This is a genomic window from Enterobacter cloacae complex sp. P43RS, from assembly GCF_014930585.1.
GTDB lineage: Bacteria > Pseudomonadota > Gammaproteobacteria > Enterobacterales > Enterobacteriaceae > Enterobacter > Enterobacter bugandensis.
On the sequence record NZ_JADBRJ010000001.1, the window covers coordinates 340,554 to 455,896 of the forward strand.

Here is a 115,343-nt window from a genome sequence, read left to right on the forward strand (position 1 = left end):
CTACTTCTCCCCCTAACGGCCCCAGCAAACCCGCCTCGACGGAGAGGCCCATCCCGCCGGCAATCACCAGTAAAATCAATACAAACTGCATTATGCTTCCTCCGTTTTCAGGCGAAGAAGATTACGTCGGTAGACATGTGAGAAAAATGCCATAATGCAGGAAACACCTTTGCAGGAAATGCATTAATGTCAGATGCCGGAAGCATGAACCTTCGCTCACTGCTGCTGTTTATTGCCGTCTATGAAACGCAGAACTTTTCCGTCGTTGCGCGACGGGAGGGAATTTCTGCCTCGCAGGTGTCGCGGATTATTCATCAGCTTGAGGACGCGCTCGGCCAGCAGCTGTTCTATCGCAATACCCGGGCGGTGATCCCCACGGAAAACGGGCATCTTTTTATCCGCTATGCCCGGGCGATGGTCGATAACTTCGAAGAGGCGCGTCGGGAGCTGGATGAACGTTCGACCGAACCCTCCGGCACGGTACGCATTAATGGGCCGGTATTTTTTGGACAGAGGCACGTTGCACCCGGCCTGGCAGGCCTGGCCGAGCGTTATCCACGGTTAACCATAGAGCTGACGCTGACCGATGACTTTATCGACCCGCACCGGGATGCCGCCGACCTCATTTTTCGCATCGGCACGCTGACGGACTCGACGTTCCACGCCCGCATCTTCGGGCAGCAGCGCTACCATCTTGCCGCGTCGCCCGCGTATCTGCGTCAACACGGCGTACCGGCCGACCCGGCCGAGCTGAGCCAGCATAAATGCCTGGTGTATCGCGGTTCGTCTGGCCCTAATCGCTGGCTTGTGCGACGCAAGGGGGAGAATTGGGTGCACTATCCCGTCGCGCCGCTGATGACGTCCAATAATGCGGAGTCGCTGCTCATTGCCGCGCTGGGTGGAATGGGGATCGTCCTGTTTCCGGACTGGCTGATTGGCGACAGGCTGCAGCGGGGGGAGCTGGTCGCACTTATGCCGGAAATGGCGTGCGCTATCAATACGGAGCCGCTGAATATTGCGGCGATCTATCCTCACGCACGTCATCCGCCCCTGAACGTCAGGGCGGTGATTGATTATTACGTGGCGTTTTTCGGCTCGCCGCCGTACTGGCAAACGTAAGGCAATTACGCGCCGAGCTCCTTGCGGATAATTTCTGCGCCGGCGCTGAGCGCTTTCAGCTTACCGTTAGCCACCTGACGGGAGAGGGGAGCCATGCCGCAGTTGGTTGAGGGGTAAAGCTTGTCGGCGTCGACGAACTGCAGCGCTTTACGCAGGGTGTCGGCGACCTCTTCTGGCGCTTCGACGGTGTTGGTTGCCACGTCAATCGCCCCAACCATCACCTTTTTACCGCGAATCAGCTCCAGCAGATCCATCGGTACGCGGGAGTTGTGGCACTCCAGGGAGATGATGTCGATGTTAGAGGTTTGCAGCTTAGGGAAGGCCTCTTCATACTGGCGCCATTCTGAGCCGAGCGTCTTTTTCCAGTCAGTATTGGCCTTGATGCCGTAGCCGTAGCAGATGTGTACCGCGGTTTCGCATTTCAGACCCTCAATGGCGCGCTCGAGCGCGGCGATACCCCAGTCGTTGACCTCATCAAAAAAGACGTTAAACGCCGGCTCGTCGAACTGGATAATATCCACGCCCGCGGCTTCTAATTCGCGCGCTTCCTGGTTGAGGATTTTGGCGAATTCCCAGGCCAGCTTTTCGCGGCTTTTATAATGCGCGTCGTAAAGGGTGTCGATCATGGTCATTGGCCCAGGCAGGGCCCATTTGATCGGCTTGTCCGTGAGCTGGCGCAGGTACTTTGCATCGTCCACGAATACCGGCTTCTGACGCGCAACGGCAGAAACCACGGTCGGCACGCTGGCGTCGTAGCGGTTACGAATGCGCACCGTCTGGCGATTTTCAAAATCGACGCCGCTCAGATGTTCAATAAAGGTGGTGACGAAGTGCTGACGGGTCTGTTCCCCGTCGCTGACAATATCGATTCCCGCACGGATCTGCTCGTCAAGGGACAGGCGCAGTGCATCCTGTTTACCTGCCAGTAATTCCTGATCCTGCAATTTCCACGGAGACCAGAGCGTTTCAGGTTGCGCAAGCCAGGTCGGCTTAGGCAGGCTGCCAGCCGTAGACGTCGGGAGCAATGTTTTCATAATAAAAGACCTTTTTTGATGAATTAAAGCGTGTAGTTATCAGACCACTGCTCGAGAATGTGTTTATAAGGCTTAATGAAATATTCTTCGGTAAATCGACCCTGTTCAATCGCCAACCGGCTTCGCTCTTCGCGGTCATAAACAATTTTGGTTAATGAATGATCCTGCTGGTTCAGGTCCGGGCGATAAAACAGTCCCGCCGCCGAGTTCGCGTTATAAATTTCCGGGCGATAGATTTTCTGGAACGTCTCCATCGTGCTGATGGTGCCGATCAGTTCCAGATCGGTGTAATCGCTCAGCAAGTCTCCGGTAAAGAAGAACGCGAAAGGCGCCACGCTGTTCTCAGGCATGAAGTAGCGGACCTTCAGGCCCATTTTGGCGAAGTACAGTTCCGTTAACGACTCGCCATCCGGCGCGTACTCAATACCCAGAACAGGGTGCTGGTTACCGGTGCGGCGATAGGTGTCTTTGCTCGAGACGCTCAGGCAGATCACCGGGCCCTTTCTGAAGTTCTCTTTGTATTCCGGCGAGTTCACAAAATGGCGGAAAATATTGCCGTGCAGTTCGCCAAACCTTTCCGGAATACTGAAGTGCTGCTGGTTCTTGTTGTGCTCCAGCAGCAGGACGCTGAAATCATAATCCCGCACGTAAGAGGAGAAGTTATTCCCGACAATGCCTGCGATACGCTGGTTATTTTTTTTGTCGACAATATACGTCTGCAAAATCTCAATGGCCGGGAACGGCTTTTCCGCGCCAATGTTCAAATCGACAGAGATGATTTCAAGCTCAACCGCGTAGCGATCGGCGGTCGGGTTATCCCAGCGCGCCAGGGCGTTAAAGCGGTTGTTGATCATCACCAGCGTATTGCGCAGGTTTTCCTGACGTTTTTCCCCACGCGCCAGGTTGGCAAAGTTGGTGGTCGTACGCGTATTTTCTGACGGGTTGTAATTCTCATCGAAGCAACTGCGCTTAAGGGTATATGTGAAAGCTTTGCTCATTGTGGTTATGCATCCTAAGTTCATGTTGCTAAGAAGTTACCAATGCATAATTTATGCCTGAGCCCGCAGCGCAGGGGAAGTGACTTAATTTCAATGCAACATGAGGGAAGTTCATGAACAGGGAGACGTTGAGTGGAAACTTCAGATTGCTTCAGGCAGGGAAGTGAAAGAGTAAGGGGCATCGGGCCCCTTTGGGCTATGCTGTAGGACGTTCGTCCCAGGCGTCGCTGTGCATGATGTTCCCATCGACGATGCGCCAGGTAATTTTTTCATACTGCAGGCTTACGCTTTCAACCACACTTTATTCGGGGCGAACCAACCGCGTTTTGAGGGTGCCAGGAATGAAATAACTCTTTAGCTGAGCGGGTAGCAAAGCAGGCATTGCTATTGTTCTTCCTTCCTCGTCGCAAAATTCGACAAGATAGCCCAGTGTCGGGGTATCGAAAACCATAACAATCGTACCAACAGCCCCTTTTACCAGTCCTTCATCCGGTAAATCCTCGTCTAAAACCACAACGTCTAATTCGGCTCTTTTCATTTTTGTTTTCTCATTTAACGAATAGGGTTGTCAGGCGAGGAACTAGCGCGTCAGTTTCATACATCCAGCCTGTACGCACGAGCGCTGTTTCACCGTTGACGCCTAAAATGGGCATATCGACAGCCATTGTTTGACCGTAATTGTTGGCCTGCAACACTTTTGCTGGGACCGATAATACGCCTTCCTTAATTCTTGCTGCTAAAACATCTGCATTAGTTGGGTTGTATCCCAGCGCTGACTCAAACACCCTGGCTTTGTGCCCACCTGCAGGATGTGTTGAATCTAAAGCATAGGTTGCGAGCTTTTTCGGATCGATTATGGCGTGTTCAGCGTTCACTAACGTACCGCTTTCAGATATGAAACCTTTTACATATGGACTTTCAAACGTTGGTATTTTACTGAGACCCGATATTTCATCTATCTCGCTTAGAGGATTCAACCTGCCCATTGTTAATCCTGCTGCAACAGAGGCACCCGTAATAATTAACCCTTTGTTATTCATGACTTGATCGTAACCCGCTGGAGCATCCCCGCCAAGCTGCTGCGCGGTTTCATGAAACCCTTCAATGTTGCCGTTATATACACCGCCAGCGGCCAGCAGGCGGCCAACGGTTTTACTGTTCAGCGTTTTCCCCGATCGTGCAGTTGTTGGTCCGTAATAATCATAATGTATCCGTTGAGTGGGGGCAGGCTTCCTGCCTTGCCGATCGGCAATAACGTGCCGGTAGGCACTCATGATTTCGTCCTTATACCATGCATGCCAGGATGAGGCTGTAGAAGTAAACATCAGATCGCCGTTGCCGTCGATGTAAAATGGATTCCGGTCGCTGCTCCAGCGCCTGGAGGTATCTACACCAACAAGCCAGCCAATTTGCAGCTCGTGCTCAACCTCATCATAAATCGGATCTGCGTAGCCGCGACCTTTTCGCTCATACGGCCTTTTATATGGGAACACGCTGTATATTTTTTTGGGAAGACCAAAAGAGAGGCTTTGACCGTTCGCTTCATAAGACAGATCATAATGTATACATGCCTCTTTCAGCGAACCTGCTGGCGTGAGAATGTATTGAAAATCTCCAGGGCTTAATTGCCGTGTTAAATCATGTGACCGGTAGAGTCGGAACATGCCGAATCCTTATCGTTAAGCAACATTGTTTCTTTCAAGGGCATATTTTTTCATTCTTTAATAAGAAAAAGCAGCCTACGCCTGAAGCGAACACAGATATTCAACCCACATCATATTTATGAACTGCTCATTTTTTTTAAGAAAATAACCTGGCAATTTTTAACCATTTTTTTAGGCGTTAGCGTGAGTATATGTTGAATCAATAATGAACCAGATTCAGGCAGCTAAACGCCATATCTGCTTCTCTGGTACACCATCCCCAATTCCCGCTATAATCCCCAAAATTTCCAACCGGTTTAGAAACGATCATGACAAAACTCACCTTACAAGAGCAGATGCTGAAAGCAGGCCTGGTCAGCAGCAAGAAAGCGGCGAAAGTGCAGCGCACGGCAAAGAAATCACGCGTTCAGGCACGTGAGGCTCGGGAAGCGGTAGAAGAGAACAAGAAGGCGCAGATCGAGCGTGACAAGCTGCTGAGCGAGCAGCAGAAGCAGGCCGTACTCGCTAAAGAGTTTAAAGCGCAGGTGAAGCAGCTGATCGAGATGAACCGCATCACCGTGGCGAAGGGCAACATCACCTTTAACTTCACCGACGGTAATCTGATCAAAAAAATTGAGGTCGACAAGCAGACGCAAACCCAGCTGATCAACGGCCGTCTGGCCATTGCGCGCCTGGTGCTCAATGCAAACGGCGATTGTGAATACGCGATCATTCCGGCGGTGGTGGCTGATAAAATTGCCCAGCGCGATGCCGACAGCATCGTGTTAAACAGCGCGCTCAGTCAGGAAGAGCAGGACGAAGACGATCCGTACGCGGACTTCAAAATTCCTGACGATTTGATGTGGTAAACCGCGTTCAAAACGGGGCGGCGTGGCGGGCGTTAACCGTCTCTCCGCTCACGGGATGAATAAAATTCAGCTCGCTGGCATGCAGCATCAGCCGGGGCGTTTCCTCAGCCCCCGGCGCGTCAAGACCGCCATACAGATCGCAGCCCAGAATAGGGTGCCCCAGCTGTTGGCAGTGGATGCGCAGCTGGTGGGTTCGCCCGGTTTCCGGCGTCAGTTCCACCCGCGTTAACGGCACTCCTGTCCCCCGAAAAAAACGTTCCACCACCCGATAGCGGGAACGGGCGGGTTTACCGTTGATGGCGCAGATCGACATCAGAGGGAACAGCGCCGGGTCTTTGGCAATGGGCGCATCTATTATTCCCTCGTCGTTTTCCAGATGCCCATAAAGCAGGGCGCTGTAGACTTTCTCCACGCTGCGCTGGATGAACTGCTGGCAAAGCGCCGCGTTGATGGCCTTATTGCGCGCAACCACCATCAGCCCGGACGTGCCGAAATCCAGACGGTGTACCAGCGTGCAGCCGGGGAACGTCTGCACCAGACGATAATGGACAGAATCGAGGTTTTGCGGGTTTTTGCCCGAGAGGCTGAGCAGGCCAGAAGGCTTATTAATCAGCAGCAGATGTTCATCCTGCCAGAGGATCTCAATGTCGTCGTGACACGGTGGGGCAATAAAAGAATCGATAATCGCAGACATCAGGCCGCCCGGCTGGAGAGTGGATGCGGATGATAGCGAAATGCGGGGAAAAGAAAAACCCTCCCACCGGGCGGTGAGAGGGAGAAATCTTACGCGGCTACCAGGCTGTCGATGGCGGCTTTCGCGTCGGACTGTGCTTTGGTCGCCACTTCCGGACCGTAAGCGATACCTTCCGCGAACACGAAGTTCACGTCGGTAATGCCGATGAAGCCCAGGAACAGGCTCAGGTACGGCGCAACCAGGTCAGTTGGGGTATCTTTATGGATACCGCCACGGCTGGTCAGGACGATCGCACGCTTGCCTTTTACCAGACCTTCCGGGCCGTTCTCGGTGTAGCGGAAGGTTACGCCAGCGCGCGCCACCAGGTCGAAGTAGTTCTTCAGCTGGGTAGGAATGTTGAAGTTGTACATTGGGGCGTTGATGACGATAACGTCGTGCGCCTGCAGCTCAGCAATCAGCTCGTCGGACAGGGCCAGGGCTTCCTGCTGACGCGGGGACAGTGGCGCATCGCTTGGGCGCAGCGCGCCAACCAGCTCGCCGTCCAGCACAGGAATGGGGTTTGCTGCCAGGTCACGCACGGTGATTTCGTCTGCAGAATGCTGTTCACGCCACTGTTCAACGAAGTAATCAGACAGCTGACCAGACTGAGAGTACCCTGCCAGAATACTGGATTTCAAAACTAATACTTTGCTCATGGGTGATTCCTGTTGTTGCATTTGATTGAAGGGGGGGTGCCCCGTTGCTTGTTGACACTTTATTCACAATCCTGCCACAGAGATAGCGCAATATATCGAAGCCTATGTTCGAATTTTTTGAATAAGGCGCTAAAAGCGTCAATGTGGTACTCTATAGCAATCATTAAAAAGAGATTTTATCCGGCAGAGCACTGCCCGTTAACGCTATGACAGAACAACAAAAATTCGCCTTCCCGATGCTCCTGCAACAGCTCGATTCTCTGATGCTGCGCGATAAACAGCGCTTCGCCCGCCGTCTGCACGGCGTGAAGAAGGTTAAAAATCCTGATGCACAACAGGCCATTTACCAGGAGATGGCCAAAGAGATTGAACAGGCGGCAGGGAAGGTTGTGCTGCGCGAAGCCGCGCGTCCTGCGATCACCTACCCGGAAAACCTGCCCGTCAGTCAGAAGAAACAGGATATCCTTGAGGCCGTCCGCGATCACCAGGTGGTGATTGTCGCGGGGGAAACCGGTTCAGGTAAAACCACCCAGCTGCCGAAAATCTGTATGGAGCTGGGCCGCGGGGTGAAGGGGCTGATTGGCCACACCCAGCCGCGTCGTCTGGCGGCGCGCACCGTGGCGAACCGTATTGCCGAAGAGCTGCAGACGGAGCCGGGCGGCTGCATCGGCTACAAGGTGCGATTCAGCGACCACGTCAGCGACAACACCATGGTCAAGCTGATGACGGACGGTATCCTGCTGGCGGAAATACAGCAGGACCGCCTGCTGATGCAGTACGACACCATCATCATCGATGAAGCGCACGAGCGCAGCCTGAACATCGACTTCCTGCTTGGCTATCTTAAAGAACTGCTGCCGCGTCGCCCTGATCTGAAAATCATCATTACCTCCGCGACCATCGACCCGGAGCGCTTCTCAAAACACTTCAATAATGCGCCGATTATTGAAGTGTCGGGCCGCACCTATCCGGTGGAAGTGCGCTATCGCCCGATTGTGGAAGAGGCGGATGATACCGAGCGCGATCAGCTGCAGGCCATCTTCGACGCCGTTGACGAACTGGGCAACGAGAGCGCGGGCGACATCCTGATCTTCATGAGCGGCGAGCGCGAAATTCGCGATACTGCCGATGCGCTCAGCAAGCGCGACCTGCGCCACACCGAGATCCTGCCGCTGTACGCGCGCCTGTCGAACAGCGAGCAAAACCGCGTCTTCCAGCCACACAGCGGACGCCGCATCGTGCTGGCGACCAACGTGGCGGAGACCTCACTGACCGTACCGGGGATTAAATACGTTATCGACCCGGGCACGGCGCGCATCAGCCGCTACAGCTACCGCACCAAGGTTCAGCGCCTGCCGATTGAGCCGGTCTCCCAGGCGTCTGCTAACCAGCGTAAGGGCCGCTGCGGCCGCGTGTCGGAAGGGATCTGTATTCGTCTTTATTCCGAAGACGATTTCCTGTCGCGCCCGGAGTTTACCGACCCGGAAATTCTGCGCACCAACCTGGCGTCCGTTATCCTGCAGATGACAGCGCTGGGGCTGGGCGACATCGCGGCGTTCCCGTTCGTGGAAGCGCCGGACAAGCGCAACATTCAGGACGGCGTGCGTCTGCTGGAAGAGCTCGGGGCGATTACCACCGACGAGCAGGCGAGCATCTATAAGCTGACACCGCTGGGCCGCCAGCTCAGCCAGCTGCCGGTCGACCCGCGCCTGGCGCGCATGGTGTTGGAAGCGCAAAAGCACGGTTGCGTGCGCGAGGCGATGATCATCACCTCGGCGCTCTCCATTCAGGACCCGCGCGAGCGTCCGATGGACAAACAGCAGGCGTCGGACGAAAAGCACCGTCGCTTCCACGACAAAGAGTCCGATTTCCTCGCCTTTGTGAACCTGTGGAACTACCTCGGCGAGCAGCAGAAAGCACTCTCCTCGAACCAGTTCCGCCGCCAGTGCCGCGTGGATTTCCTTAACTACCTGCGCGTGCGTGAATGGCAGGATATCTACACCCAGCTGCGCCAGGTGGTGAAAGAGCTGGGCATTCCGGTGAACAGTGAACCGGCGGAGTACCGCGAAATTCACATCGCGCTGCTGACCGGCCTGCTGTCCCATATCGGGATGAAGGATGCGGATAAGCAGGAATATACCGGCGCGCGTAACGCGCGTTTCTCCATCTTCCCGGGTTCCGGCTTGTTCAAGAAACCGCCGAAGTGGACCATGGTCGCGGAGCTTGTGGAAACCAGCCGCCTGTGGGGACGCATTGCCGCGCGAATCGACCCGGAATGGGTTGAGCCGGTGGCTCAGCACCTGCTGAAACGCTCGTACAGCGAGCCGCACTGGGAGCGCGCGCAGGGCGCGGTGATGGCGACCGAAAAAGTGACCGTTTACGGCCTGCCGGTGGTCGCCGCGCGTAAGGTCAACTACAGCCAGATCGATCCGGCGCTCAGCCGCGAGCTGTTTATCCGTCACGCGCTGGTGGAGGGGGACTGGCAGACGCGCCACGCGTTCTTCCGTGAAAACCTGAAGCTGCGCGCCGAGGTGGAAGAGCTTGAGCACAAGTCCCGACGCCGCGACATTCTGGTGGACGATGAGGCGCTGTTTGAGTTTTACGACCAGCGCATCAGCCATGATGTTATCTCCGCCCGCCACTTTGACAGCTGGTGGAAGAAGGCCAGCAAAGCGACGCCGGACCTGCTCAACTTCGAAAAGAGCATGCTGATTAAAGAGGGGGCGGAGTCGGTCAGCAAGCTCGACTACCCGAACTTCTGGCATCAGGGCAACCTCAAGCTGCGTCTGACCTATCAGTTTGAACCGGGCACCGACGCGGACGGCGTAACCGTCCACATTCCGCTGCCGCTGTTAAACCAGGTCGACGAGAGCGGGTTTGAGTGGCAAATTCCCGGCCTGCGCCGCGAGCTGGTGATTGCGCTGATCAAATCCCTGCCGAAACCGGTGCGGCGCAATTTTGTGCCAGCGCCAAACTATGCGGAAGCGTTTCTGGGCCGCGTCACGCCGCTGGAACTGCCGCTGCTGGACGCGCTGGAGCGTGAGTTCCGCCGCATGACCGGCACCACCATCGACCGCGAAGACTGGAACTGGGATCAGGTGCCCGATCACCTGAAAATCAGCTTCCGCGTGGTGGATGATAAAAACAAAAAGCTGCTGGAAGGGCGTTCCCTCAGCGAGCTGAAAGAGGCGCTGAAAGGCAAAGTTCAGGAGACGCTTTCTGCGGTGGCGGACGACGGCATCGAGCAGAGCGGGCTGCATATCTGGAGCTTTGGCCAGCTTCCGGAAAGCTACGAGCAGAAGCGCGGCAACTATAAGGTCAAAGCCTGGCCGGCGCTGGTGGACGAACGTGACAGCGTGGCGATCAAACTGTTTGATAACCCGCAGGAACAGCAGCAGATGATGTGGCGCGGGCTGCGCCGCCTTCTGCTGCTCAACATCCCGTCGCCGATCAAGTATCTGCACGAGAAGCTGCCGAACAAAGCCAAGCTGGGGCTCTACTTTAACCCGTACGGCAAAGTGCTGGATCTGATTGACGACTGCATCTCCTGCGGCGTGGACAAGCTGATCCACGAGGCGGGCGGCCCGGTCTGGACGGAAGAAGGTTTTGCGAAGCTGCATGACAAGGTTCGCGCCGAGCTGAACGACACCGTGGTGGAGATTGCCAAACAGGTCGAGCAGATCCTCACTGCCGTGTTCAACATCAACAAGCGCCTGAAGGGGCGCGTGGATATGACCATGGCGCTGGGGCTGTCGGACGTGAAGGCGCAGATGGCGGGACTGGTGTACCGCGGCTTTGTCACCGGCAACGGCTTTAAGCGTCTGGGCGATACGCTGCGCTATCTGCAGGCGATTGAAAAACGTCTGGAGAAAATGGCGATCGATCCGCACCGCGATCGCGCGCAGATGCTGAAGGTCGAAAGCGTGCTGCAGGCGTGGCAGCAGTGGTTAAACAAGCTGCCGCCGGCGCGCCGCGACGATGAAGATGTGCAGGAGATCCGCTGGATGATCGAGGAGCTGCGCGTCAGCTTCTTTGCTCAACAGCTCGGTACGCCGTATCCGATTTCGGATAAACGTATATTGCAGGCGATGGAGCAGATTTCCGCTTAACGTCCTTGCCCGGTTTTCTCCCTCTCCCTGTGGGGATGTTCTGAAATCAGCAAGTGTATTGATAATAAAAGATATTATTTTTTCTTCTGATTTTTTAGCCCCCAAATTGGCCCCCGGAAGGCGAAAATGAGGCTGTTACAGATGCTTACATTTCGGAGAGGGAGACGCAGTATACCACGATACGGGAAGCACGGGCCGGGAGAATATCCCGCCCGTAGCAAGGGCGATAAAAACGAAACTCAGACCCGCTTCTTTTTCGGTCCCATTTCTGGAAGACCACGAAACAGAGCGCCCATCATCTGGCGGATGGAATAAAGCGCCTCCCACGCGTCATTCGTTCCCAGCGGCTCATACGCTGACAGCATCGCTTTCACGTCATCCGGTTTAAGCCCTGCATCGCGGGCAATCTCTTTGTAAGAGATTTAATGTGATAAGGCTTGCGAATGTCATTATAACAGCTTATAGGGCACTGAAGTTTCAGCGCCCTTTGTTTGATTAAAAACTAGTTATTGACAAAGTGTAGGTAAAAAGTTTCGCCATTTGTGGTGTCCTTGATATCATGATTAGAAAGCGGTTTGTCTCTCACGATATAGAACAGCCTTTCATTTCTAGATATGCATTTCCCTGCACCCAATTTACCTTCTAAACATATTTGTTCTTCTCCCATCCATTCTTTCATCCCCATGCTATCAATTACTGGTTCTACATTGTTGTTCACAAATAAAATGTCATCGCATTTATTATTGTTTAGTGGGGTCCATTTTTTTAAAATGTCATGTTTGCTTGAGTTCCATAATCCAATTTTTTGTTGTTGGGTTATAGGGGCATGTTCAACCAGAACAACAGTTGATTTACATTCGCCACGCCCCCATTGAGGATCGTAATAGCTCTTTTGATATATAGCAGAAATAGCCGGACTTAATGTTAAGTACCTGACAACAATCACCAGTAAGCCAAAAAGAATAATTAATAATTTATAGTTTTTCATATTTCACCCATTTATATGAATGATGAAGCTTGCTTCATTAATAAATGGTTTAAAATCATAATGTTTATAGCGTTGCAAAATGAACCATGAGCAAAACCAGGGAATATTCTCAAATCCTTTGCCGTTAAGGTCTGGAACATCCAGCCCAAAATGATCCTGTATCTGAAAACGCAGGCCTGCACGGTATCGGCGCGGGCCGTAGGTATCCGACGGCACATCTATATCCAGATAATCAAGATAAATCTTCGTTGAATAGGTATCGTGAATGGTGATCCCCAAACCGTTAAACCAGTCCCAATCATTGAACTTAGGCAATGTGATTCTAGCAGTGATTTTATTGTTAATGTCATTAAGGTTATCTATTGATAATCTAGAAAAGTCATTATCATCGAGCGTTTCTGATATGATTTTATTTATTTCAATAACACACTCTTTTGTCGTCTTGTGATCCAGAAATGCTTTATTCAACAACTCGTGTCGAAAAATGCCACCTTCATTTTTGCCGAATTTCTTAATCATAATCTGAATGAGCGGGGCATACTCTCCCCATGCAGTCCAGAAGGCCATTTGTTCCATGCTGGCAAAATGTTCATCAACGGATTTATTAAAATCGAAGAGATTGGTTCTTAACTCATGTCCGAACAGATTGATTTTATTTAGCTGACCCTGAGCCAGTATCTGCTCCTGCGTCAGGTCACCGTGCCGCATATCATCGGTAATAAAATCGTTAAGCTGTCGTTTTGAACGTCCGTTCGCGCTGTAATATATCAGGCGCGGCTCTGCTTTTTGCAATAACGTAATAAACGTACGTGGCTCAAAATGCCAGATTTCACCGCTCAGTTCTGCCTGAACCTCCGGGGAAAGTTTATCAAAAAAGCACAGTGCTTTTGCGTGGGCTTTCAATTCACTGTAATCCGTTCCGCTGAGTTCACGCGGGGAACCGGGGGCGGTCACCCACGCAAAACGGGTGTCAAAGGTCGAAAAATCCCATTCAAACGGAAATTTACAGATGAAATGTGTAAGCAGGTCCTGCGGGCTGTTCAGATGCTTTTTGACCATTTCAGAATTGCACTGGCTGTCTTTTGTCGGATCATCATCAGCTATACGCCAGCCAGCCCAGTCGGGCATATCTGCATCGCTGTAGGATTTTACATTAATATCGGATACATCCACCCAGAAGGGACCCGTTGCCGTTTCGATGTTTACCCATTCGCTGTATTTTTTAGTCAATACTCCCGCAGAGGCGGGTTCGCTGACAAAATTCACCGTCACGGCAATGTCACCCACACTCTCGTATCCGTCCTGGATTTTACGCAGAGTCCGGGTCTTTGTCCCTTCATGGATGACGAACAGGGCTTCAGTGGTAGTCAGCGCGGAAATATTTATCTTGTGAACGTTATCAAATACGGGCAGCCCTGCCGGGAGATAGTAATAGCGATTTCCGTATACAGGTAATTCCCGCCCGTTGCTCAGCAGATCAAGAACACCGTTTGCACGCCCGCTGAGCGCTTCAAGCGCTGAAGGGGCGCAACAAATCTGGAAGTGATAACCGTTTCTTCCGCTAACCATTCCTGATGTACCGATCACCTGTCCACGGCGAACAGACACGCCGTTCTTTACCCGGAGTTCAGACCTTACCTGCTTCATGTGCATGGTCAGCGAGTAAAAAGTGAATGCTTCGGGTTCTTCACCAATCAGCATTTCATGACGGATCAGTACGCAGCCGTTATCCGTCGCGCCGCCATAGTTTAACGGCTTCTGGTCGCGTTTATCCGATGATGCCGGGTAATTGGCATAGACAACAACCCCATCTGCAATGGCCCTCAACGGATTTGCCTGCTCCCCGGTATCGGTATGGGGAATATGGATCCCCCCATGCCATGATCCTTCACGGTTTACCGGATAGCTCCGCTGTGTATCAACGGGCATACAACGGGTAACCCACTCACCAAACGTTTCGTTATCAGCATGCGGGAAATGGATCGGAGGTGAAATTTGCATGAATACGTTCCTTGTTTATGAAAATAAAAGATTATCCGTATGGGGAGCGGGGTCACCTGCTTCAGGGTGTGAAGGGAAACTAATTTCTGTTGCAGCGGGGCCGGACGTAGCAGTCCGTTTGGCATAGCGGGTATATATCTCCATTGTGCCGTACTCAATCCCCGCTGCATCGATCCGCACGTAGCTGCCGCCGCCAATCAGCGTTACCTGTTTTTTTCCCGCAAACAGTATTTCGCTCAGGCTGGTGATACTGACTTTCTGCTCTGCACTCAGGTGCATCGCACCATTTTGTGCCTGAACCTGTACCGGACCTTCAGCCGAAACCACACTGAGTTTTCCGGTATGTGAAAACATGCCAATAGACTCTCCGGCGAGCAGAGTGGTATTGCCCATTGACCCGGTGCAGATATCACCTCCCGCATTGACGGCAATATTGTCCGTCGCCGCCAGCTGCATGTGTTCACCGCTGGTGAATGCCACTCCTTCAGGGCCGTGAAAATGAATCATCTCGTTCAGCTCGCGGAATCGTTCCGCAAACATCGCCTGCTGGCTGGCAATATCCGCTTCCATTGCCCGCGCCTGCACAGCGGCAGAGTGCAGTGCTTTGAGTTGCTGCTGGCAGAGTTCAATCTCGTGCAGGGCGGTGTCCATATCCAGTATGTCACCCACGGCTTTCTGCTGCCCGTCAGCGGTGACAAACAGGCCCTTTGCCACACTTATCACGCCGTGCTCGTCGGTGCGCAGTTCAAAGCCGCTGCCGCGCTGTTCTCCCTGCGTGTTGGTGATATACCCCTGATTAAGCTGCGTTGCGCCAGACGGGGTGGACAGGGCAATGTGTTCTTCCTGCCGCTTATCCTCCATCCGGAGTTCATTCGCGCCCGCCGTGCGCAGAATGTTCTGACTGCGGTTGTTGCGGTTCACCACGTCAGCATGTTCTGAGTCGTGGAAGACATGGGCGATATACGGTTTATCCGGGTCACTATGATGGAAGGCAATCCCGACCTCCGTACCGTCCACCAGCGGCATATGCCACCCGTAAGTATCCCCGGCATACGGTTTTGCCTGACGTACCCACAGGTAGTTAAAACCGGGCTCTGCATCTTCGCGGCTGAAATCCAGTTTTACGCGATAGCATCCCGTATCATCGAGGTACGAATACGGGTCATGAGCATCACGGCTTTCCACCCGCGCAGGCAGCGTGCCGGAAATTTCCGGGCGCGGGATGGCGGGCGGGCGATAGCAGTAGCGCTCGGTGTAAGGAATGCCCCATACGGACGTATGCAGACGCGAATCACGTGAGGCGATAAAGGTCGTGAGCGTGATAACCATCCCTTCCCGCAAATCCTTAAGCCCGCAGCCTGGCGTTTCCAGCACCTGTCCGGGCATCAGATGTGAGGCGTTACTGAAGACGTGAAGCCGGGTGGATTTATTGAGTTCGCGCTCATGATGAAGCCGGGCATAAAACGCGCCGCTTTCGGTTTCCGGTATGGCGGCAGGGTGGTTGTCTCCGGGGTTCAGAAAATTATCACCGTAGCGGTAATCCTCCCCGGTGGTTGTAGCCTCGTTGCGCACGGCAACGACGGAATCCATCGGCATGGCAGCATCCCGGTAATTGTGGCTGCGGGTGTGCACCTGCCCGGTGACGACCTTATGCCACGTTCGCAGCCCCCAGACGGACTCCTCTGCGCCGTCATACAGTCCGGAGGGCTCGTTAAATGGCAGGGGGACGTTAAAGGTGTAATAAAGCTGACTGTCGGCAAAAATGACCGTATCCAGCCCGGTGGAGCCATTGAGGCCGCAACGGAACCATATGCTCACTTCAGACAGCAGACGCTGGATAAACTGAAGGTCAGTTTCACGCCACTGGGTAATCAGCTCGCGGGCCGGATAAGTATGTTCAAGACGAAACTCAAAATCGCTGCCTTCAAGCCCGTGCGCCAGTAACAGCGTTTCCACAAGCTCAGGTACGGAAACATTCTGGTAAACGGCGCAGCGGCGGGTGTGAGACAGCAGGGCAAGGCGGGAACTGAGGGTAACGCTGTAATGAGACTGGTCTGCCGTTGTCCCCAGCACTTCAAAGTCGGTAATCACGCCCTCCACCGTTTTACCGCTGCGCATACGAAAGGTGGCGTATTTTTTCAGTACATCCGTTCCGTCAATATCGTCCTGTGATGTGGTGAACTCAATACGCCAGCTAAAGGGGGCACTGAGCGCCTCACGTCCTCGAAAACGCAGCACATCAGACTCTGCGCGGCTGTCGTTTATGTGCAGGCTGTAGCGGGATTGCCCCGTGTCGGTAATGGCCTCTGCGAAATCCATATCAGTATTCCTTTTAAAGACTTTCAGGGCATCACTTTGCCCCTGCTGAAGGAATATACAATATTGAATATGTAATGCAAATTAGCCCTGATAGCGATATGGATATTGTTTTTGAGCGGGGACTTTTTTTGATTTTGCTCGGACCGGACTGATTTTTTAATTTCGCGGGTACAAAAATTTGAAATACGTCGGGAGACACAGGGAGAAAACGGAATACTTTATCAGATCCTCCCTGTGGGAGAGGGTCGGGGTGAGGGCATCGGCCCGCACATTTTTTCACCCATTCACAATCGCCAGCGTAAACCCATCCCATCCCTTAACCCCCACCGTTTGCAGCGCGGTGGCGGTTAAGCGCGGGTTATCCCCCGTCATCTCGATAAAACGCCGCACGCCCAGCACGCGCGCGTCGTCGCTTTGCCCGTTAATGACCTCGCCGTCGCGGACCACGTTATCCCCGATGATCACCGTGCCGGGACGGGAATAGTGCAGCGCCCACTCCAGATAGCCGGGATTGTTTGGCTTATCGGCATCAATAAAGATCAGGTCGAACGGTGGAACGTCACCGAAATTCTCCAGCGAGTTCAGTGCTGGGCCTTCAATTAATTCAATACGATCGTTCAGCCCCGCGAGGCGAATATTCTGGCGGGCAACATCGGCATGCGTTGGGTCCGCCTCGAGCGTAATCAGCTTTCCGTCCGGCGGCAGGGCGCGCGCCATCCAGATAGAGCTATAGGCACCCAGCGTACCGATCTCAAGAATGCGTCTTGCCTGCGTCATGCGCACGAACAGCGCCAGCAGCTGTCCCTGATTGGCCGCAACATCGTGTTCGGGTAGCCCGGCGCGTTTATTGTTCTCAAGAACCTTCTGTAGAACCTCATCCTCAGGGATAAGCGAAGAAATCATGTAATTATCTACTGCAGACCATTGTTGTTGCATAGATTGACTCCTTAAGAGGGATTGCCGGGTGGCGGCTACGCCTTACCCGGCCTACGGGTGCGAAATGCAGGTCCGGTAAGCAAAGCGCCACCGGGCAGGTTTTCAGGCACTGACCCATCCTCCGCCCAGTGCTTTATACAAATCAATCTGCGCCAGCAGCAGGTTATTTTTGACCTGCACCACGCTGGTCTGGACCGAGTACAGCGTGCGCTGCGCGTCCAGCACGTCAAGATAGGATGAATAACCGTTGCGATAGCGGTTCTGCGCAATGCGCAGCGTCTCCCGGGCCACATCCTGCTGGGCAAGCAGCTCCGTCAGCTGTTCCTGATAGCGCGTAATGGCATCAAGGCTGTTGTTCACTTCGGCAAACGCGTTACGCACGGTTTTTTCATACGCATACAGCGCCTGGTTACGCTGGGACTGGGAAATATCCACCTGCGCGTTCAGCGCCTGGCGGTTCAGCAGCGGGGCGAGAATGCTGCCGCCTGCGCTCCATAGCTGGAGCGGGTTATCCAGCAGGCCGGAAAGGGTGCGATCCTGGATCGATCCGGTTGCGGTCAGATTGATCGACGGCAGCAGGCTGGCGCGTGACGCGGCAAGCGAGGCATCAGCCGCGACCAGCTGTCGCTCGGCCTGCACGATATCCGGCCGACGATTCAGGAGCGTGGAGGGCAGCTGTGACGGCAGCGTGAGCGGCGTTAGCGCCGCAAAGCTTTCGCTACGCGCTACCGCACCGGGATTGCTTCCCAGCAGCAGGCTCAGGGCATTCTCCTGCTGCGCAATCTGATGCCGCAGCACGGGCACCTGCGCTCGCGTTGAGCGAAGCTCGGAATCCGACTGCATCAGCTCCAGGCGCGAACTGTAGCCCGTCTCAAGCTGGCGTTTGGCAAGATTAAACGCCTCTTCGCGCGATTTCAGCGTGGATTCGGTCACGCGCAGCTGTTCATCAAGCGAGAGCAGGGTGACGTACCCGGAGGCAACGGACGAGGCGACAGTGAGATCCGCAGCCGCGGCGGCGGCTTTTTGCGCCTCCAGCGAGGCTTCGGCGGCATTGGACGTGCTGCGGTTGACGCCCCAGATATCAACGTCATAGCTCGCCGTCAGGCTGCCTCTGTACAGCGTGCTGTAAACCGGAAGCCCAGTGGCGGCGGATTGAGAACGGGCGCGCGTCCCGGTTACGCCCGCGTCGAGCGAAGGAAACAGGCTGCCGTCGGCGGCAAAGACCCGCGCCTGATATTCGTTTATCCGCTCGCGGGCAATCAGCACATCGCTGTTATTTTTAAGCGCCCGATCCACGTAGCGGTTCAGGTCGTTGTCATGGAAGTTGCGCCACCAGAGTTGCTCCGCCGGGCTGGTTGGCCCTGAGACGGTGCGCCATTGAGCCGGAATTTGCAGGGTCGGCTGCGCCGGCTTGACGTCAACGGACTGGCATCCGGCCAGCATGAGCGCCCCCACCAGCGCGGCTATCGGGCGAAGGATCATCACTTCGCCTCCCGCGTATCAATCGTCACCTGTACCGACATACCCGGACGCAGCAGCGCAGACTCTTCAGGCTTACCGAGCACCTCAATGCGCACCGGAATACGCTGGGCGATTTTGACAAAGTTGCCGGTGGCGTTGTCCGGCGTGATAGCGCTGAATTCAACCCCGGTCGCCGGCGAGATGCTCTCTACGCGGCCCTGATACGCTTTGTTGTTTAAGGCATCGACGGTAAACTTCACCGGCTGACCGACGCGCAGCTCCGCCAGCTGGGTCTCTTTGATGTTGGCAATCACCCAGTGCTGCGGCGGTACCAGCGTAGTGAGGTGCGTTCCGGCGGTCACGTACGCGCCGAGACGCACGGCAATCTGGCCGAGCTGGCCGTCGCGCGGGGCGATAATGCGGGTGTTTTGCAGGTCAATCTGCGCCAGCTCCAGCGCCGCTTTGGCGTTTTCAACATCTGCCTCCAGCGCGCCGCGGTTCACAATCACCGTCTGCAGATCCTGACGCGACATCTCAAGCGTGGCTTTCGCCTGGTCGATATCTGCGCTGCCCTGAGCCGCACTGGCCAGCGCGGCATCGCGCTCGCGTATGGAAAGCGACCCATCCGCCGTCAGATCCTTCACGCGCTTTAAATCCGCCTGGGTTTTCAGGCTCTGGGCGCGGGCATTTTTCAGCGCGGCTTCATTTTTGGCAATGGTCGCTTCGGCGCTTTTCCGCTGCTGCAGGTTGTTATTCAGCGCGGCAATTTTCATCGCCAGCTGCGCCTCGGCCTGATGGACGCGCTGGCGATAGATGCGGTCATCGATCTGCAACAGCAGATCGCCTTTTTTGACCTGCACAAAGTCCTGCACCTTCACCTCGGTGATATAGCCATTAACCTGGGGGCTAATGAACGTCGTCTGGCCGCGCACGTAGGCGTTGTCGGTAAACTGCGCGTGGCGGGTAAACGGCGGCAGCTGCCAGGCGTAAAGAATGACCAGCACGCCAACAATACCGATGGCAGCGGCGGTGAAAACGGAAACAATGCGCACATTTTTGCGGGTGTTGGCCTGCTCTTTGGCGGCATCCTGCTGACTCATAAACTCTCCAGAAATATTACAATTATTTGTTGCCGGTGGCGTTCTTCAGCGCCATACGGGCAGTAATGCGCAGGCGCAGCAAGCGCCATAAAATCCAGACCAGCGTGGCGGCAGCGATGCTTGCCGTCAGCAGATAAGTATCGTTGTAGGCCAGAATATTTGCCTCAAGGGTGGTCACCGTCTGTAGCTGGGTAATGGCCTGCGTTCCCAGCAGCGTACTGTCGCCAATCAGGCTTTTATACATCTGGGTATAAAGCTGAATCCGCTCGTTGACCAGCGGGTTAAGCGTGGTGAGCTGATCCGCCAGCAGGCTGGAGTGGTATTTCTCGCGCCAGGTCTGGAAGGTGCCGAGAATCGCCGATCCCAGCAGGCCGCCGAGGTTCTGGCTCATGCCAAACATGACCGAAAAGCTGACCAGGTTACGCGGGTCGGCAATTACCCCGCCAATGGCGGCCAGCATGGCGGGCGCCAGGAAGAAGGCGCTGCCGAAGCCCAGCAGAAACTGGCTGACCATCAGCTGATCCGGGCGGGTCAGGTTATTGGACTGGCTGTCCAGCAGCGAGGCAACAATCATCAGCGCCAGAGAGGTGATAATCGGCCACGCCAGCTTTGTGGGCTTGATGGTGAGGCAACTGGTGACGATCCCGCAGACGATCCCGGCGAAAATGGACCACGCCAGATGGGTCATCTGCTCATTCTGTAACCCCACGTACTGCAGCCAGCCGATGACGCCGGTATTTTGCTCCGCCAGCACGATGCGGATCAGCAGCATGATCAGCCCCAGGCGAACGATGCTGCCGCTCGACAGCCAGCGGGTGTTCAGCAGCGGGTTGGCGCGGTTATGTTCAAACACGATGGCGGAAACAATCAGCACCAGCGATAGCGCCAGCGACCAGCCGATCCACGGCGCCTCGAACCACCAGTCAAGACGGCCTAAAGAGAGCACGGCGCAGAGCAGGGCCATTCCGGGAGCCAGTAAAAAGAAGGTGACAAAGTCTTTCTTCTCGAAGACCTTGCGTCGGTCACCCGGCGGCAGTTTTAAGGCGATTACGCAGGCCAGGGAGATCAGCGCCAGCCCCAGCTCAAAGAAATAGAGCCCGCGCCACTCGTCCAGCTGGAGAAGCTCAGTGGAAAACAGACGCGCCAGCGGAATAGCGAGCGACGATCCGGTGATCCCGATGGTAAGCGCCTTCAGGCGATGCTTCGCAGGCCAGGCCTGGATTTGGTAGTAAATCCCCAGCGAGCTGAGCGCGGCGGCCACCATCCCGTGCGCGGCGCGTACCATCAGCGCGGAGCTGAGGTCGTTAACGAACAGGTGGAAAAAGGTGACCAGCACGTACAGCACCAGAAAACCTTCCGTAAAGGCGCGCAGGCCGTACTGTTGACGAAATTTGACCAGCAGCAGGTTAATGGAGATGTTGGTCATCACATAGACTGCGGGCAGCCAGGCGATTTCGGTCGACCAGGCCCCGAAGGTCCCCTGCAGGTTTTGCAGGTTGGCGGTGACCACCGCATTGCCCAGCGCCCCCGTCAGGCAAACCAGCAGCCCAACGACGCCATAGGCGACGCGTTTTGGCGTACTGTGCTCGGGGGTGGAAGGCGAACCCAGCAGGGCGGGTTTCTCATGGGGCTGCCACTCGCGAGGAGCATAAGGGTCGCGTTCGGGCAGGCGCATAACGTCATTACCTTAGAAATGATTGAATAATTAGCGGGCTAGCGATTCTACGTCTGCCGCAAATGATAATTCAAGTGAATATGATTTGCGCATGTTAATCAAATGTACGAGAGAAATTTAAGGAAAAAGAGCGGCCCGATGTCGCCGTTGTGTTGAGAACCTGAAGTCGCTACCCTGCAGGGATAGCGAGAAGGAGTTCATCATGGAACAGACCCATTTTCCCATCCTGCCGGATGCCACTCTGGCGGCTATCAATACTGTCGGTGAATGGCTGGCGCAGGACGACCTGAGCGGCAGCCGCCAGCCCCCGGACGTCGATGCGGTAATTCTGGCAGGGAACGCGGTGATCCCGACCATTGAGGCAGCCTGCCGTATTGCCGCGCAGCGAGAAATCCCGCTCCTGATTAGCGGCGGTATTGGTCATTCAACCGCGTTTTTATATTCAGCTATCGGCAATCATCCGCGTTATCACACCTTACAAGTCGAAGGGCGGGCCGAAGCGAGCATTCTTGCCGACATTGCGCGGGCGTTCTGGCAGATCCCCGAGGCGCGCCTGTGGGTTGAAGATCGCTCCACCAACTGCGGTGAAAACGCGCGCTTTAGCTGGAACATGCTGAAAGAGCGTCAGCGGACAAGCGGGCGCATGCTGGTGGTACAGGACCCAACGATGCAGCGCCGCACGATGGCGACGTTTGCCCGCGTGTGCCGCGATGAACCCGCATCACCGCAGTGGATCAGCCATCCCGGGTTTACGCCAGCGCTGCAAAACGGCACAGAGGGCGTGGAGTTTAGTGGGGTCAACGCCGGGCTGTGGCCCGTTGACCGGTATCTGTCGCTGGTTATGGGGGAACTGCCGCGCCTGTATGATGACGTTAACGGCTATGGCCCGGCCGGGCGGGATTTTATCGCCCACGTTGCCTTTCCGGAGGCGGTGACTGTCGCGTGGGAACAACTACAGCAGGATCCTGTCCTGAAGGGCGCACGTAAAATAATTTAGGCACGGAACAATCCCCTCGCCCCATTGGGGAGAGGGTTAGAGTGCGGGGAAAATCACAGCGCCGCAAACTTATCCAGCGTTCGCACCAGTTGCGTCACAAATCCATACTCGTTGTCATACCAGGCAACGGCTTTCACCAGTTGCAGGTCTCCCGCTTCTGACACCTCCGTCTGCGTGGCGTCAAACACCGAACCATAGTGCGAGCCAATCACATCTGAAGAAACAATCTCGTCATCGGTATACCCGAACGATTTATTCCCCTGGGTCGCCTTTTTCAACGCGGCGTTGATCTCCTCGACCGTCACCTTTTTACCCAGAATCGCTACCAGCTCGGTTACCGATCCGGTTTTCACCGGCACGCGCTGGGCATGACCCTTTAGTTTGCCGCTGAGCGCGGGGATCACAAGGCCGATGGCTTTCGCCGCGCCGGTGGTATGCGGAATAATATTTTCTGCCGCCGCCCGCGAGGCGCGCAGATCTTTCCCGCGCGGGCCATCCACCAGCGCCTGGGTGCCGGTATAGGCATGAATGGTGGTCATGGTGCCCACTTTAATTTCAAACGCGTCGTTCAGGGCTTTTGCCAGCGGGGCGAGGCAGTTGGTGGTGCAGGACGCGACGGAAATAATGGTATCACTGGCGTCAATGGTATCGTCATTCACGCTATAGACGATGGTCTTCATCTCACCCGCGGGCGCCGAAATCAGCACTTTCTTCGCACCGGCGTCCAGGTGCGCCCGCGATTTTTCTTCTGAGGTATAAAAGCCGGTGCACTCCACGACGATATCCACGCCCGCGGCTTTCCACGGAATGTGCTTTGCCTCTTTTTCGGCGTACACCGCGATGGTTTTACCGTCGACAATCAGCGCATCCTCGGTGAAGTCCACGCTCCAGGGGAAGCCACCGTAGTTGGAATCATGCCTGAGCAGGTAGGCCAGGACTTTCGGGGAGGTGAGGTCGTTGATGGCGACGACGGTATTACTGTCCTGGGTTTCAAGAAGGCGGCGCAGCACAAGGCGTCCAATGCGTCCAAATCCGTTAATGCCAATTTTACTCATGGTGTTCTCCTGTGAACGTGTCGATACGACAGTTTGAACTCATCCAGGCTTAGACCATCACGGGCAGGGCAGCAATTGAAGATGCTTCATGCGAGGGGAAGTATTTGAAAAACCATACAGAAAAGTTAATGAATTTTTAAGGAAAGGAGATTATGTTGGCGCGGTGACTGTTTTTTTTCAGGAAATCCCATGCGCACTAAATATACAAGCCTGCAAATCACGATTCACTGGCTGGTGTTTTTGTTAATCGTCGTCGCCTACTGCGCGATGGAATTCAGGGGCTTTTTCCCGCGTTCCGACCGACCGCTTATTAACATGATCCACGTCTCCTGCGGCATATCGGTTCTGGTGCTGATGGTGGCGAGATTGCTGATCCGCCTGAAGTTTCCCGCACCGCCCATTCAACCTAAACCTAAAGCGATGATTACCGGTATGTCCCACCTTGGGCATCTGATCGTCTATCTGCTGTTTATTGCGCTGCCGCTGATTGGCATTGTAATGATGTATAACCGTGGAAACGACTGGTTCGCCTTTGGTCTGGCGATGCCTCACGCGGCGGAGGGGAATTTTGACCTGGTGGATGTGCTGAAGGAGTGGCACGTTACGCTGGCAAACCTGGGCTATTTTGTGATTGGTCTGCACGCCTTTGCGGCGCTGATGCACCACTATTTCTGGAAAGATAATACTCTTTTGCGCATGATGCCGAATAAGCGTCAGTAGTCTTTAACTCGTGCCGGGCGGCGCAGCGCCACCCGGCTTGTTTTTTAACCCAGAAGAACACGCTCTTCATCAGTTAACGCCAGCGTCTGCGTTGACCCCGTCTCTGACGATTTCACCGCCGCTTCCAGAACAGCCATGACCGCTAACGCCTCGACAGGATGAACGGGATTGGCGATCTTCCCGAGCATCGCATCCCGCACGTTGATGTAGTACTGCCGCTGATCGCCCTTTGGGGTGGCAATCGTTTGGGGTTCACCATCAGCTCCGAAGAACACCATGCTGTCGTCGTCTTCGCCCCAGGCGTCGCTGCCGGGGATTACGCCAGCCAGCAGCTGCGCTTCCTGCTGATCGATTCTGGCTTTCACCACGCTGCCTTTGTCCCCGTGAACGGTAAAGCGCGCCGTACCGCCAGCCACCAGCATGCTGGCGTGCAGAACCACCTTATGATCCGGGTAATTGAGGACCACGTGCGCCCAGTCGTTAACCTCTGCGCCGTCGCGCAGCGTGGCGATATTTCCCTGAACAGACTCTGGCAGGCCAAACAGCTGAAGCGTCTGGTCGATCAGGTGAGGGCCCAGGTCAAACCACAGACCGCTGCCGGGGACGTTCTGCTCGCGCCAGCGCACGCGCACTTCCGGGCGGAAGCGGTCAATATGCGACTCCAGATGTTTAACCTTGCCAACCGTGCCTTGCTCAATAATCTGCTTAATGCCGAGGAAATCGCTGTCCCAGCGGCGGTTATGGAAAACGGAGAGCAGAAGCTGCTTTTCATCCGCCAGGGCAATCAGGTCCCGGGCTTCCTGCATATCCAGGGTGAAAGGCTTATCCACGACCACGTGTTTTCCCGAGTTCAGGGCCAGCGTCGCCAGCGGCGCGTGGGTGGCGTTAGGGGAGGCTATGACCACCAGGTCGACATCAGGATGTTGAATGGCTTCTTCGGGCGTGGCTACCACCAGCACATCCGGAAGATCGCGCTTCACTTTCTCTTCATCACGGGAAGAGACCACCGCCAGCTTGAGCCCGTCCACGGACTGGATCAGCGGGGCATGGAAGGTTTTACCGACAAAACCATACCCGATCAGCGCAATGTTGATTGTTTGAACTTTATTCATGACCTTCTCCACGTTATTGCGCGCACACCGTGACCCGTAATGCGCCAGGGTCCCCAAGCTCAGGCCAGGGACGATCTAAAAAGAGTTGATGAATATCTGTTAGCCCGGAGACCAGATACGGCTCGCAGCGGTTAACTTTCAGGTGATCGGCAACAATCCAGTGCGCATGGCTTGCGGCGAGCATCGCGCGTTTCACCTCGGCATCCGCTTCTTTACCGGCACTCAAACCGAGTTCGGCATGAAGGGCGCACGCACCGAGAATGGCGATATCGGCCCGATAGCGTGACAGCAGGGACAACGTGGCGCTGCCAGCAAACAGGCGCTGCTTCGGGTCCCATTTTCCACCGAGCAGAATAAGCTCAATGTCTTCCCGGTCGCTAAAATGCTGGGCGATATCCAGCGAGGTAGTGATCACGGTGTGAGGTCCCTGCAGAAAAGTAGCGACGGCCATCACCGTACTGCCGGCATCCAGAAACAGGGTGGAACCCGGCGGAACCGCCTGCGCAACCTGTTTCCCCAGGCGCTGCTTGGTTTCCGGCAGCAGGGTATTGCGGCCCTGACGATTCATGGCCGAAAGATTCAGAGCAATAGCCCCGCCGTGATTCTTCTGGGCAAGCCCCTGATTTTCCAGATCGGTCAGATCCCGACGAACGGTATCCGCTGAAACCTGCAGCTTTTCTGCCAGCTCGGTGATGCTGGCCTGACCTTGTTCACTGAGAATATCAAGGACATAGCGTTGACGTGCGGTTTTGTGCATGGGCAGCAATCCTGCAAAATGTCGCAATAAATCGCATAATACAGCATTTTGACGCAGAAGGAAGGAGTATCGTAAACCAGGTTGATGTTTAATTATTGGAATTATATTAAGCGGATATCATTAAGCCGTTCTGAATGTTAACCACAGTGTTAATGTTATGTTTTAATCAACGATTTGGGTTATGTAACCAACGCATTGTCATTAACTGGTGTAATATGCTGATATGTAATTAAAATAAAGCATTTAATGTCTTATTTATGTTTTTTATTAGAATTATTTTTCAACAAATCGATGGCTCTTACTTAAGTTGACACTTCTTTGAAAATCTTTGTGTCTGACCCGCTCAGAAATTAACGCAAAAATGTGCGCAGAGGAGATTAAGAATTTTCCTTAAATTACAGTGTGTTTTGATGTTTCATCTGAAAGGCTATTTTCGGAGTTTTGTCCAGAAACCCCATGTTTTTTCTTATATGTAACACTGCATTAACATTGTGGGTGTAGTGGCCTATACCACATTTTGTTATGCTGCAAATCAACTTATGAAATAAGTAATTTCTTAAATTTAATAAGACAAAGGCGGATCTCATCTCCATCGGAAATGGGTATGGGGAGCTTTACCTGAAATTTAGCGAGGAAGTTAAATACGATATTTGTCTAATTATCTGTACCTCTTTTTGGGTAATTGCTTGAGTATCACTCAGAGTCAGGGAGATAAAATGACGATATTACGCAAGCCTGTTTCACGCCAATTTATAGCTACGCTGGCGTTAATTTCACTAGCACTAAATACGGCTTATGCCAATAGTGGCGCAGTGGGTATTGCCCCGATGGCAACGACGACCTTAAAGGAAAGTATTCTTTTCGCTATCGATCGCGATCCGTCAATTAGCCAGCAAGCCGCGCAGTTAGGTATTGGTCAGGCGCAAATAGACGAGGCGCGCAGCGGCTGGATGCCGCAAATAGCATTGAACGGAAGTACGGGGCATAGCCAGACCACCGATTCCAGCGGTTCGCTGAAGAATTCTGCGGCCTGGGGGGTGAGCCTGACCCAGCTGATATACGATTTTGGCAAGACCAACAACAGCATCAGCCAGTCTTCCGCCCAGCGCGATAGCTACCGCTACCAGCTGATGAGCACGCTTTCTGACGTGGCGGAAAAAACGGCGCTCGGCTACGTGGAGGTCAAACGTTATTCCGACCTGCTACAGGCGGCAAAAGAGAATGTTCAGGCACTGAAAAACGTGGAGCAGCTGGCAAAACTGCGCGCCGATGCGGGCGTGAGTTCCACCTCCGATGAACTCCAGACCCGCACGCGTATTGCCGGCATGCAGGCGACGGTGGCGCAGTATAACGCCGCATTGAACAGCGCCCGCGCAAGGCTCGCGGTATTAACCGGAATGCAGGCAGATCATTATTCGCCGGTACCCGCAAACCTCGCCGTTGAGCCGGATTCGCTCAACCGCATTGATTATTCGTTAATACCGGCGGTAATGGCCGCGCAGAATATGGAACGTTCGGCCCAGTATGGTGTTGAAACGGCGAAGTCCCAGCACTGGCCAACCCTGAGCCTGAAGGGGGGACGCACGCGTTACGAGTCGGACAACCGCTCATACTGGGACGACCAGATCCAGCTCAATATTGACGCACCGCTTTATCAGGGCGGCGCGGTATCCGCACGCGTGCGTCAGGCTGAGGGCGCCCGGGCGATGGCGTCCTCTCAGGTCGATCAGGCGCGTTTCGACGTGCTGCAAAAGGCCTCCGTCGCGCAAGCTGACTGGACCGGCGCACGGGGAAGAATGGAGGCCGGGAAGCGGCAGCTGGAAAATGCGCTGCGGGCCCGCGAGGTTTATAAAAATGAATACACCCTGAGCAAGCGGAGCATTAATGATTTGCTCAGCGTTGAGCAGGATGTCTGGCAGGCCACGTCGGCGAAAATAATCGCCGAGTATGATGGCTGGAGTTCGGCAATTAATTATGCTTCCGCGGTTGATAATTTAATGCCGCTTATTGGAATAGAGAAAAACGCTGCCGCAAAATTACCCGATTTGAGTTAACAAAAGCCACGCATAGCTGCACGAAATAAGTCTGAAAATAATGGGTGTTTTTTCCCAGGGATAGCTACATCCGTCTGGTGGATATATCCACAGGGATCCGTACACCTGCAAGGAGAGGAATATGAGTAACGTAAAGGTTGTTGATGTCATCATTCGCAAAACGGCGGAGAAAACGAAATTAACCGGCGAAGGAAATCTGTCGGTCTCTATTTCATCGCCGAGCGTGATTGAAATTCAGGGCTCTGCTCAGGACGTGGTGCGTTATGTCCGCCAGGGTAAAGACCTTCTCATTTATATGAAGGACGGCAGCGTTATTCGCTGCAATAACTATTTTGTTGAAGATCCTGAAACCCAACATCAGTCAGAGCTGGTGTTCAACGACGGGCAGGAACTGACTCATCTCTCTTTTGCCGATGCCGGGGAAGCATCAGGCGTTGCCGCTACTGAATTAACCGCGCAGGCCACACCCATTAGCAGCATTGAACCCTTCCTGGAGCAAGGAAGCGCCCTGAGCGATGCCCCGTGGGGCTGGATTGCAGGGGCGGCGTTAGGCGGCGGTGCTATCGGCGCACTGCTGGCCCACGGCGGTGACGGCGAAACCAAAACGAAAGTCATTGATAACACCAAAGAAGTGGAAAGCGCCACGCCGACCTTCCTGCTGTCGGACAAGGTGGGCGACAAGCAGGGAGTGCTGAGCGCAAACGCCCTCACGGACGATAACGCGCCGACCTTCAGCGGTACCGGTCAGCCGGGCGCGACCATCCAGATTAAAGACGGCAGCGGCAGCACCATCGCCAGCGCGATGGTCGGTAAAGACGGCACCTGGACGGTAAAACTCCCGACCCAGGCCGACGGAGAGCACACCTGGTCGGTGGTGCAGATCGACGGCAGTAAAACCACGTCAGCGGGCAACATCACCGTGACCGTCTCTACGTCCGAGGCCACGCTTACGCTGGCGACAACGGCGGGTGACAACGTGATTAACGCCAGCGAAAAGTCCGCAGGCTTTACGCTGTCCGGCAGCAGCCAGCATCTGGCGCAGGGAACCGACGTTTCCGTAACGCTGAACGGCAAAACCTACACCGCTCAGGTGGGAGCAGACGGCGCGTGGAGCGTTAACGTGCCTGCGGCAGACGCGCAGGCGCTCAGCGACGGTACCTGGACCGTCAGCGTCAGCGGCAAAGACGCGGCGGGTAACACCGTGAGCGGAAGCCAGACGATTGGCGTGGATACCGCTGCGCCAACGCTCTCCGTCGATACGCTCGCACAGGACAACATCATCAATGCCGCTGAGCACAACCAGCCGCTGACGCTGAGTGGTAAAACCAACGCGGAAGCCGGGCAGATTGTGACGGTGACGCTGAACGGCAAAAATTATAACGCCACGGTGGGCAGCGACGGCACCTGGTCCGTCACGCTGGCGGCCAGCGAGGTGCAGGCCCTTAATGAGGGTCACCACACCCTGACGGTGAACGTCAGCGACAAAGCGGGCAACGGCTCGTCCGTGACCGCGGATTTCACGGTAGATACCAACGCGCCGGTCGTCACCATCAACACCGTCGCGGGCGACGATATCCTCAACACCAGCGAGCAGGGCCAGGCGCAGATTATTTCCGGGCAGGTGAGCGGCGCGGCGGCAGGCGATGTCGTCACCGTGACCGTTGGTGGCCAGACCTTCACCGGCGTCGTACAGGCAGACGGCAGCTGGAGCGTGGGCGTTCCTGCCTCCGTCGTCGGCGCGCTGGGTGAGGGCAATCACACCATTGCCGTCTCCGTCACCGACGCAGCGGGGAACACCGGTAGCGCCACGCACGGCATTGCGCTGAGCGGCAACCCGCCGGAATTTACGATTGACGCCATCAGCCAGGACAACGTGCTGAATGCACGGGAGGCGATGCAGCCGCTGAGCCTGAGCGGCACCAGCAACCTGCCGGACGGCAGCGCCGTTACCGTGACGCTAAACAACGTCAGCTATCAGGCGACCGTCGAAAACGGTATCTGGGCGGTTCAGGTGCCGGTATCCGACGTCCTGAATCTGGCGAACACCCTTTATAGCGTCAGCGTCAGCGGCACCGACAGCGTGGGTAACAGCGGCTCCGCAGAGGCGAATCTGCTGGTCGATACCGTGCTGCCGAAGGTGATCATTAACACCTTTGCGGGGGATAACCTGGTTAATAGCGCCGAAGCGGGCGTGGACCAAACCCTCAGTGGCCGCGTTACCGGCGCGGCGGCGGGCGATACGGTGTCTGTTACCGTTGGCGGTAAGAGTTACAGCGCCACGGTGGGCAGCGATCTGACCTGGAACGTCACGATCCCTTCAGCGGATCTTCAGGCGTTCGGCGACGGGGATTTGACCTTTACCGCCTCCGTGACCAACGGGCACGGTAATACCGGCACCGGCGAGCGCGATATCAATATCAACGCGGAACTGCCGGGTCTGCGCGTAAACACCATTTCCGGCGATGACGTAATCAATGCCATCGAGCAACAGCAGGATCTGACCGTCACCGGCGCCAGCACCCATCTGGCCGCAGGTACGCCGATTGTCGTCACCATCAACAATGTCGAATATCAGGCAGTTGTGACCGCCAGCGGCGGCTGGAGCATTGGCGTTCCTGCTGCGGATCTGCAGGCCTGGACGGCCGGAGGTATGACGGTCAGCGTCAGCGCGGAAGATGCCTGGGGCAACACCGTTGCGGCTGAACACCCGATTGAACTCGATCTCAACGCCGTGGCGGTCACCATTGATACCGTCTCCGGCGATGACCTGCTGAACGCGGCAGAAAAAGGGAGCGATTTAACCCTTTCCGGCCAGACGCAGGGCGTGGAGGCGGGGCAAACCGTGGTGGTGAAATTTGCCGACCAGACTTTTACCGCGCAGGTGCAGCAGGATGGCTCCTGGAGCCTGACCGTCCCGGCGAACGCCATGGAAACGCTGATTGACGGGCGGGCGCAGGTAAGCGTCAGCGTGACCAACGTCAGCGGCAACAGCGCGGACGCCTCACGCGTGGTGACCGTCGATACGCAGCCGCCGACCATTACGCTCGATAATCTGACCGACGACAACATCATCAATGCGGCAGAAGCGCAGCAGGATCTGGTGCTCAGCGGCAGCACAACCGCTGAAGCGGGCCAGACGGTCACCGTGACGCTGAACGGCAAAAACTATCAAACTACCGTACAAGCTGACGGCACCTGGACGCTGAACGTGCCTGCCGCCGACGTTGGCGCGCTGGCAGACGGCACTGTCACCGTGACGGCCTCCGTCAGCGACGTGGCAGGTAACAGCAGCAGTGCGGACCGCGTTGGTCTGGTGGATGCCACCGTGCCGCAGGTGACCATTAATGACTTTGTCACCGACACAAACACCGTTAACCAGCTGGCCCATTCTCAGGCACAGATCCTGAGCGGCTCCGTCACCGGCGCGGCGGCGGGCGATTTGGTCACCATCACTATTAATAACGTGGACTACACCACCGCGGTGGACGCGGCGGGCAACTGGAGCCTCGGCCTGCCTGCATCCGTCGTTCAGGGGCTGACGGACGGCACCTGGACCATTAACGTCTCTGTGACCGATCGGTCCGGCAACACCGGCAGCAGTTCTCTGGATGTGGTGGTGAATACCGTGACGCCTGTTATCGGTATTAACACCCTGGCCGAAGATGACGTGATCAATGCGGCAGAGAAGGGTGAAGATCTGCTGCTTTCCGGTACCAGCAACCAGCCGGAAGGGACCACCATCACTGTAAACCTGAACGGTATCAACTACACCACCACCACTAACGCCAGCGGCAGCTGGAGCGTCACCGTGCCAGCCTCTGCGGTGAGCGCGCTGGGCGAAGCCAATTACACCGTGACGGCGAGCGTTACCGATAATGTGGGCAACAGCGCCTCAACCTCGCACGATGTGCTGGTGGACAGCGCGTTGCCGGTCGTCACTATCAACACTTTCGCGACCGACAATATCGTCAACGCGGCGGAAGTCACCGCAGGGCAAACCCTGACCGGGAAGGTCTCTAACGCGGCATCGAGCGATACCGTCACGATTATCCTCGGCGGTCAAACATACACCGCTACCGTGCAGGACGATCTCTCATGGAGCCTGCCGTTAACCGAGAGCCAGTTAACCGCGCTCGGCAACGGCGAACTGACCGTATCGGCCAGCGTCACCAACGCACACGGCAACACCGGTTCGTCTTCGCTGGACTTTACCATCGACGCCCAACTGCCGGGCCTGCGTATTGATACCGTGGCGGGTGATGACGTCATTAACGTCATTGAGCACGCTCAGAACCTGATTGTTTCCGGTTCAAGCACCGATCTGGCAGCGGGCAGCACCGTCACGGTGACCATTAACGGTAAGATCTATTCCGCAACCGTACTGGCGGACGGTACCTGGCAGGCGGCGGTTCCGGCAGCGGACGTGTCCCAGTGGGCGGACGGTTCGCTGGATATCAAGGCAAGCGCGCAGGATCCTTCCGGCAACCCGGTGACTATCGGCACCGTCGTGGACGTCGATCTCGCGCCGGTCGCCGTCAGCATCAACAGCGTGACCTCGGACAACGTGCTCAACGCGGCAGAAAAAGGTCAGGATCTTGTGCTTTCCGGCTCCTCCGCGAACGTAGAAGCAGGCCAGACCGTCACCATCACCTTTGCGGGTAAAACCTACACCACGACGGTGAACGCCAACGGCGACTGGACGTACACCGTACCGGCAGCCGATTTGAGCGGCCTGAAGGACGGCGAAGCCAGCGTGCAGGTCAGCGTGAGCAACGTGAACGGCAACGCGGCGTCGTCTGCGCAGGAGTTCAGCGTCGATACCGCCGCGCCAACGGTGACCATCAATACCATCAGCGGCGATAACATGCTGAACGCGGCTGAGGCAGCGCAGGATCTGACCCTGAGCGGGACGTCCACTGCCGAAGCAGGCCAGACGGTCACCGTAACCTTCAACGGCAAGCAGTACACCGCGCAGGTGCAGGCTGACGGTAGCTGGACGCTGGACGTGCCGGCAGCCGATCTGGCGGGCATCACAGACGGTAACGCCACGGTCACGGCTTCCGTATCCGACAAAGCGGGCAACCCGGCCAGCGCGGATGCCTCCGTGCTCGTGGATACCACCGTGCCGCAGATTAGTTTTAACATCGTTGCGGGCGACGACATCGTGAATATTGCCGAGCACGGCCAGGCGCTGATCGTCTCCGGCAAGGTCACGGGCGCGCAGGCGGGTGACGTCATTACCGTCACCCTGAACGGCAAAGACTACACCGCGATGCTGGACGGTGCCGGAAGCTGGAGCGTGGGCGTTCCGGCGGCAGACGTGGGCGCGCTGGCTAACGGCGAGCAGACGATCTCCGCGACCCTCACCGACAAAGCGGGTAACAGCACCACCGCCACGCATGAATTTGACGTCTCCCTGGCCGCGCCGGAGATTGCCATCAATACCCTGGCGCTTGACGACGTGATTAACGCGGTCGAGAAAGGCCAGGATCTGCTGATTTCGGGCACCAGCAACCAGCCGGAAGGTACAGCCATTACGGTGACCCTGAACGGCATCAGCTACGCCGCGACCACCAACGCCAGCGGCGGCTGGAGCGTGACCGTTCCGGCGGCGAACGTCTCTGCGCTGGGCGAAGCGAGCTATACCGTCACGGCAAGCGTGACCGATAGCGCAGGCAACGGTGCGAACGCCAGCCATAGCGTGCTGGTCGACAGCGCGCTGCCGCAGGTCACCATTAACGCAATCGCCATCGATGACGTGATTAACGCGGCGGAAGTCGCTTCCGGACAAACCCTGAGCGGGAAGGTGAGCGGCGCGGCGAGCGGTGACACTGTCACCCTTTCAATCGGCGGCAATACGTATACCGCGACGGTTCAGGACGATCTGAGCTGGTCGGTCAACGTGCCTTCCGCGGTCTTAACCGCTATCGGTAACGGCGATCTGACGGTGTCAGCCAGCGTCACTAACGGCCACGGCAACACCGGCTTCGGCGAGCGCGAAATCGTTATAGACGCCAATCTGCCGGGCCTGCGCGTCGATACCGTGGCGGGCGACGACGTGATTAACAGCATTGAGCATGCGCAAAACCTGATTATTACCGGCTCCAGCGACGGCCTGGCAGCGGGCGCGGCGCTGAGCGTGATCGTCAACGGCAAAACCTACGCGGCCACGGTGCTGGCAGACGGTACCTGGACGGCGGCCATTCCGGCGGCAGACGTCAGCGCGCTCGGCGCAGGCACGGTCACCGTGAAGGTCGAGGGAAATAGCGCAGCAGGCAACCCGGTCTCCATCAGCCACGACGTGAAGGTCGATCTGGCGACGGTTGCTATCAGCATTGACGCGATTGCCACCGACGACGTGATTAATGCGGCAGAAAAAGGCGCAGATTTGGTGCTTTCAGGTACCACCAGCAACGTGGAAGAGAACCAGACGGTTTACATCACGTTCGGCGGCAAGTCCTACACGGCGAAAGTGGATGCCAGCGGCAACTGGACGGCGACCGTGCCGTCGGCAGATCTGGCTGGCCTGAAGGATGGCGACGCCAGCGTGCAGGTGAGCGTCACCAACGTGAACGGCAACAGCGCCTCGGCGGGACGCGAGTACGGCGTGGACGCCACCGCGCCGACGGTCTCCATCGAAATCGTCAGCGACAACAACATCATCAATGCCGCCGAAGCGCAGCAGGATCTGGTCATCAACGGCGTCTCTAACGCCGAAGCGGGCCAGACCGTGACCGTCACGCTGAACGGCGTGGATTACACCACCACCGTGCAGGCAAACGGCAGCTGGAGCGTGACCGTGCCTTCTGCGGATGTGGGCGCGATTACCGACGGGAACTATACCGTCAGCGCCGCCGTGTCGGACAAAGCGGGCAACCCGGCCTCCGCGGCTCGCGATGTGCTGGTCGATACCACCGTGCCACAGCTGACCATCAACACCGTTTCCGATGACGACGTGATCAACAGCGCCGAGCACGGGCAGGCTCTGATCGTTACCGGCTCAGTGACCGGCGCGGCGGCGGGCGACGTGGTGACCGTCACCATCAATAACAAAGATTACACGGCGACGCTGGATGCGTCCGGCAACTGGAGCGTGGGCGTGCCTGCGGCGGACGTCGGTGCCCTGACCGCCGGGGATTACACCATCACCGCGGCGCTGACCGACAAAGCCGGAAACAGCAACAGCGCGACGCGCGAGGTGGAAGTCAACCTGAGCGCGCCGGTGCTGACCATTGACACCGTCTCCGGTGACGATGTGATCAACAGCAGCGAGAAAATGCAGGATCTGACCATCAACGGTACGGCTTCCGGACTGGCGGCGGGCGCGGTGGTGACCGTGATGCTCAACGGCAAAGCCTACAGCGCCACGGTTGAGGCCAACGGCCAATGGTCCACGACGGTTCCGGCGAGCGAGGTGGGGCAGCTGGGTGAAGCGCTTTACACCATCACTGCCTCGGCAACGGACAGCGTCGGCAACGGCACCAGCACCTCGCACACCGTCAACGTGGAGTCCGTTCTGCCGGGGGTGATTATCAACACCGTCGCCGGTGACGACGTGATTAACGCGGCGGAGCTGGCTGCCGGCCAGACCATTAGCGGTAAGGTGGTGAATGCCGAGGCGGGCAACACCGTAACCGTAACGATTGGCGGCAACAGCTACACCGCAACGGTGCAGAGCGATCTGACCTGGTCCGTCGATGTACCGCAATCGGTCCTGACGGCGCTGGGCAACGGCGATCTGACTGTAACCGCCAGCGTGACGAACGGCGTGGGCAACAGCGGCAGCGGCGAGCGTGAGATCGCGATAGACGCCAGCCTGCCGGGCCTGCGTGTGGACACCGTGGCGGGCGACGACGTGATCAACAGCATCGAACACGGACAGAACCTGATTATTACCGGTTCCAGCAATGGTCTGAGCGCAGGCACGGCGCTGACCGTTACCGTCAACGGCAAAACCTATCCCGCGACGGTACTGGCGGATGGTACATGGAGCGCGGCTCTCCCTTCTGCGGACGTAAGTGCCCTGGCAGCGGGCACGGTCACCGTGACCGTTGAGGGCCAGAGCAGCGCGGGCAATCCGGTTTCCATCAGCCACGATGTGACGGTGGATCTGGCGAACGTCGCTATCAGCATCGACGCCATTGCCACCGACGACGTGATTAACGCGGCGGAGAAAGGGGCGGATCTGGAGCTCTCCGGCACCACCTCAAACGTGGAGGAAAATCAAACCGTCACCATCACCTTCGGCGGCAAGAACTACACCGCCACGGTGGACGCTGAGGGTAAATGGACCGCCACGGTGCCGGCTGCGGATCTGGCGGGCCTGAAGGACGGTGACGCCAGCGTGCAGGTAAGCGTCACCAACGTCAACGGCAACAGCGCCTCTGCGGGCCGCGAGTACAGCGTGGATGCCACCGCGCCATCCGTCACCATTAATACGATGGCGACTGACGACATCCTGAACGCGACGGAAGCGCAGTCTGACCTGGCGATTTCCGGCAGCAGCACCGCCGAAGCGGGTCAGACCGTGACCGTGACGCTGAACGGCAAAGACTACACCACAACCGTCAGCGCGGACGGCAGCTGGACGCTGAACGTTCCGTCGGCGGATCTGGCCGCGCTTAATGACGGCAGCGTCACCGTTACCGCATCGGTCAGCGACAAGGCGGGCAACCCGGCATCCGTAAACCATAACCTGACGGTGGACGTGACCGTTCCTGCGGTCACCATCAACGCCGTGGCGGGCGACGACGTGATTAACGTCGCCGAACACGGTCAGGCGCAGATTATCAGCGGCACCGCCACCGGCGCGGCAGCGGGCGATAAGGTCACCGTTACCATCGGCGGCCAGACTTACACCACCGTACTGGACGCGGCAGGTAACTGGAGCGTGGGCGTCCCGGCGAGCGTGATTTCTGGCCTCAGCGACGGCACCGTGACCGTCACTGCGTCTGTTACCGACGCGGCGGGCAACACCGGCAGCGGCACCCATAACGTGACCGTCGATACCGGTCTGCCATCGGTCAACTTCAACGCCATCAGCGGCGATAACGTTCTGAATGCGGTGGAAAAAGGTCAGGATCTGAGCGTCAGCGGCACCAGCGCCAACCTGGCGGAAGGCACCGTGGTGACCGTGACCCTGAACGGTAAAAACTACACCGCAACGACCGCCGCGGACGGCACATGGAGCCTGACGGTTCCGGCTGCGGATCTGGCCGGTCTCGGTCAGGCCAGTTACACCCTCAATGCGACCGCCACCAACGGGGTGGGCAACAGCGTGAGCAGCGCTGCGAACCTGCTGGTCGACACCGCGCTGCCGACCGTCACGATCAACACCGTGGCGGGCGATAACGTTATCAACGCGGCGGAAGTGGCGGCAGGCCAGACCCTGAGCGGTACCGTGGCGAATGCCGAAGCGGGCAATACCGTAACCGTGACCATTGGCGGCAACAGCTATACCTCAACGGTGCAGAACGATCTGAGCTGGTCCGTGAACGTGCCGTCTGATGTGCTGACCGCACTCGGCAACGGCAGCCTGAGCGTGACGGCAACCGTCACCAACGGCCACGGCAACACCGGCAGCGGCGAGCGTGAGATCGCGATCGACGCTAACCTGCCGGGCCTGCGCGTGAACACCGTGGCGGGCGACGACGTGGTCAACAGCATTGAGCATGCGCAGAACCTGATCGTCACCGGCTCCAGCGACGGGCTGGCGGCGGGCACGGCGCTGACCGTTACCGTGAACGGCAAAGACTATGCGGCGACGGTGCTGGCGGACGGCACCTGGAGCGCGGCGGTTCCGTCTGCGGACGTGAGCGCGTGGCCGGAAGGCACAGTAAAAATCAGCGTCACCGGCGACAGCGCGGCGGGTAACCCGATCACCATCAGCCACGACGTTACCGTGGATCTGGCTACCGTTGCCATCAGCATCAACGCCATTGCCACCGACGACGTGATCAACGCGGCGGAGAAAGGTGCGGATCTGGTGCTGTCCGGCGCGACCACTAACGTGGAAGCCGGGCAGACCGTCACCCTGAGCCTGAACGGTAAAATCTACACCACTACTGTAGACGCAGACGGCAACTGGACCTATACCGTGCCGGCTGCGGATCTGGCGGGCCTCAAGGACGGCGACGCCAGCCTGCAGGTGAGCGTCACCAACGTGAACGGCAACAGCGCCTCGGCGGGCCGCGAGTACAGCGTGGATGCCACCGCGCCATCCGTCACCATTAATACGATGGCGACTGACGACATCCTGAACGCCACGGAAGCGCAGTCTGACCTGACGGTTTCCGGCACCAGCACCGCCGAAGCGGGCCAGACCGTGACCGTGTCGCTGAACGGCAAAGACTACACCACAACCGTCGGCGCGGACGGCAGCTGGACGCTGAACGTTCCGGCAGCGGATCTGGCGTCGCTCAGCGACGGCAGCGTCACCGTGACCGCGAGCGTAAGCGACAAGGCGGGCAACCCGGCATCCGTAAACCATAACCTGACGGTGGACGTGACCGTACCTGCGGTGACCATCAACACCGTGGCGGGCGATGACGTGATCAACCTCGCCGAGCACGCGCAGGCGCAAATCATCAGCGGCACCGCCACCGGCGCAGCAGCGGGCGATAAGGTCACCGTCACGATTGGCGGCCAGACGTACACTACCGTGCTGGACGCGGCGGGGAACTGGAGCGTGGGCGTTCCGGCCAGCGTGATTTCCGGTCTCAGCGACGGCACCGTGACCGTCACTGCATCTGTTACCGACGCGGCGGGCAACACCGGCAGCGGCAGCCATAACGTCACCGTGGACACCGGGCTGCCGTCCGTGGGCTTTAACGCCATCAGCGGCGATAACGTCCTGAACGCGGTGGAAAAAGGTCAGGAACTAAGCGTCAGCGGCACCAGCGCCAACCTCGCGGAAGGCACCCTGGTGACCGTGACCCTCAACGGAAAAAGCTACACTGCAACGACCGCCGCAGACGGCACCTGGAGCCTGACGGTTCCGGCGGTGGATCTGGCGGGTCTGGGCGAAGCGAATTACACCCTGAGCGCAGCCGCGACCAACGGCGTGGGCAATAGCGTCAGCAATACGGCGAACCTGCTGGTCGACACCGCGCTGCCGACCGTCACCATCAACACCGTGGCGGGTGATAACGTCATCAACGCGGCAGAAGTGGCGGCAGGCCAGACCATCACCGGTAAGGTGGCGAACGCGGAAGCCGGTAACATGGTGACGGTGAACATTGGCGGCAACAGCTACACCGCGACGGTGCAGAGCGATCTGACCTGGTCCGTGAGCGTGCCGGAGTCCGTCCTGACGGCGCTGGGCAACGGCGATTTGACCGTGTCGGCGACCGTCACCAACGGCCACGGCAATACCGGCGCGGGCGAGCGCGAAATCGTTATAGACGCCAGCCTGCCGGGTCTGCGTATCAATACCGTGGCGGGCGATGATGTGATCAACAGCATCGAGCACGGACAGAACCTGATCGTCACCGGTTCCAGCGACGGGCTGGCGGCGGGCACCACGCTCACCGTGACCGTTAACGGCAAAACTTATGCGGCCTCCGTGCTGGCGAACGGTACCTGGAGCGCGGCGATCCCGGCCGCAGACGTGGGTGCCCTGGCAGCAGGCGCGGTGACCGTCACCGTGGCAGGCCAGAGCAGCGCGGGTAACCCGGTCTCCATCAGTCACGACGTCACCGTCGATCTGGCGGCCGTGGCGATCAGCATCGATGCGATCGCCACCGACGACGTGATTAACGCGGCGGAGAAAGGCGCGGATCTGGTGCTCTCGGGCAGCACCTCGAACGTGGAGGAAAACCAGACCGTCACAATCGCCTTCGGCGGAAAAACCTACACCGCGAAAGTGGATGCCGACGGCAACTGGACGGCCACCGTGCCTTCCGCGGATCTCGCGGGCCTGAAGGACGGCGACGCCAGCGTGCAGGTGAGCGTCACCAACGTGCACGGCAACAGCGCGACGGCAGGCCGCGAGTACAGCGTGGATGCGACCGCGCCGACCGTGACGATTGATACGGTGGCAGGTGATAACGTGATTAACGGCAGCGAAGCGGCTGCGGGCGTGGCCATCTCCGGCACCACCACGGCGGAAGCCGGGCAGACGGTCACCGTGACGCTGGGCGGCAAGAGCTATAGCGCTCAGGTGCAGCAGGGCGGTATCTGGAGCGTCAACGTACCGGGCACTGACCTCTCCGCACTGGCCGATAACGGCTACACCGTGCAGGTCAGCGTGAGCGACGCCGCGGGTAACCCGGGCAGCGCGGGCAAAGCGATTACGCTTGATACCACACCGCCGTCCGTCAGCTTTAAGGCTGTGGCGGGCGATGACGTCATAAACAGCGTGGAGCACGGGCAGGCGCAGATCGTGAGCGGAACGGCAACCGGCGCGAGCGTCGGCGATAAGCTGGTCATCACCATCGGTTCAAACCAGTACACCACCACCGTTGACGCCAGCGGCAACTGGAGCGTGGGCGTTCCGGCCAGCGTGATTTCTGCCCTGACCGACGGCACCGTGACCATTAGCGCGACCATTACTGACAGTGCGGGCAACAGCAGCACCCAGACTCACGATGTGGTGGTGAACACGGCTTCCGTGGCGCTGACGGTGAATACCCTCAGCGGTGACGACATCATCAACGCGACAGAAGCGGGTAGTTCGCTGGTGATTAACGGCTCCAGCGCCCAGTTCGCCAGCGGGACGCAGGTCACCGTGACGCTGAACGGCAAGACCTATACAGCCACCATCCAGAACGACGGCAGCTGGACGACCACCGTTCCGGCCGCAGACGTGGGTGCCCTGGCCGATGGCGCGAGCTATCAGGTATCCGTGTCGGCGCAGGACAGCGCGGGCAACAGCGCCTCGGCGACGCACGGCATCAGCGTGGATACCACCGCGCCTGTCGTGAGCATTGCGACGCTGTCGGGTGACGACATGCTGAACGCGCTGGAAGCGCAGCAGCCGCTGACGGTACACGGATCGTCCAGCGCGGAGGCGGGCCAGACCGTCACCGTGACGCTGGGCGGCAAAACCTACACTGCGCTTGTGGGCAGCGACGGCACCTGGACGCTCGATGTGCCGGCGGCAGATCTGGCTACTCTGAGCCAGGGGGCGCTGACGGTCACCGCGTCGGTCAACGACAAAGCCGGTAACGGCGGCCAGACCACGCACACCTTAACGGTGGATACCGCTGCGCCGACCGTGACCATCAGCACCGTGGCGGATGACGATATCGTCAACAACGCGGAGCAGCTGGCGGGTCAGACCATCCGCGGCACCACCACGGCAGAACAGGGCCAGACGGTAACCGTTTCCTTCAGCGGGCACAGCTATCAGGCGACCGTCGGGGCGGACGGAACGTGGTCGGTCTTCGTGCCGGGGCGTGATTTCCTCGGCCTGAGCGACGGGGATTACACCATTACCGCGTCGGTAAGCGACAGGGCGGGCAACCCGGGTAGCGCAACCCATGACGTGACGCTGAACGGCGATGTCCCAACCATCACCATTAACACCTTTGCGCAGGACGATATCGTCAACGCGGCCGAACACGGCACGCCGCTGGTCGTCAGCGGCACCACCGACGCGCCTGCGGGCCAGACGGTGACCATCACCCTGAACGGCAAAACCTACGCGGCGACCGTGCAGAATGACGGCACCTGGAGCTACACGGTGGGCAGCGCAGACGTCACCGCCCTGGCAGACGGCGGTTCGTACGTGATTAAGGCGCAGGTCAGCAACGCCATCGGCAACAGCGCCAGCGATAACCACACCGTCACCGTCGATCTCACCGCGCCGTCGATGGGCATCAGCATTGATTCGCTGCAAAACGACACCGGCCTGAGCGCGACGGATTTCATCACCAACGATAAGCAGGTAGTGGTCAACGGCTCCCTGACCGCGCAGCTCGGTAATAACGAGAAGGCGCAGATCAGCCTCGACGGCGGCACCACCTGGATTGACCTGACGGTGACCGGCACCACGTGGCGCTACACCGATGGCCGCACCCTGACGGACGGTACGTATCAGTACCAGGTGCGGGTGATCGATAGCGCGGGCAACGTGGGGGCAACGGACAGCCAAAACGTAGTGATTGACCTGACGAAGCCTGCGGCAACGACCATTACCGTGGATTCCGTTACCCAGGATACCGGCCTGTCCGGCAGCGACTTTATCACCAGCGACAACCAGATCAGCCTGAAAGGGACGCTCGGCGCGGCGCTGGGCAGCGGCGACCACGCGCAGATCAGCCTCGACGGCGGCGTCACCTGGACCGACGTCAGCGTGAGCGGCCTGACCTGGACCTACGTGGACGGTCGTACGCTGGCCGACGGGGATTACAACTACCAGCTGCGCGTGATTGACGACGCGGGCAACATCAGCGCCACCGCCAGCCAGGTCGTGACGATTGATACGGTTGCGCCGGACGCCAGCAAAACGATCGCTATCGACAGCATCAGCGACGATACCGGCCTGAGCAGCAGCGACTTTATCACCAACGATACGTCCCTGACGCTGCACGGCTCGCTCGGCGCGACGCTGGCCGACGGCGAGTATGCCCAGATCAGCATCGACGGCGGCGTCACCTGGCAGAACGTGATTGTCACCGGCAACAGCTGGTACTACGTGGACGGACGTACGCTGGGTAACCAGACCTATGACTACTACGTGCGCGTGGTGGATGCGGCGGGCAACGTGGGCGCCAGCGCCCATCAGCAGGTGACCGTCGATACGGTCGCCCCGGATGCGGCGATTACGGTGACGGTGGATAACATCACCGTGGATACTGGCTTCGACAATAACGACTTCCTGACCAGTTCGACCTCGTACACCCTGCATGGCACGCTTGGCGCAGAGCTAGGTGCGGGTGAGTACGTGCAGGTGAGCATGGACGGCGGCAGCACCTGGGTGTATGCCACGGTAAGCGGTACCCAGTGGCGCTATAACGACACGCGCACCCTGGCCGACGGCGATTACAGCTATCAGGTGCGGGTAGTCGATCAGGCGGGCAACGTTGGTGCCACTACCACCCAGACCGTGACGGTGGATACCCAGGCGCCGCAGTACGGCATCACCATCGACAGCATCAGCGATGATACCGGGCAGTCAGGGAGTGATTTCATCACTATGGACACCACCCTGACCATCAACGGCTCGCTGGGCAGCGCGCTGGCGAGCGACGAACGGGTGCAGATCAGCCTCGACGGCGGGAATACCTGGTCAGACGCTACCGTCACTAACCAGCGCTGGAGCTATACGGATACCCGCAATCTGGCGGACGGGGATTACACCTACCAGGTGCGGATCATCGACCAGGCGGGCAACGTCGGCTCCACCGCCTCTCAGGTGGTGACGGTGGACACCACGCCGCCAGCTACGGTAGGCACGGTAGTGAGCTATACCGACGGTGAAGGCGAGCGTCAGGGCACCTTTGGCAGCACGGTGGCCACGGACGATAACGCACCGCTGATCAACGGTACGCTCAACCGCGCCCCTGAAGACGGCGAGATCGTCCAGCTATACCGCGACGGCGTTCTGCTCGGTCAGGTGACCATGAACGGCAGCGCAAGCTGGTCCTTCCAGGATAACGGCCTGAGCGATGGCAACCACACGTACATCGTGCGTGTGACCGACAAAGCCGGTAACTACACGGAATCCGACGGTTTCGTGCTGAACGTTGATACCAGTATCCCGACCACCACGGCGGCGATTACCGCCCAGACCACGTCAGATACCACCCCAATCGTCAGCGGTACCGTCTCCGCCGACCTGGTGAACGGTGAACACCTGGTGGTGACGGTGAACGGGAAAACCTACACCTCCCAGACGGGTGGTGCCGTGGTAGTCGACCCGGATCACAATACCTGGTACCTGCAGATCCCGGACGGCGATGCCCTGAGCGTGGCGGGCTACAGCGTGACGGCGCAGGTGAAGAGCAGCGCGGGGAACGGCAATACCACCGGTACGGCGACCGGCAGCCTGGTGATTGATACCACCACGGTGAATACTGACTGGGCGACCACGGCGGGGAACAGCAACAACTCCACCATGACCCTCGGCATGAACAGCAGCGGTCTGTGGAATATCATTGCTAACACTCAGGCTTACTCCAGCAGCGATAGCTCGACCTATGCCGGCAATACGCTGACCAACACCCGCGGCTACTACGTGGTGAGCCAGACCGCCGCCGACTTTGACCGTAACGGCACGCAGGATATCTTCGCGACCGAGAATACCTACGCCGGGTCTACTCAGGTGATGTGGACCTACGATGGCAGCACCTATAACGCCAACCAGCTGGCGATGGGGACCACCATCTGGTACGGCGGCGTGATTGCGTACGATAAAACCGGCGATGGCTATCTGGATCTGGCGTACGGCGATGCCGGTATGGACTCTCTGACCTACCTGGTGAACAACAACGGCGTTCTGTCGCCGGACGGCACCGGCGGGGAGGGCGGTTTCTACGGTCAGTTCGATTCCGGACGTGAAATCTCCGGCGTCGACCTGAACAACGACGGTACGGTGGATATCGTTCAGCACACCAACCGCAGTGGCGCGTACTCGCTCACCGTGATCAACAACAACGGCAACGGCACGCTCTCCATCGGCCAGAACCTGACCAACGTGTTTGTGGTAAACGCCGCGAATACCACCACGGCGGCGTCCATGACGTGGGCGGATTTCAACGGCGATGGCTACATGGATCTGTACCTGGGCAGCAGCTACAACAACAACGGCGGGGTGATCTACTACAACGACGGTACCGGGAAGCTCTCAACCACCAAGAGCGCGGTGGAAGCCTCTAACGCCACGGCGGGGTATCTCTCGGTGGCGGTGGACTGGAACGGTGACGGGCAGATGGACATCATCAAGCTCAGTACCTACGGCGGTTCACAGACGGCGACGCTGTTCACCAACAACGGCTACGGTTCCAGCTGGACCGCCAGCCAGCTTAAAACTGGCCTGGCCTACGCCACCGGCGTGGCGGCAGTGGACTACAACTGGGACGGCGCGAAGGATCTGCTGGTGTCGCAGCAGAACGGCAAGGTGATGCTGGTGCAAAACAGCGCCAAAATTGCTGACGGTACCGCGATGCACCTGCACATTGTCGACAGCGAGGGCATCAACGCCTACTACGGCAACACGGTCAATCTGTACAACGCCGCGGGCGTGTTGGTGGCTTCGCAGATCATTAACGCCCAGTCTGGTATTGGTTCGAACGATACCTCTGCGCTGGTGAGCTTCTACGGGCTGGATCCGAATGAAACCTATTCGGCCGAGATCCTGAAGATCACCAACGGCGTGTCGGATAACGTCACCTGGAGCGGTCTGGAGGCGGGCAACGGCAAAGAGGGCTACGTCCTGACGGCTGAAGCAGCTACAGGCGGCCACAGCGGGACCCTCACCGGGACCGGGTATAACGACACCTTTATCGCAGAGGATGGCACCTATACCTACAACGGTTCCGGCGGCTGGAATACCCATTCTGACTACGACACCTGGAGCAACACCGGCGGGATGGACGTGGTGGATTACCGCAATGCGACTTCCGGCGTAACCGTTGATTTGCGTCTCTCTACCGCGCAGGACACCGGGTTCGGTACGTCGCGACTGCTCAACATTGAGGGCATCAACGGCTCGAACTTCGACGACGTCATTACCGGCAACAGCGGTGATAACCAGTTCGAAGGCCGAGGCGGGAACGACACCTTCAACATCGGCAGCGGCGGTCACGATACGTTGCTCTACAAGCTGATCAACGCGTCGGACGCGACGGGCGGTAACGGTCACGACGTGGTGAACGGCTTCACCGTCGGCACCTGGGAAGGGACTGCGGACACGGATCGTATTGACCTGCGCGATCTGCTCTCTGGCAGCGGCTATACCGGCACGGGCTCGGCGAGCTACGTGAACGGCGTGGCCACGCTGGACAGCAGCGCGGGCAACATCACCGATTACGTCCGCGTGGTGCAGAACGGCAGCAATACCGAAATCCAGGTGGATCTGGACGGTACCGGCGGCCAGTTCTCGCCAACCACCCTGGTGACGCTGAACGGCGTGCAGACGGACCTGGCGACGCTGCTGGCGAATCATCAGCTGTTAATTGCGTAAACCAACGCCGCGGGGAGCAATCCTCGCGGCCTTTTGGCGTTTCTTTACACGAATGGCGTTAACCCGGAGATTATGAAGACACATCCACAGTACGAACCCTGGCTGCAGGGCATGCTCATCATCGCGAAGCACTACCGGCTGGACTTTTCGGTGGAGCACGTTCGGGTCACGATTAACCATGAAAGTCAGTCTCCGCGCCAGCTGGTGCTGGAGGAGATGGCGCGCCAGCTAGGGCTGGGAATGCGCGTGGCGACGGATGCAGCATCTCTCGATCCGTGGCGCCTGCCGCTGCTGGCGGAATTCACTGGCGGTCAAATCGCGGTCATTAACCGCATGGACAACGAAGGCAACGTCAGCCTGCAGTTCAGCGGCGACGGCGGGCTGGAGACGACGCTAACGCGGGACGCGCTCGGCTCACGGTTGAAAACGCTGCTGGTGCTGCGCCCGCTTGAGTCCACGCCGGATGCCCGCGTGGACGACTACATCAAACCGTATGAGAAAAACTGGTTCTGGCAGCTGGCGCTGAAGGACTGGCGCCGCTACAGCGACATCATGCTGGTGGCGCTGGTCGCTAACGTGCTGGCGCTCTCCGGTATGGTTTTCTCCATGCAGGTGTACGACAGGGTGGTACCGTCGCAGTCGGAGGCCACGCTGTGGGTGCTGTTTGGCGGCGTCATGCTCGCCATCGTGTTTGAATTCATCATGCGCATGCTGCGCGTGCATATTTCGGACGTGGTGGGGAAACGCGCCGACCTGCGCATCTCAGAACGCGTCTTTGCCCACGCGCTGCGGATTAAAAACGGGGCGCGCTCCAAATCGACCGGATCGTTTATCGCCCAGATCCGCGAGCTGGAGTCGGTGCGCGAGCTCATCACCTCGACCACCATTGCGGCGATCTCCGACCTGCCGTTCTTCCTGCTCTTCGTCTTTATTCTGTGGATGATTGGCGGCCCACTGGTGCTGGTGGTCCTGCTCGCCGTGCCGCTGCTGCTCATTCCGGGCCTGCTGGTGCAGCGCCCGCTGGGGAAACTCTCCAGCGAAGGGATGCGTGAATCCGCCATTCGTAACGCGACGCTGGTAGAAGCGGTGCAGGGCATTGAAGACATCAAGCTGATGCGCGCCGAGCAGCGTTTCCAGAACCAGTGGAACAACACCAACGACGTGGCCGCCAGCGTCGGCATGAAGCAGCGCTGGCTGACGGGGCTGCTGTTGACCTGGACCCAGGAGGTACAGTCCATCGTCTATGCGGTAGTCCTGCTGGTGGGCTGTTACCTGGTCATCAGTGGCGACATGACCACCGGTGCGCTGGTGGGAACCTCGATTCTGGCATCGCGTACCATCGCGCCGCTGTCGCAGATCTCTGGCGTGCTCTCGCGCTGGCAGTCGGCAAAAGTGGCCCGCAAGGGGCTGGACGACCTGATGCAGCGCCCGATTGACGATCCGCAGCACGGGAAGAAGGTGCATAAAGCGCACCTGCGCGGGGATTACCGGCTGGAAGACGTCGGCTTCTACTATGACGAAGAAGAGAAACTCACCGTGCTGAACATCGGCAAACTGCACATTCGCGCCGGTGAGCGCGTGGCGGTGCTCGGGCGTAACGGCTCCGGTAAAAGCACGCTGCTGCAGCTTCTGGCGGGCATGCAGGAGCCGCAGCAGGGGAGCATTCTGCTGGACGATATTGCTCTCAATCATCTGGACCCGGCCGACCTGCGTCGCGACATGCAGCTGCTTAGCCAGCAGGCGCGGCTGTTCTTTGGCTCCGTGCGGGACAATATCCTGATGGGGAACCCGCTCGCCACCGACGATGAAATTCATCAGGCGCTGGTCAATAGCGGCGCGCTGGAGTATGTGCGTAAGCAGAAAATGGGGCTGAACACCATCATCAACGAGGGCGGAACGGGCCTCTCCGGCGGACAGCGTCAGGCGCTGCTGCTGGCGCGCGCGCTGATCACTGCCCCGAATATCCTGCTGCTGGATGAGCCTACCGCCTGGCTGGACGAGATGAGCGAGAAGCAGTTTATTCAGCATCTTCACAAATGGCTGGGCAAGCGCCGGACGCTGGTGGTAGCAACGCATCGCCTGCCGATTCTGGATTTGGTCGACCGCATTATTGTGCTGGAAAACGGCAAGGTGGTGATGGACGGCCCGCGCGACGCGATCCTGCATCAGCACGGGCTGGCACCGCAAAAGGCGGCACAGCGCACCGTGACCATGAAGCCGGCGGCTGTAGCAGAGGAGGGTGCGGCATGAACGATTTCTCCCGTTATAACAGCCGTCTGAAAGAGCCGCGCCTGCCGCGATCCTCGCTGGTGGCATGGTCGCTGTTCGCCCTGCTGGCGGTGTTTATCGCCTGGGCGAGCCTGTTCCAGCTGGACGAAGTCACGACCGGCAGCGGCAAGGTGATCCCGTCCTCCCATGAGCAGGTGATTCAGTCCCTGGAAGGGGGGATTATCCACAGCCTGCTGGTTCGCGAAGGCGATATCGTTGAGCGCGGTCAGCAGCTGGCACAGCTTGACCGGACTAAAACCGAGTCCAGCGTGCTGGAGAGCGAGTCTCGTCTGAACGCGGCGCTGGCAACGGCTGCGCGACTGAAGGCCGAAGTTAACGACACGGAACTCGCGTTTCCCGAGGAGCTGGACGATGACGTTGAGCTGGTCAAACAGGAAACGGCGCTCTATCAGTCCCGTCGCGAGAGCCTTGAAAAAGGGCTGGCCGGCTTACGTCAGGGCGCCGAGCTGGTGCAGCGCGAGCTGTCGTTGACTCGTCCGCTGGTGACCCAGGGGGCGGCCAGCAAGGTTGAGGTGTTACGTCTTGAGCGTCAAAAAAATGAGCTTGAGAATAAAATCACCGAGATGAAAAATCAGTATTACGTCCGCGCCCGTGAAGAGCTGGCGAAAGCCAACGCGGAGATTGAAGCCCAGCGTTCGGTGATGAAAGGGCGTGAGGACTCCCTGACCCGGCTGACCTTCAACGCGCCGGTGCGTGGGATTGTGAAGGATATTGACGTGACGACCGTGGGCGGCGTTATTCCCCCGAACGGCAAGCTGATGAGCCTGGTCCCGCTGGACGACCAGATGGTGGTTGAGGCGAAAATCTCGCCGCGCGATGTCGCGTTTATCCACCCCGGGCAGAAAGCGCTGGTGAAAATTACGGCCTATGACTACTCCATCTATGGCGGGCTGGAGGGCGAGGTGACCATGATTTCGCCGGACACCCTGCAGGACGAGGTGAAAAGAGATGTCTACTACTACCGCGTCTATATCCGCACCGACAGTAACCACCTGACCAATAAGCAGGGCAAAGACTTTCCGGTCTTTCCAGGGATGATTGCAACGGTAGATATTAAAACCGGCAGCAAAACCATCCTGGATTATCTGTTGAAACCGCTGAACAAGGCAAAAGAGGCGCTGCGCGAAAGATAAAGATTGGCGTTCGGGATACCGAACGCCATTTGTATTATACCGTTGACGTTACGTTGTTTGGGTGGCGTCGCTCCTTCGGCACCACGTTAATGTAATGAGTAACATAGGCGAAATATAATCCGGCATAGTTTTCGACCAGTTCGAAAAACGCCGGATACACCGACAGGCGACCGTCACCGCGATCTTTAAGATAACCTGCCTCATGCGCCGATTTGATAATCCGGTTGACGTGGATCCGGGAGACAAAGAATTCTTTAGCGAGCGTGCTGGCGGAGTATTGAATAACCGCGCCGTGGGCGGATTTGTTTTTTATGGCCTGCAGGTAAAGATACAGCATAATCATGCGGCCTCCATCCTTATCAATAAATAACCCCACTTCCGGTAAAACTTTTCTGAACGTTAATCCCCGAAAAAGATATTCTGCCGCGCGGCGGAAGAAATTATTTCTCAATGTGTCATTATCCAGCAGGTTAACATCAATATTAAACGTCGGGTAAAGAATGCTGACGGGTAAAAATGCACCGGACATATAGCGTTTGAGTTCATTCAATCCTTTTTCGGTTGGGGCAATTCTCGTTTTTCGCCGGTCTTCCGTACAGCGCCAGGTCCTGATGCGTCCCGTGGTTCTGAGTAACGTAATGATCGCAATAACGCTGTTGGGGCTGGCTATTTTATAGCGGGAACATAACTCTTTTATCTCTGAGACGGATTCGGCCTGATTGCCAAATATAAAACAACACATGGAAAGAATAATGTTAAACCGTGATTCCTGAAGCATTGTCTTGTAGAACAAGGGTTGTTTTTTGTAGATGGCGTCATTGATTGTGTAGTGCTCTAATATTGCCTCACTAAACCGCGGGTTGCTTTTTATAACATCCCTTCGATGTAGCAAGGCCCTGGATGAGATGTGATTATCCATAGCATTTTTCTCGTATTTGATGAGCCGATAGATGAAGTATCCAGCCTTCTTTTTCGGAATTTTCATTATACCTGAGAAAAAGTGGCTTGCGGTCGGTATTTTAAAAGAAATATAGAGTTATATTTATGTGTGGAAAAAAAAGGTGATTAACGCAAAGATGTTACAGTGCATGGCGTTGATAACAGTATCTTAACTTGATGGTGTATTGTAAAATTATTATAAACACCGCTGTTGGTTTACATACTCATAATAATAATGGCGCTTTCGTGCCCAGGAGCAGGTTATGATCCACCCAATTTCTCTCAGGAATGATGCGCGCAACGAGCAAAGATTTGTCATTTCAACCTGCGGCTTTACGTTTCAGGGATATCACCTGCTGCTCAAAAAGTACGGCATAGAGACTGCGCATATTCACTTTGATGGAGATGAGTTATCTGATCCTGACAAGGAAAATATCCTTATTCATCAAAACGCTCACATCGTAGTGTTCCTGGGAAAAGGTACGGTAGCTCTCCTGGAGAGCCTGACGCGACTGGCATCCGTACTCAATTCACTTCCTGTTATTCGTCGTGTTACCCTGTATGGTGATATACCGGACAGCTGGCTGTATCGAACCCTGGGTAGTCTTCTAAATAACAGTCATCAATTATCATTGATTCGCATAGCCAGCGTATCTGATGTAATAACCTGTTTCCACACCCACAATAATGGCTTTAAGGACCGCTCGCGCTTATTACGCGATTACTATCTGGACTGTTCTTCGTCAGAAAAGCTCAAATGGCTGACAAGAAGAGAGGTTGATGTTTTATTGAACTTCTATCGCGGCATGTCTATAAAAGACCTGTGCGACAAACTGAGGCTTTCTAATAAAACGGTTTACACCCATCGTAAAGAAGGTCTGCAGAAATTACATTGTATTAAGCGATGGTTGAATGAACCGCGCAATGTAAAAGTGGAAAGGCGGATTAAAAGCCAAAATCAAAGAGTGGACTTCACGGATAAAGAAGCGGAAGTTTTTAATGCGCTGGTGAAAAGGGAGATATTCCCCGCCTACCAGATCATTACCGATCGTGACAAGAAAGGAGTGGGGTTTGAGATACTTATTCGCTGGAATAAGAACGGTAAAATAGTCAAGCCAGCCCGTTTTCTGAATGACATCGCTAATTATGAAGTATGGCTAAAGATTACGGCTATGGTGATCCACGCCGCCGTGTCCGGGATTAATAAATATAACGGTAAATTCTATTTTTCCGTTAATATTCCGCCTCGCCTGGCGTCCGGGAACGCGTTGCCAGAGATGGCCAGGAAAGCCATCGGCATGCTGCTTAACCCCCAGTGGGCAGAAAAGCTGGTCTTTGAATTCGCGGAAGATATTGATGTAACGAAAGATAAAAGCATCCCAGAAACCATGCGGCACCTGCGTAAAACGGGGTGCAGACTGTTTCTTGACGACTGCTTCTCAAGCCATCATGCCATGTTCCCCGTGAGGCAGGTGCATTTTGATGGGCTGAAACTGGATCGGGACATCGTCGATCATTTTGTGGCGAACGACAACGATTATAATCTGATTAAAGCGATACAGATTTACAGCGATATGACCGGAACAGCTTGCATTGCAGAGGGCGTTGACAGTGAGGAGAAGTTTGAAAAATTAGTCGAGCTGGGTGTGAAAAACTTTCAGGGATATTATCTCTCGCGCGCCGTGAAAGAGGAGGAATTAGACCGCATGGTGAGATTGTTCAGCTAAAAAATAAAGCCCCGAAGGGCCTTGTTTATTTGCGTCCCAGCAACAGGCCAAGCACAATACCAACCGCACCCGCGGCGATAAGACCGGTGAGCGGGTTATTTCTGACCGCTTCAGTCACGTCAGAGACAGCATCGCTGGCCTGTGCGGCATATTTTTTCGCAGCGCCTTTTACCTGATGCTTCGGTGAATCAACGAATTCACCGAACTGCTGCTGGGCTGAACCTGAAAGTTCATCAAATTTATTTTTTGCTTTGTCTTCAGCAAACTGGGTGTTTTTATCAGTACCGAAATCAGACATTTTTGCCTCCTTTTGTTGATAGTTAAAGGATAGCCCCTCTTTGAAAAGATGAGAGGCGGAACGCTAAATTTCGGAGGGAATTGGCCGGTTTTCGGATATATCTACACCAGAAGAGGCCGTTATTTTTCGTTCTCATCATGGCCGTAATACAGTTTGCCAATGCGGATAAGCGGGCGGCCCTGCGACTTGCGGTGCAGGTTGCTGTCCCGAAGGGAATACACGCAGCCGCAATATTCCTGCTGGTAAAACTGTTCCCGCTTGCTGATCTCAATCATGCGTGATGAGCCGCCCTGTTTGCGCCAGTTGTAGTCCCAGTAGACCATCCCCGGATAGCGCGCTGCCGCACGCTGGCCGCAGTCATTGATCTGCTGCATATTCTTCCAGCGAGAGATCCCCAGCGAGCTGCTGATTACGCTGAAACCATTTTCCGCCGCGTAGAGCGCCGTACGCTCGAAGCGCATATCGAAGCACATGGTGCAGCGGACGCCGCGCTCGGGCTCCCACTCCATGCCTTTGGCACGCTCGAACCAGTTATCGGTATCGTAATCGGCATCAACAAACGGCACGCCGTGTTTTTCTGCAAAACGAATGTTTTCTTCCTTACGGATGAGGTATTCCTTTTGCGGATGGATGTTGGGGTTATAGAAGAAAATGGTGTAGTCAATGCCCGAGGCCTGGATAGCTTCCATGACTTCACCGGAGCAGGGGGCGCAGCAGGAGTGCAGCAGAAGTTTATCGGCGCCGTTTGGCAGGGTGAGCTGCGGGCGGATGAAGGGAGTTGTACTCATGTTGTTCTACAATATGTTAATGAAATTTATGGAATTGTAGCACAAGTTATTAATGTCTTCAGACGGTACTGGCGGGAATCGAGGATCCGCCTGGTCGGGATCCTCGCGCTGAGCGGTGCCGCTATTCGGCAAATTTGAGCAGCGCTTCGCCGTCAAGACGGTAGCGCACCCATTCGGACTGCGGCAGCGCGCCAATGCTCAGATAAAAATCGATGGCGGGCTGGTTCCAGTCCAGCACGCTCCATTCAAGGCGGCCACATTGCCGTTTTACCGCGAGTTGAGCGATATGTTTCAGCAGCGCTCTGCCCGCGCCTTTACCGCGGTAGTCCGGGGAAATGTACAGGTCTTCCATATAAATCCCGTTGCGTCCAAGCCAGGTCGAATAGCTGGTGAAGAACACGGCATAGCCGGCGATCCTGCCGTCAAACTCAGCGATCAACGCCTCGGTTTTACTGCCCGCACCAAAGAGGGTTTCCCGGATCTCGTCCGGCGTGGTTACGACCTCTTCGGGGGCTTTTTCATATACCGCCAGCTCATAGATCATGGCGTAAATAGCCGCTGCATCTTCGGGACGGGCCTGACGAAGGGTTATGCTCATTGTTTTTCCTGTTATTTGCACGGTTCGCGATTGATGGCGTTAAGCATACGGAGTATTGTCCGAAGAATTAAGTGCAATGAAATCAACAAATGATGAATATTACGCATCCGGCGCTGAGACGTCTTGATTTAAACCTGCTGCCCGTTTTTGACGCCATTTACCGCCACCGTTCTGTTCGCCTTGCAGCCGACGAGCTGGCGATGAGCACCTCGGCGCTGAGCCATGCGCTGTCGCGTCTGCGCACGGCCCTTAACGATCCGCTCTTTTTTCGGGAAGGGCATCGTATGTCCCCCAGCGTGTACGCCTCTCAGCTTGCGCCTTCTATTGCTTCCGCATTGTCGTTCCTTAATCAGGAGCTGACCCCGCAGCCGGAGTTTGACGCCACCAGCAGTACCGAAAGCTTGCAAATTGGGATTACGGATTTTACCGCGCTATGTATTTTTCCCGCCCTGATGCACAAGCTGCAGACTGCTGCCCCGGGCTTGCGTTTCGAATTGCGCTATCTGCCGCACAGCCCGGCGCTGACGGAACTCCTGGCCGGTGAAGTGGATCTGGCGCTCGGTTTCAGCACCCCGGAGGACAATCGCCATCCTGAGCTGGAGGAGATCGGCTGGTTTGAAGATGAGTATGTGGTTATCAGCAACGCACGCCGGACCCGGCTGACGCTGGAGGATTATCTCGCTGCCCGACACCTGGTGGTGACGCCGTGGAATGAAAAGCAGGGCGTGCTGGACGTGCGGCTCGAGCAACTGGGCTATACGCGGTACATTGCGATCAAAACGCCGTCGATGCTGAGCGCGCCATTTATCGTTGCGGAAAGCGACCTGCTGATGGCCATTCCTCGTTACGCCGCCGAGAAGCTGGTGGCGGCGGCGGAACTGAGGATTTTTGCCTTGCCGTTCTCTATTCCCAAATTTGAGGTGAAAATTTACTCGCATAAGCGCAGCGGCCAGCGGGGGGCGACCCGATGGCTTCAGGAGGAGCTGCAAATGCTGGCGCAAGATGGCAGGGGGGTGAGTGCCGGATAAGCTCAGCGCGATCTAGATTTCATGTTAAAAGTAAGTTTACATATGTAAGATAACTCCTATACCATACCCCCCTATAGTATCAGGAGGGCATATGCCGCACTCACCCGAAGATAAAAAACGTATTCTTACCCGCGTCCGCCGCATTCGGGGCCAGGTTGATGCCCTTGAACGCGCGCTGGAGTCGGGCGACCCCTGTCTGGCCATCCTGCAGCAAATTGCCGCCGTGCGCGGGGCTGCCAATGGCCTGATGGGCGAAATGGTTGAAATACATCTCAAAGACGAGCTGGTGACGGGAGACACAACGCCGGATCAGCGAGCCGTACGCATGGCGGAAGTCGGCCATTTGCTGCGCTCTTATCTAAAATAAATCCACACACCTGACAAAAAGGGAAGACATGATGAAATCTCGCGCAGCTGTTGCATTTGGCCCCGGCCAGCCGCTGAAAATCGTCGACATCGACGTCGCACCGCCGAAAAAAGGCGAAGTGCTGATCAAAATCACCCATACCGGCGTGTGCCATACCGATGCGTTTACCCTCTCCGGTGACGATCCGGAAGGCGTCTTCCCGGCGGTGCTGGGTCATGAAGGCGGCGGGATTGTGGTGGAAGTGGGCGAGGGCGTGACCAGCCTGAAGCCAGGCGATCACGTTATCCCGCTGTACACGGCGGAATGCGGAGAGTGTAAGTTCTGTAAATCCGGTAAAACTAACCTCTGCCAGGCCGTGCGCGCCACTCAGGGGAAAGGGCTGATGCCGGACGGCACCACCCGTTTCTCCTACAACGGTGAGCCAATCTATCACTACATGGGTACCAGCACCTTCAGTGAATACACCGTTTGCGCGGAGATCTCGCTGGCGAAGGTCAACCCGCAGGCGCCGCTGGATAAAGTCTGCCTGCTGGGCTGCGGCGTAACTACCGGCATTGGCGCGGTGCATAACACGGCAAAAGTCAAAGAGGGCGACACCGTGGCGGTGTTTGGTCTCGGCGGCATTGGTCTGGCAGTGATTCAGGGTGCGGTGCAGGCGAAGGCCGGGCGTATCATCGCGGTCGATACCAACCCGGAAAAATTCAAGCTGGCGGGTGAAATGGGCGCGACCGATTTCGTGAACCCGAAAGATCACGAGAAACCGATTCAGGACGTCATCGTTGAGATGACCGACGGCGGCGTGGACTTCAGCTTCGAGTGTATCGGCAACGTCAACGTAATGCGTTCTGCGCTGGAATGCTGCCACAAGGGCTGGGGTGAGAGCATCATCATCGGCGTGGCCGGGGCAGGACAGGAGATCAAAACCCGTCCATTCCAGCTGGTGACCGGACGCGTCTGGCGCGGCTCCGCGTTTGGCGGCGTGAAGGGGCGTACCCAGCTTCCCGGCATGGTGGAAGACGCGATGGTCGGTAAAATTCAGCTCGACCCGTTCATTACCCACCGTTTGCCGCTGGAGCAGATCAACGAGGCGTTCGATCTGATGCACGAAGGAAAATCCATCCGCACCGTCATTCATTTCGGCGACAAGTAACTCTTCTGCCAGCGGTTTTTAGCCGCTGGCATTTCTTTAATAATCTTCTCTAAAGTGTGACCAGTGCGGCGTTTTTAGCCGTAATCTAAATCTCTGCCGTGCCGATGACTATCTAACAGGCGTGTTTTTGCGCATCTTACCTATAAGAGAGTCGACGGTCATGGACAACACTTCTTCGATGCAGGCGCAGCGCAAGCTGAGCTTCCTGCATCACATCAGGCTGGTTCCGCTGTTTTCCTCCATTCTCGGTGGCATTATTCTGCTGTTTGCCTTGAGTTCGGGTCTGGCGGGGTATTTCCTGCTACAGGCCGACAACGATCAGCAGGACGTTACGTCCGAAATTCAGGTGCGTATGGGGCTGTCGAACAGCTCAAACCATCTGCGCACCGCGCGTATCAATATGATCCACGCCGGCGCGGCAAGCCGTATCGCGGAGATGGAGGCCATGAAGCAGAACATCCGTGAGGCGGAAACGCGCATTAAACAGTCCCAGGATAGCTTTACCGCCTATATGCATCGTTCCGTGCGCAGCGCTGCGGACGAAGCGCTGGATGCAGACCTGAAGGCACGCTACGACGCCTATATTGCGGGCCTCCAGCCGATGGTCAAATTTGCCAAAAACGGCATGTTCGAGGCGATCATCAACCACGAAAATGAGACCGCGCGCCCGCTGGACGACGCTTACAACGCCGTTCTGCTGAAGGCGATTAAGATCCGCACCGACCGCGCCAATGCGCTGACGGCGCAGGCGCACAGCCGCACGCAACTGGGCCTGATGTTTATGGTGGGCGCGTTTGCGCTGGCGCTGGTGCTGACCGCGATGACCTTCGTCGTGCTGCGCCGCACGGTCATTAATCCGCTGCAGCGTGCCGCCACCCGCATCGAGAATATCGCGAAAGGCGATTTAACGATGCCTGACGATGCGACGAGCCGGAGCGAAATTGGCCGCCTGACGCGCGATCTGCAAACCATGCAGCACTCCCTTGAAACAACGGTCGGCACCGTCCGTCAGGGAGCGGAGGAGATCTACCGGGGTACCAGCGAGATCTCTGCCGGTAACACCGATCTCTCATCACGAACCGAGCAGCAGGCCGCGGCGATTGAGCAGACTGCCGCCAGCATGGAGCAGCTGACCGCGACGGTGAAGCAGAACGCCGATAACGCCCATCATGCCAGCAAGCTGGCGGAAGATGCCTCCGGGAAAGCCAGCCGCGGCGGCCAGATGGTCTCCGGTGTGGTGAAAACTATGGGCAATATCTCAAGCAGTTCGAAGAAAATCTCTGAGATTACCGCGGTGATCAATAGCATCGCCTTCCAGACCAATATCCTGGCGCTTAACGCGGCGGTAGAAGCGGCGCGGGCGGGCGAGCAGGGACGCGGGTTCGCCGTGGTGGCCAGCGAAGTCCGCACCCTGGCAAGCCGCAGCGCCAACGCCGCAAAAGAGATCGAAAGCCTGATCAACGAATCGGTCTCGCTGATAGACCAGGGTTCCGGTGAGGTCGTTGCCGCAGGCAATACCATGAATGAGATCGTCGAGGCGGTGAAGCGCGTCACCGACATCATGCTGGAGATTGCCGCCGCGTCTGACGAGCAGAGCCGCGGTATCGTGCAGGTCAGCCAGGCTATTTCGGAGATGGATAAAGTGACCCAGCAGAACGCCTCGCTGGTGGAAGAGGCCTCCGCGGCGGCCGCGTCGCTGGAAGAACAGGGCGCGCGTCTGACCGAGGCGGTCGGGGCGTTTCGTCTGAGCGGCAAGGCTCAGGGGCGTACTCAACAGCAGAACTCTGCGGCAGTAAAACCTGCCGCATTACGTCCGGCGGTAGCGAATAACGGTGATAACTGGGAAACGTTCTGAGTCGCCGGCCGTGTCGGGTGGCGCTTCGCTTACCCGGCCGACAAAAAAGGGACCTTTCGGTCCCTTTTTTTATCCGTTACTGCTTATCGGGTAACGCGTACGCGATAACGTAATCACCGCGATCCGGCGACTGGCGAGCGCCCCCGGCGTTAATGACGATGTACTGCTTACCGGTTTTCGGCGAGACGTAGGTCATCGGGCCGGACTGGCTACCGACCGGCAGGCGGTCCTTCCAGATCTCTTTCCCGGTGGCGGTATCAAACGCGCGCAGGTAGAAATCCTGGGTGCCGGCGAAGAACAGCAGGCCGGACTGGGTTGATAGCGACGCGCCCAGCGTTGGCATCCCGATTGGGATTGGCATGTGCATGCGAATGCCCAGCGGGCCGGTATCTTCTACGGTACCAACCGGTACCTGCCACACCAGCTTGCCGGTTTTCAGGTCAACAGCCGACATGGTTCCGAACGGCGGCTTCTGGCACGGAATGCCCAGCGGCGACAGGAAGCGTTCGCGCATTGCGCCGAACGGCGTGCCGTCCATCGGGACAATCCCCATCTCAATGCCGCTGGCGTTTTTCGCCACGTTCGCGCGCGGCACCATGTAGTTTGCCAGCCCCAGACGCATATCGTTGACGAACATCAGGCTGTTGTTCGGGTCAACGGAGACGCTGCCCCAGTTCATCCCGCCGAGCGAGCCGGGGAACTGCAGGGAACGGTCGAGACCCGGCGGGGTGAAGACGCCCTGATGACGCATCTCTTTAAACTGAATGCGGCACAGAAGCAGGTCGACAGGCGTCGCCCCCCACATGTCGGACTCGGTTAACGTCTGGTTGCCAATCATCGGCATGCCCACGGAGTACGGCTGGGTCGGAGAGTAGCGTTCACCTTCAACGTTACCCGCCGGAACTGGACGTTCCTCCACCTTCGCCACCGGCTTGCCGGTTTCACGGTTGAGCATAAAGATCATGCCCTGCTTGCTGGTCTGCACCAGTACAGGCGTGGTGCCGCCTTTGCCGTCCGGCAGGTCGTACAGCAGCGGCTGGGAAGGCAGGTCGAAGTCCCACAGGTCGTGGTGGGTGGTCTGGAAATGCCAGCGTACCTGTCCGGTGGCGGCGTCGACGGCGACGATGGAGGAGCTGTATTTATCGTCCAGCGCGGTACGCTCGCCCGCCCAGAAGTCCGGGGTGGCGTTGCCGGTTGGCAGGTAGATCAGGTTCAGCTTAGCGTCGTAAGACATCGCAGACCAGACGTTCGGCGTACCGCGGGTATAAGTCTGGCCTTCCGGCGGCAGGCCGGTCAGGTTCGGGTTACCCGGATCCCACGCCCAGGCGAGCTTACCGGTGTGAACGTCGTAGGCGCGCACCACGCCCGGCGGCTCGCCGGTGGAGAAGTTATCCGCGACGCGACCGCCGACGACAACGACGTTTCCGGCCACCAGCGGCGTGGAGGTCTGCTGATAATAGCCCGGCTTGATTTCGCCCATGCCAACGCTCAGGTCAACAGTGCCATGCTCGCCAAAGTCGTCGCAGAGCTTGCCATTATCCGCATTGATGGCAATCAGACGGGCGTCGGTGGTCGGCAGGAACAGGCGGCGAGGGCATGCCGCTGGCGACGTCCCGGTCTGTGACGCTGTCACGTTTGCATGATCTTCAAAGTAGCCCAGACCACGGCAACGCTGCCAGTTCGGCGCGGTGGCTTTCGAATCATAACGCCATTTTTCTTTCCCGGAATCCACGTCCAGCGCCAGCACTTTACTGTACGGGGTACAGACATAGAGCGTGTCGCCAATTTGCAGCGGCGTGTTCTGATCTTCCGCGCCGGAGCCGTTGCTCTGCGGAATATCCCCGGTGTGCGCCACCCAGGCGACTTTCAGATCGCTGATGTTTTGCTTGTTAATCTGGTCCAGCGCGGCGAAGCGGTCGCCGTGGGTGGTGTTGCCCCAGTGTTCCCAGTTTTTCTGCTGTTCGCCGGGAGCAACGGGTTTCACCGGAACGGGCTCGTTCGCCGCCACGAGGGTTTGAGGCTTAAACATCCAGCCGAGGCTGACCAGCATCGCCAGTGCGAGAACCGCCGCAACGCCATAAGCCGGGGCTTTATTCGCTGCGCCGTGGTTGGCCGCGCGCAGGAAAGGCCAGACGATGGCGCAGAGGAAGGCCAGTACGGCAAAGGTGAACAGGCGCGAGAAGAGCGGCCAGAAATCCCAGCCCGCATCGCTTACCGCCCAGAACAGCGAGGCCATAAACGCGATGCCGTAAAGCACGATCCCGCTGCTGCGATTGAGGAAAATCAGGAGCGCGGCAATGACCATCACCACGCCCATTATCACGAAGTAAAAACTTCCGCCTACGGCGGCGAGCTTGAAGCCCAACCCGCCGACCGCCAGACCGATGAGCAACATCAGTCCGGCAAGGAGCCACTGCAAAATACGAGGTATCCCGCGCGGCGCGCTGCCAAATGCCATTTCTGTCTCCTTTGAATCTCTCCGCATTGCCGGGTGTGTACCATCTGGATAATAAATGCGGGGAGAGCAATGATTAAAACGAGTGAATTCTTGTTTATATAACGATTCGCGAACCAAATGGTGAATCCGCCGTTATGATAAAACTGTTAATTTGTTTTACGCAATTGTTAATGGATCATTCCGCATTATTTGATTAACGCACAGCCCAGTTCCCTCTCCCACAGGGAGAGGGAACTGGGTGAGGGGTGAAGGGAATCAGACAGGCATAGATTTACGGATAGCGCTCAGCAGCGTTTGTGCGCCCGTGGAAAGGGGAGTATCTACCCGGGTCAAAATACCGATGGGTTCACCCGCCCCCGGGGAGGCGATCGGCAGGGCGGTCAGCGTGCCCTGACGCAAATCATCTTTTACCGCACCGGAGGGGACGAACCAGACGTAGTCATAATCCAGGGTAAGCTGGCGCGAAAGAGAAGCCGAAAGCGTTTCGATGCACCCTGAGGGTAGCGTACACCCCTGCATCTGCAGCAAGGTTTCGGCGGCCTGGCGCGGGACGGTCCCTTTCGGGCAAACCACCACCGGCCACTCCATCACCCGGCTTAACGTCACCGTGTCCTGCAGCAGGGGATGATCGGGTCGAACCACCAGCTTCAGGGATTCCAGGAACAGCAGTTCATAATTGAGACCGCCCATCAGCTCGGGGTCGGACATTCGACCGATACCGAGATCAAGCTCACCCGATTTCAGCCCCGCGAGCAGCATGGTGTTATTCATGGTGGCAACCTGAATAGTGGTATTGCGCTGCTGCTTGTGGAACTGTCCAATAACGGGCGGCAGGATCCCCAGCGCCGCGGTTGGCAGGGCGCCGACGCGCACCACCTCGCTGGTGTGCTCTTCTTTTCGGTGCAGGGACTGGCCTGCGGTGTTGAGCGCATCAAGAACCTTCACGGCGTGCGTCAGGAACTGTTCGCCCACCAGAGTCAGCTGTGCCCCCAGCCGACCGCGGTCAAATAGACGGGCGCCGGTCAGCTGTTCCAGCTCGTTAAGGGTTTTTGAGAGCGCGGGCTGGCTCAGGTTAAGAGTTTCAGCCGCGCGCCCCAGCGTTCCCTGTTGAGCGACGGCCACAAATGTATGCAAATGGCGCAAGCGTATGCGCTGACTGAACAGACCATTTTTTTCCATAGGCGATGTTAAAAACAGAGCGATGCGGGTGACAAGTTAAGTTGTTTAATTTTGATAACTTGATAGCAAAATATTTTTAACATTTGATCTGTTTGAGTTACAACATGTTTTTCAGGCGAGGTGGGTGATGAACGTCCTTGTTCATTTATTGCTCACTGCGGAGGGATAAACTGCAAACCGGTTTAGATCACGCCGTCGCCGCCGTCAGAGCACCATACCTGACCGGAGGTAAAGGAACACTCATCCGAGGCCAGCGTGACGTACAGCGGGGCAATCTCGACGGGCTGTCCCGGACGACCCAGCGGGGTATCACCCCCGAACTCCTTCACTTTCTCCATCGGCTGGCCGCCGCTGGACTGGAGTACCGTCCAGTACGGGCCGGGGGCGACGGCGTTGACGCGAATGCCTTTCGGACCCAGCTGTTTGGCTAAGGATTTGGTAAACACCGCCAGACAGGCCTTCGTCTGGGCATAGTCCAGCAGTACGGGGCTGGGCTTCACCGCCTGAACGGAGGAAGTGTTAATGATCACGGACGACGCTTTCAGGTGGCGCAGGGCGGCCTTGGTGATCCAGAAGGGGGCGTAAACGTTGGTTTTAAACGTCGCGTCAAAATCTTCAGTGGTAAGCTCTTCAAGGGATTCCCGGAATTGCTGACGGCCTGCGTTGTTGACCAGAATATCCAGCCCGCCCAGCTTCGAAACGGCTTCTTCGACCAAGTTCTGGCAAAAGGTCTCGTCCCGGACGTCTCCGGGCAGCGCGATGGCCTTGCGGCCTTCCGCTTTGATCAGGTCGATGACCTCGGCGGCATCTTTCTCTTCTTCAGGCAGATAGTTGATGGCGACGTCTGCCCCTTCACGGGCGTAGGCGATAGCCACTGCGCGTCCAATCCCGGAGTCACCACCGGTGATCAGCGCTTTTTTGCCGGCAAGGCGGCCATGCCCTTTATAGCTTGTTTCACCGTGGTCGGGTACAGGCTGCATTTCAGACGCCAGTCCCGGCGGCGTTTGCGGCTGTTCCGGGAACGGGGGTTTCGGGTAAGCGTTCGTACGTTGTGTAGTATCACTCATAGCTGACTCCTTAAGCCAAGGGGTGAGATTTGATGGATAGTTGCAGCGTTAACGCTTCGCTGAATTATTTCTGCAAACGATCAACACGAACGACGGCAGGCGATGATTTTTTATCAAGCGAACCGTTGATACTGATCATCTGATCGGGTTTTACCGTTCTGCCGTCGAAGACTGCCTGGGGAATAATAACGTCGATTTTTCCGGTTTTATCCTGGAATACAAACTTATCGCCGCTACCGTCAATAAGATTACCGCGCAATGAAATTGTCGCGCCATCGTGCAATTGTTTTGCCTGATCGATGGTCATAATACGCGCGTCGTCGGTTCCACGATATCCGCTGTCCAGCGCGTGGGGCGGTGGCGGTGCTTCACCTTTTTGTAACCCGCCGTTATTATCTGCCCATGCAGCTGGAACCAGAAATATCAAAAAAGCGGAAATAAGTGATAATTTCATCTGATATCCTTCATTTTTGAGTGTCTTGACATATTAAGTATTGTTGCTATTCCTTTATGTGGCAAATGTGATAAGTCTTAAAAACATTCTCTTTGGAAATCAAAACTATCTTGAAATAAGCGAAACGGTGACAACGACTATGAAGCATGAAAATGAAAAGTTACCCGGGATAGATGAGAGTTATCGCTTGTTGAGGTTTGAATATTCTTTTCGCCAGGTGGGTTTTGTGGTCCTCCTGGCTATTATCATCGCAGCGGTTGCTGGTCTGTTTTCCAGCGGGGTGGTGAGCGATACGGCCAAAACCAATTCCGCTAACTCATTGAGCATAAACTATGAATGCTTCGGCCGGCGGGAGACGGAGTCAAGAATGCAGGTCACCTTCCCGGTGAAGACGGAGGGCAGCTATACCCTCAGCCTGACCACCGACAGCAGCGACGTGTACGAGCCCGGCAGCGTCTGGCCGCAGCCAGACAAAATGTATAGCCACGGCAAAACCCTCTATTTGGTCTATGACGACCTGCAAAAATCAGACAACTTCTCTGTTTTATACTTCACGACACCTTCAAGAGCCGGTAAATGGAACACCGTCATCCGCGTCAACAACGAGCCGGAGATTAACCTCTGGCAATTTATTTATCCCTAGGAGGCTGATATGGATATGGTCTTTCGCGCGCTGGCGATTTATCTGTTTCTCGTGGTGGTATTTAAAGTGGCAGGGCGACGGGCGCTGCTGCAGATGACCAGCTTTGATCTCATCCTCCTCTTAATTATTAGTGAGGCGACGCAACAGGCGCTTTTGGGGCAGGATTTCTCGGTTACCGGTGCAATGATTACCATTACCACACTGGTGGTCGTTGACATTATATTTGGCCTGATGAAGAAATATTTTTCCCCGGTGGAGAATATTCTTGATGGGACCCCTGTGATTCTGGTTGAGAATGGCGTTCCATTAGCGGATAAGCTAAAAAAAGTCGACGTATCTTGTGATGATATTCTGGTGTCAGCGCGTCAAAATAATGGCATTACAGAACTTAGCGAAATTAAATATGCCATACTTGAGCGCAATGGACATATTTCAATCATTCCTGTTGAAAAATAAGAGGCGGCAAGATGAGCAATCTTTTACACGACAGTCATTATACCGTGAGTGAACTCACCAAAAAGCTGGCGAGTAAATTAACCGATGCCGGGCTGCGCTTAACCACCGCGGAATCCTGCACGGGAGGAAAGCTCTCGGTGGCACTGTGTGCAGAGGAAAACACGGCCGATTTTTATGACGTCGGGCTGGTTGTGTTCAGCGATGAAGCCAAATCGCGGATCCTCGGCGTGCGTCAGGAGACGCTGGCGCGCTATACCGCCGTCAGTGAACAGACGGTGACCGAGATGGCCGCCAGCATCCGCGACATTGCCCAGGCGGATATCAGCATCGCCATCAGCGGCTACGCGGGTCCGGAAGGGGGCGATGACGGTACGGCGGCGGGAACGGTCTGCTTTGCCTGGAATATCTGCGGTGAGACGAAAACCCGCACCGTCCTTTTCTCCGGCGACTGCCAGGATGTGGTGGAAAAAGCGGTGCAATTTTCGCTCGCTGAACTGGTGACAACATTGTCGGACGGCAATAACGGCTAAATTCACGCGGAGGTTCTATGGCGGTCATAGTGATTACCGGCGGGACGGCGGGCGTGGGAAAAGCCACGGCGCTGAAATTTGCAAAGGCAGGTTACGATGTGGGGCTTATCGCCCGCGATGAAGCCAGCCTGCACTCCACCCAGGAAGAGCTTCGCCGCTTCGGCGTTAATGCCCACGCGGTGCAGGCGGACGTCGCCGACAGCCAGGCGGTGGTGGATGCGGCTAACGAGATTGAGTATCGCCTCGGGGCGATTGATGTCTGGGTCAACAATGCGATGGGGGCCGTGCTGGCGCCGTTTCGTACCCTGACGCCGGATGAGTTTCGTCGCGTGACGGATGTTACCTATCTCGGATTTGTTAACGGCACCCGCGCCGCGCTGGAGCTGATGGTGCCCCGCGACAGGGGGGTGATTATTCAGGTGGGGTCCGCGCTGGCCTACCGTTCCATCCCTTTGCAGTCGGCCTACTGCGGGGCCAAAGCGGCGATCCGCGGGTTCACCGATGCGGTGCGCACGGAGCTGATGCACGAGAATAGCCGGGTTCAGCTTTCCATGGTGCAGATGCCGGGACTCAATACGCCGCAGTTCGAATGGGCAAGGAATAAGTTCGCCTGGGCGATGCGACCGGTGCCGCCGGTCTTTGAGCCTGAAGTGGCCGCCAGCGCCATCTTTAAGGTTGCGCAGAAACCGGTGCGCGAGCTGTGGGTGGGCAGCAGCACTATCCAGTCCATCGTCGGGCAATTCTTCTTTCCGGGCTACCTTGACCGTCTGATGGTAAAAAAAGCCTGGGAAGGCCAGATGACCGACGATCTGAACGCAGCGGATCGGCGGGACTATCTCGACCAGCCGATTGACGACCTGCACAAAATCCATGGTCGTTTTACCGACGAAGCGAAGAACCGCGCTACGTCCGTCACCTCCGGTATGCCGGGCAAGGTGGCGCTGGGGGCCCTCGCGGTGGCGGGGATTATGTTGACGCGTCTGATAACCCGCCGGAAACGCTAATCACCGCAGCGCGCTGCGGTGCGTCCAGAACCAGCGGTAGCCGTAGGCGCCAATACTGAGTTCGACGGTTTTGCCGCAAACCAGCGCGTCGTCGTAGCGTTTGTCCGCGAGGCAGGCGGTCCAGGTGGCGTTGCGGATCCCTCTGGCGGTGAACTGCACCGGCTGGTCGCTGAAGTTTACGAAGGTCAGAATGCTGCGCTCGTCGGTCTCGTAATAGATCCCCAGCACCGCGTCATGAGCGAGGGTGATGAGGCGAAAGGGCGCCACGGCAATTTCGGGGAACTCCGAGCGGGTATTGGCAATATCAATAATCCGGTGCAGGAGCGAGTTGCGGTGGAGCAGCGAATCGGCGACGTTGATTTTTTGATAGCGGTAGGGTCCGTGGTCGATTATCGGCGCAATAAATTTTTCAGGATCGGCCGCCGAAAAACCACCTCCCTGTGAACCTGCCCACTGCATTGGGGTGCGGACGGCGTAGCGCTCCTCCAGTTCAAGGTCGTCACCCATGCCGATCTCATCCCCGTAGCGCATCACCGGGACGCCCGGCAGGGAAAAGAGCACCGCGTGGCAGAACGCCAGCCGCTTTGGATCGCCATTCAGCATCGGGGCCAGACGTCGGCGGATCCCACGCTGATAGACGTTCATCTCCTCGTCAGGGGCGAAGGTGTCGAGCACGAACTGTTTATCTTTCTGGCTAATCCCTTCCAGATCCAGCTCGTCATGGTTGCGCAGCCAGTTGGCAAAACAGCATGAATCTGGCGGGACGATCATCTTCTTCACCGCGTTGCGCAGCGGGCGGGCGCTTTTTCTGGCCAGGCTGACGTAGAAATACTTGTTGAGCCAGAAGTTGAGCACCAGATGCAGGCGGTCGTTATTGCCGAAATAGTCTTTATAAACCTCAACGTCTACGTCCACTTCGCCGAGCAGGATCGCGTCCGGATTACGCTGTTCGATAAGACGGCGCATGTGCTCCAGGATCCACAGGCCTTTTTTCTCGTCACCGCTGCCCGCCTGCTTCGTGAGGTGTGATGCGGCATCCAGTCGAAATCCCGATACCCCCAGCTTGAGCCAGAAGAGGATAATATTCTCAATCTCCTTAAGCACGGCGGGCGAGGTCAGGTTCAGGTCCGGCTCGTGGCGGTAGAACATGTGCCGGTAATACTGTCCAGCTTCGTCGTCCCAGCTCCAGACGCTCTTTTCCACGCCGGGAAACATGGGGGGCGTATCGTCGTTGTCGTTATCCGACCAGATATAGTAATCGCGATAGGGCGAGGCGGGGCTGCGGCGGGCCTGCTGGAACCAGGGATGGGCGTCCGAGGTGTGCTGGATCAGCAGCTCAATAATAACCTGCATGCCCAGCTCCCGGGCCTGTTCGATAAAGGCGATGATATCGGCCAGTTTTCCGAAGCGGGGGTCCACCTGCAGATGGTCGCTGACGTCGTAGCCCTCATCGAGAAAGGGTGTGAGGTAAAACGGGGTAATCCAGATAACCGTCGCCCCCATGCGGCGAATATAGCGCAGCTTGGCCGCGATCCCGGCGATGTCCCCGCAGCCATCGCCGTTCATATCGTAAAAAAGCGCGGTATCAATCTGGTAGATAATGGCCCGTGTATGCCAGTCCGTCATAGCGTTCCTCAGTGATAGCCTTCAGTATCCGAAACCTTGCCCCGGAAGACGTAGTAGCTCCAGGCGGTGTACACCAGAATCACCGGAATTATCAGCAGGGTCCCGACCAGCATAAACAGCTGGCTGGCGGGGGGCGCCGCGGCTTCCCACAGGGTGATGCGCGGCGGAATAATGTTTGGCCACAGGCTGATACCCAGGCCGCTAAATCCGAGGAAGATCAGCCCCAGCGTCAGCAGGAAGGGGCGCGAGTGGCTGGCCGGGTTGCGGGTCAGCCGCCAGATCAACACGCTAAACAGGCCTACCAGCAGGGGAACCGGCAGGAACCAGAAGAAGTTGGGCAGGGTAAACCAACGGTCGGCCACGTACTGCCAGCCGAGCGGCGTCCAGACGCTGACAACCGCGATCACCACCATCAGGGCCAGCAGCACGTGGCGGGTTAGCTCGCGCATGCGGCGTTGCAGGGCGCCTTCACTTTTCATGATAAGCCAGGTGGTGCCCAGCAGCGTGTAGGCGACCACCAGGCCGATACCGCAGAAAAGGTTAAAGGGCGTCAGCCAGTCAAGCGGCGAGCCCACAAAGCGTCTGCCCTCTACCTCAAAGCCGTTGATCACCGCCCCCACGACGATCCCCTGGCTGAAGGTGGCGAGCAGAGAGCCACCGGCGAAGGAGTAGTCCCAGAACTTACGGTGCGAAGGCGTCGCTTTAAAACGAAACTCAAAGGCGACGCCGCGAAAGATGAGGCCGATCAGCATCGCGGTGAGGGGGATAGTGAGCGCATCAATGATCACCGCGTAAGCCAGCGGGAACGCGCCGAACAGCCCCGCACCGCCAAGCACCAGCCAGGTCTCGTTGCCGTCCCATACGGGCGCTACGCTGTTGACCATCACATCGCGCTCTTTCGCATCGCTCACGAAGTTAAACAGCAGGCCGATGCCCAAATCAAAGCCATCCATAATGATGTACATCAGCGTGGCAAAGACGATGATGGCAAACCAGATAACAGAGATATCGACGCCCATCAGTTTCTCTCCTGTTCCGGAACAGACTCCGCGGCAGACAGCGGACGGGCGGGGGTGCCCGACGTGTTTGACGTCAGCGTATCGACGGGCTGCGGGCCTTTCTTAATCAGCCGGATGAGGTACACATAGCCCACGCCAAACACCGACGAGTAGACAACGAAGAACGCCAGCAGGCTGATGCTCATCTGCAGGGTGCTGTGCAGGGAGACCGCGTCAATCGTGCGCAGATAACCGTAAACCACCCACGGCTGGCGGCCCACTTCGGTGGTCACCCAGCCGGCGAGCAGCGCCACCAGACCCGCGGGCCCCATGCAAAGGGCAAACCACTGGAACGGACGCGAGTCGTAGAGCCGGTGGCGATAGCGGAGCCAGAGGCTGACCAGACCGAGGGTAATCATCAGCAGGCCCATTCCGACCATGATGCGAAACGACCAGAAGACGATGGTCGAGTTTGGGCGATCCTCTTTCGGGAAGTCCTTCAGCGCCGGGACCTGCTTATCGAGGCTGTGCGTCAGGATAAGGCTGCCGAGCGCGGGAATTTCAAGACCGTATTTGGTGCGCTCCTCGTCCATATCGGGCAGGCCAAACAGCAGCAACGGCGTGGCCTCGCCGGGCGGATTTTCCCAGTGCCCCTCTATGGCGGCAATTTTGGCTGGCTGATGCTCAAGCGTGTTCAGGCCGTGCATATCGCCCACGACGGCCTGAATGGGGGCAACCAGCAGCGCCATCCACATCGCCATGGAGAACATGGTGCGTATGGCAGGGGTATCGTTACCGCGCAGCAGGTGCCATGCGCCCGACGCGCCGACAAACAGCGCGCTGCTCAGAAATGCGGCGATGGCCATATGAATCAGGCGGTAAGGGAAGGAGGGGTTAAAGATAATCGCCAGCCAGTCCTGCGGAATGACCTGCCCGTTCTCGATAGTAAAACCCTGCGGGGTGTGCATCCAGCTGTTTGAGGCGAGGATCCAGAAGGTCGACATCAGCGTGCCGAGCGCCACCATGCAGGTTGAAAAGAAGTGCAGCCCAGGGCCGACCTTGTTCCAGCCGAACATCATTACGCCAAGAAAGCCAGCTTCCAGGAAGAAGGCGGTTAACACCTCGTAGGTCAGCAGGGGACCGGTAATACTGCCTGCGAACTGGGAGAACCCGCTCCAGTTGGTGCCGAACTGATACGCCATGACCAGCCCGGAAACGACACCCATCCCGAAGTTAACGGCAAATATCTTGAGCCAGAAGTGGTACAGCGAGCGCCAGACGTCGTTTTTGGTGCGCAGCCACATGCCTTCAAGCACGACCAGATAGCTGGCAAGACCGATGGTAATCGCCGGGAAAAGAATGTGAAACGAGACGGTAAAAGCGAACTGAATTCTGGCGAGATGGAATGCATCAAGTTCGAACATGGTCCGTACCTCTGAAGCGATGGGGCACGAGAATTGCCGGGCAGGTCAGGATGCCCGGCAAAACCGATTACGGTTTACTCTTTCCGGCACCCAGCTCGGCACCGGTCAGCGGGTCGGAATGGGGATCGGACTTGGTGCGGGCAGACATCGCCTTAACCAGGGTTGCCTGTTCAGCTGTGAGCGTCACGCTGGCGCTACCGTCTCCGCCATCAACCGCAGGCTGCGGGGACTCAACGTAATCAAAGTGCTTATCGCTGTTCCAGCTTCCGCGAACCTCTCCACCTTCAGACATATTGTAGTACTTGTTGGTGAATTCCTCGATTGGCGGCAGTTTTCCCGGCGGGAAATTATTACGAATAGACTGCAGCGCCTTCTCAAAGGAGAGCTGATGCGCCGCCTCACGCGTCATCAGAAACGCCAGCGCATCCTTCACTCCGGGATCGTCAGTGACGTTAATCAGCCGTTCATAGATGATTTTCGCCCTGGCCTCTGCCGCCACGTTCGAGCGCAGATCCGCCGTCGGCTCGCCGATGGTATCGACGTAGGCTGCCGTCCAGGGCACGCCCGCCGAGTTAGTGAGCGGGGTACCGCCGCCGTAGAGGAGGGACGTGATGTGGCTGTCGTTACCGTTTTCGGTCATGGACCGATACAGTTCAGCCTCATTTTCCACCCCTTCCGCCAGCGCGCCTTTGGCACCTTTGTTCAGCATACCAACCAACGTACCGATGATTTCGAGGTGGCTTAGCTCCTCGGTGGCGATATCCATCAGCATATCCTTGCGGCCCGGATCGTCATCGCTCAGGCCCTGAGTGAAGTAACGGCAGGCGGCAGCCAGTTCGCCCTGCGGCCCGCCAAACTGTTCCAGTAAAAGGTTAGCAAGACCGGGGTTGGGTTCGGCGACGCGAACCGTATATTGCAGCTGTTTGACGTGTCGAAACATAGGCACTCTCCTGTGGATTATTTTTTCGCTTCGACACCGTCTGCGTCTGAACGCAGCAGGAACTGTTCCGTCGTTTGCGGGATATGGCGAATCAGCCAGTCGGCCATTTCGCGCTCTTCTGCGAGGATCGTCTCAATGGCAGGCACAGAGGCGGTATCGCCCGCTTTTTTCGCCGCAGCGAGCAGGGAGGTGTAGCAGGCGATTTCAAACTGTTCGAAGACATAGCCGCTGATCGAGCCCTTAACGATCTCATCGGACGGGAACATACCGCCGATGGATTGACCCAGGGCCGCCATTTTGCTCATCGAGTCTTTTAAGACCGAACGAGAAATATCATTACGGTCGAGGATTTCCTCCAGCAATGTAATTTGCCGTTTTGTCTCATTAATATGTTGCTCAATTCTGGCGCGAACATCAGGATAATTATCAATACGGCTGGCCATGGACTCCAGCATAGATTCGGCTTGCTTTTCCATTGCATGGGCATCGCGTAGCCAGTCATGGTAGTGTTCTACGTGATTCATCATTGTATCCTCATTAGGGGTTCGCTTATTTGGTCTCACTTTCAGCAGCCTGATCGGCACGTGCGGCACTGTAGCCAGATAAGTGGCCGACAATATTGGCGTAAATGCTGATGATAATGACCCATAGTACGCTATTCTTCCACCATATTACGGAAGGGATAGCGAGAATGAACCATATTATTGCTGCCGCTAAATGGCACCGTTTAATTGTCCTGGGACTGATGCTCATTTTATTTAACCTGTCTTATCGCGTCATTTCTGCGCTTTTTGGTTAATATTGCCAACGGCCAGGTCGGTGAGTTTAAGGTCGGTCTCTTTCTCTTCTTCCAGCGTTTCGGCAAGAAGTTTAACGGCTTTTTTGTAGCCCAGTTGTTCTGCGAGGGTCGCAAGGGTACCGTAGCTGGCTATTTCGTAATGCTCCACTTTTTGCGCAGCGGCAATTAACGCGGCATCACGCACTTCATTTTTTTCCGTACTTTCGATAACTTCGTTGGCTTCTTCAATTAAGCCTTCCATTGCCACGCACTTCATGCGCTTGAGCTTAATACCGTCTTCCTGTTCGACGATCTGGTCAATACGTTCAATCTGACCCTGCGTCTCCTCCAGGTGCGCGGTGAAGGCGGCGCTCAGCTTTTCGCTGGAGGCGGCGCGAGCGAGTTTGCTTAACGCTCGGGTAAGTTGTTTTTCAGCGCTGTAGGTATCGGACAGAAGATGAATAAATACATCCTCAACACTTTTCATATTCATAATAATTACGCTCCGGTAAAATAAGGAAAGGGTACTGCGAGCTTTTCAGCCCGCAGCATGCTCTCAGGTTTTATTAAAAGAGTACTAAATAAGATCAGGAGTTATCAGATTTACGGCCTCCGCCGTGACTGTTCTGTCCCCCTTTCTTACCCGCTTCAGATGCGCGTTGCGGATCGTTTTTGAAATTACCACCGCTGTGCTGGCCGCCTTTACGTCCAGCTTCTGATGCTTTTTCACGGTCTTCAGCGAAATTACCGGAACCACCACGATGCTCTGCCATATTAAACCTCATAGTCATATATTGGTTATGTCAGTACGATACGAAAATATTCCGTATCACTCGTCGTTCGAGTAATAACTCTAGTCGCTGTGAGGCATACGTCAAATTCGTTTCGCCTTTAGCGGTTGCGTTATATTTAATTATTGCTGCGTTTGCGCTTCGCTTGGTTTGGAAATATGGAAGTGTGGGAAGGACTTGTAAACAAATGATCGGATTAGTCCTAAGTTTCATTTAAAAAGCGGAAGGTTGAGGCCAATAATAATGACTTAGCAAAAACGAATAATTTGCAAGCGGTGATTAGGAGAAAATTACCCCTTAAGGGCTAGAAAAAATAGCCGCTACGAATCATAAGGAAAATCCTGGAAAAAGATGACGAGGTGGCTGACAGGGGTCGGAAGCACACGGTTTAACCACTGGCGTCTTAAGATCACAAATCAGAAATTCTTCCCCCCGGAAGGAACGGCCTTCTCTACACTCCAGGTAATATTCACTGGAGGCATGACATCATGGCGAACACCATCACGGCTGATGATATTCGGGAACATTTTTCGCAGGCTATGTCGGCGATGTACCAGCAGGAAGTTCCGCAGTACGGCACCTTGCTTGAGCTGGTCGCGGACGTAAACCTGGCGGTTCTGGAAAATAACCCACTATTACATGAACAACTGGCGAACGCCGACGAGCTGGCGCGCCTGAACGTGGAGCGTCACGGGGCGATCCGCGTCGGTACGGCACAAGAGCTTTCCACCCTGCGTCGTATGTTTGCCATCATGGGCATGTTCCCGGTCAGCTATTACGATCTTTCTCAGGCGGGGGTACCGGTCCACTCAACGGCGTTTCGTCCGGTTGACGATGCGGCGCTGTGCCGCAATCCGTTTCGTATCTTTACCTCACTGCTGCGCCTTGAGCTGATTGAAAACGTGGCGTTACGCGAGCGGGCGGCAGAAATTCTCTCTCAGCGGAACATCTTCACGCCGCGCTGTCTGGAACTTATTGACCTCTATGAGTCGGAAGGGCACTTTACCGAAGCGCAGGCGCACGAGTTTGTGCAGGAAGCGTTAGAAACCTTCCGCTGGCACCGTCATGCAACGGTCGACCAGGAGACCTACCTGGCGTTGAGTAACGAGCACCGCCTGATAGCTGACGTGGTCTGCTTCCCGGGGTGCCATATCAACCACCTCACGCCGCGCACGCTGGACATTGACCGTGTGCAGGAGCTGATGCCGAAGTACGGGATTGAGCCCAAAATTCTGATCGAAGGGCCGCCGCGTCGTGAAGTGCCGATCCTGCTGCGTCAGACCAGCTTTAAAGCCCTCGAAGAACCGGTGCTTTTCGCCGGGGAACATAAAGGCACCCACACCGCGCGCTTCGGTGAAATTGAACAGCGCGGCGTGGCACTGACCCCGAAAGGCCGTGAACTGTACGATAGCCTGCTGGCCCAGGCCGGAACCGGAAAAGATAACCTCACGCACCAGCTGCATTTGCGGGAGATTTTCAGCGCCTTCCCGGACAGCGAAATGTTCCTGCGCCGTCAGGAGCTGGCGTATTTTCGCTATCGCCTGACCCCGGCGGGAGAAGCCCATCGTCACGCGTTTCGTCCGGGGGATGACCCGCAGCCGCTGATCGAGCGCGGGTGGGTGGTGGCCCAGCCGATAATTTACGAAGATTTCCTTCCGGTCAGCGCGGCGGGGATTTTCCAGTCCAATCTCGGGAATGAAACCCAGGCGCGCAGCCACGGGAATGCCAGCCGCAATGCGTTTGAAGCCGCGCTCGGCTGCCCGGTGTATGACGAATTTACGCTCTACGAGGAGGCGGAAACGCGCAGCAAACAGCGTTGCGGTTTGCTCTGAAATCGTTACTCTTCAGGGGTGTGATGGAAAAAATAAGGTCGTTATGCAAAATCCTTCCGCCCCTGTGGTTGAAACGCGCCAGGGCGCACTGTCTGGTTTAACCGATGAAAACGTTCACCTCTGGCGCGGTATTCCTTATGCCGCACCGCCCGTTGGCGACTGGCGCTGGCGCTCACCCCGGCCGCCGGAACGCTGGGATGGCGTGCGTGCAGCTACCGACTTTTCGCCCTCAAGCTGGCAAAGCAGTGAATATTGTCAGGAGTTGGGCGGGGGCGATCCCGGCCAGTTTTCTGAAGACTGCCTCTATCTGAACGTCTGGTCCCCTATCGAGCGTACCGGGCCGCTGCCGGTCATGGTCTGGCTGCACGGGGGTGGGTTTACGATCGGCGCCGGAAGCCTGCCGCCGTATAACGGCAAAGCCCTGGCATCCCGCGGGGTGGTTGTCGTCACGATTAACTACCGTCTCGGCCATCTCGGCTTCTTCGCCCATCCCGCTCTGGAAGGTGAAGAGGAGCGGGTGGTGCATAATTTTGCCCTGCTGGACCAGATCGCCGCGCTCGAATGGGTGCGGGATAATATTGCCGCGTTTGGTGGCGACCCGAATAACGTGACCCTGTTTGGTGAATCCGCCGGCGCGCGCAGCGTGCTGTCGCTGCTGGCCTCGCCGCTGGCGAAAGGACTATTCCATAAGGCGATAGTGCAAAGCGGATACACCTTGCCGGACACGCCGCGCGCGCAGGCCCTGCAAAAAGGGGAAGCGCTGGCCGCCCACTTCGGGCTGGAAAATGCGACGGCAGAGCAGCTGCGCGCGATCCCGCCCGAGGCGTTCTGGCCGCTGACCGCGCCGCTGAACGTCGCCCCGGCCCCTATCGTTGGGGATTGCGTTCTGCCGGAGGCGATGCTGGACGTCTTTTTCGCCGCCCGCCAGCATCCCGTGCCGGTGATGATTGGCTCCAACAGCGATGAAGCCAGCGTGATGGCGGTGTTTGGTGTCGATCTCGCCGGGCAGATCCAGAAGCTTCGCCGGGAGCGCCGCTTCGGGCTGGGGCTCATCAAGCTGCTTTATCCGGGCGTGAAGGGCGACGAGGAGCTCGGCAGGCAGGTGTGCCGCGACATGGCCTTCACCACTATGGGCTACGTGGTGATGCAGGCCCAGCAGCGCGTCGGCGGGCTTTGCTGGCGCTACTGGTTTGACTATGTGGCCGAAGCGGAACACGCCACCTATATCAACGGTGCCTGGCACGGCAATGAGGTGCCGTACGCGTTCGATACCCTCGGGCAGGTGGAGCCTTCGCGCCAGTACGTTAACGAACGGGATCTGGCGTTTGCCGCCCAGGTAGCTGATTACTGGGTGAGCTTTGCGCGCGATGCCGGAACGCATGACAGCCTTCACGGGCCGACGCGCTGGCCCGCCTGCCGCAAAGGGCGGGACGTGCTGTTACGTATTGGTGTGAATAAACATGCAGGTTTCAGGCTTGAAAACCGCTTTATGCGCGCCCGCATGAGCCTCTTCAAGCGCGTAATGAAGCACCACGTCAGCCTCGATTAAGCAAACAGGCGCGAAACGCCGCCAGACCATTCTCCTGACAAGGCGTTTCGCGTAGCACCAGCCGGTAGCTCGCGCCGGTTTTAATGCTGGTCTCATAGGGCCGCATTAGTCTTCCGGCGCGGACATCTTCTGCCACCAGCGTTTCGTCGGCAATGGCTACGCCCAGCCCCTGAATGGCGGCGGTAATGGCGAGATCCATCGTATCGAAGTGTTGATTTTTGTGCATAGCAAAGCCCGGACCTTCCTGATTCGCCAGCCATAGTGACCAGTCTGTCTTATCCCTTGTCGGATGAAGAAACGTCAGCGAACCCAGCGCGGCACCCGCTCGCACGGGGCTGAACACCGGCGTCAGCGCCTCTTCGAACAGCAGATCGCCTGCGCTCATGTGCGTGCCGAAGACGATGGCGGCATCGTAAGATTCGGTTTTGAAATTGACGTTATGATCGGTCGTGGTGGTGAGCGCGATCTGCAGATCCGGCTGCTCGCGCTCCACTTCCAGCAGGCGCGGCACCAGCCAGCGCATCGCGCAGGTGGGGGCCTTGAGGCGGGTCACCGTGTGCTGGCTGCGGGCCTGGTCGGCCACGCTCAGCAGTTGTTCGAAGGAGGACTGCAGTTCGGGAAGCAGGGCGCTGCCCTGAGGGGAGAGGCGCAACCCGCGCGCGTGGCGCTCAAACAGCGGAAAGCCAAACCAGGCTTCAAGGGAGGCAATCTTACGGCTCACGGCCCCCTGCGTCAGGCAGAGTTCCGCGGCGGCGTGGGTAAGATTCAGATGACGCGCGGTGACTAAAAATGCGTCGATGGCATTGAGCGGGAGCGAACGGCGTGACATTGAAACACCTCAGCTATGCATTTTTCTCATGGCTATTATGACAACAATTCGATTGTCCCGGCAACGGAGTTGTTGTTTGAATAGTTATGCAATATCCATGAGAAGGGAAAGAGGATGACTTTACGAACGCCGGTGCAAACGCGCTCCAAGCTGCCAGACGTGGGGACCACCATTTTTACCGTTATCGGCCAGCTTTCGGCCCAGCATAACGCCATCAACCTTTCTCAGGGGGCACCGAATTTTTCCTGCGACCCGAAGCTGATCGCCGGCGTTACCCGCGCGATGGAGGCAGGGCATAACCAGTATGCGTCGATGACCGGCCTGCAGCCGCTCAAAGAACGCATCGCCGATAAGATTGCCGCGCTCTACGGCACGCAGTATAACCCTGCCAGCGAGGTGCTGGTCACCGCCAGCGCCAGCGAAGGGCTCTATTCGGCGATAAGCGGGCTGGTGCACCCCGGCGATGAGGTGATCTACTTTGAGCCGTCGTTTGACAGCTACGCGCCGATTGTTCGTCTGCAGGGGGCAACGCCTGTCGCCATCAAGCTCACGGTGCCGGATTTTGCCGTCAACTGGGATGAGGTCCGTGCGGCAATCACCCCGCGCACGCGCATGATCATCATCAATACGCCGCACAACCCGAGCGGCCAGGTCTTCTCCGCTAATGACCTGCAGCAGCTGGCGGCGCTGACGCGCAATACCGACATCATTATTTTGTCTGACGAAGTGTACGAACACGTCGTGTTTGATGAGGAACCGCACCACGGGATGGCCACGCACCCGCAGCTGGCGGAGCGTAGCGTGATTATTTCTTCTTTCGGAAAAACCTATCACGTCACCGGCTGGCGCGTGGGTTATTGTGTGGCACCCGCAGAGCTGATGGACGAGATATGTAAAGTCCATCAATTTTTGATGTTCTCTGCCGATACGCCAATGCAATACGCGTTTGCAGAACACATGACCGATCCGCAAACCTGGCTGTCGCTGTCGGCGTTTTACCAGCGTAAGCGCGATCTGCTGCACGGCCTGCTGGCCGATTCGCCGTTTACCCTGCTTCCGAGCGCCGGGTCGTTCTTTATGCTGGCGGACTACAGCCAGTTCAGCGACGAGCGCGACAGCGAGCTGGTGAAGCGGCTGATTGTTGAGTACGGTGTTGCCACCATTCCGCTGTCGGCGTTTTATGCCGACGGCACGGATAATAAATTGATTCGTCTCTCTTTTGCGAAAGATGAGGCGACGTTACGGGCAGGTGCTCAAGCCCTGTGTCGGGTTAAACCACGCTGAGCCTATCCCATTAGGCTATTTTATTCGCCATTTTGGCACCGGGCAGTGCTCGAAATCCTCACGTACTACATGTACGTTCCGGTTTCTGTGCGCTGTCCGGTACCAAACTGTCTTCAACAATTACGCCTACTGGGATAGGCTCTGAGGAGTTTGAAATGAAATTACGCGCGTTAGTTGTCGGCATGGGATTGCTGTGTACCTTTTCCTCCTTCGCGGCCACCGAGCTGCGCTACGGTCTGGAAGCGGAATATTCGCCGTTTGAAAGCCGTAATGCGGCAGGCGAACTGGAAGGGTTTGACGTTGAGCTGGGAAATGCCATCTGCAAAGCGGCAGCGCTGAAGTGCAGCTGGGTCGAAACCTCGTTTGACGCGCTGATCCCGGGGCTGGTGGCGAAGAAGTTTGACGCCATCAACTCGGCGATGAATATCACCGAACAGCGCCGCAAGAGCATCGATTTTACCCAGCCGATCTACCGCATTCCGTCTCAGCTGGTCGGCAAGGCCGGTACGGCGGTCGAAGCAACGCCTGAAGGGCTGAAGGGAAAAACCATCGGCGTGCTGCAGGGGTCGATTCAGGAAACCTATGCCAAAGAGCACTGGGAAAAGCAGGGTGTCACCGTGGTGTCGTATAAAGATCAGAATATGGCCTGGGGTGACCTGCTGAATGGCCGCATTGACGCCTCGCTGGTCATGTCCGCGGCCGGGCAGGCGGGTTTCCTCAGCAAGCCGCAGGGAAAAGGGTTTGGCTTCATCGGCAAACCGGTGTCTGACGACACTATCCTCGGCAGTGGGATCGGCTTTGGGTTGCGCAAAGGTGACGAGGCCACCAAAAAGCAGCTTGATGCCGCCATTGATAAAGTACGTGCCGACGGCACGATCGCCAAACTCGCTGATAAGTACTTCCCGGGTATCGATGTCAGCGTAAAATAACCGCCTCATTGGCCCCGTCAGCTGATGTCCTGACGGGGCATTTTTCTACACATTTTCCAGGCTTTCTTTACACCACTTTCGGGCCGTTCTGGTCGACAGAAAATATTTCTCACTTTGTTCAGATAATCACCTGCCAACAATTGGATTCTTAACCATTTTTGTTTAGGCTGTGCGTTCTTTCTTGCCGTCATTTCGCCGAGCGCGAAACACATTCACACGACCATAAGGACGTTTTTCCAGGCATGAATCGCAGACGTTTTCTAAAAGGCTCGCTGGCTGTGGCAGCCCTGAGCGGCACCTCCGGCCTTGCTTCCCTGTTTTCCAAAGCGGCATATGCGGCTGACTCTGACATCGCTGACGGTCAGAGCCGTCGGTTTGACTTCTCCGTACTGCAATCCATGGCGCATGACCTGGCGAAAACCCCGTGGGGTGGCGCGCCGCGTCCGCTGCCGGAGACGCTGGCGACCATGACGCCGCAGGCGTATAACGCCATCCGCTACGATGAAAAACAGTCTCTGTGGAACAACATTGAAGGGCGTCAGCTGGACGTGCAGTTCTTCCATATGGGAATGGGGTTCCGCCGCCGCGTGCGGATGTTCTCGCTGGACCAGTCTACCTCTATGGCGCGCGAGATCCACTTCCGCCCTGAGCTGTTCAGCTACGGTGACACGGGCGTCGATACCAAACAGCTGGAAGGGCAAAGCGATCTCGGCTTTGCGGGCTTCCGCGCCTTTAAAGCGCCTGAGCTGGCGCGCCGCGATATCGTCTCTTTCCTCGGGGCGAGCTATTTCCGTGCGGTGGACGATACCTACCAGTACGGGCTTTCCGCGCGCGGTCTGGCGGTAGATACCTTTACCGACACCCCGGAAGAGTTCCCGGACTTCACCTCCTTCTGGTTTGAAACCGTCAAGCCGGGTGACACCACCTTTACCGTCTATACGCTGCTGGACAGCCCGAGCGTCACCGGTGCCTATAAATTCGTGATCCACTGCGAGAAGAGCCAGGTGATCATGGAGGTGGAAAACCATCTCTACGCGCGTAAGGACATTAAGCAGCTGGGCATCGCGCCGATGACCAGCATGTTCAGCTGCGGCAACAACGAACGCCGCATGTGCGACACCATTCACCCGCAAATCCACGACTCCGACCGCCTGGCAATGTGGCGCGGCAACGGGGAGTGGATCTGCCGTCCGCTCAATAACCCGCAGAAGCTGCAGTTTAATGCCTATCTGGACAAAAACCCGAAAGGGTTCGGCCTGCTGCAGCTCGATCGCGATTTCTCCCACTATCAGGACGTGATGGGCTGGTATAACAAGCGCCCGAGCCTGTGGGTTGAGCCGCGCAATGACTGGGGGAAAGGATCTATCGCGCTGATGGAGATCCCAACCACCGGTGAAACGCTGGATAACGTGGTCTGCTTCTGGCAGCCGGAAAAACCGGTGAAAACGGGCGACGAGCTGGACTTTAAATATCGTCTCTACTGGAGCGCGCAGCCGCCGGTGCGTTCCCCGCTGGCCAACGTTTACGCGACCCGCACCGGCATGGGCGGCTTCCCTGAGGGCTGGGCGCCGGGCGAACACTATCCGAAAGTGTGGGCCCGTCGCTTTGCTATCGACTTCGTTGGCGGCGACCTGAAGGCCGCTGCGCCGAAGGGCATCGAACCGGTGATTACGCTCTCCAGCGGTGAAGCGAAGCAGGTTGAGATCCTTTACGTTGAGCCGTTTGACGGGTATCGCATTCTGTTTGACTGGTACCCAACGTCGGATTCGACGGAGCCGGTGGATATGCGCCTGTTCCTGCGCTGCCAGGGCGATGCCATCAGTGAAACCTGGCTGTATCAGTATTTCCCGCCAGCGCCGGATAAACGTCATTACGTTGATGACCGGGTAATGCGTTAACGATCGATTCCCTCTCCCTGTGGGAGAGGGTTAGGGTGAGGGGCAATGACCGCAACACAATCCGAAACTATTTCCGTATCTGACGCTCTCGAGCTTCGCGCCGTCGAAGAGCGCTACACCGCCGAACTGCATAACCTCGTCGTCAAAAACAGAGCCTATCTGCAAACCGCCTTTGACTGGGCGCAGCACGTGGGCAGCGAGGACGATACCCGACGCAACGTGCAGAGTAACCAGATGCTGCACCAGCGCGGCTACGCCAAAATGTTTTTGATCTTCAGGGAGGATGCGCTGGTCGGCGTACTGTCGTTTAATGCGATTGAGCCTGCCAACAAAGCCGCGTACATCGGCTACTGGCTGGATGAAGCGCACCAGGGGCAGGGGATCCTCTCGCAGTCGCTGCAGGCGTTTATGCGCTACTACGCTGAGCGCGGTGAGATCCGCCGATTTGTGATCAAGTGTCGGGTGGCGAATCAGCACAGCAACAGCGTGGCCCTGCGCAACGGTTTTACGCTGGAAGGGTGCCTGCGGGAAGCGGAATACCTCAATGGCGCCTATGACGATGTGAACATCTACGGCAAAATTTATACCCTATAGCGCTCCCAGCAACGGCGTGCGGGTGATGCGCTGGTCGCCGTTGATCACCTTTTCACCGCGCAGGTGAATGCTCTCACCAGCAAAGGCCTCTATCACCGCATCGTCGGTGATTTCTACCCGATGCTCAATCAGCACGTCGCCGCTGATCCGCGCGCGTCCCTGAATCACCACTTTATCATCCAGCATGATCGGCCCGCCGCGCAGCCATGCCTGACCGCCGATCAGGACGTGGTGCTTGATTATGCAGTTTCCTTCCACCACGGCGTTCTCGGCAATCTGAGAGCTGTAGCGCAGGGTAGGGATGGCGTCATCGTCGAAACCGGCTATCACGCGGGCGTTGCCGTACACTTTGGCGCAGTCGCACACCCAGACGTTGTTGAGTTCGTTACCTTCGAGGATCGCGCAGTCGAACACTTCGGCGCGGTGCTCAACAAACGCGTTATTCACCATCGCCTCGCCGTATATTTGTGCCTGATGCACAATGCGCGATCGGCTTACCGTCGCCTTGCCGTAGATTTGCAGGATCTGGTCGTGGTCCGGCGTGAGGCCTTTAGCGGCAATGATGACGCTGTTGTGCAGCACGCGCGCATCGCCGTAGAGATGGCACTCACCCCGCACGCAGGAGTGCTGAATAGTGACGTTGTCACTTATTCGCGCTCCGTGGCTGACCTCTGCGGCGTCAAGCCAGCAGTTATCGCCGATATGCGCGTCATGGCTGACGGTGCACGGCAGGGTCAGGCGCGCGTTGCCGGACACGGTTGCGCCAGCGAATACCACGCTGTTTTCATCGTAGATCCAGCAGTCTCCGTCCTGCGCAAGGGCGCGCTCATCGTCAATCCAGCCGCCTTTCGTGCCGGCCTTCACATCGTTAAAGTCCACCGTAGCGATAATCTGCCGCAGCGTCGTTGAGTGGGATGTTTCGCCATCTTTCCATTGCCAGAGCCGGGTTTCTTCGCTGAGCCGATACTTATTCATCATGGGATCCCTGATATGCGTCTTCACTAAACGTAGCAAACTTTCGGCTTTCCGTTGTGCTGGCATCCGTTGCTGAAACCCCTTAAAATGGCATTTAAAATACATTTTAAAAATTCAAATTAATGGATAAATTAAACAAACCTGAACAGGCGCTTAACCTTCCCGCAGGCTATTTTGGCATGGTGCTGGGCATCATCGGCATGGGTTTCGCCTGGCGATACGCCAGCACCCTGTGGCCGGTGACGCGCTGGCCGGGTGAGATTCTGGTCGCTCTCGCAGTTGCCTGCTGGTTTTTACTGACGACGGCGTTTATTACCCGTGCGATCCGTTTCCCGCACAGCGTGCTGGCAGAGATGCGTCACCCGGTAATGAGCAGCTTCGTCAGCCTTTTTCCGGCCACCACCATGCTGGTCGCCATCGGTTTTGTGCCCTGGTTCCGCCCGGTATCGCTGGCGCTGTTCGGCGTGGGTGTGGTGTTACAGCTTGCTTATTCCGCCTGGCAAAGCGCCGGGCTCTGGCGAGGCAGGCACCCGCAGGAGGCCACCACGCCCGGATTGTATCTGCCGACGGTGGCGAATAATTTCATCAGCGCGATGGCGTGCGGTGCTCTGGGGTTCAACGATGCAGGGCTCGTTTTTCTCGGCGCGGGCGTCTTTTCCTGGCTCAGCCTGGAGCCGGTGATCCTCCAGCGTCTTCGCAGCGCCGGGGAGCTTCCCACCGCGCAGCGCACCGCTTTAGGCATTCAGCTGGCGCCCGCGCTGGTGGCGTGCAGCGCCTGGTTTAGCGTCAACGGTGGGGAAGCCGACACCTTCGCCAAAATGCTGTTCGGCTACGGCCTGTTGCAGTTGCTCTTTATGCTGCGCCTGCTGCCGTGGTATGTGTCTCAGCCGTTTAACGCCTCCTTCTGGAGTTTCTCGTTTGGCGTGTCGGCTCTGGCTACCACCGGGCTGCATCTGGGTCACGGCAGTTCGTCTGGATTCTTCCACGCCATTGCCGTGCCGCTGTTTATCTTTACCAATCTCATCATTGGGATGCTGTTGGTCCGTACGTTTATTCTGCTGATTCAGGGCAAACTTCTGGTGCGCACTGATAAGGCACTGCTTATGCAATCTGAGGAAAAATAATGGCTGTCGATGAAAATTACTTCACAGAGAAATATGGCTTAACCCGTACGCATTCAGAGGTGCTGTACAGCGCGGGGTTCGTAAAGCCCGGCAAGACATTGGATCTGGGCTGCGGAAATGGCCGCAACAGCCTTTACCTGGCGGCCAACGGCCACGAGGTGACCGCCTGGGATAAAAACCCGATGAGCGTTGATAACATTGAGCGCATCAAGGCGGCAGAAGGGATTGAGAATCTGCACACTGCCGTCAAAGATCTTAACAGCCTGAGCTTTGACGGCGAGTACGACTTTATTCTTTCCACCGTGGTGCTGATGTTCCTGGAGGCGAAAACCATTCCGGGCCTTATCGCCAACATGCAGCGCTGCACCAAACCCGGCGGCTACAACCTGATCGTTGCCGCGATGGACACGGCGGATTACCCGTGCACCGTCGGCTTCCCGTTTGCGTTCAAAAGCGGTGAGCTGAGCAGCTACTACGAAGGCTGGGAGCTGCTCAAATACAACGAAGAGGTTGGCGAACTGCACCGCACCGATGAAAACGGCAACCGCATCAAGCTGCGCTTTGCCACCATGCTGGCGCGCAAGCCCGCTTAACGGGCGGCCAGCAGGCAGATCTGCAGGGCAGTCTTGTAAGACGCCTCGAACGACGACAGCGGCAGGAACTCAAACTTCGAGTGGAAATTATGCGCGCCGGTGAAGAAGTTCGGGGTGAGTAGCCCTTTTGCCGACAGCGCCGCACCGTCCGTGCCGCCGCGCATAGGGATCGGTTTTGGGGTGATGCCGAGCGATTCCATCGCCTCAAACATCAGGTCGATGGCGCGCCGGTCTTCACCAATCGCATTGCTGATATTGCTGTAGGTATCTTCAATGCGATAGTCGACCTTCGCCGTCGGGTGTTGGGCGGCAATCAGCGCGGCGACGTCCGCAATCTGCTGCTTGCGGGCGTCAAAGCTGGTTTTATCAAAATCGCGAATATTAGCCTTTAGCACGGCGTCGTTCTGTCCGGCCTGAATGCCGTTAAACCAGATATAGCCCTCGCGGCCCTCGGTGCACTCCGGGGTTTGCTGGCGGTCGAAATGGCTGATGAAGTCGGTCGCCATCAATAACGGGTTCACCAGTACCCCTTTGGCGGACATCGGGTGCGCCGTCACGCCGGTGAAGTGGATCTCTGCCGCTGCCGCGTTAAAATTCTCGTAAACAATTTCTCCCAGCTCACAGCAGTCGATGGTCCAGGCAAAGTCCACGTCGAAGCGTTTCAGATCCAACGCCTTGGCGCCGTTCAGGCCAATCTCTTCGTCGGGCACAAACGCGACCACAATGTCGCCATGCTGATGCTCAGCGGTGAGGTTTTCCAGTACGGTCATTACCACCGTCACCGCCGCTTTATTGTCTGCGCCCAATACGCTGGTACCGTCGCTGAAAATAATCTCCTCATTCGGATAAGCCAGAATTTCCGGGTGCTCGTTCACGCGCAGCCAGATGTCTTTTTCCTTATTCAGACAGAGATCTTCACCATTAAACGTTAATATTTGTGGATGAATATTCGGTGATAAACCGACGTCAACGGTATCAATGTGGGTAATAAAGCCGATGCGCGCCGCACCGGGCACGTTGCCTTTTTTCACTGCCGTCACGGTCGCGAATTCGTCAATCACGATGTCGTCTAAACCCAGCTGCGCCAGCTCCTGCGCCAGCTCTCGCGCCATGTCGTGCTGGCCCGGCGTCGAGGGCAGAGTTTTTACTTTCGGATCGCTCTGGCTGGTAATCGCAAGATAGCGGAAAAAACGGTGCGTTAATTGTCTGGAAAGCGGCGAGCCCATAGTGTTTTCTTCCTTATTTATTTTTCGGGTGTTTGCCACTTCACTTTAATGTTATTTATGAAATGGCAAAAGAATTAATTAGCCGTCGAATTAAAAAGACAGGAATAAATGATGACAAGCAAACGCACAACGTTAACGCTGGCACTCGCTGCGCTCACGGTCAGTTCCACCGTAGCCGCGAAAACGCTGGTGTATTGCTCCGAAGGGTCACCGGAAAACTTTAATCCCCAGTTATACACCTCGGGCACCAGCGTGGATGCCAGCGCAGTGCCGGTCTACAACCGGCTGGTCGATTTCAAACCCGGCACCACGGAGCAGGTGCCGAGCCTGGCAGAGCGCTGGGAGGTGAGCGACGACGGCAAGGTTTATACCTTCCATCTGCGTAAAGGGGTGAAGTTTCAGAGCAATAAATTCTTCACGCCGACCCGCGATTTTAACGCCGATGACGTGATCTTCTCGTTTATGCGCCAGAAGGACGTGAACCATCCCTATCACAACGTCTCAAACGGCAGCTATTCCAACTTCGAAAGCCTGGAGTTTGGCAGCCTGATTACCGCTATTGATAAAGTCGATGACCACACGGTGCGTTTTACCCTGGCGCACCCTGAAGCGCCGTTTGTTGCGGATCTGGCATGGTATTTTGCCTCGATCCTCTCCGCGGAGTATGCCGATGCAATGTTGAAAGCGGGCACGCCGGAGAAGGTGGATATGCAGCCCATTGGCACCGGGCCGTTTAAGCTGGCGCAGTATCAGAAGGATTCCCGCATTCTGTTTACGGCGTTTGCCGACTACTGGCAGGGGAAATCAAAGCTGGACAGGCTGGTCTTTACCATCACCCCGGATCCCTCCGTGCGTTTTGCCAAAATTGAGAAAAACGAATGCCAGGTGATGCCGTTCCCGAACCCGGCGGATCTGCCGCGTATGAAGGCCAATAAAGATATTACGCTGATGAGCAAGGCCGGGCTGAATACCGGTTTCCTGGCGTTTAATACCCAAAAGCCGCCGCTGGATAACGTGAAGGTTCGCCAGGCGCTGGCGATGGCGATCAATAAGCCAGCCATTATCGACGCGGTGTTCCACGGCACCGGCACCGCGGCGAAAAATCTGCTGCCGCCGGGCGTCTGGAGCGCTGACAGCGAGCTGAAGGATTACGATTACGATCCTGAAAAAGCGAAAGCGTTGCTGAAAGAGGCCGGTTTAGCCGGCGGCATGAGTATTGACCTGTGGGCGATGCCCGTCCAGCGGCCCTATAACCCGAACGCCAGACGGATGGCGGAGATGATTCAGGCTGACTGGGCGAAGGTGGGGGTGCAGACCAAAATTGTCACCTACGAATGGGGCGAATATCTCAAGCGCGTGAAGGACGGTGAACATGAGGCCGCGCTGATGGGCTGGACGACGGCCACCGGCGATCCGGACAACTTCTTTGGCCCGCTGTTTACCTGCACCTCGGCCAACGGCGGTTCGAATTCGGCGAAGTGGTGCTATAAGCCGTTTGATAAAATTATCGCGGAAGCAAAATCAACCACCGATCGCGACAAGCGCGTAGCGCTGTATAAAGAAGCGCAGCAGATCATGCATGACCAGATGCCGGCGGTTATGATTGCGCATTCAACGATCTTCGAACCGGTGCGCAAAGAGGTGACAGGTTACGAAATCGATCCGTTTGGTAAACATTTGTTCTGGCAGGTGGATATTAATCAGTAATTTTCTCTGCCCGGTACGCTGCCGGGCATTCTTTTCGCAATTTGTGCTCCCCACGTCATTTTTTGTCACAACAAACCCACCGAACTTTTGCTATAACTTCAAATGCATACTTGCAGATTACATGGAAAACTATCATGCGTACTCAAACTTTTTTTAAAGTTGCAGTGCTTACGGGTTTATTGGCAGTGGCGGGCTGTTCTTCAAAAGTCGCGGCTCCAGAACAATATTCAGGCTTTTTAAAAGATTATTCCGGCTTGCAGCAGACGACGTCTGCAACGGGTAAACCAACGCTGCGTTGGGTTGACCCTTCCTATAACGAAGCCAACTATGACAGCATTATCTGGACGCCAATCACCTATTATCCAACGCCAAAACCAACGACTCAGATCGGGAAACAAACCCTTGATGAGCTGCTGAATTACACCAATAACAAAATGAAAACGGCTATTGGTACCCGTAAGCCGATTGTGACCACGCCGGGTAAACACAGCCTGATTTTCCGCGGTGCTATCACCGGGGTGAGTTCGCAGAAAGAAGGCCTGCAGTTCTATGAAGTGGTGCCGGTCGCGCTGGTGGTAGCAGGTACGCAGATGGCTACCGGCCATCGCACCATGGATACCCATCTCTACTTTGAAGGTGAGCTGATCGACGCGGCCACCAATAAACCAGTGATGAAGGTGGTTCGTAAAGGTGAAGGCAAAGAGCTGAATAACGAAAGTACGCCGATGACCTTTGCGACGCTGAAGCAGGTTGTTGACGACATGGCGACGGACGCCACCATGTTTGACGTGCATAAAACAGCGAAATAACGTTAAGCGGCCTGCATTGCGCAGGCCGTTTTTTTTACGCCGTACGCAGGCGCCTGAACCAGGTCTCTGGTTTCGTGAACATCACCATATTCCCGCCCAGAATCAGCAGCAAACCGACGATACCGTTGATGTGCCAGACGTAGCCTTCATACACCGTTGAGATAGAGAGCGCCACCAGCGGGAAGAGCAGCGTACTGTAGGCCGCTTTCCCGGGGCCGATACGTCCCACCAGCGTGAAGTAGGCACCAAAGGCAATCACCGAGCCGAAGAGAGCCAGATAGAGCAGCGCGCCCATATAGGTGACCGTCCATTCCGGGGTAAAACTGTCGCCTCTGAAGAGCGCAATACCCCCCATCACCAGCGTGCCGTAAAGCATAGCCCAGGCGTTGGTGGTCATGGTTTCCAGACCTCTGCGCTGATGGCGCATGCTGATCATATTGCCCAGCGAGAAGCCGTACGTGCCGAGCGCGGAAAGGCCAATGCCCGTCAGGAGCGATACGCTCCAGCCGCTGGCCAGCAGGTCGTCCCAGAAAAGGGTCACGATCCCCACAAGACCCAGCGCCGCCGCCGTCCAGAAACGCGCGGGCGGGCGCTGTCCAAAGAAAATAAAACAGTTAATAGCGTTGTAGAGCACCGCCATGGAGAAGATCACCGATTCCAGCCCGGTGTTGATGTGTGCCGCCGCGGTATAAAAACACCAGAAGTTAAAGCAGAAGACGCAGCATCCCTGAAGCATGCAGAACAGATGATCCCGCAGCGCCAGCTTACGCAACCGGCGCAGGGCAAGTAACACCATCATCATCGTGGCGCTGGCCACAGCAAAACGCCAGAAAATAGAGACGGGGGCGGGTACGGGACCCTGCTGCAGGAAAATGGCAATCCAGGTGGTTCCCCAGATGATCACCACCAGTCCGTATAATAACGCGTTCATATTTTTTCTCTTCTCAAACCACGGAAGCCCGCAGTATGGCGCCGTCATCGCTCTGGGGCTTTCACCGGCTTGCGGTAGACTTGCAAAATCTTGCGCTTTTTTCTTTTCCGGGGGCTGGCAACGGGGGACAACAGTTCTTAGACTGACAGTTCACTCAATAACGCGCTAACGGTTATGTCTTACGCTTACGATACCTTTGAAACGCTTCGCCAGCAGAATGCGGTCCTGCGGGAAACGGTCGCGCTCAATTCCGGCATTCAGCTGGCGGCGTGGTACAACAAGCACGATACGATAACGGTTAAAAGCAATCATCATACCCTTAGTCTGTACGTCGCCGACGGTTACGAGAGCTATCAAAAGACGCCGGGCGGCTGGAAGAACGGCGGGGGACCGGACCGTTTCTGTCTGATGCCGAAAGAGAGCGAATCGACGTGGGACATCCGCGATGACCTGTCGTTTGTCCATCTCTACTGCACCGATGAACACCTGCGCGATGTGGGCGAAAAAATCTGGGACAAGCGGCCCCTGTCGCTGACTCTGGACGAGCGCATTTTTGGCAGCGACCCGAAGATCACCGCGCTGTACCGCCAGTTTCTGCTCGGCTGCGACTGGCAGCAGCAGGCCAACCAGCTCACCCTGAGCACGGCCTCTACGCTGCTGTTGACCCACCTGCTGCAAAACTACGCCAACGTTCAGTGGAAGCTCCCGGTCGTTACCGGCGGGCTATCGCCGTTTGTTCTGCGCAACGTGCTGGCTTTTATTGAAGAAAACCTCGGACAGCCCCTGACGCTGGCCGATCTGGCGGCGCAGGCCGCACTCAGCGAATACCATTTTGCCCGCATGTTCCGCCAGTCGACGGGGCTGGCGCCGCATCAGTACGTCATGCAACGACGCATGGAAAAAGCGAAAAACCTGGTGCAGCATACCTCGACGCCGCTTACGGATATCGCGCTGGCCTGCGGGTTTAACTCCGCCAGCCACTTCAGTAACCGTTTTCGCAGCGTCATGGGCATCACGCCGTCACAGCTGCGCGCGGCGAGCGCGTGAAAACAGGGCATAGCTTACGCCGCCCAGCACCAGCCCCCAGAATGCCGAGCCGATGCCCAGGATCGTGACGCCGCTTGCGGTCATCAGAAACGTGACGATAGCCGCGTCGCGCTCCGCTTCATGATTCAGCGCCTGATATAAACTCCCGCTGATGGTACCCAGCAGCGCCAGACCGGCCAGCGTCTGGATCCAGCTGAGCGGCAGCGCAGCCATTATCCCGGTGATGGATCCGCCGAACACTCCCGCCAGCAGATAAAACCCGCCCGCGGCGATAGCCGCCAGCCAGCGTTTACCGGCATCGGGATGGGCATCCGGGCTTTGACAGATAGCGGCGGTAATGGCGGCTATGCAGATGGAAAAGACGCCGAAGGGGGACAGCAGCAGCGCCAGCCCGCCCGTAAAAATAATGAGCGGTGAGACCGCCAGCGGATAGCCGGACGCTTTCATGGTCGCGAAACCGGGCGCATTTTGCGAGGCCATGGTCACCAGGAAGAAGGGCAAGCCGATGCTCACCAGGCTGGTGAAGGTGAACGTGGGCGCAATAAACTCAGGTGTCACGAAGGAAATGGTGATTTTATCCGTGACAACGTCACCTCCCGCCCACGCCACGATCCCGCCCACCAGCAGCGTAACGACGATTGCATAGCGCGGTGCCAGCGCTTTCGCCAGCAGCCACGCGGCAATCATGCTGCCGCACAGCAGAAAGTGCCCGTCCAGATGGGCAAACGCATGCAGCCCAAACTGCAGGAGTACGCCTGCCAGCATGGCCGCAGCCAGTGAGTGTGGGATCAGCTTCATCAGGCGGGCGAAAAGCCCGGTCATGCCGCAGAGTAAAATGAGCGCGTTGGCGAAGATAAACACGCCGATTGTCTCGGCCAGCGTCACGCCGTGCAGGCTGGTGGCGAGTAGCGCCGCGCCGGGCGTAGACCAGGCGGTCAGCACCGGAGCTTTATACCACCAGGAGAGCGCCAGCGTGCTGACGCCCATCCCAACCCCCAGCGCGGTCATCCAGCCCGCAATCTGCTGCGCGCTGGCGCCTGCCGCTGCGGCGGCCTGCCAGATGATAGCTGCCGAACTGGCGTAACCGACCAGAACGGCGACAAATCCAGCCAGTACGACTGGAACGAGATGAGAGGTAGGGCGCATAGAAACTCCGCTGTGCGTTATAACGTCCGCGATAAGGTAACACTGTGCGCTATAGCGTACAAGTGGTATGCTCAGGGCCATCAGGAGGGAGCATGGACATTACACAACATCTTGCAGCAACGCTGAAAACGCTGCGCCAGGCGCGCGGCTGGAGTTTATCGAAGCTGGCGGACGAAACGGGCGTGTCGAAAGCGATGCTCGGGCAAATCGAGCGCAATGAGTCCAGCCCGACGGTGTCGACGCTGTGGAAAATTGCCACCGGGCTGAACGTCCCGTTTTCCGCTTTCATTACGCCCGAGGCGGACAGGCCGGCTGTGTTTGATTCACAACAGCAGGCGATGGTGGTCAAACCGCTCTTTCCCTGGGATGAGACGCTCCGGTTCGATCATTTTTCCATCACGCTGGCACCGGGTGCCCTGAGCGAGTCCACGCCGCATGAGGCAGGCGTGATTGAACATGTGGTGGTCATTAGCGGCGAGCTGGAGATGAACATCAACGACGAGTGGCAGACGGTTCATGCCGATTCTGGCGTCCGTTTTGCCGGTGATAAACCGCACGCCTACCGCAACAGCAGCGACCGGCCGGTGCATTTTCACTCTCTGATCCATTATCCCCGCTGAGGCTACGCAAAACTGTTTCGCTGGCGCATACTTCTGACTACAATAGCCGCCATTTTGACCATAACGGATAACGACGAAGTATGCGCCTGCAATCCCATCATCTTGAACTTTTAAGCCCGGCCCGCGACGCCGCCATTGCCCGTGAAGCGATCCTTCATGGCGCTGACGCCGTCTACATCGGCGGCCCTGGCTTCGGTGCCCGCCATAACGCCAGCAACAGCCTGCGCGATATTGCCGATCTGGTGCCGTTCGCCCACCGTTTCGGGGCGAAAGTGTTCGTGACCCTGAACACCATTCTTCATGATGATGAGCTGGAGCCCGCGCAGCGTCTGATTACCGATCTCTACCAGACCGGCGTCGATGCCCTGATTGTTCAGGATATGGGCGTGCTTGAGCTGGATATTCCGCCTATCGAACTGCATGCCAGCACCCAGTGCGATATCCGCACGGTTGAGAAGGCGAAGTTTCTCTCCGACGTGGGTTTTTCGCAGATCGTTCTGGCCCGCGAGCTGAACCTCAATCAGATCCGCGATATTCACCAGGCAACCGACGCGACGATTGAATTCTTTATCCACGGCGCGCTGTGCGTGGCCTATTCCGGCCAGTGCAACATTTCCCACGCCCAGACGGGCCGCAGCGCCAACCGCGGCGACTGCTCGCAGGCCTGCCGTCTTCCGTATACCCTGAAAGACGATCAAGGTCGCGTGGTGGCGTTCGAAAAACACCTGCTTTCCATGAAGGATAACGATCAGACCGCCAACCTGGGCGCGCTGATCGACGCGGGCGTGCGTTCCTTTAAGATTGAAGGGCGCTACAAAGATATGAGCTACGTGAAGAACATCACCGCGCACTATCGCCAGATGCTGGACGCCATCATCGAAGATCGCGGTGACCTGGCGCGCGCCTCGGCCGGTCGTACCGAACATTTCTTTATTCCGTCAACGGACAAAACCTTCCACCGCGGCAGCACGGACTATTTCGTGAACGCCCGCAAAGGGGATATTGGCGCGTTTGACTCACCGAAGTTTATCGGTTTACCGGTCGGTGAAGTGTTGAAAGTGGCGAAAGATCACCTGGACGTTGAAGTGACCGAGCCGCTGGCGAACGGCGACGGCCTGAACGTGATGATTAAGCGTGAAGTGGTGGGCTTCCGCGCCAACACGGTCGAAAAAACCGGCGAGAACCGCTACCGCGTCTGGCCGAATGAAATGCCTGCCGATCTCTACAAGGCAAGGCCGAACGCGCCGCTCAACCGTAACCTGGATCATAACTGGCAGCAGGCGTTGCTGAAAACCTCCAGCGAGCGTCGCATCGCGGTGGACATTGAGCTGGGCGGCTGGGAAGAGCAGCTGATCCTGACCATGACCTGCGAAGACGGCATCAGCGTAACGCATACCCTTGATGGTCTGTTCGAGGTGGCAAACAACGCGGAGAAAGCGCTTAACAGCCTGAAGGACGGCGTAGCGAAGCTGGGCCAGACGATTTACTACGCGCGCGCCATCGAGGTTAATCTGCCGGACGCGCTGTTCGTGCCGAACAGCCTGCTGAACCAGTTCCGCCGCGAAACGGCAGAGATGCTGGATGCCGCACGCCTGGCGCAGTATCCGCGCGGCAGCCGTAAGGCCGAATCCGTTCCTGCGCCTGTGTATCCGGACACCCATTTATCGTTCCTGGCCAACGTTTACAACCATAAAGCGCGTGAATTTTATCATCGCCACGGCGTGCAGCTTATCGACGCGGCCTATGAAGCGCACGAAGAGAAGGGCGATGTGCCGGTGATGATCACCAAGCACTGCCTGCGCTTTGCTTTTAACCTGTGCCCGAAACAGGCGAAAGGGAATATTAAAAGCTGGAAGGCCACCCCCATGCAGCTGGTCAACGGTGACGAAGTTCTGACCCTGAAGTTTGACTGCCGTCCTTGTGAAATGCATGTTATCGGCAAAATGAAAAACCACATTTTCAAAATGCCACCGCCGGGCAGTATCGTTGCGTCCGTGAGCCCGGACGATCTGATGAAAACCCTTCCGAAACGCAAGGGCAGTTAATTACCTTACGTGCGTGTCCGGTTTGCGCGATTTCTGCCACAGGTGGTGTTCGCGCAAACCCTCCGCTGACTCTTCCGCTACACTGCGTAACTCGTCACTGTCGGCCTCATGCCGCAGCTGATGTTCCACATTCTTTACCCAAACATATTCATGGCCTTTGTGCCCGGCCATCAGCTGGCCGGAAAAGAGGGCACAAATAAGCATGATAAAAGATAGCCCTTTTTTGAACATAAATTCACCGAATAAGAACAGCGCGGGGAAATCATGCCAATTATTGTTTAGGGTTATTATTCAAAATTTCAAAATAGCGCAAAGAAAATGTCAAATAACGTAGGTTCATAATACCGATTAGGATTTTTCTTAAAATATATGTGCGTTTTTGTAAACCTCCTATTTCTGGTCCATAGTTGGATGTTCGCTTTAAGGATAAATCCTATATAATAGTGAATCTCTGGCTAAGGAATGGGTCATTCATAAATGAAAAAAATAATAGCGTTTTCGCTTCTGGCTGTTGCGGTAGGTGCCGTTGCAGCGATTCGTTATGCAGGTAATGACGAACCAGAATATATTCAGTCCGCTGAAATTCGCGTTGGTTCCTATTTAACCAGCGACTATGGACGCGTAGCCTGCACTAGTAAAAGAGTAAATGAACAGCGCTGGGAATTAGACTGCACCCATCCGGCACGGGGAAAAACATTCCAGTTTGCGGTATATCCCTCTGAAAAGGCTCCCTATGGCGTATCGCGATCGTTTTATCTCGAGGCCCTTAACGATGATGCCAGGCAGAGCGCTGAGCAGGGCCTGATGCGCTATTTACAAATCAACACCAGCGCGAGTTAATCAGGCTGTTTAGCTTTCGTTGAGACAGCCAGTGTTAGTTTGTATGAGATCCGCTGCCCGACCATGGAGCGTCGGGGACGTAGAGACCAAAATACAAATCTATCCATGCAAGCATTTACCGCCAGATAATGGCGGTTTTTTTTTGCGCTTTTGCCGCTAGCGGGCAGTATCAGAACGTGAAAATTGTTTGCGATACTGAGCCGGGGAAAGCGCAAACTGCTGACGAAAATGATGACGCAGCGTCGACGCCTGACCAAACCCGGTCTGTTCCGCGATGCTGTCGATGCTTAAACGGCTGCTCTCCAGATAATCTTTTGCTCTCAGCAGGCGTTCATTAAGCAGCCAGCGAGCAGGCGTCGTGCCCGTTGCCGCCTCGAAGCGACGAAGAAAGGTGCGCTGGCTCATGCCGACCCGACGCGCCAGCGAGTCGACGCTGTGCGGCTCGACAAGGTGCGTGTGCAGAAAATCAAACAGCTGGCCCAGGCGCTGGCTCTCACGCAGCTGCGCCACCGGGCGACTCAGCTGCTGCGGCTGTGAACCATCCCGGTGAGGGGGGATCACCAGCCGACGCGCCACGCTGTTGGCGGTTTCCAGCCCATAATCCCTTCGTACAACATGAAGGCAGAGATCGATCCCCGCCGCGCTGCCCGCGGAGGTCAGGATATCGCCCTCGTCCTGGTAGAGCACATCCTCAACCACCTTGATGTCGGGATAGCGGACCTTAAGCGCGTCAATGTAGCGCCAGTGCGTCGTGGCTTTACGTCCGTTCAGCAGCCCCGTAGCGGCCAGCACGAACACGCCCGAGCAGATGGACAGCAGCTGACATCCGCGCGCGCTGGCCTGGCGCAGCGCCTCGCAGAGCGCCGGAGGAACCGGTGAGTCCAGCCCCCGCCAGCCGGGAACCACGATCAGGTCCGCCGACGCAAGCAGGCTCAAGTCCCCATCGGTAACGATGCGGATCCCGCCGGTCGCCCGCAGTTCGCCGCTATCCACGCTCGCCACCGCAAAACGATACCAGTCGTCGCCCAGCTCCGGACGCGGCAGGCCAAAAATCTCAACCGCCACGCCAAACTCAAAGGTACATAGCCCGTCATACGCCAGCACCACCACCTGCGGGCGGGTAACCTGTCTTAAGTTTGTCATCTTTTTGCTGTTTTCTGGCATAAGCGAGCGCATTCACGGGCTGAATTTGTGGATAGAGTAGTGTTAACACAAACGCCAAAGATGAGGAAGGATCATGAGCTATGTTACTGAATTTCCCGCTGCCGAGCCGCAGGAAGCCGTTACCCATTTTCTGCGTCGCCTGAGCGTCGAAACCGACTGCGCCGACGTGCATCACGCCATCGCCAATAATGAGCAGGACTTCGTGCTGCTGCACGTGGTGGGGAGCCCGGAACAGTTTGCCCGCCGCCATGTGCCGGGCGCACTGCATATGCCGTGGAGCCAGATGACCGCTGAGCGCATGGCCCAATGGCCGGAAGGGACGCTGTTTGTCGTCTACTGCGCCGGACCGCACTGTAACGGCGCTGACAGAGCCGCGCTGAAGCTGGCGCGTCTCGGGCTGCCGGTCAAAATCATGCTCGGCGGCATCACCGGCTGGGAAGATGAACGCTACGCCTTTGCCAGCCAGGCGCACGCTGACGCGCTGTGAAGATGAATTTTTTTCAACACCCGTGAAATTTTCTCGTTTGCCGGAAACAGTAAGGTATGACATCTTTTTTGGACATTTAGACATCCAGAAGTCTAAAAATTCAAATAATGAATTATCACTGCGGGCAATTAATACCGGCAGACCGAGGAGATTTCCATGCATCGACAGCACGCCCCATACCGCGCCGACGTAGTCGGCAGCTTTTTACGCCCGGATGCCATCAAGCAGGCTCGCCTGAAGTTCGCCAGCGGCGAGATTGATGCCGGACAGCTTCGCGCGGTGGAGGACGAGGCTATTCGCCACGTCGTCGAGCAGCAGTGCGCGTGCGGCCTGCATGTGGTGACCGACGGTGAATTTCGCCGTGCCTGGTGGCACTTCGATTTCTTCGACGGTCTTCAGGGCGTTGAGCGTTACGATTCACAGCAGGGGATTCAGTTCAACGGAGTACAAACCAAAGCCCACGGCGTGCGCGTGACCGGCAAGCTGGGCTTTGGCGATCACCCGATGCTGGAAGACTTCCGCTATCTGAAAAGCATCAGCGGCAATGCCCAGCCGAAGATGACCATTCCCAGCCCAAGCGTGCTCCATTTCCGCGGCGGGCGCAAAGACATCGACGCGACGGTGTATCCGGATCTGAACGACTATTTCGACGATCTGGCAACCACCTGGCACGACGCGATACGCGCATTCTACGACGCGGGCTGCCGTTATCTGCAGCTGGACGACACCGTCTGGGCCTACCTCTGCTCGGACGACCAGCGCCGTCAGATCCGCGAGCGCGGCGACGATGCCGATGAGCTGGCGCAAATCTATGCCCGCGTACTGAACAAGGCCCTGGAAGGCAAGCCGGAGGATCTGACCATCGGGCTGCACGTCTGCCGCGGTAACTTCCGTTCAACCTGGATTTCCGAAGGCGGCTACGAGCCGGTGGCGGAAGTGCTGTTCGGGACGGTCAACGTTGACGCATTCTTCCTGGAATACGATAACGACCGCAGCGGGGATTTCGCGCCGCTGCGCTTCGTTCGCCCGGGCAAGCAGCAGGTGGTGCTGGGCCTGATCACCACGAAAAACGGTGAGCTGGAGAACCCGGAAGGCGTGAAGGCCCGTCTGGAAGAGGCGGCGAAATACGTGGCGAAAGAGCAAATCTGCCTCAGCCCGCAGTGCGGTTTTGCCTCCACCGAAGAGGGCAACAGCCTGAGTGAGTCCCAGCAGTGGGATAAGGTCCGTCTGGTGACGCAGATCGCCAGCGAAGTCTGGTAAAAGCGCTTCCTCAGCGCTGCATTATAAAAGTGCAGCGCTGTGCCATTCTGAGTCGTTCTCTTTACATCCTGCCTTCTGTCTCCTGCAATAGCGCTTCCTCCATTCTGGCATCCTTTTTGCTCCTGCTTCGCTGACACCTTTATTTCCGCGTCCATGCCGTAACGGACGTTTTCGCACAGCGTTCTTTTTCAGGAGTGAAAATATGCAGCGTCGTACCTTATTAAAAGCCTTTGCGTTATCCGCGTCCGTCGTGGCGATGGGAATGAGTTTTGGCGTGCAGGCGGCCGATACCATCAAAGTGGGGATCATGCACTCTCTGTCCGGCACGATGGCCATCTCCGAAACCCCGCTGAAGGACGTCGCCCTGATGACCATCGACGAGATCAACGCCAAAGGCGGCGTGCTGGGTAAGAAACTGGAGCCGGTGGTGGTGGATCCAGCCTCAAACTGGCCGCTGTTTGCCGAGAAGGCACGCCAGTTGCTGAGCCAGGATAAAGTGGCAGTGGTGTTCGGCTGCTGGACGTCGGTTTCGCGCAAATCCGTGCTGCCGGTGTTTGAGGAGCTGAACGGCCTGCTGTTCTATCCGGTGCAGTATGAAGGCGAAGAGATGTCGCCAAACGTTTTCTATACCGGCGCGGCGCCGAACCAGCAGGCCATCCCGGCGGTGGAATACCTGATGAGCGAGGACGGCGGCGGGGCGAAGCGCTTCTTCCTGCTGGGTACCGACTACGTTTACCCGCGCACCACCAACAAGATCCTGCGCGCGTTCCTGCATTCGAAAGGGGTGGAGGATAAGGACATCGAAGAGGTTTACACCCCGTTTGGTCACAGCGACTACCAGACCATCGTCGCCAGCATCAAGAAATTCTCCGCCGGCGGCAAAACAGCCGTGGTGTCGACCATCAACGGCGACTCCAACGTGCCGTTCTACAAAGAGCTGGCTAACCAGGGGCTGAAGGCCACCGACGTGCCGGTGGTGGCGTTCTCCGTCGGCGAAGAAGAGCTACGCGGAATCGATACCAAACCGCTGGTGGGTAACCTGGCGGCGTGGAACTACTTTGAGTCCGTGGATAATCCAACCAACCAGGCGTTCGTCGCGGATTACAAAGCCTATGCGAAGGCGCACAAGCTGCCGAATGCCGATACCGTGGTAACCAACGACCCGATGGAAGCGACTTACGTGGGGATCCATATGTGGGCACAGGCGGTGGAAAAAGCAGGCACCACCGACGTGGATAAGGTGCGCGCGGCGATGGCCGGTCAGTCATTTAAGGCGCCGTCTGGCTTTACACTCACCATGGATGCTACCAACCATCATCTGCATAAGCCGGTCATGATCGGTGAAATTGAAGGCAACGGCCAGTTCAACGTGGTCTGGCAGACGGAACAACCGGTACGCGCCCAGCCGTGGAGCCCGTTCATTGCCGGGAATGACAAAAAGCCCGACCAGCCGATGAAAACCGCCAGCAACTAGGCCATTGCCTCAGGGAGAAACGTCATGAACGCCATGCGCATGTTCATCGCTCTTGTATGGCTTTCCGGACTGCTGCCAGGGATGGCGCAGGCATCGGATGCCGATCGTTTTGTTGCCGCCAGCCGCGGCCAGCAGGCGGAGCTCCTCACGCACTGGGCCGCCGCGCCGGATACCGCCAGGCTTCCGCTGCTTCAGTCCCTGCAAAAGGAAAACCTGTATACCGACAGCCAAAAGCACGCCTTTGCGAAGCGTAATGGCGAAATGGTTTCGCTCGGTGAGGCCCGCGCGGCAGTAGGGCAAACCAAAGCCGTACGCCTGACGAACCGGCTGCGCGTGCTGGCTGCAACGGCCATTGCCACGCATCAGCTTGTTAGTGACAGTGTCACCGAAAGACGGGCTGCAGCCCGTCAGCTCCAGCGTGATGCTCAGCCCGACATGCTCGCTTTTCTGGAAAAGCGCGCCAGGGATGAAGCGGACGCTGTGGCGCGTCAGGCGCTGCTGCTGGCGGTGGCAAACATCCAGCTGGCGAGCCCGCAGCCGGAGGTGCGCCGCAGGGCCGTCGAACTGCTGGGCCAGTCAGACGATCCGGACGTACAGTCCAGACTCACTCCGTTTACCCAGGCGCAGACCGAGCCGGACGCCGGCGTGCGCGCGGCCGCAGAAGAGAGCCTTAGCCAGATCGAGCATCGCCTGATGTGGGGCGATCTGCTGGGCCAGGCATTTATGGGGCTTTCTCTGGGGTCGGTGCTGCTGCTGGCCGCGCTTGGGCTCGCGATCACCTACGGCCTGCTGGGCGTCATTAACATGGCCCACGGCGAGATGCTGATGCTGGGGGCGTACGCCACGTGGATGGTGCAGCAGGCAATGGCCGAGCTTGCCCCTAAGTGGCTGGCGCTCTATCCCGTTATCGCCTTGCCGGTGGCATTCTGCCTGACGGCGGGCATTGGAATGGTGCTGGAGCGCACCGTGATCCGTCACCTGTACGGTCGTCCGCTGGAAACCCTGCTGGCGACCTGGGGGATCAGCCTGATGCTCATCCAGCTAGTGCGCATGACCTTCGGCGCCCAGAACCTGGAGGTGGCAAACCCGGCATGGCTTTCCGGCGGGGTGCAGGTTTTTGCCAACCTGACCCTGCCGTGGAACCGCATTGTGGTGCTGGGCTTCGTGCTGCTGGTGCTGTTCTTCACCTGGCTGATTCTGAATAAAACCCGTCTTGGTCTGAACGTGCGCGCGGTGACGCAAAACCGCAGCATGGCCGCCTGCTGCGGGGTACCGACCGGGCGCGTCGATATGCTGGCGTTTGGGTTGGGCTCAGGGATCGCCGGGTTAGGCGGCGTGGCGTTATCCCAGCTTGGTAACGTCGGGCCGGAGCTTGGTCAGGGGTACATCATCGACTCGTTCCTCGTAGTCGTTCTCGGTGGCGTAGGCCAGCTGGCAGGCAGCGTGGCTGCTGCGTTCGGGCTGGGCATTTTCAATAAAATCCTTGAGCCGCAGATGGGTGCGGTACTAGGCAAGATCGTGATTCTGGTGGCGATCGTCCTGTTTATCCAGAAGCGCCCTCAGGGGCTGTTTGCGCTGAAAGGGAGGGTGATTGACTGATGAGCCAGCCGCTGACCTTAACGCTGGCGCGTAAAGCGCCGCGCACGACACAGATTGCAGGCAGCCTGCTGGTGGCGTGTCTGCTGATTTTACCGTTTTTCGCCTTGCTGCCCGCCACGCATCCGCTGGCGCTGTCGACCTGGATGCTGACGCTCATCGGCAAGATCCTCTGCTATGCCATCGTTGCGGTGGCGCTGGATCTGGTGTGGGGCTACGCCGGCATGCTCTCTCTTGGACACGGCATCTTCTTCGCCCTGGGCGGCTATGCGATGGGCATGTACCTGATGCGCCAGGCGTCAGGCGACGGCCTGCCCGCGTTTATGTCGTTTCTCTCCTGGAGCGAGCTGCCGTGGTTCTGGTGGGGCACCCAGCACTTTGCCTGGGCACTGGTGCTGATCGTGATGGTGCCGGGTTTGCTGGCGCTGGTGTTTGGCTGGTTTGCCTTCCGCTCGAAGATCAAAGGGGTTTACTTCTCGATTATGACCCAGGCGCTGACCTACGCGGGCATGCTGCTGTTCTTTCGCAACGAAACCGGCTTCGGTGGCAATAACGGCTTTACCGGCTTCACCACGCTGCTCGGGTTTTCGGTGACGGAAACGACCACCCGCATCGCGCTGTTCCTGGCGACGGTGCTGTTGCTGCTTCTGGCGTTGGGCACCGGATTTGCGCTGGCGAAGAGCAAGTTTGGCCGCATCCTGACCGCCGTGCGCGACGCGGAAAACCGCCTGACGTTCTGCGGGTACGATCCGCGCGGGTTCAAGCTGCTGGTATGGACGCTCTCCGCCGTGCTGTGCGGCCTGGCGGGGGCGCTGTACGTTCCGCAGGTGGGCATTATTAACCCCGGTGAAATGTCGCCGACCAACTCGATAGAAGCCGCCATCTGGGTGGCGCTGGGCGGGCGCGGCACCCTGGTGGGGCCGGTGATTGGCGCGGCGCTGGTGAACGGGGCGAAAAGCTTCTTTACCGTTGCCATGCCGGAGTACTGGCAGCTGTTTCTGGGGCTGATTTTTATCGCCGTCACGCTGTTCCTGCCGCGCGGCGTCTACGGTCTGTTGCGTAAGGGAGAGAAATAATGCAGCCAACGGAAGAGTTATTTACCCGCCAGTTGCCCGGCGATCGCTACCGGGACCAGACTGACCCGGTGCTTCAGCTTGAGGCCATTAACGTCAGTTTCGACGGCTTCCAGGCGCTGACCGATCTCACCCTGAATATCGGGGTGGGCGAGTTGCGCTGCGTGATTGGCCCCAACGGGGCGGGTAAAACCACGCTGATGGACGTGATCACCGGCAAAACCCGACCCAAAAGCGGGAGAGCGATTTACGACCAGTCCATCGACCTGACCGGGCTGGAGCCTGCGGCCATTGCCCGTCAGGGGATTGGCCGAAAATTCCAGAAACCCACGGTCTTTGAAGCGCTGACGGTGTGGGAGAACCTTGAGATCGCCATGAAAACCGATAAATCCGTCTGGGCGAGCCTGCGGGCAAAACTCAACGGCGAGCAGCGGGACCGCATTGACGAGATGCTGGTTCTTCTGCGCCTTGGCAGCGAGCGGGACCGTCGCGCCGGGCTGCTTTCGCACGGGCAGAAACAGTTCCTGGAGATCGGCATGCTGCTGGTGCAGGACCCGCACCTGCTGCTGCTGGATGAACCCGCCGCCGGGATGACCGATGCGGAAACGGAATACACCGCCGAGCTGTTCAAAACCCTGGCGGGCAAGCATTCGCTGATGGTGGTGGAGCACGACATGGGCTTTGTTGAAACGATTGCCGACCACGTCACGGTGCTGCATCAGGGGCGCGTGCTGGCGGAAGGCTCGCTTCGCGAGGTGCATGCCAACGAGCAGGTGATTGAGGTCTATCTGGGCCGCTAAGGAGCGATGATGTTACAGGTTAACGAACTGAATCAGTACTACGGCGGCAGCCATATCCTGCGCGGCGTGAGCTTTGAAGCCGCTACCGGCGAAGTCACCTGTCTGCTGGGGCGCAACGGCGTCGGGAAAACCACGCTGCTGAAGTGCCTGATGGGGCTGATCCCGGCGAAAACCGGGGAGGTCATCTGGCAGGGTAAAACGATCACCCACAGCAGGCCGCACCAGCGGGTGCAGTCCGGCGTGGCGTATGTCCCGCAGGGTCGCGAGATTTTCCCGCGCCTGACCGTGGAAGAGAACCTTTTGCTTGGGCTGTCGCGTTTTTCCGCCCGCGAGGCAAAGCAGGTTCCTGACGAGATCTGGCAGCTGTTCCCGGTTCTCAAAGAGATGAAGCACCGCCGCGGGGGCGATCTCTCCGGCGGGCAGCAGCAGCAGCTGGCGATTGGTCGCGCGCTGGCGAGCCGTCCGCAGCTGCTGATTCTGGACGAACCGACGGAAGGCATACAGCCTTCCGTCATCAAAGAGATTGGCCAGGTGATTCGCACCCTGGCAAACAGAGGCGACATGGCAATCCTGCTCGTCGAGCAGTTTTACGACTTTGCCGCCGAGCTGGCCGACAGCTATCTCCTGATGTCCCGCGGCACTATCATTCAGCGCGGGAGGGGCGAAAATATGGAGCAGGAGGGCGTTCGCGGGCTGGTTGCGATCTGAAATGTTATATTATAACATCCTCATTCTTATAAAACGGAATGAGGGCGTTACTTTGGCTGCACATATTGGAAAATTTGCCATGACTCTGGGGGCGCTGCTGGTCAGCGGCCAGCTGTTTGCTCACTCGCACGGCCATCAGATGACCGAAGCGGAACAGAAGGCGGCAAACGGCGTGTTTGAGGATAAAGACGTAAAGGACAGAGCGCTGTCCGACTGGGACGGCACCTGGCAGTCGGTGTATCCGTTCCTGCTGGACGGTTCGCTGGATCCGGTCTTCAAACAGAAAGCGCAGAAGGATAAAAGCAAAACCTTTGACGAGGTGAAAGCGTACTACCGCAAGGGATATGCCACGGACGTGGATGCCATCGGCATTGAAAATAACGTAATGGAATTCCACAGAGGCAAGGCGGTCAGCAGCTGTCAGTATGACTACAGTGGCTACAAAATTCTGACCTACGCATCGGGCAAAAAAGGCGTTCGCTATCTGTTTGAGTGTAAGGATGCCGACAGCAAGGCGCCGAAGTTCGTGCAGTTCAGCGACCACATCATCGGGCCGAAAGCCTCATCGCACTTCCATATTTTTATGGGCAATACCTCCCACGAGGCGCTGCTGAAAGAGATGGACAACTGGCCGACCTATTATCCAAACGAGATGTACAAAGAGCAGGTGGTGGAGGAGATGCTGCACCACTGATGCGTTATTGCCGGGGGGCGGCTTCGCCTTACCCGGCCACTATTTTTTACGCCGCTTTGGGGGATTCGTTCCACGCCTTCACGCTCATTCCCCGCAAAATCATCAGCCAGGCAACGACGATGGCAACCATCATGATTGCAAACAGCGACCAGTGCGGCAGGTTGGTCAGGATAATGCCGGTGATCATCGGGTTTGCCGCCGCGCCGAGCCAGCCCAGCGCCTGCGCGGAAAAATAGCTCGCCTTCATCCCCGGCGGGGCGATGTTGTCGATCAGCATGTATTCACCCGGTGCGTAGATAATCTCACCCAGCGTAAAGATGGCGGCGGCGATGCCCCAGTAAATCAGGTTCTCCCCGGAGAGCATAAAGCCTCCCAGACCCAGGATAAAAAACAGCGTTGCGGCGGTCATTAAAGGCCGAATATTGCTGGCAGAGATCTTGCGTCCCAGCGCGTACTGCAGCGTTACCACCACGGCGGCGTTAACTGGCAGCACCACGGCGACTACCTTCTGGGCAAAATCGCTGTCGGCATTGGCGGCCAGTACGTATTGCGAAATGCAGCTGGCGAACGATCCACCCACGTAAGACGCGAGCAGGCCGGAGAGGGTGAACCAGAACAGGGCGCGATCTTTCAGCAGCACCGACGGCTGCCAGGGCATCTTCTCCTCGGCGGTATCCAGCGCGACGCTTTTTTGCACGAAGAAATGTATAAACCCGAGCGGCAGCGCGGCGCAGAAGGCCGCCAGCCAGAACGGCAGCTGCAGGCTGTACATCACCAGCAGGGTGCCAATCGGCGGCCCAATCGTCCAGCCAATGTTCAGAAAGCTGTAGTTGAGCGAGAAGACGCGCGCTTTCTGGCTGGAGGTCAGCACGTCCGAGAACCAGGCTTTCAGCACCGTCGAAAAGACGGAATAAGCGCAGTTAATCAGGGAAAAGAACAGCACTACCAGGGTGACGTTATCCACCAGCGGAATCGCGACAAAACCGGCGATAAAAGCCACGATCGCGATCAGCATGTAGCGTTTTTTATCAAACTTATCGGCCAGAATACCAAATCCCAGGCTGAACACCACGCCAACGGTCAGCGCAATCGTCAGGGCATAACCAATATTCTCGACGCTCATATTAAACACGCGCGTGAGATAAATGGTCATGAACGGCAGCGTTGCCCCCCGACCGATGGTTAATAACAATGACGATGCCAGCAGCGCTGCGGTTGAGCGCCTGAGAGATGGTTTCATATTCCTTCCCGACGGTTGCTTATGCTTTTTTTAGACGAGTGTTAACAGGATTACCATGACATAAGGGGCTTGTATAGCACCCGATTTATCCCTAAGTGCTTCAGCTGCCTGCCAGAAATAATGATCTTCTCGCGGCACACTTTTTTCTGTTACCTTGAAGTGTTAACAAATTATTAATAATTCAGGGGCAGGGTATGACGCGTAAAGACGGACTGCTGGCGTTGCTGGTGGTCGTGGTATGGGGGCTCAATTTTGTGGTCATCAAGCTGGGATTGCACAACATGCCCCCGCTGATGCTGGCCGGTTTGCGTTTTATGCTGGTGGCGTTCCCGGCGCTCTTTTTCGTCGCCCGTCCGAAAATCCCGTTAAAACTGCTGCTGGGCTACGGTCTGACCATCAGCTTTGGCCAGTTCGCGTTTCTCTTCTGCGCCATCAAGTTCGGCATGCCGGCCGGTCTGGCCTCGCTGGTTTTACAGGCGCAGGCGTTCTTTACCATTATTCTCGGCGCATTTGTGTTTGGCGAACGCCTGCAGGGCAAGCAGCTGGCGGGGATAACGCTGGCGGTATTTGGCGTTCTGGTGCTGATTGAAGCCAGCCTGAACGGTCAGGATGTGGCGCTGCTCGGGTTTATGCTCACGCTGGCGGCGGGGCTGAGCTGGGCGTGCGGCAATATTTTCAACAAGCAGATTATGCAGCACGAGGCGAGGCCTCAGGTGATGTCCCTGGTGGTCTGGAGCGCATTGATTCCGATAATCCCGTTTCTGGTGGCGTCGTTTATTCTGGATGGCCCGGAGGTGATGCTGAACAGCCTGGTCGAGATCGATCTGACCACGATCCTTTCTCTTATCTATCTGGCGTTTGTCGCCACCATCGTGGGCTACGGGATCTGGGGTTCGCTGCTGGGACGCTATGAGACCTGGCGCGTCGCGCCGCTGTCTTTGCTGGTTCCGGTAGTGGGGCTTGCCAGTGCGGCGATACTGCTGGATGAAACGCTGAGCGCGCTACAGCTGCTCGGTGCCGTGCTGATCATGGCCGGGCTATACATCAACGTGTTTGGCCTGCGGGTTCGCCGGGCGGCGCGGGTAAGGGGATAGGGCATAAAAAAGCCCCGCGGCTGCGGGGCAAAAACGAATCAGAGGCCGTGCTGATTATAATAAGGCACGCCTAATTCGTCGGATTTGTCGCTACCAGCACCCATGTGGTTGAAATCATAAGGCGACTGGTCATGTGCTGACGGCAAAATCATCGTGTCATGATTATTTTGCTGCGTTGCACCTGGGGTTTGCTCCGCGAAGGTCTGGCTGGAAAACAGCACCAGCAAGGCGAGGGCGGCGGAGGCGGTAACTTTCATTTTTTCCTCGGTTACGTCTTTTACAGGCGATGATTAACTACAGTGTTTTAACGGATACAGGTAACGGGATTCACCCGGCACGCTGGTAATTCGGTACTTATGAGGCGGCACGTCAAAATAGTTCTTGAACGTACGCGTGAGGGTTTGCTGTGATTCAAATCCGTAACGCTCCGCCAGATAAAGGATCGGTTCATTGCTTTCTTTCAGTTTCTGGGCAATTTCCGTCAGCTTGCGGCTGCGAATATATTGACCTAATGAATGACCGGTCTCTTTTTTGAACATCCGTTGCAGGTGCCATTTGGAGTAACCTGAACGCTCAGACACTTTTTCAAGGGAGAGCGGCGATTCCAGGTTATCTTCGATCCAGTCCAAAATGCTATGAATAGTGATAGCGTCAGTATTGCGTCTGGACATCGTCATACCTCTTTTTCTGTTTACGGCAGTATTTTCTTCAGCAAAAGCTCAAGGGTAGCCACTTCATCTGCCGTTAAGTTTTTTGTTAGTTCCTGATGCAGTGTTTGTCCTACTAATTGATGACATTGCTCGCACATAGCCGCACCATCGCTGGTGAGCCTGACCAGTACGCCGCGTTTGTCATTCGGGTTAGGGCTTCGTTCTACCCATCCTTTGCAGACGAGACGATCGAGCATGCGGGTTAACGCACCCAGATCGACAGAGAGCACCTTTTTCAGCTCAACCGGCGTGATACACACTTCGCAGCGAATGGAACACAGCACTTTGAACTGTGTTGCGGTGATATCCAGCGGTGACAGGTAGTCATTGAGCAGGCGATCTTTTTTCTGGTTAACCATATGAATAAGACGACCCAGCGGAACAACGTCGTTAAAGATATCACTGGTGCTTTTCACAATGGTTGCCCTGGCAAGTAGTTTAATCACGGCAGATATTATTGCTCAGGCAAGTATAAGTCAACTGAATGAATCAGCCGATGCCACGAATTGCTAAAACGTTTCATGAACGATTTTTGCAACCTTTCAAATCAGGAAGATAACAAACGGGTATCGTTCCCAAAGGAAAACTATCGTTACGTTGCGCCGATGGCTGAACGTCACACTTTCACCCTATAATTGCGATGTTAAATGTGGATAAGGACAACGACGCACTATGTTGGATTTGATTAAAGCAATTGGTCTCGGGCTGGTGGTACTGCTGCCGTTAGCTAACCCGTTAACGACGGTGGCGCTGTTCCTGGGGCTGGCAGGGAATATGAACAGCGCCGAGCGCAACCATCAGTCGATGATGGCTTCGGTGTATGTGTTTGCCATTATGATGGTGGCCTACTACGCCGGACAGCTGGTGATGAACACCTTCGGGATTTCAATTCCCGGGCTGCGTATAGCGGGCGGACTGATTGTGGCCTTTATCGGCTTCCGCATGCTGTTCCCGGCGCAAAAAGCGCACGAGTCTCCGGAGGCAACCAGCAAATCTGAAGAGCTGGAGTCCGAACCGAGCGCGAATATTGCTTTTGTACCGCTGGCCATGCCGAGTACGGCCGGGCCGGGTACCATCGCGATGATCATCAGTTCTGCATCGACGGTGCGCGACAGCTCTACCTTCCCGGAATGGGTACTCACCGTTGCGCCACCGCTAATTTTTGCACTTATTGGGGTTATCGTGTGGGCGTCTCTGCGCAGTTCCGGTGCGATCATGCGCTGGGTGGGCAAGGGCGGTATCGAGGCGATTTCCCGTCTGATGGGCTTCTTACTGGTCTGTATGGGCGTGCAGTTTATTATTAACGGCGTGCTGGAGATTATTAAGACTTACCACTGATTTCATTGCCGGGTGGCGGCTACGCCTTGCCCGGCACAAACGCACCTCACCCGTGCTGCCCCTGTTCCTCCAGCGCCACCGGCCACTTGCGGAAGATGAGTACCGACCAGACGAGCGCGACGAGCGCCGGAATCGCCCCCAGATAGCCAATCGCCGACATCGATACGTGCAGGCTAATCTGATTGCCCACCAGCGCCCCCGCGCCAATCCCCAGATTGAATATCCCCGAGAACAGCGACATCGCCACGTCCGTGGCATCCGGCGCCAGGGCCAGGACTTTCACCTGCATGCCAAGACCAATAATCATGATCGCCACGCCCCAGAACAGGCTCAGGATCGCCAGCTGGCTTTCGCTGCCTGACGCAGGCAGCAGCAGCACCAGGCACGCCAGCAGCAGGCCGATGGCGCTGCTCACCAGCAAGGAGGCATGCTGGTTACCCAGTTTACCAAACAGCACGCTGCCAATAATGCCCGCGCCGCCGAGAATGAGCAGTAAGAGGGTGGCAAAGTTTGCGCTAAAGCCCGCGACCACCTGCACAAACGGTTCAATGTAGCTGTACGCCGTGTAGTGCGCGGTGACCACGATAACGGTAAGCAGGTAGATACTCAGCAGCGCCGGGCGACGCATCAGCAGCGGCAGGCTTTTCAGCGAGCCGGAGTGTTCGCTTGGCAGCGCGGGCAGCAGCTTAATCAGACACACCAGCGTCACCAGCGCGCCCATGCCGATGGCAAAGAAGGTGGTACGCCAGCCGAAGTACTGTCCCACGATGCGGCCAATGGGCAGCCCCAGCACCATCGCCAGCGCGGTACCGGTGGCAATCAGGCTCAAGGCCTGGGCGCGTTTACCCGCCGGCGCGAGCCGAATAGCCAGCGACGCGGTGATCGACCAGAATACCGCGTGGGCAAAGGCAATGCCGATGCGGCTAATGACCAGCACCGTAAAATTCCACGCCATAAACGACAGGACATGGCTGGCAATGAACAGGGCAAACAGGCCGATCAACAGCCTGCGCCGCTCCATCTGGCTGGTCAGCAACATAAATGGCAAAGACATCAGCGCCACCACCCAGGCGTAGATAGTTAACATAATCCCCACCTGCGCCGTTTCCATCTGGAAGCTTTCTGCTATGTCAGACAACAGCCCAACCGGAACAAATTCTGTGGTGTTAAAAATAAATGCGGCAATGGCCAGCGTAACCACGCGTAGCCACGCGACCCTGCGGGAAACTGTGTTCGTTGTCATAGGGATGTCGGAGATTCGTTGCTGGAAAGATGAGAAGGCGATCTTAAAACGTCATACGGCGAAAACTCAACCATTATGTGACGCAGATCTCAATATTTACCTTATGAAAGCGGTAGCCGGGGGCGTTGTTTTCATTGAATATAAAAGTACGACACAGCAAAGACAGGCGGTAAGACAATGCAGGGGATTGATTTTTATCTGGTAGATGCGTTCAGCAATACCTCGTTCGGCGGCAATCCGGCAGCGGTTTGCCCGCTGAACGAATGGCTGCCGGATGAAACGTTACTGAAAATGGCGCAGCAGCATAATCAGTCGGAAACCGCATTTTTCGTCTGCACTAAGGGCGGCATTGAGCTACGCTGGTTTACCACGCTCACTGAAGTCAATCTCTGCGGTCACGCCACCCTGGCTGCCGCGTACGTTCTGTTTAATGAACTCGATTACCCCGACTCGCGGATCCACTTTGATACCGCCTCTGGCCGACTGACGGTCAGCCGGGAGGGAGAGTGGATGACGCTGGACTTCCCGGCGTGTCCGACCCGAGAAGAGACGCCGCCGCCGGAGATGCTCGCGGCGCTCGGTATCCGCCATTACGTTGAAGCCCGTAAAGGCCGCGCCTGGGTGATTGTGCTGGAAAATTGCCGGCAGGTTGAAGCGCTTGCCCCGCGCTTTTCGGCAATGACGCCGGGCGAGCATAAAGTGAGCGTGACGGCACCGGGTGAAGGGGAATATGACTTTGTCAGCCGCTTCTTCTCACCGGGCGTTGCCGTTCCGGAAGATCCGGTGACCGGATCCGCGCACACGATGCTGATCCCCTACTGGCGCGAAAAGCTGGGGAAAACGGTAATGTTTGCCCGTCAGGTTTCGGCGCGCGGCGGGGATGTGCGCTGCGAGCTGAAAGGGGAGCGCGTATTGATGAGCGGTCAGGCGTCGTGCTACCTGAAAGGCACTGTGTATCTGCGCTAAAACTGATAACAAAAGAGGAAGAGACAATGCGGGAAATTGATTTTTATCTGGTGGATGCCTTCAGCGACAAAACCTTTGGCGGCAACGCGGCAGCGGTATGTCCTCTGGAAGAGTGGCTGCCGGACGAGACGCTTCTCAAAATGGCACAGCAGCATAACCAGTCGGAGACCGCGTTTTTTGTGCGAACCGACGGCGGATTTGAACTGCGCTGGTTCACCACGCTGCATGAAATTAACCTCTGCGGCCATGCGACCCTCGCGGCATCACACGTCATTTTTGAGTATCTGGACTATCCGCATACGGAAATCCACTTTACCACGCGCTTCGTGGGGGAGCTGACGGTCAAACGTAGCGGCGACTGGCTGACGCTGGATTTCCCCGCATGGTCCACGGAGGTCGTCGATAACCCACCGCCTGCACTGTTTAGCGCGCTGGGCATCCCGGCGGCAAAAGAGGTGCGCGTCGGGCGAGACTACCTCGTGGTGCTGGAGAGCCAGCAGCAGGTGGAGGCATTAATGCCGGATATTGGCGCGATGGTTCCGCTGGGCAAAATGGTCTGCGTAACCGCGCCGGGCGAAGGGGAATATGACTTCGTCAGCCGCTTTTTCTGCCCGGGCGAAGGGGTGCCGGAAGATCCGGTTACCGGGTCCACGCACAGCATGCTGATCCCCTACTGGAGTGAAAGGCTGGGTAAGACGTCGCTCAACGCCCGCCAGGTGTCGTACCGCGGCGGGGATCTTCGCTGCGAGCTGAAGGGCGACCGCGTACTCATTGCCGGCCAGGCCACCCTGTACCTGAAAGGGCGGATCTTTTTACGCTAGCGGCTGCGCGATAAGTTAATACTATGAAGCAGCCTGGCAGGCCTGCGCTATGTTGACATTGAGTGTCACAAATAAAGCAAGGAGCCTGCCATGTATTCCATTACCTCTGAATCTGCACGTCATCCGGACATTCTTATGCTGATTGCGGCCCTCGACCGTTATCAGAGCGAACTCTATCCCGCCGAAAGCAACCATCTGCTCGATCTTTCAGAACTGCCCGCGGCATCCCTTATCCTGATGATCGTCCGCGACCCGCAGCTTCAGGCCGTTGGCTGTGGAGCTATCGTGCTCAACGGCGACGGAACGGGGGAGATGAAGCGGGTTTATATCGATCCGGCCCATCGCGGGCAACATCTGGCTGAGAAGCTGCTGGCCGCGCTGGAAGATGAGGCCCTGAGCCGTCACTGCCATACCGTACGGCTGGAAACGGGCATCAAACAGCATGCCGCGATTCGTCTTTATGAACGAAGCGGCTACGATCGGCGTCCGGCGTTTGCCCCGTATGTGGACGATCCGCTCAGCCTGTTTATGGAGAAGGCGCTGGTTGAAGACGTTCGTTTAGCAGCGCTATAAACGCTTCCAGCTGGCGGGTCATCGCCCCGCGTCGCCACACCAGCCAGGTAGTGAGCCAGCGCCAGTTTTCCGCCAGCGGCCAGGCTTCAACCTGATGGTGGCCCGGCATACTTTCCAGCATTGAGCGCGGCATCAGCGCGATGCCCGCGCCCGCGATGACGCAGGCGAGCATGCCGTGATAGGACTCCATCTCATGAATGCGTCCCGGCGCGGCTCTGTCTGCATGAAACCAGCTCTCCAGGTGTCGGCGATACGAGCAGTTTGCGCGAAAGGCATAAACATCGCTGCCGCTCACCTGCGCAGCGCGCGTTACCTCTGTCTGCCCGGCAGGGGTGACTAGCATCATCTCTTCCCGGTAGACCGGCATCCCCTCCAGCTCCGGGTGCGACAGCGGCCCGTCGACAAAGGCGGCGCTCAGGGTTCCCTCCAGTACGCCATCAATCATCGTCCCGGACGGCCCGGTAGAAAGGGCAAACTGGATGCGCGGATAGCGCTGGTTAAACTGCGCCAGCGTCTCAGGGATGCGCACGGCGGCGGTGCTCTCCAGCGCGCCGAGGGCAAATAGCCCCTGCGGCTCATCGCCCGCTACGACCATGCGCGCTTCATCCACCAGCGCCAGGATCTGCCTGCTGTAGCGCAGGAAGTTATGTCCGGCGGGAGATAAGCGCAAACGCTGGTTCTCACGGATAAACAGCTCCACGCCAAGATCGGCCTCCAGCTGGCGGATGCGGGTCGTCAGATTCGAAGGAACGCGATGCACCTTCTGCGCCGCCTGGGTGATGCTGCCCGTCAGCGCGACGGCGTTGAACATTTCAAGCTGGGTTAAGTCCATAGCATTCTCGTTTCGTGAATAAGGTGGTCAGTATTATTCATTTTTAAGAAATAGCAGAGTGAGCCACACTTAATCAACCGAAATGCGTGGAGAACATCATGAAATATTCATCTGCTACACATGCTCTGTCCGTTAACCCTGCAACGGGTGAAACGCTCGCCTCGTATCCGTGGGCGACGCAGGAAGAGGTTGAACGTGCCATCGCGCTGGCTGAAGCGGGCTTTCGTCACTGGCGGTGCGAAAGCGTAGCCCACCGGGCGCATAAGCTGCGCGATCTCGGCACCGCGCTGCGCGGTCGCGCGGAAGAGATGGCCCGGATGATGTCCCGCGAGATGGGAAAACCCATTCAGCAGGCGCGGGCGGAAGTGGCGAAATCAGCGGGCCTTTGCGACTGGTATGCCGAACATGGCCCGGCGATGCTGAATGCTGAACCCACGCAGGTCGAGAATGACAACGCTGTCATCGAGTATCGTCCGCTGGGGCCAATTCTGGCGGTGATGCCGTGGAACTTCCCGCTCTGGCAGGTGCTGCGCGGCGCGGTGCCGATCCTGCTGGCAGGTAACAGCTATCTGCTCAAACACGCGCCCAACGTGCTCGGCTCGGCGGAACTTATCGCGCAGATTTTTGCGAACGCCGGCTTCCCTGAAGGGGTATTCGGCTGGGTGAACGCCACCAATGACGGCGTAAGCCAGGCGATTAACGATCGTCGCATTGCGGCGGTAACCGTCACCGGCAGCGTGCGCGCCGGGGCCGCCATTGGCGCGCAGGCGGGGGCGGCGCTGAAAAAATGCGTTCTTGAGCTGGGGGGTTCTGACCCGTTCATCGTTCTCAACGATGCCGACCTGGATCTTGCCGTGAAGGCGGCGGTAGCAGGGCGCTACCAGAATACCGGGCAGGTGTGCGCGGCGGCCAAACGGTTCATTGTGGAAGAGGATATTGCAGACACCTTTACCCGACGCTTCGTTGACGCCGTCTCCGCGTTAAAGATGGGCGCGCCGGATGAAGAAGAGAACTACCTTGGCCCGATGGCGCGCTATGATCTGCGCGATGAACTGCATCAGCAGGTGCAGGCGAGCCTGGCAGAAGGGGCAACGCTGCTGCTGGGGGGAGAGAAAATCAGCGGTGAGGGGAATTATTACGCGCCAACCGTGCTGGCGAACGTCACCCCGTCGATGACGGCCTTCCGCCAGGAGCTGTTTGGTCCGGTCGCGGCCATTACCGTTGCGAAAGACGCGGCGCACGCCCTGACGCTTGCCAATGACAGCGACTTTGGCCTGTCTGCCACGGTCTTCACCGCCGACGCAGCGCTTGCGGATAAATTCTCTCGCGAGCTGGAGTGCGGCGGGGTGTTTATCAACGGATACAGCGCTAGCGACGCGCGCGTGGCCTTTGGTGGCGTGAAGAAAAGTGGCTTTGGCCGCGAGCTTTCCCATTTTGGTTTGCACGAGTTCTGTAATGTGCAGACGGTGTGGAAGGATCGCGTGTAATTTATTTGGCCCTCATCACGAGGGCCGTTGTCATTTATCTGCAATGGTTCTGTCATTTTCGTTTCGTAGACTCGCACGCGTCTAACGTCTTGTTACTGAAGAAAATTATGAACCTAACGCAAATTTTTCGCCGTATTGCGCAGCGTCTTATCCCTCGCCAGTTTGGCCTGCTGACGGGTATCTTTTGTATTATTGGCCTTTTCTCCGCGCTGCAGCTCTCCTCATCCTTTCTGCTGAACGCCTCCCTGAAGGAAGCTCAGCGCAATGAACGGCAAAACCTGCTGGCGTATCAGCAGCAGAGCAAGCTGGATCTGGCGCGCGTCTCCCTGCTGGCGGCGAGCGATCTGCTCAACCGCTCCGGCGTCTGGTTTATGCAGGATAAAGAAACCGGCTCGGAAGGAAGCTGGCACAGCCTGATGGACGACGCACAAAAGTCGCTGGCGGTTTCTCAGCAGGCATGGAAGGCCTGGCTGGCGCTCAGCCCGCCAAAAGATGAGGCGCTGATTAACAGTTACCAGCTTTTCTACGATGCCATTAAGGAGCAATCGGAAGCGCTTGTCAGAACCAACTCGATTGATGCCTTTTTTGCCGTGCCGGCACAGGCGTTTCAGACCGACTTTAACGACAACTACGCGCGCTATCAGCAGGCCAGCGAGAAGCAGGCCATACAGGGGCGTCAGGCCTTAATGGCGCAGCTCTCCGGTCTGCAAACGTTGTTCCTGCTGGCGCCGGTTCTGCTACTCGCCATCGCCGCAGCCGTCTGGTTCGGCATGTCCAGGTGGGTGATTACGCCGTTGCGTCGGCTTATTGCACATATTAACC

General features: G+C 57.1%; 92 protein-coding genes and 2 pseudogenes (2 of these 94 cut by a window edge). 47 read left to right on the forward strand and 47 right to left on the reverse strand.

Features of this window, described 5'->3' with window-relative positions; all coding sequences use genetic code 11:
• Positions 1 to 91, reverse strand: the beginning of a protein-coding gene (locus IM294_RS01695) for a DMT family transporter (protein WP_028013065.1). Its footprint begins 344 nt before the window's first position; only the first 91 of its 435 coding nucleotides appear in the window; its start codon is at positions 89 to 91; its stop codon lies beyond the left edge, outside the window.
• A gap of 95 nt (positions 92 to 186) precedes the next feature.
• On the opposite strand from IM294_RS01695, the gene IM294_RS01700 reads away from it, so the two are divergent.
• Complete coding sequence (locus IM294_RS01700) at positions 187 to 1,119, forward strand: LysR family transcriptional regulator (protein ID WP_047365246.1); 933 nt, start codon at positions 187 to 189, stop codon at positions 1,117 to 1,119.
• Between the two features lie 5 nt (positions 1,120 to 1,124).
• Here the strand turns inward: IM294_RS01700 and IM294_RS01705 are convergent, their stop codons facing one another.
• The 5 genes and pseudogenes from IM294_RS01705 to IM294_RS01725 form a co-directional block, all read right to left on the reverse strand.
• Positions 1,125 to 2,153, reverse strand: a complete 1,029-nt coding sequence (locus IM294_RS01705; protein ID WP_061098288.1) for a methionine synthase — start codon at positions 2,151 to 2,153, stop codon at positions 1,125 to 1,127.
• A gap of 23 nt (positions 2,154 to 2,176) precedes the next feature.
• Entirely contained in the window at positions 2,177 to 3,151 is a 975-nt protein-coding gene (locus IM294_RS01710) for a DUF1852 domain-containing protein (protein WP_028013068.1), read from the reverse strand.
• A 196-nt stretch (positions 3,152 to 3,347) separates the two neighbouring features.
• Positions 3,348 to 3,446, reverse strand: a pseudogene (locus IM294_RS01715) (type VI secretion system tube protein Hcp); the annotation flags it as partial.
• An 18-nt stretch (positions 3,447 to 3,464) separates the two neighbouring features.
• A pseudogene (locus IM294_RS01720) lies at positions 3,465 to 3,689 on the reverse strand (DUF4926 domain-containing protein); the annotation flags it as partial.
• Positions 3,690 to 3,699: 10 nt separating this feature from the next.
• Positions 3,700 to 4,815: a DUF6883 domain-containing protein gene (locus tag IM294_RS01725; RefSeq protein ID WP_126818032.1), complete on the reverse strand. Its 1,116-nt coding sequence runs from the start codon at positions 4,813 to 4,815 to the stop codon at positions 3,700 to 3,702.
• Between the two features lie 308 nt (positions 4,816 to 5,123).
• On the opposite strand from IM294_RS01725, the gene IM294_RS01730 reads away from it, so the two are divergent.
• On the forward strand, positions 5,124 to 5,663 hold the full coding sequence (locus IM294_RS01730) for a DUF2058 domain-containing protein (RefSeq protein ID WP_028013071.1): 540 nt from the start codon (positions 5,124 to 5,126) through the stop codon (positions 5,661 to 5,663).
• Positions 5,664 to 5,670: 7 nt separating this feature from the next.
• Here IM294_RS01730 and IM294_RS01735 read toward each other — a convergent pair whose 3' ends face one another.
• Positions 5,671 to 6,357: an RluA family pseudouridine synthase gene (locus IM294_RS01735; RefSeq protein ID WP_126818033.1), complete on the reverse strand. Its 687-nt coding sequence runs from the start codon at positions 6,355 to 6,357 to the stop codon at positions 5,671 to 5,673.
• Between the two features lie 89 nt (positions 6,358 to 6,446).
• Entirely contained in the window at positions 6,447 to 7,052 is a 606-nt protein-coding gene (gene azoR / locus IM294_RS01740) for an FMN-dependent NADH-azoreductase (RefSeq protein WP_048998492.1), read from the reverse strand.
• Between the two features lie 206 nt (positions 7,053 to 7,258).
• Between azoR and hrpA the strand changes: the two genes are divergently transcribed.
• Complete coding sequence (gene hrpA, locus IM294_RS01745) at positions 7,259 to 11,161, forward strand: ATP-dependent RNA helicase HrpA (RefSeq protein WP_126818034.1); 3,903 nt, start codon at positions 7,259 to 7,261, stop codon at positions 11,159 to 11,161.
• A 502-nt stretch (positions 11,162 to 11,663) separates the two neighbouring features.
• On the opposite strand, the gene IM294_RS01750 is transcribed toward hrpA, so the two are convergent.
• The 7 genes from IM294_RS01750 to IM294_RS01780 form a co-directional block, all read right to left on the reverse strand.
• Positions 11,664 to 12,149, reverse strand: a complete 486-nt coding sequence (locus IM294_RS01750; RefSeq protein WP_049137891.1) for a DUF943 family protein — start codon at positions 12,147 to 12,149, stop codon at positions 11,664 to 11,666.
• A 3-nt stretch (positions 12,150 to 12,152) separates the two neighbouring features.
• A complete protein-coding gene (locus IM294_RS01755) occupies positions 12,153 to 14,150 on the reverse strand; it encodes a DUF3289 family protein (RefSeq protein ID WP_126818036.1) in 1,998 nt (665 codons plus the stop codon).
• 15 nt (positions 14,151 to 14,165) lie between these two features.
• Positions 14,166 to 16,469, reverse strand: a complete 2,304-nt coding sequence (locus IM294_RS01760) for a type VI secretion system Vgr family protein (protein WP_126818037.1) — start codon at positions 16,467 to 16,469, stop codon at positions 14,166 to 14,168.
• A 276-nt stretch (positions 16,470 to 16,745) separates the two neighbouring features.
• Complete coding sequence (locus IM294_RS01765; protein ID WP_047368505.1) at positions 16,746 to 17,405, reverse strand: O-methyltransferase; 660 nt, start codon at positions 17,403 to 17,405, stop codon at positions 16,746 to 16,748.
• Positions 17,406 to 17,507: 102 nt separating this feature from the next.
• Complete coding sequence (locus IM294_RS01770; RefSeq protein ID WP_126818162.1) at positions 17,508 to 18,887, reverse strand: efflux transporter outer membrane subunit; 1,380 nt, start codon at positions 18,885 to 18,887, stop codon at positions 17,508 to 17,510.
• Positions 18,887 to 19,966 (reverse strand): HlyD family secretion protein, encoded by a 1,080-nt coding sequence (locus IM294_RS01775; protein WP_028013076.1) that lies wholly within the window; start codon positions 19,964 to 19,966, stop codon positions 18,887 to 18,889. Before IM294_RS01775 ends, IM294_RS01770 begins: the two co-directional genes overlap by 1 nt.
• Positions 19,967 to 19,988: 22 nt before the next feature.
• Complete coding sequence (locus tag IM294_RS01780) at positions 19,989 to 21,641, reverse strand: MFS transporter (RefSeq protein ID WP_048959898.1); 1,653 nt, start codon at positions 21,639 to 21,641, stop codon at positions 19,989 to 19,991.
• Between the two features lie 202 nt (positions 21,642 to 21,843).
• Between IM294_RS01780 and IM294_RS01785 the strand changes: the two genes are divergently transcribed.
• Positions 21,844 to 22,638: a YdcF family protein gene (locus tag IM294_RS01785; RefSeq protein WP_126818038.1), complete on the forward strand. Its 795-nt coding sequence runs from the start codon at positions 21,844 to 21,846 to the stop codon at positions 22,636 to 22,638.
• Positions 22,639 to 22,691: 53 nt separating this feature from the next.
• On the opposite strand, the gene gap is transcribed toward IM294_RS01785, so the two are convergent.
• A complete protein-coding gene (gene gap, locus IM294_RS01790; RefSeq protein WP_028013079.1) occupies positions 22,692 to 23,693 on the reverse strand; it encodes a type I glyceraldehyde-3-phosphate dehydrogenase in 1,002 nt (333 codons plus the stop codon).
• Positions 23,694 to 23,882: 189 nt separating this feature from the next.
• Here gap and cybB point away from each other — a divergent pair, with 189 nt between their 5' ends.
• On the forward strand, positions 23,883 to 24,413 hold the full coding sequence (cybB, locus tag IM294_RS01795; RefSeq protein WP_032644876.1) for a cytochrome b561: 531 nt from the start codon (positions 23,883 to 23,885) through the stop codon (positions 24,411 to 24,413).
• 44 nt (positions 24,414 to 24,457) lie between these two features.
• Here the strand turns inward: cybB and IM294_RS01800 are convergent, their stop codons facing one another.
• On the reverse strand, positions 24,458 to 25,525 hold the full coding sequence (locus IM294_RS01800; protein WP_126818039.1) for an oxidoreductase: 1,068 nt from the start codon (positions 25,523 to 25,525) through the stop codon (positions 24,458 to 24,460).
• A gap of 13 nt (positions 25,526 to 25,538) precedes the next feature.
• Positions 25,539 to 26,282 carry a DeoR/GlpR family DNA-binding transcription regulator gene (locus IM294_RS01805; protein ID WP_028013082.1) on the reverse strand — a complete coding sequence of 248 codons (744 nt, stop codon included), beginning with the start codon at positions 26,280 to 26,282 and terminating at the stop codon, positions 25,539 to 25,541.
• 716 nt (positions 26,283 to 26,998) lie between these two features.
• Between IM294_RS01805 and IM294_RS01810 the strand changes: the two genes are divergently transcribed.
• The 4 genes from IM294_RS01810 to IM294_RS01825 all read left to right on the forward strand — a co-directional run bounded on the left by IM294_RS01810 (position 26,999) and on the right by IM294_RS01825 (position 49,885).
• Positions 26,999 to 28,336 carry a TolC family outer membrane protein gene (locus tag IM294_RS01810; RefSeq protein ID WP_041910078.1) on the forward strand — a complete coding sequence of 446 codons (1,338 nt, stop codon included), beginning with the start codon at positions 26,999 to 27,001 and terminating at the stop codon, positions 28,334 to 28,336.
• Positions 28,337 to 28,457: 121 nt separating this feature from the next.
• Entirely contained in the window at positions 28,458 to 46,463 is an 18,006-nt protein-coding gene (locus IM294_RS01815; RefSeq protein ID WP_126818040.1) for an Ig-like domain-containing protein, read from the forward strand.
• Positions 46,464 to 46,535: 72 nt separating this feature from the next.
• Entirely contained in the window at positions 46,536 to 48,713 is a 2,178-nt protein-coding gene (locus IM294_RS01820; protein WP_126818041.1) for a type I secretion system permease/ATPase, read from the forward strand.
• The gene (locus IM294_RS01825) at positions 48,710 to 49,885 is read left to right on the forward strand and encodes an HlyD family type I secretion periplasmic adaptor subunit (protein WP_028013086.1); all 1,176 of its coding nucleotides are present in this window, start codon (positions 48,710 to 48,712) and stop codon (positions 49,883 to 49,885) included. The genes IM294_RS01820 and IM294_RS01825 overlap by 4 nt, the downstream gene beginning before the upstream one ends.
• A gap of 34 nt (positions 49,886 to 49,919) precedes the next feature.
• On the opposite strand, the gene IM294_RS01830 is transcribed toward IM294_RS01825, so the two are convergent.
• On the reverse strand, positions 49,920 to 50,804 hold the full coding sequence (locus IM294_RS01830) for a hypothetical protein (protein WP_028013087.1): 885 nt from the start codon (positions 50,802 to 50,804) through the stop codon (positions 49,920 to 49,922).
• Positions 50,805 to 51,087: 283 nt separating this feature from the next.
• Between IM294_RS01830 and IM294_RS01835 the strand changes: the two genes are divergently transcribed.
• Complete coding sequence (locus tag IM294_RS01835) at positions 51,088 to 52,551, forward strand: EAL domain-containing protein (protein WP_126818042.1); 1,464 nt, start codon at positions 51,088 to 51,090, stop codon at positions 52,549 to 52,551.
• Positions 52,552 to 52,576: 25 nt separating this feature from the next.
• Here IM294_RS01835 and IM294_RS01840 read toward each other — a convergent pair whose 3' ends face one another.
• The 3 genes from IM294_RS01840 to IM294_RS01850 form a co-directional block, all read right to left on the reverse strand.
• Positions 52,577 to 52,849: a YqjD family protein gene (locus IM294_RS01840; protein WP_028013089.1), complete on the reverse strand. Its 273-nt coding sequence runs from the start codon at positions 52,847 to 52,849 to the stop codon at positions 52,577 to 52,579.
• Between the two features lie 119 nt (positions 52,850 to 52,968).
• Entirely contained in the window at positions 52,969 to 53,637 is a 669-nt protein-coding gene (locus tag IM294_RS01845) for an epoxyqueuosine reductase QueH (protein WP_059357517.1), read from the reverse strand.
• A 121-nt stretch (positions 53,638 to 53,758) separates the two neighbouring features.
• Positions 53,759 to 54,235: a GNAT family N-acetyltransferase gene (locus tag IM294_RS01850; protein ID WP_045260478.1), complete on the reverse strand. Its 477-nt coding sequence runs from the start codon at positions 54,233 to 54,235 to the stop codon at positions 53,759 to 53,761.
• Positions 54,236 to 54,324: 89 nt separating this feature from the next.
• On the opposite strand from IM294_RS01850, the gene IM294_RS01855 reads away from it, so the two are divergent.
• The 4 genes from IM294_RS01855 to IM294_RS01870 all read left to right on the forward strand — a co-directional run bounded on the left by IM294_RS01855 (position 54,325) and on the right by IM294_RS01870 (position 58,635).
• Positions 54,325 to 55,263, forward strand: coding sequence for a LysR family transcriptional regulator (locus IM294_RS01855; RefSeq protein ID WP_126818043.1), 939 nt, complete (start codon positions 54,325 to 54,327; stop codon positions 55,261 to 55,263).
• Between the two features lie 91 nt (positions 55,264 to 55,354).
• Positions 55,355 to 55,630 carry a metal/formaldehyde-sensitive transcriptional repressor gene (locus tag IM294_RS01860; protein ID WP_028013093.1) on the forward strand — a complete coding sequence of 92 codons (276 nt, stop codon included), beginning with the start codon at positions 55,355 to 55,357 and terminating at the stop codon, positions 55,628 to 55,630.
• Between the two features lie 31 nt (positions 55,631 to 55,661).
• Positions 55,662 to 56,780, forward strand: coding sequence for an S-(hydroxymethyl)glutathione dehydrogenase/class III alcohol dehydrogenase (locus tag IM294_RS01865; protein WP_041910069.1), 1,119 nt, complete (start codon positions 55,662 to 55,664; stop codon positions 56,778 to 56,780).
• Between the two features lie 160 nt (positions 56,781 to 56,940).
• Positions 56,941 to 58,635, forward strand: coding sequence for a methyl-accepting chemotaxis protein (locus IM294_RS01870; protein WP_126818044.1), 1,695 nt, complete (start codon positions 56,941 to 56,943; stop codon positions 58,633 to 58,635).
• Positions 58,636 to 58,711: 76 nt separating this feature from the next.
• On the opposite strand, the gene IM294_RS01875 is transcribed toward IM294_RS01870, so the two are convergent.
• From IM294_RS01875 to IM294_RS01890, 4 genes are all read right to left on the reverse strand, one after another.
• Positions 58,712 to 61,093 carry a glucose/quinate/shikimate family membrane-bound PQQ-dependent dehydrogenase gene (locus IM294_RS01875; protein WP_126818045.1) on the reverse strand — a complete coding sequence of 794 codons (2,382 nt, stop codon included), beginning with the start codon at positions 61,091 to 61,093 and terminating at the stop codon, positions 58,712 to 58,714.
• A 255-nt stretch (positions 61,094 to 61,348) separates the two neighbouring features.
• Positions 61,349 to 62,272 (reverse strand): LysR substrate-binding domain-containing protein, encoded by a 924-nt coding sequence (locus IM294_RS01880; protein ID WP_041910066.1) that lies wholly within the window; start codon positions 62,270 to 62,272, stop codon positions 61,349 to 61,351.
• Between the two features lie 182 nt (positions 62,273 to 62,454).
• Positions 62,455 to 63,339, reverse strand: coding sequence for an SDR family oxidoreductase (locus IM294_RS01885; RefSeq protein WP_028013098.1), 885 nt, complete (start codon positions 63,337 to 63,339; stop codon positions 62,455 to 62,457).
• 64 nt (positions 63,340 to 63,403) lie between these two features.
• Positions 63,404 to 63,793, reverse strand: coding sequence for a YdeI family stress tolerance OB fold protein (locus IM294_RS01890; RefSeq protein WP_008502282.1), 390 nt, complete (start codon positions 63,791 to 63,793; stop codon positions 63,404 to 63,406).
• Positions 63,794 to 63,932: 139 nt separating this feature from the next.
• On the opposite strand from IM294_RS01890, the gene IM294_RS01895 reads away from it, so the two are divergent.
• From IM294_RS01895 to IM294_RS01910, 4 genes are read left to right on the forward strand one after another with little or no spacing between them, the layout of a single operon-like run.
• Positions 63,933 to 64,436, forward strand: coding sequence for a hypothetical protein (locus IM294_RS01895; protein ID WP_126818046.1), 504 nt, complete (start codon positions 63,933 to 63,935; stop codon positions 64,434 to 64,436).
• A 9-nt stretch (positions 64,437 to 64,445) separates the two neighbouring features.
• Positions 64,446 to 64,892: a DUF421 domain-containing protein gene (locus tag IM294_RS01900; protein WP_028013100.1), complete on the forward strand. Its 447-nt coding sequence runs from the start codon at positions 64,446 to 64,448 to the stop codon at positions 64,890 to 64,892.
• Positions 64,893 to 64,903: 11 nt separating this feature from the next.
• Positions 64,904 to 65,422, forward strand: a complete 519-nt coding sequence (locus IM294_RS01905) for a 2-oxo-tetronate isomerase (protein ID WP_047368522.1) — start codon at positions 64,904 to 64,906, stop codon at positions 65,420 to 65,422.
• 17 nt (positions 65,423 to 65,439) lie between these two features.
• A complete protein-coding gene (locus tag IM294_RS01910; RefSeq protein ID WP_028013102.1) occupies positions 65,440 to 66,426 on the forward strand; it encodes an SDR family oxidoreductase in 987 nt (328 codons plus the stop codon).
• Here the strand turns inward: IM294_RS01910 and IM294_RS01915 are convergent, their stop codons facing one another.
• The 8 genes from IM294_RS01915 to IM294_RS01950 form a co-directional block, all read right to left on the reverse strand.
• Complete coding sequence (locus tag IM294_RS01915; RefSeq protein ID WP_193360294.1) at positions 66,427 to 68,052, reverse strand: alpha-amylase family protein; 1,626 nt, start codon at positions 68,050 to 68,052, stop codon at positions 66,427 to 66,429.
• 8 nt (positions 68,053 to 68,060) lie between these two features.
• Positions 68,061 to 69,071: a cytochrome d ubiquinol oxidase subunit II gene (gene cydB / locus IM294_RS01920; RefSeq protein WP_126818048.1), complete on the reverse strand. Its 1,011-nt coding sequence runs from the start codon at positions 69,069 to 69,071 to the stop codon at positions 68,061 to 68,063.
• Complete coding sequence (locus tag IM294_RS01925) at positions 69,071 to 70,474, reverse strand: cytochrome ubiquinol oxidase subunit I (protein WP_126345569.1); 1,404 nt, start codon at positions 70,472 to 70,474, stop codon at positions 69,071 to 69,073. The genes cydB and IM294_RS01925 overlap by 1 nt, the downstream gene beginning before the upstream one ends.
• A 67-nt stretch (positions 70,475 to 70,541) precedes the next feature.
• A complete protein-coding gene (locus tag IM294_RS01930; protein ID WP_028013106.1) occupies positions 70,542 to 71,414 on the reverse strand; it encodes a manganese catalase family protein in 873 nt (290 codons plus the stop codon).
• 17 nt (positions 71,415 to 71,431) lie between these two features.
• On the reverse strand, positions 71,432 to 71,938 hold the full coding sequence (locus tag IM294_RS01935) for a ferritin-like domain-containing protein (protein WP_028013107.1): 507 nt from the start codon (positions 71,936 to 71,938) through the stop codon (positions 71,432 to 71,434).
• A gap of 25 nt (positions 71,939 to 71,963) precedes the next feature.
• Complete coding sequence (locus tag IM294_RS01940) at positions 71,964 to 72,167, reverse strand: hypothetical protein (RefSeq protein ID WP_008502273.1); 204 nt, start codon at positions 72,165 to 72,167, stop codon at positions 71,964 to 71,966.
• 23 nt (positions 72,168 to 72,190) lie between these two features.
• Complete coding sequence (locus IM294_RS01945; RefSeq protein ID WP_008502272.1) at positions 72,191 to 72,685, reverse strand: ferritin-like domain-containing protein; 495 nt, start codon at positions 72,683 to 72,685, stop codon at positions 72,191 to 72,193.
• 94 nt (positions 72,686 to 72,779) lie between these two features.
• Complete coding sequence (locus IM294_RS01950) at positions 72,780 to 72,965, reverse strand: general stress protein (protein WP_004150795.1); 186 nt, start codon at positions 72,963 to 72,965, stop codon at positions 72,780 to 72,782.
• A gap of 506 nt (positions 72,966 to 73,471) precedes the next feature.
• Here IM294_RS01950 and IM294_RS01955 point away from each other — a divergent pair.
• A complete protein-coding gene (locus IM294_RS01955; RefSeq protein ID WP_059357523.1) occupies positions 73,472 to 74,815 on the forward strand; it encodes a VOC family protein in 1,344 nt (447 codons plus the stop codon).
• Positions 74,816 to 74,858: 43 nt separating this feature from the next.
• Positions 74,859 to 76,364: a carboxylesterase/lipase family protein gene (locus IM294_RS01960; protein WP_126818049.1), complete on the forward strand. Its 1,506-nt coding sequence runs from the start codon at positions 74,859 to 74,861 to the stop codon at positions 76,362 to 76,364.
• Here the strand turns inward: IM294_RS01960 and IM294_RS01965 are convergent.
• Positions 76,351 to 77,193, reverse strand: coding sequence for a LysR family transcriptional regulator (locus tag IM294_RS01965; protein WP_126818050.1), 843 nt, complete (start codon positions 77,191 to 77,193; stop codon positions 76,351 to 76,353). The two genes, IM294_RS01960 and IM294_RS01965, sit on opposite strands and share 14 nt — an antisense overlap.
• A 114-nt stretch (positions 77,194 to 77,307) precedes the next feature.
• On the opposite strand from IM294_RS01965, the gene IM294_RS01970 reads away from it, so the two are divergent.
• The 4 genes from IM294_RS01970 (at position 77,308) to rimL (ending at position 81,898) form a co-directional block, all read left to right on the forward strand.
• Positions 77,308 to 78,477, forward strand: coding sequence for a pyridoxal phosphate-dependent aminotransferase (locus IM294_RS01970; RefSeq protein ID WP_126818051.1), 1,170 nt, complete (start codon positions 77,308 to 77,310; stop codon positions 78,475 to 78,477).
• 155 nt (positions 78,478 to 78,632) lie between these two features.
• A complete protein-coding gene (locus IM294_RS01975) occupies positions 78,633 to 79,406 on the forward strand; it encodes a transporter substrate-binding domain-containing protein (protein ID WP_126818052.1) in 774 nt (257 codons plus the stop codon).
• A 242-nt stretch (positions 79,407 to 79,648) separates the two neighbouring features.
• Complete coding sequence (locus tag IM294_RS01980) at positions 79,649 to 81,304, forward strand: glucan biosynthesis protein D (RefSeq protein ID WP_126818053.1); 1,656 nt, start codon at positions 79,649 to 79,651, stop codon at positions 81,302 to 81,304.
• Between the two features lie 45 nt (positions 81,305 to 81,349).
• Positions 81,350 to 81,898: a 50S ribosomal protein L7/L12-serine acetyltransferase gene (rimL, locus tag IM294_RS01985; RefSeq protein ID WP_126818054.1), complete on the forward strand. Its 549-nt coding sequence runs from the start codon at positions 81,350 to 81,352 to the stop codon at positions 81,896 to 81,898.
• Here the strand turns inward: rimL and ydcK are convergent.
• Complete coding sequence (gene ydcK / locus IM294_RS01990; RefSeq protein WP_126818163.1) at positions 81,893 to 82,873, reverse strand: YdcK family protein; 981 nt, start codon at positions 82,871 to 82,873, stop codon at positions 81,893 to 81,895. The genes rimL and ydcK overlap by 6 nt on opposite strands.
• A 122-nt stretch (positions 82,874 to 82,995) precedes the next feature.
• Here ydcK and tehA point away from each other — a divergent pair, with 122 nt between their 5' ends.
• Positions 82,996 to 83,997 carry a dicarboxylate transporter/tellurite-resistance protein TehA gene (gene tehA / locus IM294_RS01995; RefSeq protein ID WP_041910036.1) on the forward strand — a complete coding sequence of 334 codons (1,002 nt, stop codon included), beginning with the start codon at positions 82,996 to 82,998 and terminating at the stop codon, positions 83,995 to 83,997.
• Entirely contained in the window at positions 83,997 to 84,590 is a 594-nt protein-coding gene (gene tehB / locus IM294_RS02000; RefSeq protein ID WP_049137855.1) for a tellurite resistance methyltransferase TehB, read from the forward strand. The genes tehA and tehB overlap by 1 nt, the downstream gene beginning before the upstream one ends.
• On the opposite strand, the gene pepT is transcribed toward tehB, so the two are convergent.
• The gene (pepT, locus tag IM294_RS02005; RefSeq protein ID WP_126818055.1) at positions 84,587 to 85,816 is read right to left on the reverse strand and encodes a peptidase T; all 1,230 of its coding nucleotides are present in this window, start codon (positions 85,814 to 85,816) and stop codon (positions 84,587 to 84,589) included. The two genes, tehB and pepT, sit on opposite strands and share 4 nt — an antisense overlap.
• 111 nt (positions 85,817 to 85,927) lie before the next feature.
• On the opposite strand from pepT, the gene IM294_RS02010 reads away from it, so the two are divergent.
• Positions 85,928 to 87,523: an ABC transporter substrate-binding protein gene (locus tag IM294_RS02010; protein WP_126818164.1), complete on the forward strand. Its 1,596-nt coding sequence runs from the start codon at positions 85,928 to 85,930 to the stop codon at positions 87,521 to 87,523.
• Between the two features lie 134 nt (positions 87,524 to 87,657).
• Positions 87,658 to 88,332, forward strand: a complete 675-nt coding sequence (locus IM294_RS02015) for a DUF3313 domain-containing protein (RefSeq protein ID WP_028013119.1) — start codon at positions 87,658 to 87,660, stop codon at positions 88,330 to 88,332.
• A 34-nt stretch (positions 88,333 to 88,366) separates the two neighbouring features.
• On the opposite strand, the gene IM294_RS02020 is transcribed toward IM294_RS02015, so the two are convergent.
• A complete protein-coding gene (locus IM294_RS02020; RefSeq protein ID WP_126818056.1) occupies positions 88,367 to 89,263 on the reverse strand; it encodes a DMT family transporter in 897 nt (298 codons plus the stop codon).
• 174 nt (positions 89,264 to 89,437) lie between these two features.
• Here IM294_RS02020 and IM294_RS02025 point away from each other — a divergent pair, with 174 nt between their 5' ends.
• Positions 89,438 to 90,310, forward strand: coding sequence for a helix-turn-helix transcriptional regulator (locus tag IM294_RS02025; RefSeq protein WP_028013121.1), 873 nt, complete (start codon positions 89,438 to 89,440; stop codon positions 90,308 to 90,310).
• Here IM294_RS02025 and IM294_RS02030 read toward each other — a convergent pair.
• Positions 90,284 to 91,456, reverse strand: coding sequence for a benzoate/H(+) symporter BenE family transporter (locus IM294_RS02030; protein ID WP_028013122.1), 1,173 nt, complete (start codon positions 91,454 to 91,456; stop codon positions 90,284 to 90,286). The genes IM294_RS02025 and IM294_RS02030 overlap by 27 nt on opposite strands.
• 92 nt (positions 91,457 to 91,548) lie before the next feature.
• Between IM294_RS02030 and IM294_RS02035 the strand changes: the two genes are divergently transcribed.
• Positions 91,549 to 92,076, forward strand: a complete 528-nt coding sequence (locus IM294_RS02035; protein WP_045260498.1) for a helix-turn-helix domain-containing protein — start codon at positions 91,549 to 91,551, stop codon at positions 92,074 to 92,076.
• 80 nt (positions 92,077 to 92,156) lie between these two features.
• Positions 92,157 to 94,121, forward strand: coding sequence for a U32 family peptidase (locus tag IM294_RS02040; RefSeq protein WP_063942481.1), 1,965 nt, complete (start codon positions 92,157 to 92,159; stop codon positions 94,119 to 94,121).
• Here the strand turns inward: IM294_RS02040 and IM294_RS02045 are convergent, their stop codons facing one another.
• Entirely contained in the window at positions 94,122 to 94,352 is a 231-nt protein-coding gene (locus IM294_RS02045; RefSeq protein ID WP_047368536.1) for a DUF2554 family protein, read from the reverse strand.
• A gap of 246 nt (positions 94,353 to 94,598) precedes the next feature.
• On the opposite strand from IM294_RS02045, the gene IM294_RS02050 reads away from it, so the two are divergent.
• The gene (locus tag IM294_RS02050) at positions 94,599 to 94,961 is read left to right on the forward strand and encodes a hypothetical protein (RefSeq protein WP_045260501.1); all 363 of its coding nucleotides are present in this window, start codon (positions 94,599 to 94,601) and stop codon (positions 94,959 to 94,961) included.
• A 156-nt stretch (positions 94,962 to 95,117) separates the two neighbouring features.
• On the opposite strand, the gene ftrA is transcribed toward IM294_RS02050, so the two are convergent.
• The gene (gene ftrA, locus IM294_RS02055; RefSeq protein WP_126818057.1) at positions 95,118 to 96,125 is read right to left on the reverse strand and encodes a transcriptional regulator FtrA; all 1,008 of its coding nucleotides are present in this window, start codon (positions 96,123 to 96,125) and stop codon (positions 95,118 to 95,120) included.
• A 73-nt stretch (positions 96,126 to 96,198) separates the two neighbouring features.
• Between ftrA and IM294_RS02060 the strand changes: the two genes are divergently transcribed.
• The 8 genes from IM294_RS02060 (at position 96,199) to zinT (ending at position 104,217) form a co-directional block, all read left to right on the forward strand.
• Positions 96,199 to 96,612, forward strand: a complete 414-nt coding sequence (locus tag IM294_RS02060; protein WP_041910013.1) for a rhodanese-like domain-containing protein — start codon at positions 96,199 to 96,201, stop codon at positions 96,610 to 96,612.
• 156 nt (positions 96,613 to 96,768) lie between these two features.
• Positions 96,769 to 97,872: a cobalamin-independent methionine synthase II family protein gene (locus IM294_RS02065; RefSeq protein ID WP_126818058.1), complete on the forward strand. Its 1,104-nt coding sequence runs from the start codon at positions 96,769 to 96,771 to the stop codon at positions 97,870 to 97,872.
• A gap of 202 nt (positions 97,873 to 98,074) precedes the next feature.
• Positions 98,075 to 99,346, forward strand: coding sequence for an urea ABC transporter substrate-binding protein (gene urtA, locus IM294_RS02070; protein ID WP_028013130.1), 1,272 nt, complete (start codon positions 98,075 to 98,077; stop codon positions 99,344 to 99,346).
• A gap of 24 nt (positions 99,347 to 99,370) precedes the next feature.
• Entirely contained in the window at positions 99,371 to 100,945 is a 1,575-nt protein-coding gene (urtB, locus tag IM294_RS02075; protein WP_126818059.1) for an urea ABC transporter permease subunit UrtB, read from the forward strand.
• Complete coding sequence (gene urtC, locus IM294_RS02080; protein ID WP_045630411.1) at positions 100,945 to 102,018, forward strand: urea ABC transporter permease subunit UrtC; 1,074 nt, start codon at positions 100,945 to 100,947, stop codon at positions 102,016 to 102,018. The genes urtB and urtC overlap by 1 nt, the downstream gene beginning before the upstream one ends.
• Positions 102,018 to 102,815, forward strand: a complete 798-nt coding sequence (urtD, locus tag IM294_RS02085; protein WP_126818060.1) for an urea ABC transporter ATP-binding protein UrtD — start codon at positions 102,018 to 102,020, stop codon at positions 102,813 to 102,815. Before urtC ends, urtD begins: the two co-directional genes overlap by 1 nt.
• Positions 102,816 to 102,824: 9 nt before the next feature.
• Positions 102,825 to 103,523: an urea ABC transporter ATP-binding subunit UrtE gene (urtE, locus tag IM294_RS02090; protein ID WP_126818165.1), complete on the forward strand. Its 699-nt coding sequence runs from the start codon at positions 102,825 to 102,827 to the stop codon at positions 103,521 to 103,523.
• Positions 103,524 to 103,575: 52 nt separating this feature from the next.
• Entirely contained in the window at positions 103,576 to 104,217 is a 642-nt protein-coding gene (gene zinT / locus IM294_RS02095) for a metal-binding protein ZinT (RefSeq protein WP_041910003.1), read from the forward strand.
• A gap of 46 nt (positions 104,218 to 104,263) precedes the next feature.
• Here zinT and ydeE read toward each other — a convergent pair whose 3' ends face one another.
• Positions 104,264 to 105,457, reverse strand: a complete 1,194-nt coding sequence (ydeE, locus tag IM294_RS02100; protein WP_028013136.1) for an efflux MFS transporter YdeE — start codon at positions 105,455 to 105,457, stop codon at positions 104,264 to 104,266.
• A gap of 194 nt (positions 105,458 to 105,651) precedes the next feature.
• Between ydeE and eamA the strand changes: the two genes are divergently transcribed.
• Entirely contained in the window at positions 105,652 to 106,551 is a 900-nt protein-coding gene (gene eamA, locus IM294_RS02105) for an O-acetylserine/cysteine exporter (protein ID WP_126818061.1), read from the forward strand.
• A 38-nt stretch (positions 106,552 to 106,589) separates the two neighbouring features.
• Here the strand turns inward: eamA and marB are convergent, their stop codons facing one another.
• From marB to marR, 3 genes are read right to left on the reverse strand one after another with little or no spacing between them, the layout of a single operon-like run.
• Positions 106,590 to 106,808 carry a multiple antibiotic resistance protein MarB gene (marB, locus tag IM294_RS02110; RefSeq protein ID WP_028013138.1) on the reverse strand — a complete coding sequence of 73 codons (219 nt, stop codon included), beginning with the start codon at positions 106,806 to 106,808 and terminating at the stop codon, positions 106,590 to 106,592.
• Between the two features lie 33 nt (positions 106,809 to 106,841).
• Complete coding sequence (gene marA / locus IM294_RS02115) at positions 106,842 to 107,222, reverse strand: MDR efflux pump AcrAB transcriptional activator MarA (RefSeq protein WP_008502237.1); 381 nt, start codon at positions 107,220 to 107,222, stop codon at positions 106,842 to 106,844.
• A 20-nt stretch (positions 107,223 to 107,242) separates the two neighbouring features.
• Complete coding sequence (gene marR / locus IM294_RS02120; protein ID WP_028013139.1) at positions 107,243 to 107,677, reverse strand: multiple antibiotic resistance transcriptional regulator MarR; 435 nt, start codon at positions 107,675 to 107,677, stop codon at positions 107,243 to 107,245.
• A 256-nt stretch (positions 107,678 to 107,933) separates the two neighbouring features.
• On the opposite strand from marR, the gene IM294_RS02125 reads away from it, so the two are divergent.
• Positions 107,934 to 108,599 (forward strand): MarC family NAAT transporter, encoded by a 666-nt coding sequence (locus IM294_RS02125; RefSeq protein WP_126818062.1) that lies wholly within the window; start codon positions 107,934 to 107,936, stop codon positions 108,597 to 108,599.
• Between the two features lie 46 nt (positions 108,600 to 108,645).
• Here IM294_RS02125 and IM294_RS02130 read toward each other — a convergent pair whose 3' ends face one another.
• Positions 108,646 to 109,842, reverse strand: coding sequence for a sugar transporter (locus IM294_RS02130; protein ID WP_041909997.1), 1,197 nt, complete (start codon positions 109,840 to 109,842; stop codon positions 108,646 to 108,648).
• Between the two features lie 177 nt (positions 109,843 to 110,019).
• Here IM294_RS02130 and IM294_RS02135 point away from each other — a divergent pair, with 177 nt between their 5' ends.
• The 3 genes from IM294_RS02135 (at position 110,020) to IM294_RS02145 (ending at position 112,202) form a co-directional block, all read left to right on the forward strand.
• Positions 110,020 to 110,808, forward strand: coding sequence for a PhzF family phenazine biosynthesis protein (locus tag IM294_RS02135; RefSeq protein WP_126818063.1), 789 nt, complete (start codon positions 110,020 to 110,022; stop codon positions 110,806 to 110,808).
• Positions 110,809 to 110,834: 26 nt separating this feature from the next.
• The gene (locus tag IM294_RS02140; protein WP_126818064.1) at positions 110,835 to 111,629 is read left to right on the forward strand and encodes a PhzF family phenazine biosynthesis protein; all 795 of its coding nucleotides are present in this window, start codon (positions 110,835 to 110,837) and stop codon (positions 111,627 to 111,629) included.
• 90 nt (positions 111,630 to 111,719) lie between these two features.
• Positions 111,720 to 112,202 carry a GNAT family N-acetyltransferase gene (locus tag IM294_RS02145; RefSeq protein ID WP_045260512.1) on the forward strand — a complete coding sequence of 161 codons (483 nt, stop codon included), beginning with the start codon at positions 111,720 to 111,722 and terminating at the stop codon, positions 112,200 to 112,202.
• Here the strand turns inward: IM294_RS02145 and IM294_RS02150 are convergent.
• Positions 112,156 to 113,034, reverse strand: a complete 879-nt coding sequence (locus IM294_RS02150) for a LysR family transcriptional regulator (RefSeq protein WP_028013145.1) — start codon at positions 113,032 to 113,034, stop codon at positions 112,156 to 112,158. The genes IM294_RS02145 and IM294_RS02150 overlap by 47 nt on opposite strands.
• Positions 113,035 to 113,132: 98 nt before the next feature.
• Here IM294_RS02150 and sad point away from each other — a divergent pair, with 98 nt between their 5' ends.
• Positions 113,133 to 114,521, forward strand: coding sequence for a succinate-semialdehyde dehydrogenase (gene sad / locus IM294_RS02155; RefSeq protein WP_126818065.1), 1,389 nt, complete (start codon positions 113,133 to 113,135; stop codon positions 114,519 to 114,521).
• A gap of 107 nt (positions 114,522 to 114,628) precedes the next feature.
• Positions 114,629 to 115,343, forward strand: the start of a protein-coding gene (locus IM294_RS02160) for a methyl-accepting chemotaxis protein (RefSeq protein WP_126818066.1). The gene runs 875 nt beyond the window's last position; only the first 715 of its 1,590 coding nucleotides appear in the window; its start codon is at positions 114,629 to 114,631; the stop codon falls past the right edge of the window.

Coding starts and splice junctions, on each gene's coding strand:
- IM294_RS01700 (WP_047365246.1), top strand. CDS start 187: ATGTCAGATGCCGGAAGCATGAACCTTCGCTCACTGCTGCTGTTTATT.
- IM294_RS01705 (WP_061098288.1), bottom strand. CDS start 2,153: ATGAAAACATTGCTCCCGACGTCTACGGCTGGCAGCCTGCCTAAGCCG.
- IM294_RS01710 (WP_028013068.1), bottom strand. CDS start 3,151: ATGAGCAAAGCTTTCACATATACCCTTAAGCGCAGTTGCTTCGATGAG.
- IM294_RS01725 (WP_126818032.1), bottom strand. CDS start 4,815: ATGTTCCGACTCTACCGGTCACATGATTTAACACGGCAATTAAGCCCT.
- IM294_RS01730 (WP_028013071.1), top strand. CDS start 5,124: ATGACAAAACTCACCTTACAAGAGCAGATGCTGAAAGCAGGCCTGGTC.
- IM294_RS01735 (WP_126818033.1), bottom strand. CDS start 6,357: ATGTCTGCGATTATCGATTCTTTTATTGCCCCACCGTGTCACGACGAC.
- azoR (WP_048998492.1), bottom strand. CDS start 7,052: ATGAGCAAAGTATTAGTTTTGAAATCCAGTATTCTGGCAGGGTACTCT.
- hrpA (WP_126818034.1), top strand. CDS start 7,259: ATGACAGAACAACAAAAATTCGCCTTCCCGATGCTCCTGCAACAGCTC.
- IM294_RS01750 (WP_049137891.1), bottom strand. CDS start 12,149: ATGAAAAACTATAAATTATTAATTATTCTTTTTGGCTTACTGGTGATT.
- IM294_RS01755 (WP_126818036.1), bottom strand. CDS start 14,150: ATGCAAATTTCACCTCCGATCCATTTCCCGCATGCTGATAACGAAACG.
- IM294_RS01760 (WP_126818037.1), bottom strand. CDS start 16,469: ATGGATTTCGCAGAGGCCATTACCGACACGGGGCAATCCCGCTACAGC.
- IM294_RS01765 (WP_047368505.1), bottom strand. CDS start 17,405: ATGCAACAACAATGGTCTGCAGTAGATAATTACATGATTTCTTCGCTT.
- IM294_RS01770 (WP_126818162.1), bottom strand. CDS start 18,887: ATGATCCTTCGCCCGATAGCCGCGCTGGTGGGGGCGCTCATGCTGGCC.
- IM294_RS01775 (WP_028013076.1), bottom strand. CDS start 19,966: ATGAGTCAGCAGGATGCCGCCAAAGAGCAGGCCAACACCCGCAAAAAT.
- IM294_RS01780 (WP_048959898.1), bottom strand. CDS start 21,641: ATGCGCCTGCCCGAACGCGACCCTTATGCTCCTCGCGAGTGGCAGCCC.
- IM294_RS01785 (WP_126818038.1), top strand. CDS start 21,844: ATGGAACAGACCCATTTTCCCATCCTGCCGGATGCCACTCTGGCGGCT.
- gap (WP_028013079.1), bottom strand. CDS start 23,693: ATGAGTAAAATTGGCATTAACGGATTTGGACGCATTGGACGCCTTGTG.
- cybB (WP_032644876.1), top strand. CDS start 23,883: ATGCGCACTAAATATACAAGCCTGCAAATCACGATTCACTGGCTGGTG.
- IM294_RS01800 (WP_126818039.1), bottom strand. CDS start 25,525: ATGAATAAAGTTCAAACAATCAACATTGCGCTGATCGGGTATGGTTTT.
- IM294_RS01805 (WP_028013082.1), bottom strand. CDS start 26,282: ATGCACAAAACCGCACGTCAACGCTATGTCCTTGATATTCTCAGTGAA.
- IM294_RS01810 (WP_041910078.1), top strand. CDS start 26,999: ATGACGATATTACGCAAGCCTGTTTCACGCCAATTTATAGCTACGCTG.
- IM294_RS01815 (WP_126818040.1), top strand. CDS start 28,458: ATGAGTAACGTAAAGGTTGTTGATGTCATCATTCGCAAAACGGCGGAG.
- IM294_RS01820 (WP_126818041.1), top strand. CDS start 46,536: ATGAAGACACATCCACAGTACGAACCCTGGCTGCAGGGCATGCTCATC.
- IM294_RS01825 (WP_028013086.1), top strand. CDS start 48,710: ATGAACGATTTCTCCCGTTATAACAGCCGTCTGAAAGAGCCGCGCCTG.
- IM294_RS01830 (WP_028013087.1), bottom strand. CDS start 50,804: ATGGATAATCACATCTCATCCAGGGCCTTGCTACATCGAAGGGATGTT.
- IM294_RS01835 (WP_126818042.1), top strand. CDS start 51,088: ATGATCCACCCAATTTCTCTCAGGAATGATGCGCGCAACGAGCAAAGA.
- IM294_RS01840 (WP_028013089.1), bottom strand. CDS start 52,849: ATGTCTGATTTCGGTACTGATAAAAACACCCAGTTTGCTGAAGACAAA.
- IM294_RS01845 (WP_059357517.1), bottom strand. CDS start 53,637: ATGAGTACAACTCCCTTCATCCGCCCGCAGCTCACCCTGCCAAACGGC.
- IM294_RS01850 (WP_045260478.1), bottom strand. CDS start 54,235: ATGAGCATAACCCTTCGTCAGGCCCGTCCCGAAGATGCAGCGGCTATT.
- IM294_RS01855 (WP_126818043.1), top strand. CDS start 54,325: ATGATGAATATTACGCATCCGGCGCTGAGACGTCTTGATTTAAACCTG.
- IM294_RS01860 (WP_028013093.1), top strand. CDS start 55,355: ATGCCGCACTCACCCGAAGATAAAAAACGTATTCTTACCCGCGTCCGC.
- IM294_RS01865 (WP_041910069.1), top strand. CDS start 55,662: ATGAAATCTCGCGCAGCTGTTGCATTTGGCCCCGGCCAGCCGCTGAAA.
- IM294_RS01870 (WP_126818044.1), top strand. CDS start 56,941: ATGGACAACACTTCTTCGATGCAGGCGCAGCGCAAGCTGAGCTTCCTG.
- IM294_RS01875 (WP_126818045.1), bottom strand. CDS start 61,093: ATGGCATTTGGCAGCGCGCCGCGCGGGATACCTCGTATTTTGCAGTGG.
- IM294_RS01880 (WP_041910066.1), bottom strand. CDS start 62,272: ATGGAAAAAAATGGTCTGTTCAGTCAGCGCATACGCTTGCGCCATTTG.
- IM294_RS01885 (WP_028013098.1), bottom strand. CDS start 63,339: ATGAGTGATACTACACAACGTACGAACGCTTACCCGAAACCCCCGTTC.
- IM294_RS01890 (WP_008502282.1), bottom strand. CDS start 63,793: ATGAAATTATCACTTATTTCCGCTTTTTTGATATTTCTGGTTCCAGCT.
- IM294_RS01895 (WP_126818046.1), top strand. CDS start 63,933: ATGAAGCATGAAAATGAAAAGTTACCCGGGATAGATGAGAGTTATCGC.
- IM294_RS01900 (WP_028013100.1), top strand. CDS start 64,446: ATGGATATGGTCTTTCGCGCGCTGGCGATTTATCTGTTTCTCGTGGTG.
- IM294_RS01905 (WP_047368522.1), top strand. CDS start 64,904: ATGAGCAATCTTTTACACGACAGTCATTATACCGTGAGTGAACTCACC.
- IM294_RS01910 (WP_028013102.1), top strand. CDS start 65,440: ATGGCGGTCATAGTGATTACCGGCGGGACGGCGGGCGTGGGAAAAGCC.
- IM294_RS01915 (WP_193360294.1), bottom strand. CDS start 68,052: ATGACGGACTGGCATACACGGGCCATTATCTACCAGATTGATACCGCG.
- cydB (WP_126818048.1), bottom strand. CDS start 69,071: ATGGGCGTCGATATCTCTGTTATCTGGTTTGCCATCATCGTCTTTGCC.
- IM294_RS01925 (WP_126345569.1), bottom strand. CDS start 70,474: ATGTTCGAACTTGATGCATTCCATCTCGCCAGAATTCAGTTCGCTTTT.
- IM294_RS01930 (WP_028013106.1), bottom strand. CDS start 71,414: ATGTTTCGACACGTCAAACAGCTGCAATATACGGTTCGCGTCGCCGAA.
- IM294_RS01935 (WP_028013107.1), bottom strand. CDS start 71,938: ATGAATCACGTAGAACACTACCATGACTGGCTACGCGATGCCCATGCA.
- IM294_RS01940 (WP_008502273.1), bottom strand. CDS start 72,167: ATGAGCATCAGTCCCAGGACAATTAAACGGTGCCATTTAGCGGCAGCA.
- IM294_RS01945 (WP_008502272.1), bottom strand. CDS start 72,685: ATGAATATGAAAAGTGTTGAGGATGTATTTATTCATCTTCTGTCCGAT.
- IM294_RS01950 (WP_004150795.1), bottom strand. CDS start 72,965: ATGGCAGAGCATCGTGGTGGTTCCGGTAATTTCGCTGAAGACCGTGAA.
- IM294_RS01955 (WP_059357523.1), top strand. CDS start 73,472: ATGGCGAACACCATCACGGCTGATGATATTCGGGAACATTTTTCGCAG.
- IM294_RS01960 (WP_126818049.1), top strand. CDS start 74,859: ATGCAAAATCCTTCCGCCCCTGTGGTTGAAACGCGCCAGGGCGCACTG.
- IM294_RS01965 (WP_126818050.1), bottom strand. CDS start 77,193: ATGTCACGCCGTTCGCTCCCGCTCAATGCCATCGACGCATTTTTAGTC.
- IM294_RS01970 (WP_126818051.1), top strand. CDS start 77,308: ATGACTTTACGAACGCCGGTGCAAACGCGCTCCAAGCTGCCAGACGTG.
- IM294_RS01975 (WP_126818052.1), top strand. CDS start 78,633: ATGAAATTACGCGCGTTAGTTGTCGGCATGGGATTGCTGTGTACCTTT.
- IM294_RS01980 (WP_126818053.1), top strand. CDS start 79,649: ATGAATCGCAGACGTTTTCTAAAAGGCTCGCTGGCTGTGGCAGCCCTG.
- rimL (WP_126818054.1), top strand. CDS start 81,350: ATGACCGCAACACAATCCGAAACTATTTCCGTATCTGACGCTCTCGAG.
- ydcK (WP_126818163.1), bottom strand. CDS start 82,873: ATGAATAAGTATCGGCTCAGCGAAGAAACCCGGCTCTGGCAATGGAAA.
- tehA (WP_041910036.1), top strand. CDS start 82,996: ATGGATAAATTAAACAAACCTGAACAGGCGCTTAACCTTCCCGCAGGC.
- tehB (WP_049137855.1), top strand. CDS start 83,997: ATGGCTGTCGATGAAAATTACTTCACAGAGAAATATGGCTTAACCCGT.
- pepT (WP_126818055.1), bottom strand. CDS start 85,816: ATGGGCTCGCCGCTTTCCAGACAATTAACGCACCGTTTTTTCCGCTAT.
- IM294_RS02010 (WP_126818164.1), top strand. CDS start 85,928: ATGACAAGCAAACGCACAACGTTAACGCTGGCACTCGCTGCGCTCACG.
- IM294_RS02015 (WP_028013119.1), top strand. CDS start 87,658: ATGCGTACTCAAACTTTTTTTAAAGTTGCAGTGCTTACGGGTTTATTG.
- IM294_RS02020 (WP_126818056.1), bottom strand. CDS start 89,263: ATGAACGCGTTATTATACGGACTGGTGGTGATCATCTGGGGAACCACC.
- IM294_RS02025 (WP_028013121.1), top strand. CDS start 89,438: ATGTCTTACGCTTACGATACCTTTGAAACGCTTCGCCAGCAGAATGCG.
- IM294_RS02030 (WP_028013122.1), bottom strand. CDS start 91,456: ATGCGCCCTACCTCTCATCTCGTTCCAGTCGTACTGGCTGGATTTGTC.
- IM294_RS02035 (WP_045260498.1), top strand. CDS start 91,549: ATGGACATTACACAACATCTTGCAGCAACGCTGAAAACGCTGCGCCAG.
- IM294_RS02040 (WP_063942481.1), top strand. CDS start 92,157: ATGCGCCTGCAATCCCATCATCTTGAACTTTTAAGCCCGGCCCGCGAC.
- IM294_RS02045 (WP_047368536.1), bottom strand. CDS start 94,352: ATGTTCAAAAAAGGGCTATCTTTTATCATGCTTATTTGTGCCCTCTTT.
- IM294_RS02050 (WP_045260501.1), top strand. CDS start 94,599: ATGAAAAAAATAATAGCGTTTTCGCTTCTGGCTGTTGCGGTAGGTGCC.
- ftrA (WP_126818057.1), bottom strand. CDS start 96,125: ATGCCAGAAAACAGCAAAAAGATGACAAACTTAAGACAGGTTACCCGC.
- IM294_RS02060 (WP_041910013.1), top strand. CDS start 96,199: ATGAGCTATGTTACTGAATTTCCCGCTGCCGAGCCGCAGGAAGCCGTT.
- IM294_RS02065 (WP_126818058.1), top strand. CDS start 96,769: ATGCATCGACAGCACGCCCCATACCGCGCCGACGTAGTCGGCAGCTTT.
- urtA (WP_028013130.1), top strand. CDS start 98,075: ATGCAGCGTCGTACCTTATTAAAAGCCTTTGCGTTATCCGCGTCCGTC.
- urtB (WP_126818059.1), top strand. CDS start 99,371: ATGAACGCCATGCGCATGTTCATCGCTCTTGTATGGCTTTCCGGACTG.
- urtC (WP_045630411.1), top strand. CDS start 100,945: ATGAGCCAGCCGCTGACCTTAACGCTGGCGCGTAAAGCGCCGCGCACG.
- urtD (WP_126818060.1), top strand. CDS start 102,018: ATGCAGCCAACGGAAGAGTTATTTACCCGCCAGTTGCCCGGCGATCGC.
- urtE (WP_126818165.1), top strand. CDS start 102,825: ATGTTACAGGTTAACGAACTGAATCAGTACTACGGCGGCAGCCATATC.
- ydeE (WP_028013136.1), bottom strand. CDS start 105,457: ATGAAACCATCTCTCAGGCGCTCAACCGCAGCGCTGCTGGCATCGTCA.
- eamA (WP_126818061.1), top strand. CDS start 105,652: ATGACGCGTAAAGACGGACTGCTGGCGTTGCTGGTGGTCGTGGTATGG.
- marB (WP_028013138.1), bottom strand. CDS start 106,808: ATGAAAGTTACCGCCTCCGCCGCCCTCGCCTTGCTGGTGCTGTTTTCC.
- marA (WP_008502237.1), bottom strand. CDS start 107,222: ATGTCCAGACGCAATACTGACGCTATCACTATTCATAGCATTTTGGAC.
- IM294_RS02125 (WP_126818062.1), top strand. CDS start 107,934: ATGTTGGATTTGATTAAAGCAATTGGTCTCGGGCTGGTGGTACTGCTG.
- IM294_RS02130 (WP_041909997.1), bottom strand. CDS start 109,842: ATGACAACGAACACAGTTTCCCGCAGGGTCGCGTGGCTACGCGTGGTT.
- IM294_RS02135 (WP_126818063.1), top strand. CDS start 110,020: ATGCAGGGGATTGATTTTTATCTGGTAGATGCGTTCAGCAATACCTCG.
- IM294_RS02140 (WP_126818064.1), top strand. CDS start 110,835: ATGCGGGAAATTGATTTTTATCTGGTGGATGCCTTCAGCGACAAAACC.
- IM294_RS02145 (WP_045260512.1), top strand. CDS start 111,720: ATGTATTCCATTACCTCTGAATCTGCACGTCATCCGGACATTCTTATG.
- IM294_RS02150 (WP_028013145.1), bottom strand. CDS start 113,034: ATGGACTTAACCCAGCTTGAAATGTTCAACGCCGTCGCGCTGACGGGC.
- sad (WP_126818065.1), top strand. CDS start 113,133: ATGAAATATTCATCTGCTACACATGCTCTGTCCGTTAACCCTGCAACG.